Genomic DNA, 113,456 nt, shown 5'->3' with positions numbered 1-113,456 from the left:
TTTTGCGCCAGCAGCGTGGCGAAACGCAGCGAAATGCGGTTGCCGTGCTCGTCCGTGCGGTGCAGCTGGCCGACATGCTCGTTATATTTCACGATCCGCCATTTGCGATAGTACTCGCTCAGCTCGCCGGATTTAAACGTGAAGGGGAACAGCGAACACGGATAGTCCTCCGTGTCCATCGCCGAGACAATCAGGTTATAGCCGCCCCGTACCGTGCTGGCCTGCATATCGGCAATCAGCTGCGGGATGGCTTCCGGCTGTAAAAACATCATCACCACGGTAGAGAGCACCAGCTCGTAAGCGCCGTTAAACCTCACGTTATTAAGATCTTTAACCGCCGTGTGAATGCCGCTCAGCTGCTCTTCCGCAATAATTTGCTCAAGACGCGCCGGATTGCGATCCCAGGCGGTTACCTCAAATCCCTTCAGATGGAGATAAAGCGAATTCCGCCCGCTGCCGCAGCCCAGATCGAGCGCCCGACCGCCGGGCGCTATCTGACTAACGGCCGCCACCACTTCAGAGTGCGGGGCGGTAAGCTGATACTTTTCGGTGTAGTAATGGTCGGGCTTCTGGTTCATTCATCGGACTCTTTGATCGTCAGCTGCCAGCCGGTCACCTCTTTCCAGTAGCTCTGTTCGCGTTCCAGATCGAGCTGAACCAGATTGTTCTGGCTAAAGTAATCGCGGGGGAAGGTCAGCGTCCAGTGGCCGTCGTCCGTCTCCAGCAGCAGCGAATCGGGCGTCGAAGTCGCCTGGCGCTGATTGTTCAGCAGCGTGCCCAGCCGCAGCAGAAACACCAGCGGCAGAAACTGCTTTTTCTTGTACAGCGTCAGGCGCGGCAGCTCGTCCACCTTCACCGCTTTGCGATGCCAGCGTACCAGCGTCGCCAGCAGCGTTTGCTGATCCTGATTAAAGCCCGGCATATTGGTGTTTTGCAGGATATAGGACGAATGGCGATGCAGGCCGCTATGGTTGATGGTCAGCCCCACCTCATGCAGCATCGCCGCCCATTTCAGCAGCGCGGCCAGCTGCGGATTCGCCTGCTTAGGATTTTGATCCCGCCACTGGACGTAGAGCTGTTCGGTGGTGTCCAGCACGCGCCGGGCCTGGTCGCTGTCGATGGCGTAGTGGTTCGCCATGCTCTGCGCGGTACGGCTGCGAATATCCTGATGGCGGAAGCGGCCCTCCATCTCATAAAGCACGCCTTCGCGCAGCGCGCCGTCGGAAAGCCGAAGCTCGCGGATAGCCAGCGCGTCAAAGACGCCGCAGAGAATAGCCAGGCCCGGCACAAACACCACCTTACGCTCGTCGGAAAGGCCCGGCAGGCTCAGGCTGTCGAAAGACTTATGCTTAATCACCTCGTCATAAAGACTCTCCAGCCGCTCTGGCGTAATCAGCTTGTCTTTCTCGCCCATCGCCTGGAGCACTTCCACCGTGGCTTTGATGGTGCCGGACGCGCCCAGCGCGTACTGCCAGCCGTGCAGGCGATACTGCCAGGAGAGCGTTTCCAGCTTTTGCGTGGCGGCCAGCCGCGCGCGGCGGAAATTCTCTTTGCTGATGGCGCCGCCGGGGAAATAGAGATTGGCGAAGCTGACGCAGCCCATGCGGCGGCTTTCCACCAGTTTAGGTTCGAAATCTTCACCGATCACCAGTTCGGTCGAGCCGCCGCCGATATCGATCACCAGCTTGCGGCCTTTTTCAGGCTGGGTGTGCTCCACGCCCATAAAAATCAGGCGCGCCTCTTCCTGCCCGGAAATAACTTCAATCGGGTAGGGGATGACGTCCGCCGCGCGCCGTAAAAAGTCTTCCGCATTCACCGCCTGGCGCAGCGTGTGGGTGCCGACGATGGTAACGTTGGCCGCGCTGAAGCCCTGCAAACGCTCGGCGAACAGCGCCAGACAGCTCAGGCCGCGTTCAATCGCCTCTTCGGCCAGCACGTTGTTGTGATCCAGACCGTCGGCCAGATGCACCCGCTGTTTCAACCTGCCGAGCACCTGCATGGCGCCGTCCACCACGCGGGCAATCACCATATGAAAACTGTTTGAGCCCAAGTCGATGGCGGCGAATTCCTGGGGTTTGGGCGTACTTTTCTGGGATATTGGCATAGTGGTTAGTCAGGTTGTTCCAGAGATTTAATGTAATCGTAAATAGCCAGCTGCGCGCGCACCTTACGGCGGTTGCCGCGCGGAACGTAACGGTTGCTAAGCTCTTTGTCTACGAAGCGCGCCTTAAGCGTATCACTGAAGAGGATGCCAATAATATCCAGCACCCGCTGTTTCAGAATAGGGTCAAGGATGCAGCAGGCCACTTCAATACGGTAATCGATATTGCGTGTCATCCAGTCGGCGGAGGAGAGGAACACTTTTTTGTCGCCGCCGTTATCGAAAATATAGACGCGATCGTGCTCCAGATAGCGATCGACAATGCTGATCACGCGGATATTATCGCTGATGCCTTCCAGATTGGGGATCAGCGAGCACATGCCGCGCACCAGCAGGTTAACCTTCACGCCGACGCTGGAGGCGGTGTAAAGCCGATCCACCAGGCCTTTATCGACCAGATTGTTGATCTTCAGCGTGATGCCGGCCTGAATGCCTTTCTGCGCGTTGGCTATTTCGTTATCAATCAGCTGATAGAGCATCTGACGCGAGTTCTGCGGCGACACCATCAGGTGCTCGAAACTCACCGGACGATAGGGGTTTTCGATAAAGTTAAAGACGCGTCTGACCTCGTTGGTGATGCGGGCATCTGCGGTCAGTAAGGAGTAGTCGGTGTAAATCCGCGCCGTTTTTTCGTTGAAATTGCCGGTGCCGATATGGGCGTAGCGGACGATCTCGCCGTTTTCACGACGGGAAATTAAAAACAGCTTGGCGTGAATTTTCAGGCCCGGCGCGGAGAAAATCACGTGCACGCCCGCTTCCGTCAGGCGTTTCGCCCAGTGAATATTCGCCTCTTCGTCGAAACGCGCCTGTAGCTCCACCACCACGGTGACTTTTTTACCGTTATAGGCCGCGTGGATCATCGCATCGATAATGCGTGAATTCTTCGCCACGCGGTAAATGTTGATCTTTATCGCCAGCACGGCAGGGTCGAAAGAAGCCTGGCGCAGCAGCTCCAGCACGTGCTCAAAGGTGTGATAAGGATAGTAAAGCAGCACGTCGCGATTGCGGATGGCGTCAAAGCCGTTGCGGAAGCGGTCAAACCAGATGTGGCGCAGCTGCGGCAGCGGTTTGTTGACCAGATTGGCCTTGCCGACGTTCGGGAAGCCGATAAAGTCTTTAAAGTTATGGTAGCGGCCGCCGGGCACGATGGAGTCATAGTTGCTGATGTTCAGCTTCTTGCTGAGCATCTCCACCATCGCGTCGGGCATATCGCGCTGATAGACAAAGCGCACCGGCTCGGCGGTCAGGCGCTGCTTCAGGCTGGAAGACATCAGCTCCAGCAGGCTGGACTCCATTTCGGTGACCAGGTCATATTCCGCATCGCGGGTCATCTTCATCGAATAGGCGTTCAGCGCATCGTAATCAAAAAAGCCGCGGAAGATATCGCCCAGACAGTAGCGCAGAATGTTATCCAGCAGGATCATCGGTTTGCGGCGGCGCGGTGTTTCCGGCGGCAGGTTGACAAAGCGCGGCACCTTATCAGACGGGATCTCCAGCAGCGCATAGTCAATCTTTTCGCCGCGAATAATCTCTACCGCCAGATAGGTGTAGTCGTCTTTCAGAAACTCAATCAGATCGGTGTCGGGATAAACCAGGATCGGCGTAATGTGCTGCCGCAGCTCGTGTTTAAAATAGTGCCGCAGCCAGCTTTGCTGATTGGGAGAGAGCTGACGTTCGTTGATCAGAAAAATTTGGTTGCGCGCCATTTCCAGCAGCAGATCGTTATACAACCCGTCAAATTCCTGATCGGCTTTCAGCACGCGCGCCTGGATTTTTTTCAGCAGATGGCGCGGCGTGTCGGGCGAACCCTGTTCTTCCCCAATCAAAATGCGGCGTTTCAGATCGGCGAAGCGGACTTTATAAAACTCTTCCAGATTATTGGAGTAGATGCCCAAAAACCGCATCCGTTCAATCAGGGGATTGGATTTGTCCGCCGCTTCCTGTAAAACGCGCTCATTAAAGGATAACCAGCTTAGTTCTTTCTCTATATAAAGCTTTTCCTGACCCATTTTTACTCCGTTCCACAGATCCTGTAAAAAACCAGGCATTGTCTCGGGGCATTATGACGAGAGTATGACAGCCCTGTCTATGGCGAATCCCGATTGTCTTATTAGCCACATACGGGCAACATAAGGCGCTTAAGCGCATTTTATAGCGAAGACTGGCATGAACCCAATTCCCATTCCTGCACATTATAACGATCGGCGGCGGCAGTTTATCGATCGGCTGACCCGACGCGTGGTGATGGCCTGCGGACTGGCGATTTTGCTGGTGATGCTGCTGCTGTTCGTCTGGCTGATCTGGGTGGTGGTGCCGCTTTTTTCGTCGCCGACGCTCAGCAGCGTTAGCCGCATTGCGCTGGATCAGGACCAGCCGGCCGTAGCAATGGGCATGGACGCGCAGCAGCAGTGGGGATGGCGTATTGACGCGCAGGGCAGGGCGGAATTCCTTTCGCTGATGAATCAGTCGAAAGTGCCTGCGCTATGGCTGGCGCAGGGCCGCGTCGCCGTTGCGACGGATAACGACAGCGTCCTGCTGAAAAGCGCCGCCGGCCTGACGCTGGTGCAGCCCGACTTCAGCGAAGCGGAGCCGCGCTGGAAGTTTCCGCTGGGCGACCAGCCGCTGGGCGGCAATCCCGACGCGAAGGTTATTGCGCTGGCGCAGACGGCGGAAAACCGCTGGCTGGTGGCCGAGGCCAGCGCCACGCAGATCACGCTTTACCGCTTTCAGCCGCTACAGGCGACGGCAAGCTTCAGCGTCAGCGTGCCGGACGTCAGCCAGCTGATGATTTCGCCCGATGGACGGCTGCTGTACGGCCTTGCCAAAAACAGCCTGCGCGTCTGGCGCATCACCGACGGCGGTCTGACGCTGCGCGAATCCCACACCTTACTGCAACAGCCGGAACGGCTGGCCCAGCTCAGCGGGGGCAGCACGCTGCTGATGGCTGACCACGACAGCATCACACAGTGGTTTGATATCGCCAGCGCGACCGGCCCGCATCTGAACGCTATCCGTGCTTTCCATCACGCCAGCAACCAGCCTCTGCTGTTAAGCGAGGCGCATCGCCGCGTGTTCGCTACCTTAAACCCGGCGGGCGAATTTAAGCTGTTCGCCAGCAAGCAGGAAGGCGTGGTGCTGCGCAGCCAGCTCGATCCCGGCGTGCTGAACGCGGCCTTTGCGCCGCGCGGCGACGGGCTGCTGGTGGAGCGACAGGGCAGCTGGCAGCATTATCACCTCAGCAACCCCTGGCCGGATATCAGCTGGCGCAACCTGTGGCAAAAAGTCTGGTATGAGCACTATCCGCAGGCGGACTACGTCTGGCAGTCCACGTCGGCCAACGACGATTACCAGGGCAAGTTCAGCCTGGTGCCAATGGTGGTCGGCACGCTGAAGGCGGCGGGACTGGCGATGCTGTTCGCCACGCCGCTGGCGCTGGCCGCCGCTATGTATACGGCCTGGTTTATGGCGCCCGCGCTGCGTCGCTGGGTAAAACCGGCGATAGAAATGATGGGCGCGCTGCCCAGCGTGGTGATCGGGCTGATTGCCGGGCTGTGGCTGGCGCCGCAGCTGGCGGATCGCCTGGCGGGCGTGCTGCTGTGGCCGCTGGCGCTGGCCGCCGCGCTGCTGCTGTGCAGCCACGTTTCACAACGGCTGCCGGAAAAATGGCGCAGGCGGCTGTGCGGCGAAGGGCGTGAAATCTGGATTTTACTGCCGGTGCTGCTGCTGGTGACGCTGGGCTGCCTCTGGCTGCTGCCGATGCTGGAACATCGCGTGCTGGGCGTCAGCCTGGCCGACAGCCTGTGCGGCGGCTATCAGCAGCGTAACCTGCTGATCGCCAGCGTGGCGATGGGCTTTGCGCTGGTGCCGCTGATCTTCACCCTGGCCGAGGACGCCATTTTCAGCGTGCCGCCGTCGCTGGGGCAGGGATCGCTGGCGCTGGGCGCGACGCAGTGGCAAACCTTAACGCGCGTCGTGCTGCCGGGCGCGTCCGCCGGTATTTTTGCGGCGCTGATGATCGGCTTTGGCCGGGCGATAGGAGAAACCATGATCGTGCTGATGGCAACGGGCAACACGCCGGTGACGGAAGGCGGATTGTTACAGGGCGTACGCACGCTCTCCGCTAACGTGGCGATAGAAATGCCGGAAGCCGCTGCAGGCAGCGGCCATTATCGGGTGCTGTTTCTGAGCGCGCTGGTGCTGCTGGTCTTTACGCTGGTGGTCAACACCCTGGCGGAGCTGGTGCGTCAGCGGTTGCGTCAGCGCTTCAGCCAGCAGGAAATGCAGGGATGAGCGCCGTTAGCCGCAATCATCGCTGGCGATGGCTGACCGGCGGCGCGGTGGCGCTGAGCCTGTTGGCGTTTCTGTTGCTGATCGCGCTGCTCGGCTGGTCGGCCATGCGCTACTTCTGGCCGCAGCCGGTGACGCTGTTTACGGTGGATCATGCGCCGCAGACGCTGGGTGAAATCGCCAGCTCTCAGGGCGTCCCGCGCGAGCGTCTCGAGGCCAGCGGCGCGCCGCTGCCGGATAATCTGCCGGAACACGTGACGCGTTACCTGATTAAAACCGGCAACCGCGACTTCAGCGACAGTGATTTTCACAGCCTGCTCAGCAGCGATATTATCGCGACGGAGCGGCCAGGCAACGTTATCGCCCTGCAACGTCGCGTCGGCGGTATGGCCTACGGCTGGTTTGACGGCCTGCGCGAAAACGGAAGGCCGCTGGTGGCTGCCGATATGATGCGCGTGCTACAGCAGCGGATTAAAGAGACGCGGCAGCGCCAGCGGCAGGCAGAAAAAATTCGCCATGTGGCGCTGGCGCGGCTGAACAGCGAAATGGAGCAGCTGGATCGTAAACGGCAGCGCCTGGAGCAGGAGCAGCGCTATACGCCGCAGGCGCAGAGCATCTGGCAGGCGGACAGCGCCGAGCTTCAGCGGCAGTTTCGCCAGCAGGCGCAGGCGCTGACCGGACTGAGCCAGGAGAACGAAGGCACCGTGCTGGTGCTGCGCGACGTCACGGGATCGCAGCATCTTATTCCGCTGACGCAGATCCTGGCGGCCTGGTATCCCAACGCCATGAGCTACGGCGAAAAGTGGCGCCATTTTGGCTCGCAGCTGTGGCATTTTGTCAGCGGCGCTTCCGGCGGCAGCCTGGGCGAAGATGGCGTATTTCCGGCTATTTTCGGCACGATTTTAATGGTGCTGCTGATGTCCGTGGTGGTGATGCCGCTTGGCGTGGTGGCGGCGATCTGGCTGCATGAGTATGCCGGCAACGGTTTTCTTACGCGTCTTGTGCGCATCGCGGTAGTCAATCTGGCTGGCGTGCCCTCCATCGTTTACGGCGTGTTCGGCCTGGGCTTTTTTGTCTGGCTGGTCGGCGGCAGCCTGGATCGGCTTTTTTTCGCGCACGCGTTACCGGATCCCACTTTCGGCACGCCGGGCCTGCTCTGGGCGTCGCTGACGCTGGCGCTGCTGACGCTGCCGGTGGTGATTGTCGCCACGGAAGAGGGACTGTCGCGCATTCCGCAGACGCTGCGGCAAGGATCGCTGGCGCTGGGCGCAACCCAGGCGGAAACGCTGTGGCATGTGGTTTTGCCGCTGTCGATCCCGGCGATGCTGACCGGGCTGATCCTGGCGGTGGCGCGAGCGGCAGGCGAAACCGCGCCGCTGATGCTGGTTGGCGTGGTGAAAATGGTGCCGGAGCTGCCGGTGGATGCGGTTTTCCCCTATCTGCATCTTGACCGCAAATTTATGCATCTTGGCTTCCAAATCTACGATCTGGCGTTTCAGAATCCCCACGCGCAGGCGGACAGGCCGCTGGTTTTCGCCACGGCGCTGCTGCTGGTGCTGATTATTCTGGCGCTGAACCTGCTGGCGATGGCGCTGCGCCACCGGCTGCGCGAACGCTACCGCGCGCTGATTAATTAATGGAGAAGAGCGTAATGCCAAACGAGCAGGACACCGCGCTGGAGGTGGAGAACCTTTCGCTGTGGTATGGCGAGAAACAGGCGCTGAAGGCAATCGATCTGCGCGTGCCCAAAAACCGCATTACCGCGCTGATTGGCCCGTCGGGCTGCGGTAAATCGACGCTGCTGCGCTGCTTTAACCGCATGAACGATCTGATTGACGGCTGTCGGGTTACGGGCGATATCCGCCTGCAGCAGCAGTCGATTCTGGGCGGCAATGAGGATCTCGCGGCGCTGCGCAGAAGGGTCGGCATGGTTTTTCAGCGGCCAAACCCGTTCCCCAAAACCATCTATGAAAACGTGGTGTACGGGCTGCGTCTTCAGGGCGTACGCGACAGGCGCGTGCTGGACGAGGCGGTGGAAAGCGCGCTGCGCGCGGCGGCGCTCTGGTCAGAGGTAAAAAACAACCTCTGGCAGAATGCCTTAACGCTCTCCAGCGGCCAGCAGCAGCGGCTGGTGATCGCCAGAGCCATCGCCATCGAACCGGAAATTTTGCTGCTGGACGAGCCGACCTCGGCGCTCGATCCGATCTCCACGCTGGTGATTGAAGAACTGATGAGCACGCTGAAACAGCATTTCACGCTGGTGCTGGTCACGCATAATATGCAGCAGGCCGCGCGCGTATCCGACTATACCGCGTTTATGCATCACGGCAGCGTGGTGGAGTTTGACGAAACGGACAGGATTTTTACCGCGCCGCGCCAGCGACGCACAGAGGATTATATTACGGGACGCTATGGCTGAATAAAAAAGGGAAACGCCGGTTTCCCTTTTAGCCCCAGGCGTAGCCTTCCGGCGGCAGTTGCTCGCCGTCCAGCCAGGCCGCGCCGTCCTGCATTTTCAGGCGGCCATCCGCAAACCAGCCGACCACCAGCGGATAAATAGCGTGCTCCTGATGCTGCACGCGCGCCGCGACCTCATCGATCGTATCTCCGGAAAAAACCGGTACTTTGGCCTGAAGGATCACCGGGCCACCGTCCAGCTCTTCGGTAACGAAATGCACCGAGGTGCCGTGCTCTTCGTCGCCGTTTTCAATCGCCTGGCGATGCGTGTGCAGGCCAGGATATTTCGGCAGCAGGGAAGGGTGGATATTCAGCATCCTGCCCGCGTAGCGCGCCACGAAATCCGCACTCAGAATACGCATATAGCCTGCCAGGATCACCAGGTCGGGCGCGTAGGCGTCAATTTCCAGCATCAGCTGGCGATCGAAGGCGTCGCGATCGGCAAACTGCGCGGCCGCCAGCGCATGAGCGGGCACGCCCGCCTCGCGCGCGCGCGTCAGGCCGTAAGCGTCGGCTTTGTTGCTGAACACGGCAGCAACGCTGCCGTGGATCCGTCCCTGCCGGCAGGCGTCCAGAATGGCCTGGAGATTGCTCCCCTGGCCGGAAACCAGCACGACGAGCCGCTTCATGCGTTAATCACCACGCGCTCTTCGGCACCGGAGGCTTTAATCACGCCAATCTTCCAGGCTTTTTCGCCGGCGGCGGTCATCAGCTCTACCGCTTTATCCGCTTCGCTGGCGTCCAGCGCAATCACCATGCCGACGCCGCAGTTAAAGGTGCGATACATTTCAAAGCGGCTGACGTTGCCCGCTTCCTGCATCCAGCCGAACACGGCAGGCCACTGCCAGCTTGACTCCGACAGCACCGCCTGGGTGTTGTCCGGCAGCACGCGCGGGATGTTTTCCCAGAAGCCGCCGCCGGTCAGGTGGGCGATAGCGTGGACGTCAACCTGCTCAATCAGGCTGAGAATATTTTTAACGTAAATGCGGGTTGGCTCCAGCAGATGATCCGCCAGCGGCTTGCCTTCAAGCAGGGTGGTTTCCGGGTCGGTATTGCTGAACGCCAGAATTTTGCGCACCAGCGAATAGCCGTTGGAGTGCGGGCCGCTTGAACCCAGCGCAATCAGCACGTCGCCGTCTTTGACTTTGCTGCCGTCGATAATTTCCGACTTTTCCACCACGCCAACGCAGAAGCCCGCCACGTCGTAATCTTCGCCGTGATACATGCCGGGCATTTCAGCCGTTTCGCCGCCGACCAGCGCGCAGCCGGACTGTAAGCAGCCTTCTGCAATACCGGTAATCACGCTGGCGGCCGTCTCCACATCCAGCTTACCGGTGGCGTAGTAATCAAGGAAGAACAGCGGCTCGGCGCCCTGGACCACCAAATCGTTCACGCACATCGCAACCAGGTCGATACCGATGGCATCGTGGCGCTTCAGGTCCATGGCCAGACGCAGCTTGGTGCCGACGCCGTCAGTGCCGGAAACCAGAACCGGTTCACGGTATTTTTGCGGCAGCGCACAAAGCGCACCGAAACCGCCCAGTCCGCCCATCACTTCCGGGCGACGAGTCTTTTTCACTACGCCTTTGATACGGTCGACTAAAGCATTGCCAGCATCGATATCTACACCGGCGTCTTTATAGCTGAGAGAGGTTTTGTCGGTCACTGCGAAATCCCCACGCGGTTTGCGGTTGGTGGTTGGTAATAAAGCGCGGCAATTCTAACAGCGCAGGCAAACGTTTGCGAGCCTCATCTTCGCCACCATTGCGCCGCGCTCACTTTGCGCTAATCCTTAAGGGGATGGCAGGGATCCGGCAGAAGTCGGATTAAGTAATAGGTACTGGCTGCTAAATGGCGCTATAATCTCGCGATTTTTTTTTGCAGCCATACACTCCGGGAGTAAAACAATGAAGATCGTGGAAGTCAAACACCCGCTGGTCAAACATAAACTGGGTCTGATGCGTGAACAGGACGTCAGCACCAAACGTTTTCGTGAACTCGCCTCGGAGGTGGGAAGTCTGCTGACTTATGAAGCCACATCGGATTTAGAAACGGAAAAGGTCACTATCGAAGGCTGGAACGGCCCGGTGGAAATCGACCAGATCAAAGGCAAAAAAATTACCGTTGTGCCTATCCTGCGTGCCGGCCTGGGCATGATGGAAGGCGTGCTGGAGCACGTGCCCAGCGCGCGCATCAGCGTCGTGGGCGTGTATCGCGACGAAGAGACGCTGGAGCCGGTGCCTTATTTTCAAAAGCTGGTTTCCAATATCGAAGAGCGCATGGCGCTGGTGGTTGACCCTATGCTGGCGACCGGCGGCTCGATGATCGCCACTATCGACCTGCTGAAGAAAGCGGGCTGCAGCAGTATTAAAGTGCTGGTGCTGGTTGCCGCGCCGGAAGGCATCGCGGCGCTGGAAAAAGCGCATCCGGACGTGGAGCTGTATACCGCCTCCGTCGATCAGGGACTGAACGAAAAAGGATATATCATTCCGGGCCTTGGCGACGCGGGCGACAAGATCTTCGGTACGAAATGATAAAGCCGCAGGCCTTTTATCCGCCCGTCCGGGGCCGGACAGCGTCCGGCATCGCCGCGCGTTGCCCAACGGCCGCGCCGGGCATCGGCCTGCAACCCGCGTTTTATCATGACTGCCAGCGATCAAGCCGACCAGAGAGTCGGTTTTTTATTGTGAAAAATAAGGGGTAACTCACCATGACGCGTCGCGCTATCGGCGTAAGCGAGCGGCCACCGCTGCTGCAAACCATCCCACTCAGCTTCCAGCATCTGTTCGCCATGTTTGGCGCGACGGTGCTGGTGCCTATCCTGTTTCATATCAATCCGGCCACCGTGCTGCTGTTTAACGGCATCGGCACGCTGCTGTACCTTTTTATCTGTAAAGGGAAAATCCCGGCCTATCTGGGCTCCAGCTTTGCCTTTATTTCGCCGGTGCTGCTGCTGCTGCCGCTGGGCTACGAGGTGGCGCTGGGCGGCTTTATCCTTTGCGGCGTGCTGTTCTGCCTGGTGGCGCTAATTGTAAAAAAAGCCGGAACGGGCTGGCTGGACGTGATGTTTCCACCGGCTGCGATGGGCGCTATCGTGGCGGTCATCGGGCTGGAGCTGGCCAGCGTGGCGGCGAATATGGCCGGTTTGCTGCCGGCTAACGGCGCGGCGGTCGACGGCAAAACCATTCTGATTTCCATGGTGACGCTGGCGGTGACCGTTTTCGGCTCGGTGCTGTTCCGCGGCTTTCTGGCGATTATCCCTATCCTGATCGGCGTGCTGGTCGGCTATGCGCTTTCCTGGTTTATGGGCATCGTAAACTGGTCATCGGTTGAAGCGGCACCGTGGTTTGCGCTGCCGACCTTCTACACGCCGCGCTTCGAGTGGGCGGCAATGCTGACCATTCTGCCTGCGGCGCTGGTGGTGATCGCCGAGCATGTCGGGCATCTGGTGGTTACGGCGAACATCGTTAAAAAAGACCTGCTGAAAGATCCCGGCCTGCATCGCTCGATGTTTGCCAACGGCGTCTCGACGATTTTTTCCGGCCTGTTCGGCTCTACGCCTAACACCACCTATGGCGAAAATATTGGCGTGATGGCAATTACCCGCGTTTACAGCACCTGGGTGATTGGCGGCGCGGCTATTCTTGCCATTCTGCTTTCCTGCGTTGGCAAGCTGGCCGCCGCGATCCAGGCGGTGCCGGTGCCGGTGATGGGCGGCGTGTCGCTGCTGCTGTACGGCGTGATTGGCGCTTCCGGTATCCGCGTGCTGATTGAATCCAAAGTGGATTACAACAAGGCGCAGAACCTGATCCTGACCTCGGTGATCCTGATCATCGGCGTCAGCGGCGCCACGGTGCATATTGGCGCGGCAGAGCTGAAAGGCATGGCGCTGGCGACTATCGTCGGCATCGGGCTGAGCCTGATCTTCCGGCTGATTACGCTGATCCGCCCGGAAGAGGTCATTCTGGATCCGCAGGATCGCGAGTAAAGATCTGACGGGCAGCGGCGCTGCCCGTTTCATAATCCTTAAAGAACTGTGATAAACTGCCGCCGGATTTCGACCCATTACTGAGGTGCTTCTGAACACTCCGGCACAGCTCTCACTGCCGCTCTATTTGCCCGATGATGAAACCTTCGCCAGCTTCTGGCCGGGGGATAACCCGTCGCTGATCGCCGCGCTGCAAGGGGCGTTACAGCAGGAGCACGGCAGCTATCTCTATTTCTGGTCGCGTGAAGGCGGCGGGCGCAGCCATCTGCTCCACGCGGCCTGTGCGGAACTCTCCGCGCGTGGCGAAGCCGTGGGCTACGTGCCGCTCGACAAGCGTACCTGGTTCGTGCCTGAAGTACTGGACGGTATGGAACAGCTGGCGCTGATCTGCATCGACAACATCGAGTGCATCGCCGGCGACGAACCCTGGGAAATGGCGATTTTCGATCTCTATAACCGTATTCTGGAAACGGGCCGCACCCGTCTGCTGATCACCGGCGATCGCCCGCCGCGCCAGCTGAACCTGAAGCTGCCCGATCTCGCTTCCCGTCTGGACTGGGGACAAATCTATCGTTTGCAGCCGCTGTCGGATGACGACAAGCTTCAGGCGCTCCAGCTGCGGGCGCGGCTGCGCGGTTTTGAACTGCCAGAAGATGTCGGCCGCTTTCTGCTAAAAAGGCTGGATCGGGAAATGCGCACGCTGTTTATGACGCTGGACAAGCTGGATCGCGCCTCGATCAGCGCCCAGCGCAAGCTGACCATTCCCTTCGTGAAAGAGGCGCTGGATCTTTAAAGGATAGCCAGCACCTGCTCCGGCGGCCTGCCCAGCCGCGCCTTGCCGTTAGCCACCACGATCGGGCGCTCAATCAGCTCCGGATAAGCGACCATTGCCGCCAGCAAATCCGCTTCGCTAAGCGTGGGATCGTCCAGGTTCAGCGCCTGATAGCGCGCCTCTTTGCTGCGCATCAGCTTGCGCGCAGAGCTGAAGCCCGCCTGAAGGAGCAGTCTTTCCAGCGTGGCGACAGTCGGCGGATTTTTCAGATAGAGCACGACTTCCGGTTCAATCCCTTTACTTTGCAACAGCGCCAGCGTTTCGCGGCTTTTGGAGCAGCGTGGGTTATGGTAAATCTCAACGTTCGACATCATTCGCTTACCTTTTCTGATACTGACGGAAACGCTGCTGTAAATAGCGCAGCTGATCGATACGGGCATCGTAGCGGGCCTGCTTGAGGCTGCCCAGCGGCACGGCGGCGCTGGCGTCGCTCAGGCTGCGGATCGCTTGATCCAGCTGGCCGTTCAGCGCCAGGCTTTCCGCCCGCGCCGCCTCTTCTTCATCCGTCAGCCCCTGAGCGGACGACGCCTGCGCCAGCAGATCCCAGCCGTTGGGATCGTCTTTATGCGTCCAGGTATAGCGATAAAGGATTTTGCTGGCGCTGGCGGGCTGCTTCGCCTCGACGTAAGCGTTAGCCAGGTTGAGCTGTACCACCGGGCTGGATGCTTTGGCTTTTTCCAGCAGGGCGATAGCGCGCTGCGGCTGCTTCAGGCCGATATCAATATCGGTCATCAGATCCAGATACCAGACGTTATTCGGCTGAGCGGCCAGCAGCGGCGCGATAATGCGTCGGGCGTTGTCATAGCTTTTCGCCTGCAGGAACTGAACGGCCTTGCCGTACTGCGCGGCGGTCTGCTCGCGCGTGTTGCCTTTACTCAATGTTTCCAGCAGATCGTCACCAAGCTGGTTTTTTCCCGTCGCGTACATGCCCAGCACGCGCACTTTCGCCATATAGAAATCCTGTGACGACTGCACCACGACGGGCTTCATCTGGTTGGCGCGGTTGCGGGCATCGGCCAGGCGGCTGTCGGGCAGGGGATGGGTCAGCAAAATTTCCGGCGGCTTAGAGGCGAAGCGGGACTGGTCGGACAGCTTTTGCAGAAAGTTGGGCATCGCCTGGGGATCGAACCCCGCGCGCTGCAAGACCTGAATGCCGATACGGTCAGCCTCCTGCTCGTTCTGCTGGGTAAAGCTGATCACGCCCTGCTGCGCGCCCGCCAGCGTGCCGCTTAACGCCGCCATCCCGGCCTGCGGGTTTGCCATCGCCAGCAGAATGGAGCCAAGCGCGCCCACCCAGGTCAGCGGCGCGTTACGCTGCTGCTCTTCCATCGCGCGCGCCAGGTGACGCTGGGTAACGTGAGAAATTTCGTGTGCCAGCACCGAGGCCAGCTGGCTTTCGTTTTCGGTATAGCGGAACAGGGCGGAATGCAGCACCACGTTGCCGCCGAAAAAGGCAAAGGCGTTCAGCTCGTCATTGCTGACCAGGAAAAAGTGGAACGGCGTCTTGACCGACCAGGCGTGCGCCACCAGCCGCTGGCCCAGCTGGTTGATATAGTCATTGAGCAGGGGATCGTTGATCAGCGGCGCGCTGGCCCGCAGCTGGCGAACATAGAAATCCCCCATCGCCAGTTCCTGATTAACGGAAAGCGTATTGCCTGCGGTGGTGCCGATATCCGGCAAAGTATCGCTGATGTCGGCCCTGGCAGGCTGCGCGGCTATCGTGGGCAGCAGGATCAGCGACGCCAGCGCGCACCTTTTCAGTCGGTTAATCATGCAAAATCCTATTCTGATAACGTCCTCAATTGCCCGGCAGAAGGATTAACGGTTCTGCAGGACGGCGCTCTTCAGCGGCTATCTTAACCAGAGGTGATAAGGAAGGAAACGCCGCTAAGCATGAATAAATACCGGGCCGGACGAGCATACCTTAAACTCAGCGAAAAAAACTGAACGTAGGCCCTGCTGGCACACAGGGGCAGGAAAGCGGATTATTAAGTAAATTCAGGTAAATTTATTCAGTAAAATTGAATATGGCACGAAAATTGTTTAGGTTTACTCCTAAAAATGGCTGTAAACCGATCCTTCTCGCCGTCTCTTGCACAGGCCTTCCTTGCGTTTATCTTTATAATCCCGCTCCAGGCTTTATCAGAATTTTTTGCTTAGCCAAAGAACCATGGCTGACTCAGCAGGAATAATAAAAAGCGTTGAGGAGGAAATGCTTTTATACGCTGGCACTTTTTTCTGATTAAAAATATATCTCGCTTTTAAATAAAACAGATAAATAAAACCGACGAGCAGTGCCGCACTTATAAAAGCAGAGTAGCGCTTATTTACAGCAAGAAATAATTTACTCAATCTTTGCGTCAGATTTACACGATAACTTCACTTCCCTCTGTTCCGTTTCCGATTCGTTACGCTTTCTGGAGAGCATACTATGCGTCCTGTTGTGTCTTACGTTTTAATCGCTGCCGTGGCCGGTTTTATTGGCGCCAGCTTCTCTTCCGCCCCGGCTATTGCAGAGAAAATCAGCCAGCACTTCGGCGTTCAGGATAACGATCCTGACGGCTTCTGGAGCACGCCGGCTATCGATGGCTACGGCAAAATTCATTATGAGGCGGATGCGGCTTATAAGCCGGCCGTGGGCGACAGCAATAAAGTCGTGTTCCAGATAACCAAAGCGGAAAATGGCCCTAAAGTCCCTAACCTTGGCCTGGAGCGCGTTGCCCGCGTGGTGAATTTATATATTGCTTCCGGGGTGCCGCAGGAGCAGCTTAAATTTGTGGTCTCGGTGACCGGCGACGGTACGCCAGCAATGTTAAATAACGCGGAATATAAAAAAGTCTTCGGCGTGGATAACCCTAATCTGAAGCTGATTAGCGAACTGCGCGCTAAAGGCGTGGACGTCTCCGTCTGCGATCAGTCAGTGGCTTTCCATCACTTTAAGCATGAGTGGATTGATACCTCCGTTACCCATGCACTTTCCAGCCCGACCACGGTCGCCACGCTGGAAAACCAGGGTTACGCTTTCCTCGCTATGTAGCCATCTTTGTCCCGCCCGTTATCGGTGCGGGACGCTACCCCCGCTGTCGCCTGAATTCGCCTTCTTATCAGTTACCTCTGCCCATCTGCAAAAAATTGAGTTAAAATCTCTAAGATTATTCCTAATGCTGACGATACTCCTTGTATGACTCCATGCTTCACCAGGGCATGACGCGTTACCAAACCAAATTAAAAAAAAGAAGCGACATCTATGAAATGTTTCCTCGGGGCTAATCTATGAGGCTTCCTCGTCTGAAGCTGGATTTGCGCACGCTGATTATGCTGCTGGCCTTCGCCAGCATTGCCATCACGTTGGCCAACTCTTTGTACGCCACCCGGCAAGTGCAGCGGGAAGTGCTGATCGAAAATACGCTGGAATCCAACCGGGTTTATGCGACCAAGCTCGCCTCTACCACGGAAATGTTTTTTCAGCTGGCGGAGTCGCAGCTGGCTTTCAGTGCCAAAACGCTGGGACAGGGCGGCAATGATGACGCGCTGATGCAGCGTGAAGTCATGCGCCTGCGCGAGCAGACCAACAGTTTTAACTCGGCGGTGATTGTCGATGCCAACGGCTGGGTAAAAGCCATTTCTCCCGACTCGCTGATGCTCAAAGGCGTGCATCTGACCACGCCGGTTACCCGACAGGCGCTGAAAGAGCGTAAACCGCTGGTCAGCCAGCCTTCGCTGTCGGTCGCCAATAATTTAATGGTGTTCGTCTCCTATCCTATCTGGTCGCCCAACGGCGTCTATCTGGGTTTTGTTGGCGGCACCATCTACCTGAAGAAAAAGAGTATTCTCAACGAGCTACTGGGCGAGCAGTTCTACCGTGACGGCTCTTCTCTTTACGTGGTCGACAGCGGCAACCGCGTGCTGTGTCACCAAAACGGCACGTTAATCGGGCAGAAAATCGCGCCGCTGATTAGCGACGAGATGAAACAGGATAACGGCTCTCAGCAGGTGTCGAAGCAAAACGGCGAGCCGATGCTGGCGGGCTACGCAATGGTTGCCACGCCCGGCTGGATGATTGTGGCGATGAAGCCGACGCCCACCACGCTGACGCCGCTTACCAGCATGATGCTGCAGGTGGTGCAGCGCGCCGTTCCGCTGGCGCTGTTGACGCTGGCGTTAGCCTGGCTGTTTGCCTGGCTGATCGCGCGGCCGCTGGGGCAGCTGGCGGACAACGCCAGCCAGATGGATGCGCCCGGCGCGTCTACGGAGATTGGCGCCATCCGCTCCTGGTATTACGAAGCGGCGCAGATCAAGCGGGCAATGCTCACCGGCCTCGGCCTGCTGCAGGATAAAATTGGTCGCCTGAAGTTTGAGGTGCAGACCGATCCTATGACCTCCTTGCTGAACCGTCGCGGCCTGCACGCCGTGCTGGAGTATTTTTACGCCACGCGCCAGCCTTTTGCCGTGCTGGCGCTGGATATCGATCACTTTAAACGCGTCAACGACGGCTGGGGCCACGACGTGGGCGACAGCGTGATTAAAAGCGTGGCGCAGGAGCTGAGCAAAAGCTCGCGCCAGACCGATGTGGTATGCCGCAACGGCGGCGAAGAGTTTTTGATGATCCTGCCGGGCGCGGACCGGGAAATGGCGGCGGTAATTGCCGAGCGCGTGCGTAAAAAAATTGAACAGCTGGCGCTGGCCCCGGTGGGATGCGTGACGCTGTCGATTGGCGTAGCGCTGTGGAACGCGGACGAGATGCCGCTGGAGCAGGTATTTAAACAGGCGGACGACGCCCTCTACAGCGCCAAACATGCCGGACGCAACCGCGTGGTGGTGAGCGGGCAATGGCAGGAAACGGCGTAGGAGATTTACCGTCAGTATGGCTGAGGCCGGCGCTGGAAGCCGCGCGGCCAGCCATTTTTTCAGGTAGACTCTGCGGCTTCCTTCAGTAAGCCAGGACTTTTCCATGCTGGATCTTCTACTACAGTGGTATCGCCGGCGCTTTAGCGATCCCCAGGCTATCGCGCTGCTGGCGATACTGCTTGCCGCTTTCGGCATCCTTTTCTTCTTTAACGGCCTGCTGGCGCCGCTGCTGGTGGCGCTGGTTGTTGCTTATCTGCTGGAGTGGCCGACGGTACGTCTGGAACGGCTTGGCTGCTCGCGCGCCTGGGCCACTACTATCGTATTGATTTTCTTCGCCACTATTGTGCTGGTGCTGATCCTGGTCGTGGCGCCCGTCGCCTGGCAACAGGGCATCAATTTAGCGCACGAGCTGCCTACGATGCTAACCAGCCTGTATCACTTTGCCACGCGTCTGCCGGAGCGTTTCCCGGCGCTGATAGATGTCGGGCTGGTCGATATCGTGGTGGAAAACCTGCGCGCCAGGCTGAGCGGTATCGGCGATCAGCTGCTGCGCTATTCTCTGGCTTCGCTGGTGGGCCTGATGACGCTGGCGATTTACCTGGTGCTGGTGCCTCTGATGGTGTTCTTCCTGCTTAAGGATAAAGAGCAGATGCTGGCGGCGATCGGCCGCATTTTACCGCGTAATCGCGGCCTGGCCGGACAGGTCTGGCTGGAGATGAATCAGCAGGTTTCCAACTATATTCGCGGCAAAGTGCTGGAAATGGTGGTGGTCGGCGTGGCGAGCTGGATCGGTTTTCTGGCTATCGGCATGAACTACGCGCTGCTGCTGGCGGTGCTGGTTGGCGTGTCGGTACTGATCCCTTACATAGGCGCGCTGGCCGTGACCGTGCCGGTTATTGGCGTAGGCCTGGCGCAGTGGGGGCTGGGCGGCGATTTCTGGACGATGATTATCGTTTATCTGATTATTCAGGGTCTGGACGGCAATATTCTGGTGCCGGTGCTGTTTTCCGAAGCGGTGAATCTGCATCCGCTGGTAATTATTCTGTCGGTGGTTATCTTTGGCGGCCTGTGGGGCTTCTGGGGCGTATTTTTCGCTATTCCGCTGGCCTCGCTGGTGAAAGCGGTGCTTCATGCCTGGCCTGATGAACTGAATTCTGAACGTTCAGGGCTTAAATAGGTAATAAAGAGAGGAGAGAATATCTCCTCTCTTTATCTATTAATTCTTGTTGCGCTATTCATGAAATTATTTTCTGTATAATCGAGTCGCTATTCCGCAAAGGGATAATGAATTAAAGTTTTTTTCCGTGGAAGGAAGCGTAATGTTTTAGGTTTTTTTAAAGCCCTTCCTTTAACTCTTCTTCAAAAGGATTTTTATGGAAAGATTAAGCGGAAAACATTGGGTAAAAGAGTTTTTTGGCAGAGAGCCTGGCCGCAGCAGCGGAAATGATGGCAGCATTTGGCATGGCAAACCTGAACGTTGCGCCATCGTTAAGAAGCCGGCATACGGAAGGGAAAGCTATTGATATGGCCATTTCCTGGTCTGGGGTGTTAATAATAGAAGACAATAATAAAAAAACGCTAACTATCAGATCATTTCCGAAAGACGGCATGAATAAAGAACTTCATGAGGTGGGGAAAATATTTGGCGTCATTAAATACCGTGGTGGTATAAGCGATAAACCTCATTGGTCCTCGGATGGGCGGTAATATGAAAGCTCACTTAGCTGTTCTTGTTTTTAATTTTACTGTTTGCGGTTGTTCGTATGCCAATAAGCCTCCATCTGTACCCAAAGATTTGAAGGCATTTTTGGATAACGCCGAAGATTGCCAGCACTTTTCAGGCGAATGGGACAGTACGCTTTCAGCGGCACGCCAAAATGAGATAGAAAAGAAGGTAGAAACCGTCTGTGACCAGGCCAGAAGACAAAAGGAAAAATTAAAGAAAAGGTATTATGGAAATAAAATGATTGAAGCACAGCTGGATGACTACGATTTTTAACATCAGAAAACGTTATCGCAATGGGCGGTAATCACACCGCCCGTTTCACCATCAGGCCGATTGCAAATAGTCCATCACGATATCGTGGTGGTTGCTGGTTTTGAAATCATCAAACACTTTTTCGATTTTGCCGTCGGTACCAATCAGGAAGCTGATGCGGTGGATGCCGTCATAGGTTTTGCCCATAAAGGTTTTCTCGCCCCAGATGCCGAACTGCTCGCAAACCTGATGATTTTCATCCGACAGCAGCGTGAAGTTCAGCAGCTCCTTCTCGACAAAACGCGAGAGTTTTTCCGGTTTATCGGTGCTGATGCCCAGCACTTCCACGCCCGCTTTTTTCAGCTCGTCCATGCTGTCGCGCAGACCGCACGCCTGTACGGTGCAGCCCGGCGTCATGGCTTTTGGGTAAAAATAGACCAGAACGCGCTGTCCCTGGAAGTCGGTCAGGTTTACCTGCTCGCCATCCTGGTCGGGCAAGCTAAAGACGGGTGCGGGATCGCCGGCTTTCAGTGGATTCATCACTATTCTCCGTTTTTTCATCATGCTGTGGATACTGGACGACGCTAATAGTGCCTTGTGCACTTAACTCTGTACAGAGGCTGTTAAACGCCTGCTCAATAATGGCAGCATCCTGGCTGGCAGGACTGTGCGCGGTAATTTGAATATAGAGCAAGGGCGGCTGATTTTCTGCCGCAGGTTGCGTGCGTGAGACCAGTTCAGCAATATGCATCTGATGGGAATCAAAGAGATCGGTAAAGCGTTCGATAATATGCGCGGAGTCGGTGACTTCAATCTGCACCCAGACGGTAGCGGGCATAGGCGGCCTTTCGCGAAAGGTGGTGCGCTTCATCACGATCAGCAGCTCCAGCTCGGCGCCTTTCAGCGGCAGCGTCGATTCAATCAGCGCGATAGCGTTCCAGCTTCCTGAAAGCAGCATAATAAAAGTGAATTCATCACCCAATATGGCCAGGCGGCTGTCTTCGATATTGCAATCGCAGCTGCTGACGTGGCGGGTAATGGTATTAACAATCCCCGGTCGGTCGACGCCCACGGCGGTAATAACCAGGTGATGTTGCTCTGACTGCGGCAAAATAATGCTTCCTGTACGTCTCAGTGATTAGCAATTGTGATAACTCTTAGGTAAACATAAAAAATACCCTGTGCCAAGGGGCCTGGCAGGCTTGCCCGCTTGCTTTTCGTGGGCCGTCAAACGTACCATGAAGCACTTGTTTGTGGAGGGGATGGCTAATGTTTACGGGAAGTATTGTTGCGCTCGTTACGCCGATGGACGACAAAGGGTCCGTCTGTCGCGCAAGTCTGAAAAAACTGATTGATTATCATGTTGCCAGCGGAACAGCGGCAATTGTCTCCGTAGGAACAACGGGCGAATCGGCAACATTAAGCCACGACGAGCATGGTGACGTGGTCATGCTGACGCTGGAGCTGGCCGACGGGCGCATTCCCATCATTGCCGGTACCGGCGCCAACGCCACGGCAGAAGGCATCGCGCTGACGCATCGTTTTGAAAACAGCGGCGTGGTAGGCTGCCTTACCGTCACCCCATACTACAATCGTCCAACCCAGGAAGGGTTGTACCAGCACTTTAAAGCCATCGCCGAAAGCACCGATCTTCCGCAAATGCTCTACAATGTGCCGTCGCGTACCGGTTGCGATATGCTGCCGGAAACCGTAGGCCGTCTGGCGAAGATCAAAAATATTATCGGAATCAAAGAGGCGACCGGGAACTTATCGCGGGTTAGCCAGATCCAAGAGCTGGTCGATGACGATTTCGTGCTGGTCAGCGGCGACGACCTTTCTGCCCTCGACTTTATGCAGCTGGGCGGCAGGGGCGTTATCTCCGTAACGGCCAACATCGCCGCGCGCGAAATGGCGGAGCTCTGCGCGCTTGCGCAGCAGGGCAACTTCCGGGAAGCGCGCCGCCTTAACCAGCGTCTGATGCCTCTGCATCAGAAGCTATTTATTGAGCCTAATCCTGTCCCGGTAAAATGGGCTGCTAAAAAATTAGGATTAATTGCAACCGATACGCTGCGTCTACCAATGACGCCGATGACTGATGCCGGTCGTCCGGTTGTTGAGCAGGCACTGAAAGACGCAGGCCTGCTGTAAATTTAGGGAGAAGTAATGGCTTACTCAGTACAAAAGTCGGCAATCGCAAAAGTGGTTGGCCTGTCGCTGGTGATGTTGTTGGCGGCATGTTCGAGCGATCAGCGCTACAAGCGCCAGGTCAGCGGCGACGAATCTTACCTCAAAGCTGCGGATATCAACGAGCTGCACGCGCCAGCAGGAATGATCCTGCCGCTGCAAAACGGTGATTTTGATATCCCTTCCGCCAGCGCGAAAGGCGCCGTCGGCAAGCAGCTGGATATCCGTCCACCGGCCCAGCCGCTGGCGCTGATCAACGGCGCCCGCACTCAGTTTGCCGGCAACTCCGGCGTGCTGCTGGTCGATAACGCCAGCGGCGCGCTGTGGCCGCAGGTTGTGACGGTAGTGCAGACGCGCAACTATCCGATTGCCAGCCGCACCGACGGCAGCCAGACGCTGACCACCGACTGGGTGCAGTGGAACCGCGCTGATGAAGATCATCAGTATCGCGGCCGCTACCAGATAGCCGTGCAGCAGCAGGGCTATCAGCAGGCGCTGAGCGTGAAGCTGCTGGAGCTGGAGCAGGAAGGTAAAGCCGTTACTTCACCCGTCCAGCTGCAGCGCTACACCGCGCAGATGCTGAACGAGCTGAGCGCTGGCCTGGATAAAATCGCCACGACTCGCGACGACGCGGCGGTTAAAGGCAGCACTGCGCAAATCAACGTGCAGAGCGGCGCGGACGATACCGGCCTGCCTACGCTGGTGGTGCGCGCGCCGTTTAACCTGGTCTGGGAGCGTCTGCCGACCGCGCTGGAGCGCGTGGGCATGAAGATCACCGACCGCAACCGTCCGCAGGGCAGCCTGAACGTGACCTACAGCGCCCCGTCCAGCGAGACCTGGGACAGCATTGGCGCGAAAGATCCTGAGCTGACCGACGGCAACTATAAGCTACAGGTCGGCGATCTGGATAACCGCAGCAGCCTGCAGTTCCTGGATCCAAAAGGCCATGCGCTGACCCAGTCGCAAAACGATGCGCTGGTCGCCGTGTTCCAGGCGGCATTTAACAAATAATCGAAAGGCCGACGCGCGTCGGCCTTTTTTATTTGCTGCCGCGTAATCGATTGCTTCGGTTTTTTCGCGTCCGATCATACAATGGACGCAACAGTTCATACCCGACCGGTTTCGGCCTGTTCGCAGGCGCAAAGCACCGGGCATTTCACGTTTGGAGTAAAGAGATGAAAAAGCAAGCTGAGTTGTATCGCGGCAAAGCGAAAACCGTTTACAGCACCGAAAATCCGGATCTGCTGATACTCGAATTCCGCAACGATACATCAGCCCTGGACGGTGAGCGCATCGAACAGTTTGACCGCAAAGGAATGATTAACAATAAATTTAATCACTTTATCATGAGCAAGCTGGCGGAAGCGGGCATCCCTACCCAGATGGAAGCGCTGCTGTCGGACAACGAAGCGCTGGTCAAAAAGCTGGAAATGGTGCCGGTGGAGTGTGTAGTGCGCAACCGCGCGGCAGGGTCGCTGGTGAAGCGCCTGGGCGTGGAAGAGGGCACCATCCTGAACCCGCCGCTGTTCGATCTGTTTTTAAAAGACGATGCGCGTCACGATCCCATGATCAACGAATCCTACTGTGAAACCTTTGGCTGGGTGAGCAAAGAGAACCTGGCGCGTATGCGCGAGCTGACCTACAAAGCCAACGACGTGCTGAGCCAGCTTTTCTCCGATGCCGGTCTGATCCTGGTGGACTTCAAGCTCGAGTTCGGCCTGTTCCACGGTGAAGTCACGCTGGGCGATGAGTTTTCCCCGGACGGCGCGCGCCTGTGGGACAAAGAGACGCTGAATAAAATGGATAAAGATCGCTATCGCCAGAGCCTGGGCGGTCTGATTGAAGCCTATGAAGAAGTGGCGAATCGTCTGGGCGTGAAGCTGGACTGATTTCCCCCGGCCGTGGGTGTCGCCACGGCCGCTTTTCTCTTACCTGCTCCGCTAATCTACCTCTATTCTGAAATACCTTTCCGTTCCGGCCCGGCAGCCGCCGCAAGGCTGGTGTTAGCGGCTATGCGCGACTAAAATCACTCCAACAGTTCATAATCCGAGGTAGTGTATGCGTTGGCAAGGGCGCCGTGAGAGCGATAACGTGGAAGATCGCCGTAATGAATCCGGTGGTAACTCAATGGGCGCGGGACGGATGCGTATTCCGCGCGGCAAAGGCGGCATTATTCTGCTGATCGTCGTGATGATTGCGGGCTACTACGGCTACGATTTAACGCCTTTATTGACCGGCGAGTCGACCTCGCTCTCTTCACAACAGCAGCAGCGAAGCACGCCGCAGCAGGATGAGGCGGCGAAATTCACCTCAGTGATGCTGGCTACCACGGAAGACACCTGGCAAAAAATCTTCGAGAAAATGGGCAAAACCTATACGCCACCCAAGCTGGTGATGTATCGCGGTGCAACCCGTACCGGCTGCGGCACGGGACAGTCCGTGATGGGGCCGTTCTACTGCCCGACCGACAGCACCGTCTACATCGATCTGTCGTTCTATGATGAAATGAAAAACAAGCTTGGCGCCGATGGCGACTTTGCGCAGGGCTACGTGGTCGCGCACGAGGTCGGACACCACGTGCAGCATCTTCTTGGTATTGAACCTAAGGTGCGTCAGCTGCAGCAGCAGGGCGGCCAAAAGCAGGCGAACCAGCTTTCCGTGAAGCTGGAGCTACAGGCCGACTGCTTTGCCGGCGTCTGGGGCCACTATATGCAGCAGGAAAACGTGCTGGAGCCGGGCGATTTGCAGGAGGCGCTGAACGCCGCCGAGGCGATCGGGGACGATCGTCTGCAACAGAAAAGCCAGGGACGCGTGGTGCCGGACAGTTTCACCCACGGCACCTCGGAGCAGCGCTACAGCTGGTTTAAAAAAGGGTTCGACAGCGGCAATCCTGGCCAGTGTGACACTTTCAGTGGCTGATCTGCGCGACGTCATTACGCAAACGGAGCAGCTACAGCGGCAGGGAATGCGCAGGCTGATGGTTATCAGCGGCGAGGCGGAGTGGTGCCAGCAGCAGGCGCAGCAGTGGCTATCGCTGCTGCCCGGCGACTGGCTGTGGCTTGGCGATGCGCCGCAAAGCCCGCTGCATTGCGCGCCCGAAGCGGTGCGGACGCTGCTGGGGCAGGAGTTTCTGCACGCCGTGTTTGACGCGCGTCACGGCTTCAACGCCGAGGCGCTGGCAGTGCTGGCGGGCACGCTGAAAGCGGGAAGCTGGCTGCTGATGCTGGTGCCGGAATGGGCCGGCTGGCCAGCGCAACCCGATAAAGATTCGCTGCGCTGGGGAGATACCGCTACGCCGCTCGCCACGCCTAATTTTGTCTCCCGTCTGCAAAAGCTGCTGCTGGCCGATCCACAGGCCGCGCGGTTTTGCCAGCATCAGGCGCCCGTTTTGCCTGCGCCGCCGTTCGCGCCAGACTGGCAGCCCGATGACGACGGTCAGCAGCAGGCTCTGTTGGAGCAATTGCTGATGGCGAAACCGGGTATCTACGTGGTCACCGCGCCGCGAGGACGAGGCAAATCCGCGCTTGCCGGGTTGCTTGCCGCCCGCTGGCCCGGCCGTGCGCTTATCTCCGCCCCCGCGAAAGCCGCCACCGACGTGCTGGCAACCTACGCGGGCGACGCTTTTGATTTTATCGCGCCGGACAGGCTGCTGGCGCTCGACCCGGCGGCGCGTCCCCGGGATGTTGACTGGCTGCTGATTGACGAAGCGGCAGCGATCCCCGCGCCGATGCTTGAGCAGCTGGTCAGGCTTTTTCCGCGCACGCTGTTAACCACCACCTTGCAGGGTTATGAAGGGACGGGGCGCGGCTTTATGCTGAAGTTCTGCGACAGCCTGCCCAACGCTACGCTGTGCCGACTTGACCAGCCTTTGCGCTGGTCGGCGCACGATCCGCTTGAGCAGTTTATCGATCGCGCCCTGCTGTTCAGCGAAGCGGAGCCTGAAATTGTCAGCGCGCCGGTGCGCTTTTGTTTTCCGCAGCAGGCGGAATGGCAGGAAAACCCGGCGGTGCTGGAGGCGATTTATCAGCTGCTCGCCAGCGCGCACTACCGCACTTCGCCGATCGATCTTCGGCGCATGATGGACGCGCCGGGCATGCGCTTCAGCGCCGCGCTGCAGGCGGACAAAGTTCAGGGCGCGCTCTGGCTGGTGGAGGAAGGCGGATTAACGGCGGAGCTGGCGCAGGCCGTGTGGGCGGGACTGCGTCGTCCGCCAGGCAACCTGGTGGCGCAGTCGCTGGCGGCCCACGGCGGCTGGCCGGAAGCGGCGCAGATGCGCTCACGCCGTATCAGCCGCATCGCCATCATGCCCGCGCTGCGGCGGCAGGGTGTCGGCAGGGAGATGGTGCGGCACAGCGTCAGTCAGGCGGAAGGGCTGGACTTTTTCTCGGTGAGTTTTGGCTATACGCCTTCGCTATGGCGTTTCTGGCAGGCCTGCGGGTTCCGGCTGGCGCGGGTGGGCACGCGAACGGAAGCGAGCAGCGGCTGCCACACCGCGATGGCGATTCTGCCGCTGAGCGAACGGGGAAGGGCGCTGGCCGACAGGGCGGAGCGTCGGCTGGCGCGCGACTGGCGCTGGCTGCGTCCTTTTCTTCATGACGTCGATCTGACTTTCCCGAACGTTGAGGCCACTGGCCTGGATGAGGACGACTGGCGCGAGCTGGCGGGCTTTGCGTGGGCGCAGCGCTCGTTCGAGGCCGCTATCGGTGCGCTGGGCCGACTGCTGGAAAACGCCCCGCAGCCGCTGCCGTTATTACAGGGCGCGCTGACGGAAGGGCTGGCTCAGGCAGAGCTGGTCAAACTGTCGGGGCTGTCGGGGCGTAAGGCGTTGCTGAACGGCTGGCGGCAGGAGGCGGAACGGGCGCTGACAGCGCTGGATAATGAGCGGGCAGAAACATGGAGGCTAAAGATAATGAAGACAGGGCAGTCGGACATAAATTAAAACAGGGGCCGTCGCCCCTGTCGTTTACTTCTTCTTCGGCCAGTCGTCTTCATCGTCCCATTTATCGTTAAAATCGCGATGCGGCGGCAAATCCGGGCGGTTATCCATATATTTTTTATGGTCGATACGCTTCAGGTCTTTATACACATTCATCAGAATGCCCACCATCAGCACAATCCCCAGCAACCACCAGTACTCTTTCAGCCATTCCATATTTGATCCTTACGCTATCAATTGTTCCATAATGCGCTGATACATCCGACTCAGCAGCTGGAGGTCGGCAGCCTTAACGCACTCATTTATTTTGTGAATGGTGGCGTTGACCGGCCCTAACTCCACAACCTGCGCGCCCATACGGGCAATAAAGCGGCCGTCGGACGTGCCGCCGGTCGTCAGCAGCTGCGGCTTGATCTCATTATAGTGCTCAACGGCGTTTACCACCGCCTCGACCAGTTTGCCGGTAGAGGTTAAAAAAGGCTGGCCGGAAACCACCCAGTCAAGCGTATAGCGCAGCTGATGCCGATCCAGCAGCGCCTGTACGCGCTCTTTGATCAGCGCGTCGGTCAGCTCGGTGCTGAAACGGAAATTAAACTGCACGAAAAACTCGCCGGGGATCACGTTGTTGCTGCCGGTTCCGGCCTGGACATTGGCAATCTGCATGCTGGTCGGCGGGAAAAACTCGTTGCCCCGATCCCATTCTGTCGCCGTCAGCTCGTTCAGCGCAGGCAGCGCGCGATGTACCGGATTATCAGCGAGGTGCGGATAAGCGACGTGGCCCTGTACGCCATGAATGGTCAGGTTGGCGGTCATCGAACCGCGACGGCCGTTTTTCACCACGTCGCCCACGATTTCCGTGCTGGAAGGCTCGCCGACCAGGCAGTAGTCCAGGCGCTCGTTGCGCGCCATCAGCGTCTCGACAACTTTGACCGTGCCGTTTACGGCGCTGGCTTCTTCATCGGAGGTAATCAGAAAGGCCAGGCGGCCCTTGTGGTGCGGATGGGCGGCGACAAAACGCTCGGCGGCGACAACCATGGCGGCCAGCGAGCCTTTCATATCCGCCGCGCCGCGTCCAAACAGCATGCCGTCGCGGATGGCGGGTTCAAACGGCGGGTTGATCCAGCGGTTGGCATCACCTGCGGGCACCACGTCGGTATGCCCGGCAAAGGCCAGCGTTTCGCCTTCGCCGCGCCATGCCCAGAAATTTTGCGTATCGCCAATATTCATTAATTCAACGGTAAAGCCCAGCGCCTTAAGGCGCTCGATCATCACAGCCTGGCAACCGGCATCATCCGGGCTGAGGGAAGGGCGACGAATAAGCTGCTGCGTCAGCTCAATGACCGGACAATACATAATCAGGACTTCTCCACGATAAAAGATGCGTAAGCGGTTTCGTTAAAACCCAGCAGCATAGAGCCGTCGGCCCGGCAGAGCAATGGGCGTTTAATCATCGCCGGCTGTGCCAGCATAAGCTGCTGCGCGGCCGCCGCGTTGTCTACCGCGCTGCGCGTCGCTTCATCCAGTTTGCGCCAGGTGGTTCCACGCGTGTTCAGCAGCGCCTCCCAGCCCAGCGTATCGCTGAAGCGCTGGAGCAAATCCGCCTCCAGCCCGTCGGCGCGATAGTCGTGAAACTGGTAAGCTACACCGTTAGCATCCAGGTACTTTCGTGCCTTTTTGATGGTGTCGCAGTTTTTAATGCCGTACATCGTCAGCATGGCGGGTTCCCTTCTATTTTCTGTGGGCTTCATCTATATTCGATACTGCTCAGGCGCTGAGTTTACAATGGATACGCCTGCGAGGCACGGAAGACGGCATAAACCCAGGAACAGAGGAGAGGGAGGGATAATATGAACTATATGGAAGCGTCTTCCGCCCATACGGTTGAAGAGACGAAATCGACAATTGTGATCGCCAGAAAAAAAGAGACCCGCTGCGATGAGTTTAATCACATCGTTGAAGCGGTACTGGCCGAGCATCCCGATGCCAAAACCCATATAGACAGCGAGAGCGGCGGCTACGACAAAATTATTGTGCTGAAGTAGTAAATGCGCGAGGGGGCTTCAGGCCCCCTCAAAAACTTCCCGTGCTTCATACTTCGTGCTTCGCCTGATGTCTCGTACCGCGTACCGCGTACTTTGTGCCTGATGTCTCTTACTACGTACTTCAAACCTTGTACTTCGTGCCTGATGTCTCATACCGCGCGCTTCATATCTGAAGCCCGGTTGTGTCTTGCCAAATGCCTTTTGCTGACATATCAGCCTAATCAAGCGGTTAGCCGATCGTCCGATCCCTGATGATAAGCAGGCTATTAATTCCCTTAAAAATCAACCGATAAGAAATGTGCGCGGCCGCACGTTTTAAGATAATTCTTAATTTTACACCCCTGTTCATGGCCGAAAGTTGTTCACTTCGCCTTAGGAATAATCCTATAATGACCGCAACACAACGAGAGAGGTGATGTATGATTGATTTAGAACTGGGGAACTGGAAAGACTTTATCGAAACGATGTTGACTCGTAAGTAACACATTCATAAAGAAAAATCCGGCAGCACGCCGGCAAGCTTTACCTTCAGTAACCGAATTTAAAAAAGGCAGCCTTCAGGCTGCCTTTGCTCTTTTATGCGATCGGCCTCTCTTTTAACGGAAAGCGTCGGCGCACCAGCACAAAGAAAATCGGCACAAAGAACAGCGCCAGCACGGTGGCGGCGATCATCCCGCCCATCACGCCCGTGCCTACCGCGTGCTGGCTGCTGGAGCCTGCGCCGTTGCCGACAGTCATCGGCAGCACGCCAAAAATAAAGGCCAGCGACGTCATCAGAATAGGGCGCAGGCGTTGACGCGAGGCTTCCAGCGTCGCCTCCAGCAAATCGCATCCTTTACTGTTCATCTCGTTAGCAAACTCCACGATAAGAATGGCGTTTTTCGCCGACAGCCCGATCACCGTCAGCAGCCCTACCTGGAAATAGACGTCGTTTTCCAGCCCGCGCAGCCAGGTCGCCGCCAGCGCGCCCACCACGCCCAGCGGGACGACCAGCATCACGGAGAAAGGCACCGACCAGCTTTCATAAAGCGCCGCCAGGCAGAGAAAAACCACCAGCAGAGAAATGGCATAGAGCGCGGGCGCCTGCGAGCCGCTCATCCGCTCCTGAAACGACGCGCCGGTCCACTGCACGCCAAAACCGGTGGGCAGCTTGCTGACCAGCTGCTCCATGCTGTCCATCGCGGTGCCGGTGCTGACGCCCTGAGCGGATTCGCCAACGATCTCTACCGACGAATAGCCATTATAGCGCTCCAGACGCGGCGAGCCGGTTTCCCAGCGGGTGCTGGCGAAAGCGGAAAAGGGCACCATGCCGCCGCTGCTGTTGCGCACGTACCATTTATTGATATCGTCCGGCAGCATGCGGAAAGGCGCGGCCGCCTGCACGTAGACTTTTTTTACGCGTCCGCGATCGAGAAAGTCATTAACATAGGTCGAGCCCCAGCCGGTGGTGAGCGTGTCGTTGATATCGTCCACCGACACGCCCAGCGCCTGCGCCTTGTGCTGATCGATATCGATCCGCAGCTGCGGCGTATCGTCCAGCCCGTTATGACGCACGCGGGCCAGTGACGGATCGCTCTCCGCCATCGCCAGCAGCCGATCGCGCGCCTGCATCAGCGCGTCGTGGCCCAGACCGGCATGATCCTGCAATTCCATATCGAAGCCGGCCGAGTTGCCCATGCCGGTGATTGCGGGCGGGCTGCTGGCGATCACGCGGCCCTCGCGGATTGATTTAAAAGCCACGGTTGCGCGTTCAATAATGGCAAACGAGCTGTTGTCCTTGCCCGGCCGATCCCGCCAGTCTTTCAGCCGGACAAACATGCGCGCCACGTTCTGTCCGTTGCCGCCTGGCCCGGCGCCGATAGTTGAAAACACCGACAGCACGTTATCCTTTTCCCGGGTCAGGTAATATTGCTCAACTCTATTCACCACTTTATTCGTCTGTTGCAGCGTGGAGCCTGGCGGTAGCTGCACCTGAGTGGTAAAGACGCCGCGATCTTCCAGCGGCAGAAAAGAGGTCGGCAGATGCAGGAACAGCAGCGCCATGCCGGCGATAAGCAGCACATAAAGCAGCAGCCAGCGTCCCGCTTTCGCTACGATGCGCCCTACGCCGCGCTTATAGCGGTCTGCGTTACGGTTAAAGGTGCGGTTAAACCAGCCGAAGAATCCTCGCCGTTCATGATGCGCGCCCGGCGGCAGCGGTTTTAACAGCGTGGCGCAGAGGGCGGGCGTCAGCACCATCGCCACCAGCACGGAAAGCACCATAGCGGAAACGATAGTGATGGAAAACTGCCGGTAAATGGCGCCGGTGGTGCCGCCAAAAAAGGCCATCGGCACGAAAACGGCGGAGAGCACCAGCGCTATCCCCACCAGCGCGCCCTGAATTTGCCCCATTGACTTTCGCGTGGCATCGCGCGGCGAGAGGCCTTCCTCACTCATTATTCGCTCGACGTTTTCCACCACCACAATCGCGTCGTCCACCAGCAGGCCGATCGCCAACACCATCGCAAACATCGTCAGCGTGTTAATACTGAATCCGCAGGCAGAGAGAATGGCAAAAGTGCCAAGCAGTACCACCGGCACGGCGATGGTGGGAATAAGCGTGGCGCGAAAATTCTGCAAAAACAGATACATAACCACGAACACCAGTACGATGGCCTCCAGCAGCGTTTTCACCACGTCTTCAATAGAGGCGACCACGAAAGGCGTGGTTTCATAAGCGATTTCCGCCTTAAGGCCGGGCGGGAAATAGTGGGAAAGTTCTTCAATGCGCGCTCTGACCAGCTTGTCCGTTTGCAGCTCGTTCGCGCCCGAAGCCAGCTTTACGCCCAGACCCGAAGCGGCCTGGCCGTTGTACTGGCTCAGATAGTCATATTTTTCCGCGCCCAATGCCACCTGCGCCACGTCGCCCAGCCGCACCTCCGAACCATCCTGATTAACGCGCAGCGTAATCTGACGAAATTGCTCGGGCGTGGTCAGTAACGACTGAGAGTTAATAGTAGCGTTGAGCGCCTGGCGTTCTACGGAAGGCAGGCCGCCCAGCTGGCCCACGGCAACCTGGCTGTTTTGCGATTCGATGGCGCTGACGATATCGGAGGTGGTCAGCGCATAGTTGATCAATTTGTCAGGATCGAGCCAGATGCGCATGGCGTATTGCGAGCCGTAGGCGTCTACCTGGCCCACGCCGTCGATGCGGCTCAGCGGATCCTGCACGTTGCTGGCGACGTAATCCGCAATGTCCTGTTTGTCCATGCTGCCGTCGGTAGAGACGAAGGCCACCATCAGAATATTGGTGTCACCGGTTTTGGTTACCGTCACCCCCTGAGACTGCACGGCCTGAGGCAGCTTGCGCAGCGCGGTTTGCAGCTGGTTTTGCACCTGCTGGCGCGCCTCGTCGGGATTGGTGCCCGCAACAAAAGTCAGCGTAATCGTCGCCTGGCCGGTATTGCTGCTTTGCGAAGACATGTACATCAGGTTATCGATGCCGGTCATATTCTGCTCGATCACCTGAGTAACCGTATTTTCCAGCGTCTGCGCGGAAGCGCCGGGATAGTTAGCGGTAATACGGACGTTAGGCGGCGCCAGCGCCGGATATTGCTCTACGGGCAGCGAAAAAATAGCCAGAGTACCGGTCAGACACAGCAAAATTGCTATCACCCACGCAAATATGGGGCGATCGATAAAAAAATTCGCCATCAGCGGCTCCAGGCTAGCGTCGGGAAAGGTTACGACCGGGCGACGCCGTGCAGAATGCATCGCTGCCCGTAACAAAGCGTTTAAGCAGAGCGTTTCACTTTACCCGGCGTCCCTGGCGGAATCGTGGAGAAAATGAGGATAAAATGTAAATTATCATGCAAAATTTCAGCGCCGTGCGCCTTAGCTTTTGTCCGGTATAAAACGGAGGAGCACCCGCGTGCCGCCTTGCGCTTGCGGGGTAATTTCCAGCTGCGCGTTCAGACTTTTTGCGCGCTCCTGCATTATAGCCAAACCGTAGTGGCCGGGTTTGGCATCGGCCAGACAAAATCCCTGGCCGTTATCGCTGACCTCAATATGCAGCAAATCGGCGGCCGACTGCGTAACGCGTACCGCAATGTCGCTGGCGCGCGCGTGGCGGAGAGCGTTGAGCAGCGCTTCCCGGACGATTTGTAAAACGTGTACCTGCTGTTGCGCATTCAAACGCTGCTGCCGCGCCTCGCTGATAAGCTTAATATCCGCTTCCGTTTGCCGGTTAAGCTGCGCGACGACCTGTTCCAGCGCGGTCGTGAGGTCGGCCGGCTCCACCGACAGGCGAAAAGTGGTCAGCAGTTCGCGCAGCTGGCGATTGGCTTCGGCCAGCGCCACGTCGATTTCGCCGACGATAGCTGCCGGCGGCGTCTCTTTGTCGACCACGCGCTTCAGCCGTGCCAGCTGAATGCGCAGGTAAACCAGCGACTGCGCCAGGGAATCGTGTAGCTCTCTGGCGATAGTGGCGCGCTCTTCCATCAGCAGCAAATGGCGGCCTTTTTCTTCAGCGTCGTCCAGCTGTAACGAGCGGCCCAGCATCGTCGCCAGCCCCTGCATCAGCGAGGGTTCGCTGTCACTTGCCTGCCAGCGCAGCACCCCGCCTTGCGTCTGCTCCAGCGGCAGGCTGTGCCAGGCGAGACGTTTATCCTCTTCGCCAGCGGTCAGCTGCCAGCGAGGCGCCACGTCCAGAGCGATAATCGGCAGATTTTCATGCTCTTTCGCCAGCTCAAGCACCTGCGCATAGGCCTTATCGTGTCCGCGCAGCATCTCGGAGCAGCGATAAAGCAGTTTCAGACGGCGATTCGCCTGGCGCAGATCGCCGGTTCGCTCTTTGACCGCCTGTTCAAGCCACAGATACTGTTTTTCTAAATCGCCCGACATGCGGGCAAAGGCTTTCGCCAGCAGGGCAATGGCAATAAAGCCCAGCAGGCAGGCGCCTGCCACCAGTTTCATTTTCAGCTCCGCCCAGCGCTGCAGGGCAAGCACAAATCGATCTATCTGCGCGACATAGTGCGAGACATGCTGCCGGAAGCGCTGACCATCGTCCCTGGTCAGCTCGGGCTGTAGCTTTTGCCAGGCCGTCAGCATTTCGTGATAGCGCGCTTTAACATTGTTTGGCACCCAGGCATGCTGTAGCGAAAGCAGCACCGGCGCCTGAAGCGACTGCTGATAGCTGAGGATATCGCTGTCCAGCGAGGGCGAGCGGGTTGCGGCATCCAGCGCCAGGCGGTAGCTCTGCATGCGCAGCGAACCGGCCATATTGAGCGCCTCGGCATCGCGCAGGCTGGCTGAAAGCGTCAGCAGCGCCAGAAAAGAACAGCACACGGCCAGCAGCACGATAGCGAACAGCGCGCGAGCCAGGCTGCGGGTAACGGAACGTTTTAACATGCAATGCTCCCGTAAAGGGCGTTAACGCTGCGGATAGCGTCATCGGCCAGCGTCAGCCAGATAAGGCCTGCCGCAGTATAAGCTTTTCCTCGCGCGGTGCAGCGCACGAACGCCGGCGCTTTGCGAAAGATCAAAAGTGTGCGGTCGCGCACTTGAAGCCAGACGCGGCGGCGGGTAGAGTTAAAAAGTCGTCATAAAATTACGCTGCGCATTAATATAAAGTTACATCATGCAGAAAAAGTAACTTTTATTGACGCTTCTTGGGATAAATGTTTGTCGTGCCCACATTCCTTTAACGCTTTTACCGCGCGCTTACCCTGCTTTGCACCTCATCCGTCATAGTTAACGCCGTATCCCGAATCATGCTATCCGCTAATCCGGATAAGGAGCTAACTATGAATAAACTGCCTGCAACGATTGCCGCTGCCATTCTGGCCGCCACTTCATTTTCAACGCTGGCCGCCACCCAGGTCAGCACTGAACAGAGTCAAAACCTGCAACAAATGGGCACGGTTTCCGTGACCGGCGTGACCGGCTCGCTGGATGACGCCACCGCGCAGCTGGCGCAAAAAGCCGAAGAGATGGGCGCCAGCCACTATCGCGTGATCCGTGCCGACACCCCCGGCGACTCCAGCCTGTGGAGCGGCAACGCCGAGATTTACCGCTAGAACCTGTCCTGTCCCATGTAGCCTTTCCCTGTTGGAGAACCGACCGTCTTAAGCGGTCGGTTTTTTTTTGCCTCCTCTGATGGAAGTCACAAAACCTCACGATTTCGCCTACAGATTTTTTGCGTCGGCTTTACAGAACGGTTAGGATGCATCGCCGTGATTTTCCCGCTTCCGTCAACACAATAACTACAGGAAGAGGGGAAAACGCCCGAACGCCTGCGGGCAACGCAATCGTTTGGTTAGCGCAACAGAAATCAGGTCGCCCGGGAATGGTAGCCGTATCACTGTGGACAGGATAATTAGGAAAGAAAATGAAAGCTGATAAAAAAGCGGTAGCAGACAAGCGCGCCGCAAGAAGACGTTGGTTAAATTCTCATGATTCCGGCTATCACAAAGCGATGGACAATCGCCATGTGCAGATGATTGCTATCGGCGGGGCTATTGGTACCGGCCTGTTCCTGGGTGCGGGCGCGCGATTGCAAATTGCCGGTCCGGCGCTGGCTATCGTCTACCTGGTATGCGGCATCTTCTCTTTCTTTATACTCCGCGCGTTGGGCGAGCTGGTTTTACATCGTCCTTCCAGCGGCAGCTTCGTTTCTTACGCACGTGAATTCCTGGGCGAAAAAGCCTCGTACGTTGCAGGCTGGATGTACTTTGTTAACTGGGCGATGACCGGGATCGTGGATATCACCGCCGTAGCGCTTTATATGCACTACTGGGGCGCGTTTGGTGATGTGCCGCAGTGGGTATTCGCGCTGGGCGCGCTGGCTATCGTCGGTACCATGAATATGATCGGCGTAAAATGGTTTGCCGAAATGGAGTTCTGGTTTGCGCTGGTGAAGGTGCTGGCTATCGCGCTTTTCCTGATTGTGGGCGTGGTGTTTCTTGGCAGCGGCAAGCCGCTGGACGGCAACGCCACCGGCTTCCACTTGATTACCGATAACGGCGGCTTCTTCCCGCACGGTTTGCTGCCTGCGCTGGTGCTGGTGCAGGGCGTCGTTTTCGCCTTCGCCTCTATCGAGCTGGTTGGCACGGCGGCGGGAGAGTGTAAAGATCCGAAGACCATGCTGCCGAAAGCGATCAACAGCGTGATCTGGCGTATCGGCCTGTTCTATGTCGGCTCCGTGGTGTTGCTGGTGCTGCTGCTGCCGTGGAACGCCTATCAGGCGGGTCAAAGCCCGTTTGTTACCTTCTTCTCGAAGCTGGGCGTGCCCTATATCGGCAGCATCATGAATATCGTGGTGCTCAGCGCAGCGCTCTCCAGCCTGAACTCTGGCCTCTATTCTACCGGCCGTATTCTGCGCTCGATGTCTATGGGCGGATCGGCACCAAAGTTCCTCTCTAAAATGAGCGGTCAACAGGTGCCTTATATGGGCATCCTGGTCACCATAGCCGTCTATATCGTGGGCGTCTGGCTGAACTATATCGTGCCTTCGCGCGTGTTCGAAATCGTACTGAATATCGCTTCCTTAGGGATTATCTCTTCCTGGGCCTTTATCGTGGTTTGCCAGATGCGTCTGCGTAAGGCGATTAAAGAAGGCCGCGCGGAAGACGTCAGCTTTAAGCTGCCGTGGGCGCCGTTTACGTCCTGGCTGACGCTGCTGTTCCTGGCCAGCGTGCTGGTGCTGATGGCGTTTGACTACCCGAACGGCACCTACACTATCGCCGCCGTGCCGCTGATCGCCGTCGTGCTGGTGCTGGGCTGGTTCGGCGTGCGTAAACGCGCTAACCAAATCGCGCAGACCGAGCACGATCACGTGGCGGAAGAGACGTCGCGCTGAAGCTGAAGCAGCAGTAAAAGGCGGCCCCGGTGGCCGCCTTTTTTATGTCCGCTGATAGTTTTCCCCCAGGGCAGGCCTTATGATGGCTCACTTCCGCTAAAGGCAACGGAGCCTGTATGTCAGTCAAAGTCGAAGTGATCAAAGATAAAATCCTGTCGGAAAATTGGTTCCTGCTGCGCAACTTCACCTATGACCTTACGACGAAAAATGGGGAAACCCTGCGTCATAAGCGCGAAGTTTACGATCGCGGCGACGGCGCCACCATCCTGCTTTACAACCGTGAAAAAAACAGCGTGGTCCTGACCCGTCAGTTTCGTATCGCCACCTGGCTGAACGGCAACGACAGCGGCCTGCTGATCGAAACCTGCGCCGGCTTGCTGGACGATGATTCGCCGGAAGTCTGTATCCGTAAGGAAGCGGTTGAGGAAACCGGCTATGAAGTGGGAGAAGTGGTCAAGCTTTACGATCTGTATATGTCGCCAGGAGGCGTAACCGAACGGCTGCATTTTTTTGCCGCAGAGTATAACGACTCGCTGCGGGCCACAGCAGGCGGCGGCGTTGACGATGAAGATATTGACGTGATGGAGCTGAGCTTTCCCGATGCCTGGAGCAGGGTGAAAACAGGGCAGATTAAAGATGCTAAAACGGTGATGCTGCTCCAGTATGCGCTGATTGAAGGTTGGTTAACGCTGGGTTAAAAATGACGGGCTGATGATTAACAGCTGGTCTTAATAAGATAAGAACGTCCGGGTCAATAAATAAAATAATCCGCAAATATTAACCTTAGTTTTTGCGGGTTAACTTCAGTTAATTATTTATTTAATATCTTCGCAGACGATGGCATAAATATAAGCTAAACAGGGAGGAGAATAAACTTTTCGCATGTGCCTCTGAGCAGGCTATTCAGGCTGGCATCAGAACTATCTGCTTATATGATGAAATTTCAGGCTTAACAATCTTATTCGGACAGCTTGCAGCCGCCGCACAGGCTTTGCCGCGCTGGGCGCAAAAGGTGACAAAGCTCACACTATTACTGCAGTTTTAATCCTTTCTAAACAAAAAAACTTTATTTTCATCTGATAATAAGCGATTTTTTGACGGTCCTGCGGCGCTTTTTTCCTTGTCCGATTTATCTGATTGAGCCGCCTGCACATAAAGTTCAATATAATTAAAGCGGGTAATTATTCTTTTAATGCGCTGCGGCTGATTTAATTGTGCCGAGCGGTAACCGCTACGCTATGCTTACTGCTTAACTGTCATTCGGGGATACGGGTATCGATGCATTATTGGATAAAGTTACCTTTGGCGCTGCTGTTTTTTGCCGCCGGACTGCATGCCGAACCCCTGCAAAAAACCTTTTCTGACTGGCAGATAACCTGTAATAACCAGAACTACTGCGTGGCCCGGAGCGTGCCGGGCGTCAACGGGCTGGTGATGACCATCAGTCGTCATGCCGGCGTTAACGATCGGCCCTTTCTGCGTATTGATTACGGCAGTCGCTATACCGGCAAGCTGAGCGGCGCGCCTTTGCAGGACAATCTGCTGCTGGACGGCCAGCGGCTGAAGCCCGATTTAAAACATTGGGAGGTTCAGCCGCATCACCTTTCTACCGGCCATGCTATCTCCATCAATGAGTTTCTGTCGCTGGTGATGGACGCTGATAATCTACAGCTGCTTTATCGGCCGCGCGCCACTATCTCGCTGCACGGCCTGAAAGCGGCGCTGCTGCTGATGGATGATATCCAGGGGCGGGTCAACGGCATGAGCGCCTGGATTAAAAAGGGTGAACGTCCGGCAATGGACGTGCCGCCACCGCCCGATTTCCCCGAAGCTCCCCGTCTGCAACCGGTGCCGCCCGCCCTGACGCGTGAAGAAACTACCGGCCTGCTGGATTACGGCACCTGGCGCGTCAATACCGATCGCTGCTCGTTGGATCCTCAGCGTCGCCAGGTCAGCGTCGCGCCGCTGAACGATAAAAAAGCCCTGTTGCTGGTCAGCTGTGAAATGGGTGCCTATAACGTTATCGATCTTGCTTTCGAGGTCACCCGCAGCCAGCCCTATATGGCCAGAGGATTGACCCTGACGCTGCCTTTTACGCCGCCGCGTCATGGAGAAAAAAAGCTGGAGCTGATCAATGCCGATTATGATGCCAGCCGCGGCGAGCTGCTGACGTTTGGCAAAGGAAGAGGCCTTGGCGACTGCGGTACGGCTACCCGCTGGCAGTATGACGGGCGCGAGTTTGTGCTGACGGAATATGCGGAAGAGGGAACCTGCGATGCCTGGCACGGCAGCGACGACTGGCCGACGCTCTGGACCAGCAAAAGGGATATGCCGCCTGCGCCAGAGCAGGCGTCTACGGAGTGAAAAGGCTTCATTGAGTATGCTTTCCTGAACGGCGTAGAAAAGCGCAAAGCTTTTACCTGATTCACGGCGCCCCAGCCCGGTGAGGCGCCCGTTTACGCGATCAGCTGCCGCGATAGGTTGAGTAGCCGTACTGGCTAAGCAGCAGCGGCACATGATAATGCTCGGCCGTGTTGCTGATATGAAACTCTACCGGGATCTCCGGGAAGAAGCTCTCCTGCTTTTGCTCGCTAAAATAGCGTCCGGTTTTAAATACGACGCGGTAATCGCCGGTGGCTGCAGGCTGCGCAGGCCAGAACTGTTTAATACGTCCATCCTTATCGGTGCTGGCCTTGTTAAGGAATTTCCAGCCCGCGTCCTGTTTCTGCTCCAGCGTAACTTCCACATTCGATGCCGGTTTGCCAGTTTGCTGGTTCAGCACGTGTACGCTTAAAAGATTCTGCTCTGCGGCCATCGCGGAGGCAGAAGCGGTAAGGGCGAGCGCCAGCGCTGCCGCGTTGAAATACTGTTTCATCATCACTTCTCCTGTTTGAATATGCCTCTTTATAACGTAGAACAAAGGGAAACAACCTGACGCGAGCATGACAAAAATGTCAGATTGGCTGAAGTTCGGGGACAAAATTTCCGCCTCGTGGCAGACTTGTGCTTATGAAACTATTGCTGATTGAAGATAACCAGAAAGCCAGCGACTGGCTTTGTCAGGGCCTGCGCGAAGCCGGATTTGTGGTGGACAGCGTCACCGACGGCCGCGACGGACTGCACCTGGCCCTGAGCCAGAACTATGCGCTTATCGTGCTGGATATCATGCTGCCCGGCATGGACGGATGGCAGGTATTACGCTCGCTACGTACCGCCCGCGCCACGCCGGTAATTTGCCTGACGGCAAGAGATTCGGTAAACGATCGCGTTAAAGGGCTGGAGCTGGGCGCCAATGATTACCTGGTCAAACCTTTCTCTTTTGCCGAGCTGCTGGCCCGCATCAGAGCGCAGCTGCGCCAGAATCACCCTACACAAGCGGTGCTGACGGTTGGCGATCTGGTCATGGATTCGGTGCGGCAGACGGCCAGCCGGCAGGGCGAATCGGTCGCACTGACCCGTAGAGAATTCGCGCTGCTGTGGCTGCTTGCCAGCCGACGCGGAGAAATAGTGCCGAGAACGCTGATCGCCAGCGAGGTCTGGGGCATTAATTTTGACAGCGAAACGAACACGGTTGACGTAGCCATCCGCCGTTTGCGTCGCAAGATAGACGACCCCTACGAGCCGAAACTGATCGACACCGTGCGCGGGATGGGATACCGGCTGGCAGAGCCGGGAGAACCGCATGCGTAAGATCTCGCTGACGGCCCGACTCACGATCATTTTTGTGCTGATTATGGCGGCGGCCTGCGGCGGCATCACGCTGACGCTTTACGGCGCGTTACGCCACGAGCTGATCTGGCGTGACGATCGCACGCTGATTAATCGGGCGCTTCAGCTGCGCCAGCTGTTGCAGGATGGCGCGAAGCCGGAAATGCTGCCGCTTTATTTCAGCCGCATGGTGGACACGCAGCAGGATATCCTGCTGATCCGTCAGGCTGCGGGGCCGGACGTGACGATTAACCAGACGGGCATTGGGCTGGCGGCGCTGACCGCAGAAAACCAGCCGGGCGTGCTTCGCCGACAGCGCACCAAAGAAGGTGAAGAGCTAACCATTCTCAGTCTGCAAGGCGAATCGAACGGCGGCGCGGTGACGCTGACGGTAGCGCGGCTGGCGCGCGAAAGAGCCAAAATGCTGGAGCAGTATCGCCAGGAAAGCCTGCTGGTGTGCCTGGCTGCGCTGATGCTTGGGGCTATCCTGAGTCCTCTGCTGATCCGGCGGGGACTAAGAGCCATAGGCGCGCTCAGCAAAATCACCGCGGCCACACACGCCGACAGGCTTTCTGACAGCGTTCCGCTGAATACTTTGCCCCGCGAGCTGCTGCCGCTGGGCGAGGCGCTTAACGTGATGCGCAGCCGCCTGGCGCACGATTTTACCCGGCTGACCCGATTTGCCGACGATCTGGCGCATGAGCTCCGCACGCCGGTCAACGTGATGCTCAGCCAGAATCAGGTCGCGCTGGGGCAGGAGCGCACGCCGGAAGCGTACCAGCAGCTGCTGGAAGGAAATATCGAAGAGCTGGAGAATCTCTCTCGCCTGACCGACAACATTCTGTTCCTGGCCAGAGCCGATCACCACAACGTGGCGCTCAGAAAAGAGGTTTTTTCGCTGCCCGACACGCTGGAAAATATCACCGATTTTCTGGAGCCGCTGGCGGAAGAAAAAGGGCTACGTTTTGCGCTGGAGGCGGAAGGCAATATTCAGGCCGATAAAATGCTGTTTCAGCGGGCGCTGGTCAATCTGATTACCAATGCCGTTCGCCACGCACCGGAAAACACGCTGGTTCGCATAAAAACCGAGGCGACAGGAGAAGCTGTCGATATAGCCGTGGGTAATAAGGGTGAGCCTTTGGCGGAGACGGAAAAATTATTTGAGCGCTTCTGGCGCGGAGACGAGGCGCGCAACAGCGTGGGATCGGGACTGGGTCTGGCGCTGGTTAAAGCTATTGCGGAATTGCACGGCGGCTACGCCTGGTATCAGCATCGCGAAGGGGAAAATCTGTTTGGTATCAGGCTGGGCGGTGAGACTCCTGCCCGCCAGGGGCGGGCAGGAGAACAGGCTTAGTGAGGCTTCAGCAGTTTTTCTGCATGGCTGACGATGTTTTCCACCGTGAAGCCAAACTCGTTAAACAGCTTCTCTGCCGGTGCGGACTCACCAAAGGTGGTCATCCCGACAATCGCGCCGTTCAGGCCGACATACTTATACCAGTAGTCTGCGATGCCCGCTTCCACCGCCACGCGAGCGGTAACGCCGGAAGGCAGCACCGATTCGCGATAGGCCAGATCCTGCTTATCAAACAGGTCGGTTGAAGGCATAGACACCACGCGAACTTTATGGCCGTTGGCGGTCAGTTTTGCTGCCGCGCCCAGCGTGATTTCCACTTCAGAACCGGTTGCGATCAGGATCACTTCCGGCGTGCCTTCGCTATCTTTCAGCACGTAGGCACCGCGAGAGATGTTTTCCAGCTGCTCTTTGGTACGCTCCGGCTGCGCCAGGTTCTGACGGGAAAGGATCAGCGCGGTCGGGCCGTGGTGGCGCTCAATCGCGTGTTTCCAGGCCACGGCGGTTTCTACCTGATCGCAAGGACGCCAGACGCTCATGTTTGGCGTAACGCGCAGGCTGGCGATCTGCTCAACCGGCTGGTGCGTCGGGCCATCTTCGCCCAGACCGATGGAGTCGTGTGTGTAGACCAGGATCTGACGCGCCTTCATCAGCGCCGCCATACGCACGGCGTTACGCGCATACTCGACGAACATCAGGAAGGTAGCGGTGTAAGGCACAAAGCCGCCGTGATGCGCGATGCCGTTAGCGATAGCGGTCATACCGAATTCGCGCACGCCGTAGTGGATATAGTTACCCGCCAGGTCGTCTTTAATCGATTTGGAACCGGACCAGATAGTCAGGTTGCTTGGCGCCAGGTCAGCGGAACCGCCCAGGAATTCCGGCAGCAGCTTGCCATAGGCTTCCAGCGAGTTCTGGGAAGCTTTACGGCTGGCGATTTTCGCCGGATTAGCCTGCAGCTCTTCGATAAACTTCTGCGTTTCCTGCTGCCAGTTTTCCGGCATGCCGCCATCCATACGACGAGCGTACTCTTTCGCCAGTTCCGGATAAGCCGCTTTATAAGCTGCGAACTTGTCGTTCCATGCTTTCTCATACTGCTGGCCCGCTTCTTTGGCATCCCACTGTGCGTAAATTTCCTGCGGGATTTCGAACGGCGGATAGTTCCAGCCCAGCTGTTTGCGGGTCAGTGCGATCTCTTCATCGCCCAGCGCCGCGCCGTGCGCTTCTTCTTTACCGGCTTTGTTTGGCGAACCGTAGCCGATAATGGTACGGCAGATGATCAGAGAAGGCTTATCGGTCACGCTCTGCGCTTCTTTGATCGCTTTCGCTACCGCTTCGGCGTCGTGACCGTCTACTTCGCTGATCACATGCCAGTTGTAGGCTTCAAAACGCTTGGCGGTATCATCGCTGAACCAGCCTTCCACTTCGCCGTCGATCGAAATGCCGTTGTGATCGTAGAAACCGATCAGCTTGCCAAGGCCCAGCGTGCCGGCCAGCGAGCAAACTTCATGCGAGATACCTTCCATCAGGCAGCCGTCGCCCATAAACACATAGGTATGGTGATCGACGATCTCATGATCGGGACGGTTAAACTGCGCGGCCAGCGTGCGTTCGGCAATCGCCAGACCCACGGCGTTGGCCAGACCCTGACCCAGCGGGCCGGTAGTGGTTTCCACGCCTGGCGTGTAGCCGATTTCCGGGTGGCCCGGCGTTTTGGAATGCAGCTGGCGGAAGTTTTTCAGTTCTTCAATCGGCAGGTCATAGCCGCTCAGGTGCAGCAGGCTGTACAGCAGCATGGAGCCGTGACCGTTGGAAAGGATAAAACGGTCGCGATCGGCCCAGGCAGGGTTAGTCGGGTTGTGATGCAAAAAGTCGCGCCACAGCACTTCTGCAATATCTGCCATGCCCATTGGGGCGCCTGGGTGACCCGATTTGGCTTTTTGCACCGCATCCATACTCAGCGCACGGATTGCATTAGCCAACTCTCTACGTGAAGACATATTTTTCTCCCTGATATTTTTGGGGGGACGAACTGGGCAAATAAACGTCGGGCGACTTTCCCCGACGCGCGTCGGGGAGGCCCGTGAACGAAATTACAGCTTAGCGGCCAGCACGTCTTCCAGGTGCTGTTGGTCAACGGCAAACTGGCGGATACCTTCGGCCAGTTTTTCTACCGCCATAGGATCCTGATTGTGCTCCCAGCGGAACTCCGATTCAGAAAGCGGAGCAGGCTGGTGGAAAGCTTCAGTTGACGGCGTCAGCTTGCGCTCAACCGGCGCGTCGCTGGCCTGCAGCTCTTCCAGCAGGTTTGGTGAAATAGTCAGGCGATCGCAGCCCGCCAGCGCGATGATTTGTTCCGTTTTACGGAAGCTGGCGCCCATGATGATGGTGTTATAGCGGTGCTGCTTGTAGTACTCGTAGATTTTACGAACGGAAACCACGCCTGGATCTTCATCCACCACATAAGGGTCAAGCGGCTTGCGGGTGTTGTACCAGTCGTAGATACGGCCGACAAACGGCGAAATCAGGAACACGCCCGCTTCCGCACAGGCGCGCGCCTGGGCAAAGGAGAACAGCAGCGTCAGGTTACAGTTGATGCCGTTTTTCTCCAGCTCTTCCGCCGCGCGGATGCCTTCCCAGGTGGAAGCGAGCTTGATCAGAATACGTGAACGGTCGATACCGTTGTCTTCGTACATTCTCACCAGCTTCTCGGCTTTGGTCACGCACATGCCGCGGTCAAACGACAGGCGAGCATCCACCTCGGTAGAAACGCGGCCAGGCACGCTTTTCAGGATTTCCATACCGAGGTTGACGTTGACTTTGTCGCTGGCGTTGATGATTTGCGTCTCTTTGCTGCCGCCCTGTTTTTTGGCGTAGTCGATAGCGTCGGTGATCAGGTGCTTGTAAGAGTCGAGGCTGGAGGCTTTCAGGATCAGAGATGGGTTGGTGGTGGCATCTTCAGGGTGATAATTACGAATAGATTCGATATCGCCACTGTCCGCCACCACGGTGGTGTATTGTTTCAGTGCGTCTAGCTGGTTCATCTCATGGCTCCTTGATGGGCAATCTGCAAAACTAATGATGACCGTGCCGGAACATCGGCTGTCGCCGGGCTACAAAGCCCAATAGCGAACGAACCGGGCCGCAATCCTGTGCATTTACGCAGGGCCGGCTTCCGACGCGGTGGATTATTCTCAGGCCAAACATTGCATCAGACGTCCTGTAATGGGAATGCGTTTTCTCTGATTGTTGCAATGGGTTAGCCCAATGGCTGGTAAAACGCGGTACCTGAAAGTGTAGCACTTCTTCAGGATTACGGCAGGCGGCAGCACTGGCTGCTACATTTTTGGGGAAGGCGAGGGGAAAAATAGCGAGCGGCGGCTTCCGGCTCGCTATATCAATGTTAAATCCAGGCTTTAACCGGCAGGAAATCGTTGTACAGCGCGGCTTCCGGCGTGCCCGGCTGCGGCTGGTAGTCGTATTCCCAGCGTACCAGCGGCGGCATCGACATCAGAATGGATTCGGTACGGCCGCCGGTCTGCAGACCAAACAGCGTGCCGCGATCCCACACCAGGTTGAACTCCACATAGCGGCCACGGCGGTAAAGCTGGAACTGGCGCTCGCGCTCGCCCCACGGCAGCGTTTTGCGCCGCGCCACTATCGGCAAATAAGCGTTGAGGAAGCCTTCGCCGACCGCCTGCATAAAGCGAAAACAGTGGTCAAAATCCGGCGTGTTCAAATCGTCAAAAAACAGGCCGCCGATGCCGCGCTGCTCGTTACGGTGTTTAATAAAGAAATAGTCGTCACACCACTTTTTGTAGCGTGGATAGACCTCTTCGCCAAAGGGCTGACAGAGATCGGCCGCGGTTTGATGCCAGTGCACCGCGTCTTCCGTAAAGCCATAGTAAGGCGTCATATCGAAACCGCCGCCGAACCACCATACCGGGTCGGCGCCCGGCTTTTCGGCAATAAAAAAGCGCACGTTGGCATGGCTGGTGGGCACGTAAGGATTGGACGGATGGATCACCAGCGATACGCCCATCGCTTCAAAACTGCGGCCGGCCAGCTCCGGCCGGTGCGCGGTGGCGGAGGCGGGCATCTGGTCGCCGTGCACATGAGAAAAGTTAACGCCAGCCTGTTCAAACACCGCGCCGTTGCGCAGCACGCGGCTTCTGCCGCCGCCGCCGCCTTCGCGCGTCCAGCTGTCTTCCGCAAACTGCGCCTTGCCGTCAGCCTGCGCCAGCTGCTGACAGATTGTGTCCTGTAACCTGAGCAGAAACTGCTTTACCAGGGCGATATCGGGTGTATTCATGGTTTTGCCTGACTGTAAAATGACGCGCGAAGTATACGTCAAAATGCCCTAGCCGGGGCGGCGGTTGTTGGCATCGAACTCATTAAAATAGCTGATAACGCCATCCACTATAGCGCCGGCGATTTTCCGACGGAAAGCGGTGGTGCCCAGCAAGCGCTCTTCGGCGGGGTTGGTAATAAAAGAGGTTTCCACCAGCACCGAAGGGATAGAAGGCGATTTCAGCACGGCAAAAGCGGCCTGCTCGGGATGCTGACTGTGCAAATGGTGAATCGGCCGGATCTGGCTCAGCACGTGCTTGCCCAGCGTCAGGCTATTTTTAATCGTATCGGTCTGCACCAAATCAAACAGCACCTGCTGTAGATAGTGATCCTTTTGCGCTACCTTGACGCCGCCCACGGCATCGGCAGCGTTTTCGCGCTCGGACAGATAGCGGGCCATTCGGCTGCTGGCACCACGGTTAGAAAGGGCGAAAACCGAAGCGCCGTTGGCATCGGGGCTGGTAAAACCATCGGCGTGTATCGACATAAAAAGATCGGCGCCGTGCTGGTGTGCAATTTCCACGCGCTCGCCCAGCGGGATAAAGCGATCGTTATCCCGCGTCAGTCGCGCCTCGATATGAGGATGATCGCTCAGCATCTGACGGATATGTCCGGCTATCTCCAGCACCACGTGTTTTTCTTCCGAACCTTCTTCACCTACCGCGCCAGAATCGATGCCGCCGTGGCCGGGATCGATCATCACAATCCTTTTACCCTTTGCTTTAGGCGGCGTGGCCCCGTGCGCGGATGCTGTTTTAAGCGGTGCTTCTTTTGCCCTGGCGGCACTGCCGCCCAGCAGCGCCAGCGCCAGGCTGGAAAGCAGCAGCTGACGGCGGGAAGTAAGCGGGGTCATCGGGCCAAACTTTTTCATTACAACATCCTCAGGGCGCAAAGTGCTTACTGTTATATCGTAACAATAAGACGACAGCGAGGGGGGAACTATTTCAACGTTTTACTTTTTATTTCAGGCCGCTAACGGCAGCGTAAATTCACTGCTCATGCAGCCAGCTGGAAAAGCGATCGCGTGCTATCTGGGGATTATGTAGCCGCTTTCTGCCACTTTCTGGCAATTATCTCTTCGGAGGGTTGCGCCCGCGAAAGAAACCGCGATAATCAGCGAATTGTGGTTAACATCTGGGACAACGCTATGGAAATTCGCGTATTTAGCCAGGACGATTTTGAAGAAGTGATCACCCTGTGGGAACGCTGCGATCTGCTGCGCCCGTGGAACGATCCGGAAATGGATATTGAGCGCAAACTTAATCACGATCCCGACCTGTTTCTGGTGGCGGTGGTCGGTGGCGCCGTGGTCGGTACGCTGATGGGCGGTTATGATGGCCATCGCGGTTCAGCCTACTATCTGGGCGTGCATCCCGACTATCAGGGCCGTGGCTTCGCCAATGCGCTGATCAACCGGCTTGAAAAAAAGCTGATTGCGCGCGGCTGTCCGAAAATCAACGTGATGGTGCGGGAAGAGAACGACGCGGTGTTGGGTTTCTATGAAAAGCTGGACTACGAGACGCAGGACAGCATGTTACTTGGTAAGCGCCTGATTGAAGACCGCGAATATTAAGCCAGCCGACCGTTCCGCCATGTGCCTCTACACGCCCGACGACTACGATGCCAAAGGCCAGCTGAAGCTGCCGCTGGCCTTCTGGGGCGTGCTGCTGCTGCAGGCGCGCACCTGGCTACTGTTTATTATGGCCGGTGCCTCTCGCGATCAGGGCACGGCGCTGTTGGCGCTGTTCTATCCGGATACGCGCGCGTTCTGGACGGGCATTGCGCTGGGCGTGCCTGCGGCGGTAGGGCTGCTGCTGACCGGCTATCGCCAGCGTCTGCCGCGGCTCTGGCAGGCGTGGCGCTGGGTACTCTGCCTGTCGCTGGCCGTGATGCTCTGCGTGCAGTTCGCCAGCCTCTGGCTGGGCGAGGACACGCTGTCGCCGTGGATGATCCTGTTTACCGGTTTCGATCTGCTGGCGCTGGGCTGGTTTGCCTTCAGCGCGCGGCTGCGCGACTGTTTTGCGCCAGAGCAGCACCTCGAATAAACTTTTCTGCCGATCCGTACTCCAACCTTTCTTTGGGGCTGCCGTAAAAGGCGTTGTGCTATGGCAGCCGCCTCTCTTTTTGTCAGGAGTTTTCATGAAAACCGTTCGTCCTTTAGCCCTGGCCGCGGCCGTTATGCTGGCTGGCTGCGCCAGTTCCGGCGACGCCGCACCGGCCACTCACGGGGCCACCTGGTGGAACCCGCTGACCTATTCCTGGTCCAGCCTCTCGCCCTGGCACTGGTTCGGTTCTGCTACTGAGGTCAGCGAGCAGGGCGTTGGCGGCCTGAACGGCGCGACCGCGATGAACGAGCAGGCGGTTGGCGAAGCGCTGAACGACGACTATCAGATACGTAAAGGGATGCGCGGCGAAAACGGCAAGGTTATCACCTTCTTCCAGGCGCTCGACGGCAAAGAGGTGAAGCTGGAAATCACGGGCGAAACCAGCGTCAGCGAGGTGCGGGTGATGGATGACAGCATCCAGACTACCTCTGGTGTGAAGATCGGCACGCCTTTCAGCGACCTCTATAGCCGCGCTTTCGGTGCCTGTCAGAAGGCTGCTGGCGGCAAGGGAGTAGAGTGCCGCGCGCCGGACAGCCAGCATATCAGCTACGTCTTTACCGGCGAATGGCACGGGCCGGAAGGGCTGTTGCCGTCTGATGATACGCTGAAGAAATGGCAGGTAAGCCAGATCGTCTGGCGCCGCTGATTGGCCTGCGGCTGTGTGTCACAGGACAGATAGCCGCCGCTACCGTTATCAGAAACAGATCGGGATAGTCATTGCGCTTGCTGTCCCTTTCCCGATTGTTCCACGCGCGCAGCCAGCACACGCCGCCCGGCGTATCCGCGACAGTTCCCTGGACATGGTGTTCCCCTTGCGCGATCGTTGCTTCAAACAGGCTTTCTATTTCTGCCCGCTGCATAACCTGTCCCGCCCGCTTATAGCTTTTTAAACTTCCAAATCACCAAACGGTATATAAAACAGTTACTCCTTTTCGTGTGGTTATAAATAAACTGAACCCTCTCAGGCCGTGAGACGGGCCATCATTCCGGGATGAACAGCATGACCACACTGAAAAAAATCTGTAGCGGCGCCGTTCTGCTGCTGCTGGCCGGGTCAGCCCAGGCGACAGAGCTGCTGAACAGCTCTTATGATGTCTCACGCGAACTGTTTGCGGCCCTGAACACGCCTTTTGAACAGCGTTGGGCGCAGCAAAACGGCGGCGACAAGCTGACGATCAGGCAGTCACACGCCGGGTCATCTAAACAGGCGCTGGCCATTTTGCAGGGCCTGAAAGCCGATGTCGTAACCTATAACCAGTTGACCGACGTGCAGATCCTGCACGATCGCGGCAACCTCATTCCGGCGGACTGGCAGCAGCGTTTGCCCAACAACAGCTCGCCTTTCTATTCCACCATGGCTTTTCTGGTGCGCAAGGGCAATCCAAAGCATATCCATGACTGGCGCGACCTGGTCAAAAGCGACGTAAAGCTGATATTTCCTAATCCAAAAACCTCCGGCAATGGTCGTTATACCTGGCTGGCGGCGTGGGGCGCGGCGGATAAAGCGGACGGACACGACAAAGCAAAAACCGAACGGTTTATGGCGCAGTTCCTTAAAAACGTCGAGGTTTTTGATACCGGCGGGCGCGGCGCGACCACCACTTTCGTCGAGCGCGGGCTTGGCGACGTGCTGATCACTTTTGAGTCGGAAGTGAACACTATCCGTAATCAGTACCCGCAGCAGGATTTTGAGGTAATTATCCCGCACAGCAACGTGCTGGCGGAATTCCCGGTCACATGGATCGATAAAAACGTGGCGGCCAACCATACGGAAAAAGCGGCCAAAGCGTACCTGAACTATCTCTACACGCCTGCGGCGCAGAAAATCATCACTCAATATTATTACCGCGTAAATAATCCTGAGCTGATGGCGCAGCAGCGGCAGCGCTTTCCGGCCGTCGATTTGTTCCGCGTGGAACAGGTATTCGGCAGCTGGGAGCAGGTCATGAAAACGCAGTTCGCCAGCGGTGGCGAACTGGATAAGTTGTTAGCAGCGGGACGTGAGTAATGTTTGCCACTAAAAGTAAGCGCGTGCTGCCCGGCTTTGGACTGAGCCTGGGCAGTAGTCTGTTTTTTACCTGTCTGATCCTGCTGTTGCCGATCAGCGCGCTGCTGATGCAGCTGTCTGAGATGACGCTGGCACAGTACTGGGATGTGGTAACCAATCCCCAGATGATTGCCGCCTATAAGGTGACGCTGCTGTCGGCGGGCGTCGCCTCGGTGTTTAACGCCTTTTTCGGCATGCTGATGGCCTGGATCCTGACGCGCTACCGTTTTCCGGGGCGCGCGCTGCTGGATGGCTTAATGGATCTGCCTTTTGCGCTGCCGACGGCGGTAGCAGGCCTGACGCTGGCCGGGCTTTTTTCCGTGAACGGCTGGTACGGGCAGTGGCTGGCGCAGTTCGATATTAAAGTTTCCTACACCTGGCTGGGGATCGCCGTGGCGATGGCCTTTACCAGCATTCCTTTCGTGGTGCGCACGGTGCAACCGGTGCTGGAAGAGCTTGGCCCGGAATATGAAGAGGCGGCGGAAACCCTCGGCGCCACGCCGTTTCAGAGCTTCCGCCGCGTGGTGCTGCCGGAAGTTGGCCCGGCGCTGCTGGCCGGCACGGCGCTCTCTTTTACCCGCAGCCTGGGCGAGTTCGGCGCGGTGATCTTTATTGCCGGTAATATCGCCTGGAAAACCGAGGTGACCTCGCTGATGATTTTCGTGCGTCTGCAGGAGTTCGACTATCCGGCAGCCAGCGCCATCGCTTCAGTGATCCTGGCCGCCTCGCTGCTGCTGCTGTTTGCGATTAACACTCTACAAAGCCGCTTTGGCCGTCGTCTTGGAGGTCAATAATGGCTGACGTTACCGAACTGAATCACGTTGGACGCGAGCGTCCGCGCTGGGGCAAATGGCTGCTGATCGCCACGGGCATGATCGTCTCGCTCGGCCTGCTGGTGGTGCCGCTTATCGCTATTTTCGCCAGCGCCTTTTCCGACGGCGTGACGGCGATGTTCAGCAACCTGAAAGATGGCGACATGCTGCACGCCATCTGGCTGACCGTGCTGATGGCGCTGATCACCGTGCCGGTTAACCTGGTGTTCGGCACGCTGCTGGCCTGGCTGGTGACGCGCTTCACCTTTCCCGGCCGCCAGCTGCTGCTGACGCTGTTTGATATTCCTTTTGCCGTGTCGCCGGTGGTGGCGGGGCTGATGTATCTGCTGTTCTGGGGCGTAAACGGCCCGGCGGGCGGCTGGCTGGACGAGCACAGCATTCAGCTGATGTTCTCCTGGCCGGGTATGGCGATGGTCACTATCTTCGTGACCTGTCCGTTTGTGGTGCGCGAACTGGTGCCGGTGATGCTGAGCCAGGGCAGCAGCGAAGATGAAGCCGCAGTGCTGCTTGGCGCCTCCGGCTGGAAGATGTTCTGGCGCGTTACGCTGCCAAATATCCGCTGGGCGCTGCTGTACGGCCTGGTATTAACTAACGCGCGCGCGATTGGCGAGTTTGGCGCGGTTTCGGTGGTTTCGGGATCGATTCGCGGCGAAACCTACACGCTGCCGCTACAGGTAGAATTGCTGCATCAGGACTACAACAGCGTGGGCGCTTTTACCGCCGCCGCGCTGCTGACCCTGATGGCGATAGTCACGCTGTTTCTGAAAAGCGCGCTGCAATGGCGTTTAGAACGCCGCGCGCAACGGGAGGGGGAACAATGAGCATTGAAATCAGTAACATCAACAAATCCTTTGGCCGGACTAAAGTGCTGAACGATATTTCGCTGGATATCCCTTCTGGTCAGATGGTGGCGCTGCTGGGCCCGTCCGGCTCCGGGAAAACCACGCTGCTGCGTATTATCGCCGGTCTGGAGAGCCAGAACAGCGGCCGTCTGAGCTTTCACGGCAACGATGTGACGCGGCTGCACGCCCGCGACCGTCGCGTCGGCTTTGTATTCCAGCACTATGCGCTGTTTCGCCATATGACGGTATTCGACAATATCGCGTTTGGACTGACGGTGCTGCCGCGCCGCGAGCGTCCTTCTGCGGCGGCCATTAAAGAAAAAGTCACGCGCCTGCTGGAGATGGTGCAGCTGGGACATCTGGCCGGGCGTTTCCCGGCACAGCTTTCCGGCGGTCAGAAACAGCGGGTGGCGCTGGCGCGTGCGCTGGCGGTCGATCCGCAAATTCTGCTGCTTGATGAACCCTTTGGCGCGCTGGATGCGCAGGTGCGTAAAGAGCTGCGCCGCTGGCTGCGACAGCTGCACGAAGAGCTGAAGTTCACCAGCGTCTTTGTTACCCACGATCAGGAAGAGGCGATGGAAGTCGCCGATCGCGTGGTGGTGATGAGCCAGGGCAATATCGAGCAGGCTGGCGCGCCGGATGAAGTATGGCGCGATCCGGCCACCCGTTTCGTGCTGGAATTCCTGGGCGAAGTGAACCGCTTTGATGCTGAGGTGCACGGTTCGCAGTTCCATGTCGGCGCGCATCGCTGGCCACTGGGCTATGCGCCAGCGCACCAGGGTGCGGTCGAACTGTTCCTGCGCCCGTGGGAAATCGACGTCAGCCGCCAGAGCAGCCTGGAAACGCCGCTGCCGGTGCAGGTGCTGGAAGTCAGCCCGCGCGGCCACTACTGGCAGCTGGTGGCACAGCCCACGGGCTGGGGTGAGCAGCATGAACCGATCACCGTAGTGATGGAAGGCGAGCAAACCGCGCCGATCCGCGGCGAGCGTCTTTTTGTCGGCCTGCAACAGGCGCGCCTTTATAAAGGCGATACGCCGCTGCGGCAGGTTGCCTTTGCGCAGAGCGCCTGATATTTTCTACCGCCATCCGGGTCAGGTTATGCCTGACCTTTTTTGCCGGTAAGGCCTTCTTCAGGAACCATCACTTGACCACGCTCGAACACACCATCGGCAACACGCCATTGATCAAGCTTCAGCGGCTGACGCCAGACAACGGCAGCGAAATCTGGCTGAAGCTTGAGGGCAATAACCCCGGCGGCTCGGTCAAAGATCGCGCCGCGCTGTCGATGATCCAGCAGGCGGAGCGGCGTGGCGAAATTCGGCCCGGCGATATGCTGATCGAAGCGACCAGCGGCAATACGGGCATCGCGCTGGCGATGATCGCCGCGATGAAAGGCTACCGTATCAAGCTGCTGATGCCCGATAACATGAGCATGGAGCGTCAGGCGGCGATGCGGGCCTACGGCGCGGAGCTGCTGCTGGTAAGCCGCGAGCTGGGCATGGAGGGCGCGCGCGATTTGGCCCGCGATATGGAAGCGCGCGGAGAGGGCAAAGTGCTCGATCAGTTTAACAATCCTGATAACCCGCTGGGCCACTACGTTACCACCGGCCCGGAAATCTGGCAGCAAAGCGCAGGAAGGCTGACGCACTTTGTTTCCAGCATGGGCACTACCGGCACCATCACCGGCGTGGGACACTATCTGAAAGAGCAGAGCGGAACGGTAGCTATCGTGGGGTTACAGCCCGCCGAAGGCAACAGCATTCCCGGCATTCGCCGCTGGCCGCAGGCCTATCTTCCCGCCATCTATCGACCGGAGCTGATCGACCGTATCCTGGATATGACCCAGCAGGAGGCGGAGGAAACCATGCGCCTGCTGGCGCGCCGTGAAGGCATTTTCTGCGGCGTCAGTTCCGGCGGGGCGGTGGCCGGCGCGCTGCGTATTGCGCAAGAGCAGCCCGGCAGCGTTATTGTCGCTATCGTCTGCGATCGTGGCGACAGGTACCTCTCTACCGGCGTGCATTCGTCACCAGACTGATCCCTCTATCGGCGTGCATACGCCAGCCCGATCTCCCTCCTGGCAGGCCCACGCTTTCGGGCCGCTCAATTTGTGCTCATGCCGTTACACTGTAAGGATTGGGTAAAACCTGCTGCTATTGTTTGAGCAACAGGTGAAAATAGCGCCTGGCCTGGAGAGAGATAACGCATGAAAATTTTACTGGTTGATGACGATCTGGAGCTGGGCACCATGCTCAGCCAGTATCTGATTGCCGAAGGATTTGACGCCACACTGGTACTGAGCGGCAAAGCGGGGATTGAAGGGGCGATGTCGGGCGGCTATAGCGCAATGATCCTGGACATCATGCTGCCGGATATGAGCGGCATTGATGTGCTGCGTCAGGTGCGGCAGAGTAGCCGCCTGCCGGTCATCATGCTGACGGCGAAGGGCGACAATATCGATCGCGTCATCGGCCTGGAAATGGGTGCCGATGACTATATGCCTAAACCTTGCTATCCGCGCGAGCTGGTCGCCAGGCTGCGCGCCGTGCTGCGCCGCGTTGAAGAACAGCCGGTGGTGGTGGAAAGCCGTGAAGTGGTCAGCTGGGGCGAGCTGACGCTAAACCCGGCCACACGCATCAGCGAATGGCAGAAGCAGCCGTTCGATCTCACCGCTTCGGAATTTAATCTGCTGGATCTGCTGCTGCGCTCGCCCGATCGCGTGGTTTCTAAAGATGAGCTGTCGGAAAAGGGGCTGGGTCGTCCTCGTGAAGCCTACGATCGCAGCGTGGACGTGCATATCAGCAATATCCGCCAGAAGCTTTCCGCTTTAACCTGTGACGCCATCACCATCGAAACCGTTCGCAGCATCGGCTATCGCATCCGATGACGGCGGGCTTTCGTGGGCTGCTCTTCTGGAAGATCCTGCTGGGTTTCTGGCTGACGTTTCTGATTATGAGCCAGCTGCTGTGGCTGAGCTTTTCCCTGTATGGCCGACACCACGAACCGCCGGAAAACCTGGCGGCCCGGCGCATCGTTAATTTGCAGATGACCTCGGCCGTCTCGGTACTGCAGCGCGGCGGCATGGATGCGCTCAACGATATGATGGCGGACTGGTCCGCCAACGATCGCCGCTTCTTCTCGGTACAGGTGATGAAAAAGCCGCCGCAGGAGCTACCGCACGGCGACCTTAACCGCGATTTGCGGCCCGGCGAGTTCCCGAAAGAAGTGATCGAATGGGTGACCGGTGCCGATGGTCAACAGTATCAGCTGCGCTACGACGTGCAGGGGCTGCGCGAAGACAGCCATATGGCCGGTGGCCACCGCAGCTTTCTGAATATTCCTGAACCCATGCTGTTTATGGCGGGCGGCGGCGGGCTGCTGTTCAGCCTGTTTCTGGCGTGGAACCTGACCCGACCTATGCGTCAGCTGCGAGAAGGTTTCGATCGCGTCTCCAAAGGCGATCTCTCCGTGCGGCTGTTTCCCAAAATGCGTCGGCGGCATGACGAGCTGTCGGTGGTGGCGCAGGATTTTGACGCCATGGTTGAACGCCTTTCCGTGCTGGTTAAGGCGCGCGAGGAGCTGCTGCACGATGTTTCTCACGAGCTGCGCTCGCCGCTGGCGCGTCTTCAGCTGGCGACCGGGCTGGCGCGGCAAACGCCGGAGTCGGTAGGGCAATCGCTCGACAGGATCGACGAAGAGGCGCGGCGGCTGGATAAGATGATCGGCGAGCTGCTGACGCTGTCGCGCGCCGAGCATCAAAGCCTGCCGGACGAGCAGTATTTCGATCTGCTTGGGCTGCTGGAGGTGGTCGCCAACGATGCGCGCTACGAGGCTCAGGGTTCCGGCGTGGAAATCATGCTGAATGCGGACCAGAACGGCGACTACACGGTTAAAGGCGACGCCAAGCTGATCCGTTCCGCAGTGGAAAACGTGGTGCGTAACGCGCTGCGTTTTTCCGGGCAGGGGCAGCAGGTCAGGATCTCGCTACAGCAGGACAGCGGCTGGCTCACCATCGGCGTCAGCGACCAGGGCCCCGGCGTGGATGCGGACAAGCTTTCCAGCATTTTCGATCCCTTTGTGCGCGTGAATTCGCCGCTATCCGGCAAAGGCTACGGCCTGGGGCTATCAATTGTGCGTAAGGTGATCCTGGCGCATCAGGGCGAGGTCAGCGCGGTGAACGGTAAAAACGGCGGGCTGGAACTGACGCTGAAGCTACCGCACTGGGTGGCTTAGCTTAACGAGGGTGCTATCATTGTCCGACACCTTTTATTCGCATTTATGAGGTAAAGGATGAATAAAGCGTCGTCCAGTAAGCAACAGGAAGTGCAGCGGATTGTGGATGCCATCTCCAACGCCATTGCGCAGCATCGGCTTAAGCCGGGCACACGGTTAATCGAAGCCCAGATTGTCGAGGTGCTGGTGGCCAACCGCAATCACGTGCAGAGCGCGCTACAGCGTCTGGCGATGCAGCATATCGTCACCATTGAACCGCATCGCGGCGCGATGGTCGCCAAACCGGAAGCGCGCGAAGCCCGGGAAGTCTTTACCGCCCGGCGAGCGGTAGAGAACGCCATTATAGCCGGTATCACCACGCAGCAGATGCAGCGCTATCAGACTGAGCTGATCGCGCAGCGACAGGCGGAGAAAGAGGCAATTGCCAGCAATAACCGCCTGGAAATTGTACGGCAGCTGTCGCAGTTCCATCTTTTGCTGGCGGAAATCAGCGATAACCGCGTGCTCAGCGAAATTCTTACCAATCTTACCGTACGCAGCTCGCTGATTGTCGCGCTCTACCAGCGCAATGAGGATCCGGCCAGCCACTGCGAACAGCACAGCTCGATAGTCGCTGCGCTGCAGGCGGGTGACAACCACTGCGCACAGCAGTTGATGCATCATCATATGCATGAACTTGAGCTACAGCTGTCGCTGGATGAGATAGAAGAAGTGCCCAGCCTGCGCGATGCGTTAGCCTGAAAAAAAAGGCCGCCTGATTGCTCAGGCGACCTTTCAGACAGGCACGGCTTACTTTTTGATGCGGATCACCGGTGTTTCGCCCACGGTAACGCTACCCGTCAACTTAACCAGCTCTTTGATCTCGTCCATATTAGAGATCACCACCGGCGTCAGCGTAGATTTCGCTTTTTCTTCCAGCAAAGGCAGATCGAATTCGATGATCACGTCACCTTTCTTCACTTTCTGGCCTTCTTCAGCGATACGCTTAAACCCTTCACCCTTCAGTTCAACGGTATCAATCCCGAAGTGAACGAACAGCTCAATGCCGCTGTCCGATTCAATGGAAAATGCATGATTGGTTTCGAAGATTTTACCGATGGTGCCGTCAACAGGCGCCACCATTTTGTTGCCGGCAGGTTTGATTGCGATACCGTCGCCAACAATTTTCTCCGCAAATACCACGTCCGGCACGTCTTCAATGTTTACGATTTCGCCGGACAGCGGTGCCACGATCTCAATGGCACCAGATGCGGTATCTGACTTATCGCCAAAAAGTTTTGAAAACAAACCCATGATCTTCTCCTAAGCAGTAATATTTGGCCAGCGCTTCTGGATCTCAGCAGAGTGTTTTTTCTTCAATGAACTTGTTGACCAGGTTCATCAACTCTTCCGCTGTCGGTTGAGCCAGAGCCTGTTCTGCTAACGCCTTAGCATCTTCAAAATTCGTATTACGAATAATTTTTTTGATGCGCGGGATAGAAATGGCACTCATGCTGAATTCGTCCAGCCCCATTCCCAGTAACAGTAGTGTAGCACGTTCATCGCCTGCCAGCTCACCACACATCCCTGTCCATTTCCCTTCAGCATGAGATGCGTCAATAACTTGCTTGATCAGCGTCAGCACGGAAGGGGTCATTGGGTTGTACAAATGCGAAATCAGATCGTTACCGCGATCGACCGCCAGCGTGTACTGCGTCAGGTCGTTGGTGCCGATACTGAAGAAATCGACTTCTTTAGCCAGATGATGCGCGATTGCGGCTGAAGCTGGCGTTTCCACCATAATGCCGACCTCAATCTGCTCGTCAAAGGCTTTGCCTTCTTCACGCAGCTGCGCCTTCAGCGTTTCCAGCTCGGCCTTCAGCGTGCGCACTTCCTCAACGGAAATGATCATCGGGAACATAATGCGCAGCTTGCCGAAAGCGGAAGCGCGCAGGATGGCGCGCAGCTGGGCGTGCAGGATTTCCGGGCGATCCATCGCAATACGGATGGCGCGCCAGCCGAGGAACGGGTTGTCTTCTTTTGGCAGGTTCATATAGGGCAGATCTTTATCGCCGCCGATGTCCATCGTGCGTACGATAACGGCCTGCGAACCCATCGCTTCCGCCACGGCTTTGTAGGCCTGGAACTGCTCTTCTTCGCTCGGCAGCGAGTCGCGATCCATAAACAGGAATTCGGTACGGTAGAGGCCCACGCCTTCCGCGCCGTTACGCTCCGCGCCAGCTACATCGCGCACGGTGCCGATGTTGGCGCAGACTTCAACCTGATGACCGTCAAGCGTTACCGCAGGCAGATCTTTCAGCTTGGCCAGATCGTTCTTTTCCGTCACGTACTGAGTGTGGATAGCTTTCAGTTCGTCGATCTGCTCCGGCGTTGGATTAACGTAAACCTGGTTGTTCACGCCGTCCAGAATCAGATAATCGCCATTCTTCACCTGGCTGGTTACGTCGCCCGTGCCGACGATGGCCGGCAGCTCCAGCGAGCGCGCCATGATGGAGGTGTGGGAAGTACGGCCGCCCAGGTCGGTAATAAACCCAAGCACTTTGTTCAGGTTCAGCTGCGCGGTTTCAGACGGCGTCAGATCTTTGGCAACCAGCAGCACTTCTTCGGCAATGGCGCTGAGATCGACGATATGCAGGCCGAGAATGTTTTGCAGCAGACGTTTACCGATGTCGCGCACGTCGGCGGCGCGCTCTTTCAGGTACTCGTCGTCCAGTTCTTCCAGCGCTTTCGCCTGGCCTTCAATCACGGAGTGGGCGGCCGAGTCGGCTGAGGCCAGCTCGTCTTTAATCAGGGCTATGATTTCCTGCTCAAGCTCTTCATCTTCCAGCAGCATGATGTGGCCTTCAAAGATGGCCTCTTTCTCTTCGCCGAAGGTCTCCCCGGCTTTGGTTTTGATCGCCTCAAGCTGCGCGGCAGCCTTGCTGCGACCATCGAGAAAACGCTGAACTTCCTGCTCAACCTGGTCGGTAGTAATTTTTTTCCGGTTGATGACTATTTCATCTTCTTTCAGCAGAAGCGCTTTGCCAAAAGCGATACCCGGTGATGCTAAAATGCCTGAAATCATAACCCTACCTTTTTAATTACTGATAATCGCGAGCGAGAAACTGCGGCGAACCCGGCACCGGCGAGAAACCCGGCGGCCACCCGCATCTGACAGGCGCTCCACTGTATTAAAACAACAACGCGGACATGCTGTCCGCGATCAATTATGTTGCAATAAAGTGCCTGTCGCGTAGAAAAAGCTGACGCTTATTCGAGTTCGGCCATCAGTTTGACCAGGTGCTCAACGGCTTTCTGCTCGTCTTCGCCTTCAGCGGAAAGCGTCACGACGGTGCCCTGAGTCAGGCCCAGCGTCTGCAGTTTAAACAGGCTTTTGGCGCTGGCGGATTTGCCGTTAGAGGTCACGGTGATTTCAGAAACGAAAGCCTTGGCTTCTTTAACAAACTGAGCAGCAGGGCGAGTGTGTAGACCGTTAGGCGCGGTAATGGTGACTTCTTGCTGGAACATGTTGTTTCCCCAACTTAATTTATTTGGCGTTATTCCAAAGCTTAGCCTGGCGGCGCCGCTTTGGCCTGAATGTCTCGCGCAGGTCCGTGTTTAACAACGTGCCAGAAATGCGCCGAAATATGACAGATAGCGCGCGGATAACATGGCACACCGGCTGCGCTTTCTTCCTCTTCATTATGCCGTGCTTTCTGCTTTCGCGCCAAACCGGTAAATCGATTCAGCTACAGGCAATTCACGCAGCGATTAATTTTGAGGTTCGAAATAATTGGTTGCTTAGATACCAGACACCCGCAGGTAAAAGCAATGTGGAAAGTGGCAAAAGTTTGACGTGCTCCACAAAAAAGCACCCTGGCGGGTGCTTTTTCAGACAGTTTCAGGCAACCGCAATCGCTACTGTAATTCTTTCTCGGTAAAGAGATCGGCAAACAGCGCCGTACTTAAGTAGCGCTCGCCGGAAGAGGGCAGGATCACCACGATAGTTTTATTGGCAAAAGCTTCATCTTCCTGCAGCTTGAGGGCAGCGGCAACCGCAGCGCCAGAGGAGATCCCGGCCAGAATGCCTTCTTCTTCCATCAGACGGCGCGCCGTAGAGATAGACTCTTCGTTGGTGATAGCCACCACACGATCGACCAGATCCAAATCCAGGTTGCCAGGGATAAAGCCGGCACCGATACCCTGAATTTTATGCGGGCCAGGCTTGATCTCTTCACCAGCCAGCGCCTGGGCGATGACCGGCGAATCCGACGGCTCTACCGCGACGGCGATCAGATCCTTTTTGCCTTTGGTATTTTTGATATAGCGGCTGACGCCGGTCAGCGTGCCGCCCGTGCCCACGCCGGCGATAAAGACGTCGACTTCGCCGTCAGTATCTTCCCAGATTTCCGGGCCGGTGGTTTTTTCATGAATTTCCGGGTTAGCCGGGTTGCTGAACTGCTGTAGCAGCACAAATTTGTCCGGATCGCCGGCGACGATTTCTTCCGCTTTGGCAATCGCGCCCTTCATGCCCTTAGCGCCTTCCGTCAGGATCAGATTCGCACCCAGCGCCTTCAGCAGCTTGCGGCGCTCCACGCTCATGGTTTCCGGCATGGTCAGCGTCAGCTTGTAGCCGCGCGCGGCGGCCACGTAGGCCAGCGCGATGCCGGTGTTGCCGCTGGTTGGCTCAACCAGTTCGACGCCAGGTTTCAGAATGCCTCTTTTCTCGGCGTCCCAGATCATGTTGGCGCCGATGCGGCATTTCACGCTGAAGCTCGGGTTACGGGATTCGACTTTAGCCAGAATGCGTCCGTTACCAATCCGGTTCAGGCGAACCAGAGGCGTATGGCCGATTGTTAACGAATTGTCTTCATAGATCTTACTCATAACCCGTCCTTAACTGTATGAAAAATGGGAACTGCATCAAGCATACCCGGTTCAATTTTTCAAGGAAGTAAAGAAATAGTATATATATATGTTCTGCGGCAATAAGGGTGAAGCAAAAAGCATAAGCCTTATTTTACCTGCCCCAGCGCGCCGCGATAGCGATCGACCCACATGGCGGTCGCGCCGCAAACGGCTACCGGCATAATCGCCAGATTCAGTATCGGCACCATGGTAAATAAACTCACCAGCGCGCCGAACTGCATCACATCCGTTTTATGCCGTTTTAGCGATGTACGCATCTGCCGAAAACTGACCTTATGGTTATCAAACGGATAATCGCAGTACTGAATCGAGAGCATCCAGGCGCTGAATAAAAACCAGAGAACAGGCGCGACCGTTTGCCCAAATCCGGGGATAAAATAGAGCAGTAGCAGAACGAGCGCGCGCGGCAGATACCATGCCAGCTTTTGCCATTCGCGCTTCATAATGCGCGGAATATCCTTCACCATGCCCGCCCAGCCGCTGTCCGGCATCGGTTTTCCGGTGAGTTTAGCCTCCAGCTGTTCGGCTAACAGCCCGCAAAAGGGCGCGGCTATCCAGTTGGCCACGGTCGAAAAGAAATAGCTGAATACCAGCAGCACAAAAATAACCGTCAGCGGCCACAGCAGATAGTTGAGCCAGTGCAGCCAGTCGGGCACATGAGACATTAAAGCGGGAAGCCACTGCTCCAGCCTGAAGAACAGCCAGATAAACGCGCCACCCATCAATAAAAAATTAAGCGCCAAAGGCACAATAACAAAGCGGCGAATGCCGGGCAGTCGGATCAGCTGCCAGCCTTGGGCAAAATAGTGGATCCCATTGCCGGAAGCGCCGGTACGGTGAAGAGCCATGTCTGCTTTCCTTAAGTTAACAAGCCGTGCGCGGCTATCATAACTCAGCCGTTTGCGCTGAGCAGAAGAGATTTGCGCGAAAAAACAGCAAATAACCGTGTCGTTTCACGCTTATTTGTCAGAAAATACTGCACGGACTTGCACTTGTGCAGCGGGGCAAATACAGTTAGGGGATAAAGTTTGCCGCGGTGGCAAGGTATTGGAACAACAGAGAATACAATGATGCAGGATTTGCGTCTGATATTAATCGTTGTTGGCGCGATCGCTATAATAGCGCTTCTGCTTCACGGCTTCTGGACCAGCCGTAAAGAGCGCTCATCCGTTTTTCGCGATCGTCCTCACAAACGTTTAAAACAGGATAGAGAAGAGGCTTTTGACGACGTCGATGATGACGCGGGCAGTGCTCGCGGCAAAAGCCCGCGTCCGCGTAAAGCAGAAGAAGATGAGCCGGTAGTCGGCAGCTTTGACGAGCAGGCGCCGCCGCGCCCGGTAAAACCGCGCGCTCAGCCAGAACCTGTTCGCCATCAGCATCCGGTTGATGAGTCTCCCGAGCTGGATCCGCTCTTCGGCGGCGATTTGCCGCAGGAAGCCGATGACGAACCTTCCGTTCCGGTAAGCCGCAGGCAGCCGGAAGCGCCGCAGCCGGTTCAGTCTGCTCCGGCACGGCCTCAGCCGGTTGAGTCTGCTCCGGTACAGCCGCAGCCGTCCCCGTCTGTTCAGCCTGCTCCGGCACGGCCGCAGCCGGTACAGTCTGAACCGACCTTCGTCGAGCCGGAACCGGAACCCGCGCCGCAGCCTGAGCGCCCGGTCGCACCGCAGGAAAAACCTAAAGAAACGGTACTGGTGCTGCACGTTAGCGCCCATGCCGGCGGCGTACTGAACGGCGAGGCGCTCCTGCAGGGCGTGCTGCAGGCCGGTTTCCAGTTTGGCGAAATGAACATTTTCCATCGTCATCTCAGCCCGGCGGGCAGCGGCCCGGTGCTGTTTAGCCTGGCGAATATGGTCAAGCCCGGCTCGTTTAATCCTGATGAAATGTCAGATTTTTCTACGCCCGGCGTCTCTATCTTTATGATGGTGCCTTCCTATGGCGATGCGAATCAGAACTTTAAGCTGATGTTGCAGTCCGCCCAGCGCATCGCTGACGACGTTGGCGGCGTGGTGCTGGATGACGAGCGCCGGATGATGACGCCGCAAAAGCTGGAAACCTATAAAAACCGCATTCGTGACGTTATTGAGGCGAACGCCTGAGTTACCGGCACGCCTTCCTCTCTGTACACAAGACCCCCGCCAGCCGGGGGTTTTTTATCGCTATGGTGCCGCTATGGAATCCGTACAAGACAAAATCATCGCTCTGCAAACCACGCTTCGCCATTACGAATACCAGTATCACGTCCTTGATGAACCGGTAGTGCCGGACGCCGAATACGATCGCCTGATGGGCGAATTGCGCAAGCTGGAAGCGGCGCATCCCGATCTGGTGACGCCCGATTCGCCGACCCAGCGCGTAGGCGCCGCGCCGCTGAGCGCGTTTGAGCAGGTGCGTCATGAAATCCCGATGCTGTCGCTGGACAATGCTTTTGATGATGAAAGTTACCTTGCCTTTAACAAACGCGTGCAGGACAGGCTAAAAAGCGTTGATGAAATCACTTTCTGCTGTGAGCTAAAGCTGGACGGCCTGGCCGTCAGCCTGCTGTATGAGAACGGGCTGCTGGTGCGGGCGGCAACGCGCGGCGACGGCACCACCGGCGAGAACATCACCTCTAACGTGCGCACCATCCGCGCTATACCGCTGCGGCTGCACGGTGACAATATCCCGGCACGCGTTGAAGTACGCGGTGAGGTTTTTATGCCGCAGGCAGGTTTCGAGGCGCTGAACGAAGAAGCGCGGCGTATCGGCAGCAAAGTTTTCGCCAACCCGCGTAATGCTGCGGCCGGGTCGCTGCGCCAGCTCGACCCGCGTATTACCGCTAAGCGTCCGCTAACGTTTTTCTGCTACGGGCTGGGGCTGTTGGAAGGCGGTGAAATGCCGCGCAGCCACCTGGGCCGCCTGCAACAGTTTAAGGCCTGGGGGCTGCCGGTCAGCGACCGTGTGCGCCTCTGCCACACGCCGGAAGAGGTGCTGGCTTTCTATCGCAAGGTGGAAGAGGATCGCGCCACGCTGGGCTTCGATATTGACGGCGTGGTGATAAAAGTGGACTCGCTGGATCTCCAGGAGCAGCTGGGCTTCGTGGCGCGCGCGCCGCGCTGGGCGATAGCGTTTAAATTCCCGGCCCAGGAGCAGATGACGCACGTGCGCGACGTTGAATTCCAGGTTGGCCGGACGGGCGCGATTACCCCGGTCGCCAGGCTGGAGCCCGTACAGGTCGCGGGCGTGATGGTCAGCAACGCCACGCTGCACAATGCTGATGAGATAGACCGTCTGGGCTTGCGTATCGGCGATCGGGTGGTGATCCGCCGCGCGGGTGACGTTATCCCGCAGGTAGTCGGCGTGATCGAGGCCGATCGTCCGGCAGATGCCAGAGCGGTAGAGTTTCCTACGCACTGCCCGGTTTGCGGCTCGGACGTGGAGCGTGTAGAAGGCGAAGTGGTGGCGCGCTGTACCGGCGGCCTGATTTGCGGCGCGCAGCGCAAAGGCGCGTTAAAACATTTCGTTTCCCGCCGTGCGATGGACGTGGACGGCATGGGCGATAAAATCATCGACCAGCTGGTGGAAAAAGAGTACGTCAAAACGCCTGCCGACCTGTATAAGCTGACCGCGGGCAAGCTCACCGGCCTGGATCGCATGGGGCCGAAGTCTGCACAGAACGTGGTGGACGCGCTGGAAAAATCGAAGCAAACCACGCTGGCCCGTTTCCTTTATGCGCTGGGCATTACGGAGGTGGGCGAGGCGACGGCAGCCAACCTCGCCGCGCATTTTGGCTCGCTGGAAAGCATCATCAGCGCCGATCTGGACGCGTTGATCGGCGTGCAGGATGTCGGTAAGGTAGTGGCTGCCCATGTGCGAAATTTCATGGACGAGGAGAGCAACCGCGAGGTTATCCGCCAGCTGGTGGAAGAGGCCGGTATTCACTGGCCAGCGGTTGCGGTAGTCAAAGCGGAGGAGATCGACAGTCCTTTCGCCGGCAAAACCGTGGTGCTGACCGGGTCGCTGACGCAGCTTTCGCGCGATGAGGCCAAAGATCGCCTGGCCGCACTGGGCGCTAAAGTCAGCGGCAGCGTCTCGAAAAAAACCGATCTGGTGATTGCCGGGGAAGCAGCAGGCTCCAAGCTGACCAGGGCGCAGGAGCTGGGAATTAAGGTGATCGACGAAGCGGAGATGATTCGACTGCTGGGTGAATAAATGGAAAAAGAGCACCTGATTGAGATTGCCAATACCGAAATGCCCTTTGGAAAATATAAAGGGCGTTTCCTGATCGATTTGCCGGAGCCTTATCTGCTGTGGTTTGCGCGTAAGGACGAGTTTCCGGCAGGTCATCTGGGCGAGTTAATGCGTCTTACGCTGGCAATAAAGATTGAAGGCCTGGAAGGCCTGCTTAAACCACTTAAAAAAAGCTGAAATAACGGGGGAAGTCGCTTCCCCGGCTGCGGCTATTTCTGCGATTCCACCACCGTTTTAGCTTTCGATACCTGCTTTTCCACCTGTTTTTCTCCTGCCTTTTTATAGCGTTGCGCCAGCATAGAGCAGACCATCAGCTGCACCTGATGGAAAATCATCAGCGGCAGCACGATGATGCCGACCGCAGCAGAAGGAAACAGGATATTTGCCATCGGCACACCGTTCGCCAGGCTCTTTTTCGATCCGCAAAACAGAATGGTAATTTCATCCGCCCGGTTAAAGCCAAACAGACGCGCGGCCAGCAGATTAATGGCCAGCGCCACAAACAGAATGCCGAGGCTGCCGATCAGGATGTAGAGCAGGGTCATCGCGCCGACGCGGTGCCAGATGCCGTTTACCACCGCTTCGCTAAAGGCGGAATAGACTACCAGCAGAATAGAAGCCTGATCCGTTTTACCAATCAGCCCGCGATGTTTTTCGACCCACTCTGCAATCCAGCGACGCGAGATATGCCCCAGAATAAAAGGCACCAGCAGCTGCAGCATAATGCTTCCTATCTGCGTCAGGCTACCGTTGGCGGCATCGTTATGCACGTTCATCACCAGCCCGACCAGCAGCGGAGAGATAAACACGCCCAGCAGGCTGGAAGCCGACGCGCTGCACACCGCAGCCGCCACGTTGCCGCCAGCCAGCGAAGTAAGCGCAATTGCCGACTGCACGGTCGCGGGCAAAATACAAAGGTAGAGGAAGCCGGTATAGATTTCTGCGCTGACCGGCAGCGGATGCCACCAGACAAACAGCAGGCCGAGCAAAGGAAACAGCACGAAGGTGCTGATCATTACCCATAAATGCAACCGCCAGTGGCCGCCGCCGGCAATGATTTTTTCGCGCGACAGCTTGGCGCCGTGCATAAAAAACAGCAGGGCGATAGCGGCCGTGGTCAGCCACTCAAAGAAAGTCACAAAGTGGCCGCGCGCGGGCAGGAACGTTGCCAGCAGTACGGTAATAATCAGTTTAACCATCATGGGATCGAGCCGGAGAAACCGCATTGTTAATGCCTCGTTAATAAATCAATGTCGCTATTGTGCGTCAGCAGGGTTTAGAAATAAAATTGATTTATTGAATTCATATATGAGTTAAATCGATGAATTATACGCTCAGGCAGCTGCGGGTGTTTGTCGCCGTCGCGCAGCAGAAAAGCTTCAGCCAGGCGGGCCAGATGATAGGGCTGAGCCAGTCGGCCGTCAGCCACAGCGTCAAAGAGCTGGAAAGCGAGATGGGTATCCGTCTGCTGGACCGTACAACGCGTGAAGTGATGCTGACCGAAGCTGGCGTCCAGCTGGCCAGCCGCCTGGAGCGCCTGTTGGAAGAGCTGAATACCACGCTGCTGGACGTGCGCAGCTACGGTCAGCAGCGCAGCGGCACGGTCAGGATCGCCGCCAGCCAGACCATCTCCGCGCATCTGATGCCGCAGTGCCTGGCCGCCAGCCAGCTGCATTTTCCTGAAATTAAAATCATGCTTCGCGACAGGCCACAGCAGTGGGTACTGCAAAGCATCCGCAACGCGGAAGTGGATTTCGGGATCGTGATAGGGCCGCTCCAGGTAGACGATCTGGAGGGCGAAGCGATTCTGGAAGAACCCTTTCTGCTGCTCTGTCGTCAGGACGATCCGCTCGCTGCAGAGAAAGAAATTAGCTGGCAAATGCTGAACCGACGGCTGTTGGTGCTACAGGACTATTCATCAGGTAGTCGGGTATTAATCGACGAGGCGCTGCGCCAGCAACAGGTAAAAGTGGAAATCGTGCAGGAGATAGGGCATCCGGCGACGCTTTACCCGATGGTGGAAGCGGGAATAGGCATCAGCATTTTGCCGGCGCTTGCGCTGCCGCTGCCGCAGGGGAGGCCGTTGCTGGTAAGAAGAATAACGCCGGAAATCAATCGCTCGATTATGCTGGTCAGACGCAAGAACCGCTCGCTGTCGCCCGCGGCGGAAGCTATCTGGCAGGAAGTGCGCCAGCAGGCTGCCCTGCTGACGCAGCAACGCGCGCTTGCGCCAGCGTTTTAGATATAAACGTTGAGCGAATTAGCTGCGGTTGGCCGGTTTACGCCGTCGGCTACTTTGCTGTAGGCCGAGGCCGGATCCTGCTGTGCTTCCTTTTTATCCTGCGCTTTCTGCGCCTGCTGCTGCTCCAGCTGAGTAATTTGTGCCTGTAGCAGCTGGATCTGACTATTGATAACCTGTTCCTGCTCCGTTTTCTGCTCATTGGTGAGGGTGGTATCCGTCGCCAGCGATTTTAGCTGGTTTTGCAGGTTGACTACCTGCTTGTTCAACGCAGCAATTTTGGACGTCGAGCCGGCCGATGAACTGCCGGAACCGATCGAAGTGTTGGTACTGGTTGTAATTGTTGTCATCGCTATCTCCTTTGTATTTAACCACTACGGTTATCGGTAAGCACCACGGGAGACTTGACTACAAAAAGCGTAAAAGAAGTGATAAGAATTCGAAAGGGGGGCTAAGACCCGAATTACGCACGGCAAAAAGGCGCCTTTAGGGCGCCTTTCTACATTGGTGGGTCGTGCAGGATGACTCGGCTGAAGCCTCGCCCTTCGGGTCGTTGCCTTTGGCAACGCTGTCTCCCTCTGGTCGACTCGACCTGCGGCAGGTTCGAACCCCGCCCGAATTACAAACGGCAAAAAGGCGCCTTTAGGGCGCCTTTCTACATTGGTGGGTCGTGCAGGATGACTCGGCTGAAGCCTCGCCCTTCGGGTCGTTGCCTGCGGCAACGCTGTCTCCCTCTGGTCGACTCGACCTGCGGCAGGTTCGAACCCCGCCCGAATTACGCACGGCAAAAAGGCGCCTTTAGGGCGCCTTTCTACATTGGTGGGTCGTGCAGGATTCGAACCTGCGACCAATTGATTAAAAGTCAACTGCTCTACCAACTGAGCTAACGACCCGAAGTGGTGGGTGATGACGGGCTCGAACCGCCGACCCCCTCCGTGTAAAGGAGATGCTCTACCAACTGAGCTAATCACCCACTTCGGTACTTCAAACCAGGCCTGCAAGAGATGGTGGGTGATGACGGGCTCGAACCGCCGACCCCCTCCGTGTAAAGGAGATGCTCTACCAACTGAGCTAATCACCCATTTCTTACACTCTGGGAACTGCTACACTGCGAAGCCACCGTTTAGAGTGGTGGGTGATGACGGGCTCGAACCGCCGACCCCCTCCGTGTAAAGGAGATGCTCTACCAACTGAGCTAATCACCCCCGCTGTGTGGAGTCGCATTATAGGGATCGCGCAAAATGAGTCAACGATTTTTAGAAGGAAAAATTGCGTTCGTCTTAAAATTAAACAAGATGTTGCGATTTCAAGCAAAAGCGTCACGGCGCCGTCGGCTTTTGCAGCAAAGGCGGCGCGAAAGCAGGGGATTGCCGTTGAGGATTCATCTTGTGATGATAGAATGTTGCCCACTTTATTCTGGATTTATCAGAGCTCCCCGCTTCTGATAGCGTAAAAAGGCAGCTGTTAATGAAAATCAAAACCCGTTTCGCACCCAGCCCGACGGGCTACCTGCACGTTGGCGGCGCTCGTACCGCGCTTTATTCCTGGCTGTTTGCCCGTAACCAGGGCGGCGAATTCGTGCTGCGTATAGAAGATACCGATCTGGAGCGCTCCACCCAGCAGGCTATCGACGCGATCATGGACGGCATGAACTGGCTGAACCTGGACTGGGATGAAGGCCCGTACTATCAGACCAAACGTTTCGATCGCTACAATGCAGTGATCGATCAGATGCTGGAAGCGGGCACGGCCTACAAATGCTACTGCTCCAAAGAGCGTCTGGAAGCGCTGCGCGAAACGCAGATGGCGAACAATGAAAAGCCACGCTATGACGGTCGCTGCCGCGACAGCCACGAACACCATGCCGATGATGAGCCTTGCGTAGTGCGTTTCCGCAATCCGCAGGAAGGTTCGGTCATTTTTGACGACCAGATCCGTGGCCCTATCGAATTCAGCAACCAGGAGCTGGACGATCTGATCATCCGCCGTACCGATGGTTCGCCAACCTACAACTTCTGTGTCGTGATCGACGACTGGGATATGGAAATTACCCACGTTATCCGCGGTGAAGATCATATCAATAACACGCCTCGCCAGATCAACATCCTGAAAGCGATCGGCGCACAGGTGCCGGTTTACGCGCACGTCTCCATGATCCTGGGCGACGACGGCAAAAAGCTTTCCAAACGTCACGGCGCCGTAGGCGTGATGCAGTATCGCGACGACGGCTATCTGCCGGAAGCGCTGCTGAACTATCTGGTGCGTCTGGGCTGGTCGCATGGCGACCAGGAGATCTTCAGCATTGAAGAGATGAAGCAGCTGTTCGATCTGGATGCGGTCAGCAAATCCGCCAGCGCCTTCAACACCGAAAAACTGCAGTGGCTGAACCATCACTACATCACCACGCTGGCGCCGGAGTACGTGGCGACGCATCTGCAATGGCATATTGAGCAGGAAAATATCGATACCCGCACCGGCCCTGAGCTGGCTCAGCTGGTTCGTCTGCTTGGCGAGCGCTGCAAGACGCTGAAAGAAATGGCCGCTTCCTGCCGTTACTTCTACGAAGACTTTGCAGAGTTTGATGCGGATGCGGCGAAAAAACATCTGCGTCCCGTAGCCCGTCAGCCGCTGGAAGTGGTTCGTGACAAGCTGGCCGCCATCAGCGTCTGGAACGCGGAAAACGTGCATCAGGCTATTCAGTCCGCTGCGGACGAGCTGGAAGTGGGCATGGGCAAAGTCGGCATGCCGCTGCGCGTTGCCGTTACCGGTGCAGGCCAGTCACCTGCGCTGGACGTGACGGTAGAAGCAATTGGTCAGTCGCGCAGCGTTGCACGTATCGAAAAAGCGCTGAGCTGGATTGCGGCTCGCGAAGCGCAGGCTTAATCCTCTAAATAAAAGAACCGGCATCAGCCGGTTCTTTTTTCAACGTGCAACCTGCTCGGCAGGCGTGGAAACCTACTTCTCAACCTGAGAAATATCCAGCCGTTGCAGCATACCCTGAATGCCTTCACGTAACAGTAATGCATAAAGCTTCTCTTGTTCATCGCTGTTCATTTGCTGAATAGAGGTCATTAGCAGAGCGGGAAGAGAGTTTTGCGTGACGCGATAGGTGGCGGTCGGCTCGGCGACGTGGCGGGTGGATTTCAGGAAATTTCTTACATTCTCATCAATATGGATCATACGGGCCTTGCCGCCCTGTACGCCGGGCTTGGGTACGGTCGTCCATTGCTCTTTTTTAACCCATTTATTGATAGTCTGACGGCTAAAACCTGTTTCCTGTGCCAGTTCTTCCGGCGTTAACCATTCCTTTTTCATTATGCAATATCCTTTTTGCGTTGATATGTAACGGACATATATTACAGGAATTTATTGTTCGAACAACTAACAGGCAAGACTAATCTGAGCAGATAATTGGCAGCAGGGAGAAATGATATTTCCCCCTGCCGGGCGGCAGAGGGAAGAAAGCCTTACTGTGGGGTAGCAGCAGACTGATTTTGCGGACGATAGGCGATGTAGTAAGCCAGACCGACAAATACCGCGCCACCGACCGTATTGCCCAGGAAAACGGCAGCAAAATTAGGCAGGTAGTCGGCCCAGCTCAGCTGGCCGGCAAAAATAGCGGCCGGGATAATAAACATGTTCGCCACCACGTGCTGGAAGCCGATAGCCACGAACGCCATCACCGGGAACCACATGCCAAAAATCTTACCGACCATGTCTTTACTGGCGAACGCCATCCAGGTCGCCAGACACACCAGCCAGTTACAGCCGATACCGGAAATGAAAGAGTGCATAAAGTCGGCGTGGACTTTGGCCGAGGCGATAGCCACGGTCTTTTTAAGGTAGTCGCCTTCGGTCATGCCAAGCACATGGCCAAAGAACCATGCTACGGCTATGCTGCCGATAAAGTTGGCAATGGTTACCCAGAACCAGTTACGCACTACGCTAAAGCCGCTGACCTGACGGGCGAACCAGGCGATCGGCATGGTCATCATATTGCCGGTCAGCAGCTCACCGCCAGCCAGCACGGTCAGAATAATCCCCACCGGAAACACCGCTGCGCCAAGCAGGCCGCCAAAGGAGCCCCAGTTAGCGGGCAGCTGATTAATAACGTGCAGATCCAGCAGGAAGCCGGTGGCGATAAAAGCCCCTGCAATAAAGCCGAGGATCAACAGGGTAGGGACAGACGAACGGCTTTTGGCGATACCAGCCTGAATAGCGACCGCCGCAATTTCTTTAGGTGAGTACAAGGACATAGTGGCTCTGATTCTGGTGTAGTGAAAGAAAGAATGGCCGAATCCGTCGCGTTATACGCGCGCATCCAGCGCTGAGAAGGGTTCGGCATTCGAAAACGCGGGAAGTTTTGCACGAGATTTTAACAAAAACAAGCGCAATTAAGCGCACAATTAACGCTCTGTTTACAGGATTAAACCCGACGCGCTGTGATTGCAGCGGGAACGTTGCCGGATTGCATTCACGACACCATTTGATCGCTGACATAACGGCGATTAAGGCGGATTATGCTGTGTGGCAAAAGGTGCGGATGCGGCCTTTTGCATCGCTTTGGCCGCTTTTTCAGCGATCGCACACAGATTGGCATTTTGCCGTTGACACGTTCGGCGCCGTTTCATATTATGCCCGCCGTCAAGACGACAAAGGTTTTTCGGCTCGGGGGTATAGCTCAGCTGGGAGAGCGCTTGCATGGCATGCAAGAGGTCAGCGGTTCGATCCCGCTTATCTCCACCAAATCTTCACCAGACGATTTGGCGCGAAAAACCGGTATTTTGTTGTGGGGGTATAGCTCAGCTGGGAGAGCGCTTGCATGGCATGCAAGAGGTCAGCGGTTCGATCCCGCTTATCTCCACCAATCACTTCTTTCGTCCTTCTCTGTTTCTGGCAGCGCTTGCGCAGCCGCATCCCTGTTGTTTTCTTCTGTTTATCCGTTCTGCTTATCAGCTCCCGATCCTGTTTTGCCTGTTACCTGATAAATCGGGCCTTAATCCTGTAAATGCGTTAAACCCTCCAGCTGAATAGCTGAATAAGGGGCCGCAGCTAAAATCTGGGTTAGATCTTCCGTAAGGCCAGGGCCGCGTATTTCTCCTGAGAACGCCGCAACAATGGCATTAATGTGAACAATTACGCTAATCCCGTTTACAAAACGCGCGCCAGTGATTGAGAAAAAGCGGAGACGTTAGTCTCCGCTGAGGCAGGTTAAAGCGCGGCGGCGAAGGTCAGCATCCTTTCAGCCAGCTTCTGCGGCGTTTGTAGCGGCATCAGGTGGCCCGCGCCCGCAATCACTTCCAGCCGCCCGGCGGGAAGGTGCGAGAGCGTCATTTTTTGCTGATCTTCAGCAGAAGGCACCTGATCGTCGGCCGAGCCGGCGATCAACAAGGCCGGACAGTCGACGGTACCGATACGCGCCGACCAGTCTTCCCGACTGCCAGCTTCAGGCCAGGCACGCCAGGCGTTGAGATTAGCGCGGCGGGCGTCGCGGATAGCTATCTCGCGCACCACATCGGGCAAACGCTCGCTGGCTGCCGTATCCACAAACTGTTCCGCTTCTTCCCGGCTGCCGCCATAGTTAATCTGGCTGCGGCGATCTTCCTCGCTCATCGGCTGCGGGCCGGGCGGCGAAGGCGCGACCAGAATCAGTCCTTTCAGGTAGTCTGGCCGACGCGCCGCCAGCGCCAGGGCGACTTTTCCGGTCATCGAATGACCGACCAGGATACAGTTGTTGAGCTGCAGTGCACGAATGCTTTCGTCGAACTGCGTTACCATCGACGCTACGTCATAGCCGGGAATATTGGTCGCTGCGCCAAAGCCTGGCGTATCCAGCGTTACGCAGCGGTGGTGCTCGTCCAGCCAGCTGATGGTCGGATACCAGGTATGTCCAGAGCCGCCTAAATAGTGCAGCAGGACGAAAACCGGCGCATCGTTCGCCTTGCCGTGCAGAGAACAGGGCAGCATAAAACACTCCTAACGTAATTGATCTTTGACGTCACCGAGCATGGCGATAGCCTGCTCGTCATAACCGCGCGCCCGCAAAGGCTGGTTCACTTCGGCTTCCAGATCCGGCACATAGCCCACCAGGAACTCGCCGGGTGTGCTGAAAGTGACTTTGCCCAGCGCGGCGGGCAGCAGCAGCGTTTCCGCGCGTTCCAGCGTCCAGCTTTCGCCCGCCGCCTCAATTTGCAGCGGCTCGCCCAGGTTGGAAATAATGCGCGCGCGCGTGAAGCTGTAGTCACAGGCGGCGGAAACCAGCCAGCGTTCCAGCGCGAAATAGGGCCCGGCACAGCAAAACAGCCGCGTGACCCGATCGTTTTCTTCCACGGTCAGGCCCTGATGTGGCCGCGTGGTCAGCTCCGGACGCAGCTCCGCCAGCAGCGCGTCGATGTTCTTCTCCCGCTCCTGCGGCGATATTTTGCTGCCGTCCTCCATCTGCCACGGCATGGCGTGCTGCTGGATATTGGACGTTTGCTCAATTTCATAAATCAGCGTATCCGGGCCGAAAGAGTGCAGCATGCCGCCCGGCACATAAAAAGTGTCGCCGGTTTTAACCGGATAGCGTTCCATTACCTCGTCGTATTCTTCAGCCAGCAGAGCAGCGCGCAGGCGTGGCTGGTTGACGCCGGGCTTGATGCCTGCCAGGCAGCTGGCACCGGGCGCGGCCCATAAAATATGCCAGGCCTCGCTTTTGCCGTTGGGCTGCTGCTCAAGGCGCTGCGCTGCCTCATCGTTGGCGTGCAGATGCACCGGCAGCATCCCGGTGCCGTCAATAAATTTGCTCAGCAGCGGGAAATGCGGGCCGCGCCAGCCGGGCGCAACCAGCTCGTCGGGATAGCGTTCGGTCAGCTCGTGCAGGCTCATACCGGCATAGTTGCCGTTTTTAACGGTGGCGCGCATGCCTTCCACATCGCTGACTTCCCAGGTTTCCGCTATGCGTCCGTCAGGCAAGCCCGTTTTGGCGAGGCGGGTTTTAATCAGTTCGCCACCGAAGATATGGGTGGCAATCGGCAGCGTCAGCCGTAAGGGATAGGCTTTCATCTTCGCTCCTTAAAAGACGTCCGTTCTCTGTCCTTAAGGCGTGACAAAGCCATCCGGGAAGGAAAGCGGGAAGAGAACGGGCGAGAAGGCTATGGAGCCGCAGCCCCATAGCCAGACGATCAGATGACGGCAACGCCGCCGGTGACGGCGATGGTCGCGCCGGAGATATAGCTGGCTTCGTCGCTGGCCAGCATCACATAGGCAGGTGCCAGCTCGGCAGGCTGCCCGGCGCGCTGCATTGGCACTTCGCTGCCGAAGTTTTTAACCTGTTCGGTCGGCATCGTGGCAGGGATCAGCGGCGTCCAGATCGGGCCAGGGGCCACGGCGTTGGAGCGAATACCTTTATCCGCCAGCAGAGCAGCCAGGCTGCCGCAAAAGTTGATAATCGCCGCTTTGGTGGCGGAATAGGCAATCAGTTTCGGCTTGGGCTGATCGGCATTAACCGAGGCGGTATTGATAATAGAGCCGCCCGCAGGCATATGCGGCACCGCCGCTTTACAGATGCGGAACATGGCATAGATATTGGTTTTCATCGTGCGGTCAAACTCGTCATCGCTGATCTCATCCAGCGACTCACGGGTCATCTGGAAGGCGGCGTTATTGACCACGATATTGATTTCGCCGAAGGCTTCCACGGCCTTGCTGACGATAGCCTTGCAGTGTTCCGCTTCGGTCACGTCGCCAGCCACCAGTACTGCTTTCTGTCCCGCTTCTTCAATCAGGCGCGCGGTTTCTTTCGCATCTTCGTGCTCGTCCAGATAGGAAATCAGCACGTCCGCGCCTTCACGAGCATAGGCGATAGCCACGGCGCGGCCAATACCGGAGTCGCCACCGGTAATAATGGCTTTTTTACCTTTCAGACGGCCGGAGCCTTGATAGCTGGCTTCGCCGTGATCGGGAACGGGCTGCATTTCGTTAGTCGCTCCCGGCCATGTTTGCTGTTGTTCTGGGAGTGGAGGTTGGGGGCGATTTGTCGTCGACATAGGCTCTCCTCTTGAACCAGCAAGAATGCCGGTGATAAATGAATTATGCTGCCGCAGGAACCGGAGTTCACTCGGCAACAGAATGAATAACAATGATTTTTACAACGGGTTCGGTGATTTTTGACCGTTAAGGACTAAGCATAGTCAAAAAAAACGAAAGTGCTAAACCGATTCGACCAACGGGGCAGAAAAGCGGCGGGCGGGAAACCAGGCCGCTTCAACACGGCCTGGCAAAGTCAGGCGGAGGGCGTAAGGACGTTAAAACCGTGCGTGCCGTCGCGATCCAGCTGCGCAATCAGGCCATATTCCCAGTCAAGGTAGGCCTGCATCGCAGAGGCGGCGTTGTCGGTGCCTTCATAAGGGCGACGGTAGCGATCGTCCCGCGGTTGCAGAAGTCTTGTTTCACCCTGCTGTATGGGTAAACCGGCAGCTCGCCAGGCTGCGTTGCCGCCTTTAAGAACCGTTACCGGTTTTTGCGTCAGCGCGGACAGCTCTTCCACGGCGTAGCGAGCCAGCAGGCTGCTGCCGCAGGTCGCCACGTAACGCTCTGCCGGCGGCAGCGCAGCGCTGCCCGTCCGCGTCAGCAGCGAGCGTTGCAGCCAGGACGCGCCGGGGATATGGCCCGCCACATAGTTCGCGCTGGTGGTGAAATCCAGCACCTGCGTGTCGCCCGCTTCCAGCCATGCGGCCAGCCCGGCTGGCTCCACTTCCGGCAGGGCGGGCAGGGGCGGCACCGTGGGTTTCCAGTCGCCGTGCTCGATAAAATCTTGTCGGCTGATATTATCCACAACCGCAACGTCCCAGCCCATCTGCGTCAGCCAGGAGGCACTCATATCGGCGCGCGCTTTTTTGTCGTCAACCAGCACGATTTTTGCACCACGCACGCTGGCATAGTGATCCGTTTCCTGCACCAGCTGGCCGCCCGGCACGTGGCGAGCGCCGGGTAAATGACCCGCTGCGTATTCTTCGGCGTCGCGCACGTCAAACAGATAAACCGTGCGCTGGGTTTGCTGCCGCAAAGCGGTCAAATCAGCGAGCGTAATCTGCCTGACGCCAGCGCGATCGGCAACCTTCCGGGCGCTGCGTGCGGCCTGAAGCTGCGCGGTTTCGCTCACCTCGCCGTAACGGCGGTTCTGCTGATGATCCAGCGCCAGCCCGGCCAGCGTCCAGCCAATGGTGCCGTTGCGCAGCGCATAAATCGGATTACGCACGCCCGCATTGACCAGCGACTGCGTACCGATAATGCTGCGAGTGCGTCCGGCGCAGTTGACGATAATTTTTGTTTCCGGCGACGGGGCCAGATCCCTGACCCGCAGCACCAGCTCGGCGCCCGGCACGCTGATGCCGCCCGGAATGCTCATGGTCTGATATTCGTCAAAGCGGCGGCTGTCCAGCACCACTACCGGCTCACCGCTTTGCAGCAGGGCATGGACCTCCTGCGCGGGCAGCGAAGGCGTGTGGGCACGGCTTTCGACCAGTTCGCCAAACGCCTTGCTCGGCGAATTGACGTCGATAAAGAGTTCGCCGCCCGCTTCGATCCAGCCCTGCAGGCCGCCCGCCAGCAGCGCCACGTTGCTGTAGCCCAGCGCGATTAACCTTTCGGCGGCGGCCTGCGCCAGGCCTTCGCCGTTGTCATACAGCGTGACGGGCGTCGCCAGGCGTGGGACGCGGTTAATTATCTCCAGTTCCAGCTTCGACAAGGGAATATTAGCGGCAAACAGCGGGTGGCCTTCGGCGTAATAAGCCTCTTCCCGCACGTCCAGCAGCGCAGTTTCCTGGCGCTGGAGCAGGGCGTAGCGAATATCGCTGTAGTGACGTAAAGGCAGTGATTGCTTAGCCATGTGAGAGATCCCAAATATTTGGTAAAAAAGCGTTGTTATAGCCGGAGATGAACGGTTTTTCGCTGCCGTCCTCGTCATAAACGGCCCGTTTCACCGCGCCGATATTGCCGCCGTAAACGTGAATGCTGATGGAGGGGCGATCGGCAAAAGCGTTGCTGACGCGGTGGATATCACCCACCTCAGGCGAAACGGCCTCTACGTCGCCAGCATTCAGGCGAACGGGCTCGCCTTCGGGCCAGAGTGCGCCTTGCTCATCACGACGAAAGTGCTGCGCAACTTCCGCGCCGCGCAGCATGCCAATTAACCCCCAGACCCGGTGGTCGTGCACCGGCGTTGACTGGCCCGCTCCCCAGACGAAACTGACAACAGAAAAGCGCTGCTGCGCGTCGGCATACAGCAGATATTGTTGATAGCGCTGCGGATCGGTCTGCGCAAAAGGCTCAGCCAGCCAGTCATCGTGGCGGATAAGCTGTTTTAGCAGCTCGCTGCCTTCTTGCAGCACGCGCTGTTCTGGAGGCTTTGTGTCCAGCAGCGTAGCCAGATCGCCGACAAAGGCGCGCAAACGATGGTGCTGAAGGTTACTCATGGCTGTTCTCCCCGGCAGGCTGTGTTAATCCGGCGGCCGCCTGATTAGCCTGGCCCGCCAGCTGATAATCGAAAGCCTGGCGGACATTCACCGCTTTCGGCAGCACGCGGTAACGTAAGAAAAAGTCGGCGGAATGCTGGAGCGAATCCGCCAGCATGGGCGTGAAATTGACCGGACGGATCTGCGCGCTGGCGATCCAGCGCTGCGTAATGGCGGGCGGCATCCCCAGCGATTTGCTCAGCGCGTCGGCAAAGGCTGCCGGATGCTGTATCGCCCAGATCTGCGCTTTGGCCAGTCGGCCCTGAAGATCGGCGATCGCCTGACGTTTAGCCGGATCCTTTAACGCTTCCTCGCGGGCGAGCGCATACGAATAGCCGGAAAGAATGCCCTTGCCGCCGCCCTGCGGCACCAGTACCGCGTTATCCACCACGATAGCCGAAGAGACATAGGGTTCCCAGGTCGCCCAGGCATCTACGGCATGGCTGGCCAGCGCGGCGCGGCCATCAACCGGGCCAAGAAAACGCAGCTTAACGTCGGCGGGCTTCAGCCCGGCGCGCTCAAGCAGCCCCAGCACCAGATAGTGTCCCCAGCCGCCGCGATTAACGGCGATCTGTTTGCCTTTCAGATCGCTCAGCTTGTGAATACCGCTGTCTGGCCGCGTCAGCAGGGCGATGCTGTCGGGATTGTTTTGCCATGCGCCTACCGCCTTCACCGGCGCGCCGGCGGCATAGACAAACAGGAAAGGCAGATCGCCGGTAAAACCTACGTCCAGCGCGCCGGCATTCAGCGCTTCCTGTACCGGCGCGCCGGAGTCAAATGAGGTCAGTTTCAGCTCATAAGGTAAATTATTCAGCTCGCCGGACTCTCGTAGCGAAATAAAGCGATCGCCCTTAACGTCACCCAGGCGCAGCGTCACTTTTTCTGCCGCCGTAGCGGCGCCAGCCATAACCGAAAGCAGGATGGCGACGACCACACGCATCAGGCGCTCCTTGCGACACGGCGCGCCGCAACTTTTTCGCGCGTCAGCGGGATCAGCTCTTTGCCATACTCCAGCGCGTCGTTGAGCGGATCGAAACCCCGGATCAGCACGCTTTCGATGCCCAGGTTGTAGTAATCCAGTAGCGCGTCGGAAACCTGATCCGGCGTGCCGACCAGCGAAGTGGAGTTATAGCCGCCGCCGACCAGTTTGGCGATGCCGGTCCACAGATTTTTATCCAGGCGATCGCCTTCGTTAGCAGCGGCGAACAGCCGTTCCGCACCGACGCTCTGCGGTTTTGGCAGGCCGAAGTCGTGGCCGGTAGCGAGCAGCTTCTGCCGGGCCGTTTCGCGTATATACTCCGCTTTTTCCCAGGCTTCTTTTTCGGTCGCGGCGATAATCGGACGGAAAGAGATATTAAAACCGATCTGTCGACCATGGCGAGCGGCGGCGGCACGTACCGTACGCACGGTTTCGGCCGCGCCCGCCAATGGTTCGCCCCACAGCGCGAAAACGTCGGCATGTTTCGCCGCCACGCTAATCGCTTCCGGCGAGGAACCGCCAAAATAGACCGGCAGCTGCGGCTGTAGCGGCTTGACGGCGGAAAAAGCCTGTTCAGCCTGATAAAGCTCGCCCTGATGGTCGAAAGGCGCTTCGGCCATGAGGCTGTTTTTCAGCACCTGCAAAAACTCATCGGTGCGCGCATAGCGTTCGGCTTTGTTAAGGTAATCACCGTCGCGACGCTGTTCGGCATCGTTGCCGCCGCTGATGATATGCACCGCCAGGCGGCCATCGGTCAGCTGATCCAGCGTCGCCAGCTTGCGGGCGGCAAGGGTAGGGGAGACAAAGCCGGGACGGTGCGCCAGCAGGAACTTCACTTTTGAGGTATGTGCCGCCGCGTGGGCGGTGACCAGAAAGCCGTCGGGCTGATCTGACCAGTAACCGACCAGAACGCGATCGAAGCCGGCCTGTTCATGGGCGCGGGCGAAGTCGGCGATATACTGTTTGTTAAAAATGGGGCCGCTGGGCGGAATGATTTCCGAGGCCAGGCGATGGCCGATCATGCCAAGAAACTGAATGCTCATCCTGAATTCTCCGAAGTGGGCGGGCAGAAAAGGGCGTAGAAGGAACCCTACTTTCAGAGACGTAAGCTGTGAAATTCTTATATATGCTGAGGAAAGTTAAAAAACAGCTATGGCGAAGGCGGCTTTTGGCGCATAACGAACGAGCCGCTGGCTAAACGCTGCGGTGTGTTGACTAAACGGGCGAGACGCTGGATAAACGCTGTTGTGTTTTAGCTAAACGGGCGAGACGCTGGCTAAATGCCGAGGTGCACTGATTTAACGCTGCGGTGTGTTGGCTGAATGCTGCGGCGTGCTGATTAAAAGAGAAGGCGTGCTGACTAAGAAAATAACGCGAAGCAAGCAGCGCGCCGGAAGCCTGGGAGGCTTATCGAACCGACCCGCGAAAGGCGGGTCAGGAAAGGCAAAAGCTTTCAGTCACCCATCTTAAAAGGCTTGCTGACTATCTCGCCTGCCTGTTCCGCTTTTTTCTTCGCCTGCAGGAGCTGCCTAATCATTGCCTTTTTTTGCATGCGGATAGCGTCGAAATCAATATGTTGGGTTGGGGTTTCAATTGTCCGTTTGTAGCACATAGTTCGCTCCTTCTTTAAATACCCTGAGGTTGCGCGGGCCAGCCTGCTGCCTGACCAGCCGATCGTAAACTTTAATCAGTTGAGGAGTATACGCCTGGAAGGCCAGGAGTTGTATGTTTTCTCGCCTGGCAACCTGCAGAATGATGTCGATCAGAGACGCGTAAAAAAACAGCGTTTCATGTAGCGTAAGCGCGGCGGCGGCTGGCGGCCTGTCGAACATATCGCAGTCGGGATTATCCTGTGCTTCAAGGTTGTAAAAGCTGACGACGGCCAGGTTGGCGCTGGCTACATCATCACCGAACAGCTTTATGAGTAGCGGTATTTCGGCTGCCGCTTTCGCAAAAAAGGCCAATCGGAAAGTCATCTGCCGATTTACCTGGGCAGCAAACATAAATCTGATATCCATCGTCCTGTAGACATCAAATCCTTGCAGCTCGCTATGTAAGATTTCATAGTGGCAGCCCGCCATAACAAATCCTCATCCTGAGTCTCATGGGCTGCTTTATAGCATTACTTTTGTTATGGGTTAAAGGCGCTCTTCCCGGATGCGCGACATAAAATGTTTTACTGCGAGACGATACGCAAAAAAAAGGCGAACCCGGAGATTCGCCTTTCTTGTCGAGCCAGACCGCTATCAGCCCAGCACCAGGCCTGCAATGGAAGCGGAGAGCACGCTAACCAGCGTCGAACCGTACAGCAGCTTCATGCCGAAGCGCGACACTACGTTGCCCTGCTCTTCGTTCAGGCCTTTGATAGCGCCCGCCACGATGCCGATAGAGGAGAAGTTGGCAAAAGAAACCAGGAACACGGAAAGGATGCCTTCGCCGCGCGGCGACAGAGTACCGGCAATTTTTTGCAGGTCGATCATCGCCACGAATTCGTTGGAAACCAGCTTGGTCGCCATGATACTGCCGACCTGCAACGCTTCGCTGGCGGGCACGCCCATTACCCAGGCAAAAGGATAGAACACATAGCCCAGCACGCCCTGGAAGCTGATACCAAAAATCGTATCAAACAGCGTATTGACGGCAGAGATCAGCGCGATAAAGCCAATCAGCATCGCGGCGACGATGACCGCCACTTTGAAACCGGCAAGGATATATTCGCCCAGCATTTCAAAGAAGCTCTGTCCCTGATGCAGATCGTTCAGCTTCAGGTCTTCTTCGTTTTCGATGCGGTACGGGTTGATCAACGACAGCACGATAAAGGTGCTGAACATATTCAGGATCAGCGCGGCCACCACATATTTCGGCTGGAGCATGGTCATATAGGCGCCGACGATGGACATCGATACGGTCGACATCGCCGTAGCGGCCATGGTGTACATGCGGCGCTGCGACATTTTGCCCAGAATATCTTTATAGGCGATAAAGTTTTCTGACTGTCCCAAAATCAGCGAGCTTACCGCGTTAAAAGATTCCAGCTTACCCATGCCGTTGACTTTTGACAGCACGGTGCCGATTGCCCGGATAACCACGGGCAGAATACGGAAGTGTTGCAGAATACCAATAAGGGCGGAGATAAAGACGATAGGGCAGAGTACGTTAAGCCAGAAGAACGCCAGGCCTTTATCGTTCATGCCACCAAAGACAAAGCTGGTGCCCTGAGCGGCAAAGCCCAGCAGCTTGTCGAAGAAGCCGGCAAAGCCTTTGACAAACCCTAAGCCGATTTCGGAGTTCAGGAAGAACCAGGCCAGCAGCACCTCGATCACCAGAAGCTGAATAATAAAACGGACGCGGATATTTTTCCGATCGCTGCTGACCAGTAAGGCCAGTAACGTCACCACCACCAGCGCCAAAGCAAAATGCAGAATGCGGGACATGAGTGCTCCAAATTTGAAGGCTGTTATATTTCGCTGCACATTCTATGTAACAAGTTGCAGAAAAACGAGACTAAAGCCTCAATATAATAAATTCCTATCGGCTTAAATCGACATTCTGCTTTCCTGTCACATCCTGATACTGTTTAAAAAACCACCCGTCAACTTGTGGGGGAATACTTTTTAACCTAAAGTAAGTTTATCGCTTACAAATCGGCCACACGAAACGCTACCTTTGGGTATAGCAAAGGCTATACTTTTTAGCGTAGGCTATTACAGCGATAAGTTTAACCAGTACAAATGATGTTGATAATCATTATCATTTGAATGACAATACCTTCCTCGGGTGTATTAAGGGGTAAGACGATGTTTGAAGGCCGCACCGCGGAGCAGACGGTCCGTAGTTCCCGTAAAATCAAATTCGCGCTGATGGGGCCCGCTTTTATTGCGGCGATTGGCTATATCGATCCCGGCAACTTCGCGACCAATATCCAGGCTGGCGCTTCCTATGGCTATAAGCTGCTGTGGGTGGTGGTCTGGGCCAATATCATGGCGATGGTGATCCAGTTAATGTCCGCTAAGCTGGGCATCGCCACCGGCAAAAACCTGGCGGAGCATATCCGCGATCGCTTTCCGCGTCCTGCCGTATGGTTCTACTGGATCCAGGCGGAAATTATCGCCATGGCCACCGACCTGGCCGAGTTTATCGGCGCGGCTATCGGCTTTAAGCTGCTCTTTGGCGTCAGTTTACTGCAGGGTGCGGTGCTGACGGGCGTGGTGACGTTCCTGATTTTGATGCTGCAAAGCCGGGGCCAGAAGCCGCTGGAACTGGTCATCGGCGGCCTGCTGCTGTTTGTGGCGGCGGCCTATGTGATCGAGCTGTTTTTCTCTCAGCCAAAAGTGATGGATCTGATGCAGGGCCTTGCCGTGCCGACGCTGCCGACCGCCGATGCGGTGCTGCTGGCGGCGGGCGTGCTGGGCGCAACGATTATGCCGCACGTGATTTATCTGCACTCTTCCTTAACGCAAAGCCCTGACGGCGGCAGCCGCGCAGAGCGCTACTCCTCGACAAAACTGGATGTGGCGGTCGCCATGACCATCGCGGGATTTGTGAATCTGGCGATGATGGCGACGGCGGCGGCGGCTTTTCACTTCAGCGGCCATACCGGCATCGCGGATCTGGATCAGGCCTATCTGACGCTCGATCCGCTGCTGGGCCGTGCGGCGGCCATAGTCTTCGGTCTGAGCCTGCTGGCGGCCGGACTCTCTTCCACCGTAGTGGGAACGATGGCGGGGCAGGTGGTAATGCAGGGCTTTATCCATATACGTATTCCGCTCCTGGTGCGGCGTGTTGTGACGATGCTGCCCTCGTTTATCGTGATCCTGGCTGGCTGGGAGCCGACGCGCATTCTGGTGATGAGCCAGGTGCTGCTCAGCTTCGGTATCGCGCTGGCGCTTATCCCGCTGCTCTCTTTTACCGGCAATCGCGAACTGATGGGCGAACTGGTGAACTCGCGCCTGATGCAGGCGGCAGGCAAGGTTATCGTGGTGGTGGTGGTGGCGCTGAACTTCTATCTGCTGATATCTATAGCGATGGAGCTTTAGGCGAGACGCTAAGCAACAAGTGAAAAAGGGTGCTCCTGTGAGCACCCTTTTTTTTACCAGCGTCCGTCGTGGTGACGATCCCGCTCGTGACGCCATTCGCGCTGCCGTTCGTGGTCGCGCCAGCGCTGGTCGCGTCGCCATTCATGCCGTTGACGCATCTCCTGTTGACGGCGCCACTGTTCATGGCGCCACCAGCGGCCTTCGCCATAGCGATAGTTGTTGCGCCACCAGTGGCCTTCGCGCCAGCGGCCGCCGTCCCAGTAACGCCCGTGACGATCGCGATCGCCCAGATGAAGCGAAACGCCCGGCGCTAACATAATCCGGGCGCTGTCAGCCTGTGCTGTGTGTAAGGCTGAACCTGCCAGCAAAGCGGCAATAAGCAATAGATGTTTCATTTTCTCTCCTTATCAGCGGCACAACTGCTCCGCCCTGATGCCAGTATTATAAGGAGAGCGCAGGGGTTTCGCCTGGCTAATTCCTAAAAGTGTCGAAAAAGTGTTAAAGGAAATGTCAGTAAGACAGGCCGCCGCAGGACGCGGCGGCAAAGGGATCAGGCGAGGATCGCGTCGATGCGATCCAGCTCGCTTTGACTGAATTCGCGCTGGTTCAGCATCGTTATGGCATCGTCTATCTGACTGGTTTTGCTGGCGCCGATCAGCACTGACGTGACGCGACCGCCGCGCAGTACCCAAGCCAGCGCCATTTGCGACAGTTTCTGGCCGCGCTGCTGCGCCAGCTCGTTCAGCTGCCGCACTTTCTCCATCTTCTCCGGCGTCAGCTGCTCGCTGCTGAGGAAACGGCTGCCGCTGGCGGCGCGTGAATCTTCCGGAATGCCCTGCAAATAACGATCGGTCAGCACGCCGCCCGCCAGCGGTGAGAAAGCGATACAGCCCACGCCCTGCTGCTGCAGCACATCCAGCAGGCCGTCTTCCGGCGCGCGTTCAAACATGGAGTATTTCGGCTGGTGGATCAAACAGGGCGTACCCAGCTGCTTCAGGATGGCAATGGCCTCCGCCGCCAGCTGCGCCGGATAGTTAGAAAGCGCGATGTAAAGCGCTTTCCCCTGGCGCACCAGGTGATCCAGCGCGGTCATGGTTTCTTCCAGCGGCGTTTCCGGATCGGGACGGTGGTGATAAAAAATATCGACATAGTCCAGGCCCATACGCTTCAGGCTCTGATCGAGGCTGGCGATCAGATATTTACGTGAGCCCCAGTCGCCGTAAGGCCCGTCCCACATTGTATAGCCCGCTTTGGAAGAGATAATCAGCTCGTCGCGCAGCGAAGCGAAATCCTGACGCAGAATGCGACCGAAGTTTTCTTCTGCCGAGCCGGGCGGCGGGCCGTAATTATTGGCAAGGTCAAAATGGGTAATGCCCTGGTCGAAAGCGTGGCGCAGCAGCGCGCGGCTGTTCTCTACCAGCGTGCTGTCGCCAAAGTTATGCCACAGGCCGAGCGAGACGGCGGGCAGCTTCAGGCCGGTGCGGCCGCAGCGGTGATAACTCATTGTCTGATAACGATTTTCGTCAGGCTGATAAACCATGAAAAGTTCCTGTGCTCAGAAGGAAAGGCAAAATGAGCATAGCAGTGTATACGGTTACACCGAACCGGTTCGCGCGGCGGATCGCAACTTGCGGAAAAGTCTCAGGCGTCATCTTTGCTTGCCATCGCGGGCGACGACGGATTTCACATGGCGCGCAAAGGATGCGCAATACTCATTACAACCTATCAGAGGAGAAAGCCATGCAAAGCGTTGGAGACTATCTGTTGCTGCGTCTGCAGGAAATCGGCATCGGGCATCTGTTCGGCGTGCCGGGCGATTACAATTTGCAGTTTCTGGATCACGTTATCGCCAGCAAAAAGATTGCCTGGGCGGGCAGCAGCAACGAGCTGAACGCGGCCTATGCCGCCGACGGCTATGCGCGCTGTCGCGGCGCGGCGGCGCTGCTCACCACTTTCGGCGTGGGTGAACTGAGTGCCTTAAACGGCGTGGCGGGCAGCTATGCCGAATATCTGCCGGTTATCCATATTGTCGGCGCGCCAGCCAGCGCGGCGCAGGAAGAGAAGCTGTTACTGCACCATACGCTGGGCGACGGCGACTACGCGCATTTTCTACGCATTGCCCGTGAGGTCACCGTGGCGCAGGCCGTATTGACCAGAGAAAACGCGGCGGCGGAAATCGATCGGCTGCTGCTGACCGCGCTGCGCGAACATCGTCCCGTTTACCTCTTTATGCCCACGGACGTGGCGGAAGCGCCCATCCAGCCGCCCATCGGCACGCTGACTTACCGGGCCGAATCGCTGCAAAGCAGTCTGGATGCCTTCAGCGCGGCGGCGGAAGCCCTGCTGGCGGAAGCTGAAAGCGTCTCGCTGCTGGCCGATTTTCTTGCCGATCGCGCCGCAATGCGTGAGCCGCTGCATAAACTGGTAACGGCAACGGCTTTGCCTTTTTCAACCTTGCTGATGGGCAAAAGCGTGCTGCCGGAACAGCAGCCGGGCTTTGTCGGCACCTACTCAGGCGCCGCCAGCGCGGGCGATACGCAGCGGCATATCGAACAGCGCGACGTGGTGATCACCGTCGGCACGCTCTGGACGGATACCATCACTGCCGGGTTCACTCAGCATATCGATCCGCTACGTAATATTGATATTGGCCTGTATCGCTGCCGGGTTGGTACACAGACGTTCAGTCAGATCGCCATGAAGGATGCCGTTGCCGTGTTGCATCAGCTGGCAACACGCTATGGCGAAGGCTGGCGCGATGTGCAGGCGCTGCCGCCGGCGCTGCCCGAGCTGACCGCTGGCGCACTGAGTCAGAATGCGTTCTGGCGCATCATGCAGGACTTTTTGCGTCCCGGCGATATCGTGCTGGCCGATCAGGGCACGGCCGCGTTTGGCGCGGCGGCGCTGCGGCTGCCTGAAGACGTTACCTTTATCTGTCAGCCGCTGTGGGGATCGATCGGCTTTACGCTGCCCGCCGCCTGGGGTGCACAGCTCGCCTGTCCGGCGCGGCGCGTGATTTTGCTCTGCGGCGACGGAGCGGCCCAGCTGACCATCCAGGAGCTGGGATCGATGCTGCGCGACGGCCTGAAACCGATCGTCTTTATTCTTAATAATGACGGCTATACTGTTGAGCGGGCTATTCACGGCGAGCATCAGCGCTACAATGACATTGCTCAGTGGAACTGGACACAGCTGCCGCAGGCGCTGAGCACGCGCGGCGAGGCGCAAAGCTGGCGGGTAGAAGAGAGCGCTCAATTGCAGGAAGTGGTAAAAGTGATTGAACAGACCTCGCGTCTCTCGCTGGTGGAGGTTATGCTGCCGCAGCTGGATGTGCCGCCCCTTTTGCAGGCGGTAACGGCGGCGCTGGACAAGCGCAACGCGTCCTGAAAAATCTGATAACGGATTCAGACGCCAGATTCAGATTGATGCCCGTGGGAAATTGCGGCCAGTGCAGGTAAGGTAGTCGGTCGCAGCGCGATTTTACGTTCGCCCGTGAGGGTTGGGCGTTGTTGTTTGAGTGGGGGAAATTTATAGTGTGTACAAATGACGTAAGCGGAGCAAAACAATAATGACTAAGTATGCTTTGGTAGGTGATGTAGGCGGCACCAATGCGCGCCTGGCACTGTGCGAAGTCGAGAACGGTGCCATCTCACAAGCCAAAACGTTCTCCACAGCAGACTACGATAGCCTTGAGGCAGTCATCCGTTTTTATCTTGCCGAGCAGCAGCAGGATGTCACGGATGGCTGCATCGCCATCGCCTGCCCGATCACCGATGACTGGGTGGATATGACCAACCACGACTGGGCTTTCTCCACCAGCAAGATGAAGGCGAATCTGGGCTTTGATCATCTTGAGATCATCAACGACTTCACTGCCGTGTCGATGGCGATCCCGATGCTGACCGAGCAGGACGTGATGCAGTTTGGCGGCACGACGCCGGTTAAAGACAAACCGGTCGCCGTCTACGGCGCCGGAACCGGTCTGGGCGTGGCGCATCTGGTTCATGTGGATAAACGCTGGGTGAGCCTGCCGGGCGAGGGCGGCCACGTGGATTTCGCCGCCAACAGCGAAGAGGAAGATCTGATCCTGGAAGTGCTGCGCGAAGAGCTGGGCCACGTGTCCGCCGAGCGCGTGCTGTCCGGCGCGGGCCTGGTCAACCTTTACCGCGCGATTGTCAAAGCCGACAACCGCGTGCCGGAGAATCTGAAGCCGAAGGACGTTTCTCAGCGCGCGCTGGACGACAGCTGCACCGACTGCCGTCGAGCTCTGGCGATGTTCTGCGTGATCATGGGCCGTTTCGGCGGTAACCTGGCGCTGACCATGGGCACCTTCGGCGGCGTCTATATCGCTGGCGGCATCGTGCCTCGCTTCCTGGAATTCTTTAAAGCCTCGGGTTTCCGTGCCGCTTTTGAAGACAAGGGCCGTTTTAAAGATTACGTGCAGAATATTCCTGTCTACCTGATTACGCATGAAAAGCCTGGCCTGCTGGGCGCGGGCGCGCATCTGCGTCAGACGTTAGGCACCATTCTGTAAGCAAAAAAGGCCGGTTTTCCGGCCTTTTTTACAGCCGCATCAGCTGGCGAAACTCCCGCACTTTACTGCGGCTGACCGGCACCTGAAACTCCAGGTCGCGCAGCTTCAGAATATAGGTATTGTTAAACCAGGGTTCAATTTCGCGGATTTTGCTCAGATTCACGCAGTAAGAACGATGGCAGCGGAAAAAAGCCTCTTCGGGCAACCGACTGCAAAATTCGGTGATATTCATCGACATCACGTACTCCTCCCGCCGCGTATAAACAAATGTCATTTTTTCATGGGCTTCGGCGTAATAAATATCGTTGATATCCGTCACGATAATGCGCTCGTCCCGCGTCAGGTTAATGGTATGCACCTGGCTACGCGGGCTGTCTGTGCCGCCGGAAGCGGCCTGCTGTAGCGTATTTTCCAGCTTGCGCAACATGGTGATAATACGCATTTCATGGTAGGGCTTAAGGATATAGTCAAACGCCTCCAGCTCGAAGGCCTCTACCGCGTGCTCTTTATAGGCGGTGATAAAAACGATATGCGGACGATGGGCGAATTTACTGATATTTTGCGCCAGCAGCACGCCATCCAGCGACGGAATATTAATATCCAGAAAGATGACGTCCGGCTGGTGGTTTTGCAGATATTTCAACACGTCCAGCCCGTCGTCGAACGTGGCCTCGATTTGCAGCTGGCTGTGCTGGCGGATCAGCCAGCTCAGCTCCTGCTGCGCCAGAAATTCGTCTTCGACAATAATGGCTTTCACATCGCTTTCCCGGTGAATGCGGCCCTAAGCCGTCAGTGAAACACGTTCGGGCAGAGTCGCCCCTTTTTTGGTGATATAAAAAGCAATTTCGGTGCCCGGATGGCGACGGTGAATATGCAGCCCCTCGCCGTAAAGCAGCCTGACGCGGTGATGCACGTTGAGCAGGCCAATCTTGTTGCCGGGCATCTCGTTGCGCTCCACGCGCTGGATCACCTCTTCGCTGATGCCGTTGCCCGTATCGCGCACCGCAATACGTATCCGCTCGCCCGCATCCTGCACGCTGATGGTGACCACACCTTTGCCGCGACAGGGATGTACGCCGTGCACGATGGCGTTTTCCACCAGCGGCTGGATCAGCAGGCTGGGCAGCGAGCAGCTGATGTCTTCGTCAATTTCATAAATGACCGTCAGCTTATCGCCAAAACGCGCCTGTTCGATGGCGATATAATCTTTGATTTGATAAAGCTCTTTTTTAATATCAATGATTTCGTCGTCGTTCAGCTCCAGGTTGTAACGTAGATAGCGCGAAAGGTTGCTGATCAGCTGCCTGGCGGTATCGGGATTCAGGCGGATCGACGACGAGATGGCGTTCAGCGCGTTAAACAGAAAGTGCGGGTTTATTTTGCTTTGCAGCGCGCGTAGCTCGGCCTTATTCGCCATTTCACGCAGCTGTTCGGCGCGGGAAACTTCCAGCTGCGTGGAGATAATTTGCGACAGACCGATGGCCATTTCCCGCAGCGACCAGGTAATGCGGTGCGCGTGGCGATAGTAAATTTTCAGCGTGCCGGTGACTTCGCCCAGCTCCCGCAGCGGGATCACAATCATTGAATGGATTTCCGGCGTGCGGTGCGCCTCATCGTTGTTGCGGATAATGATTTCGCCATTGGCGATAGCTCTGGCCGTGGTCGGGCTGATGCCGTCGTCGCCTTCGCGGTAATTCTGCTCGCCAACGCCAACATAGGCCAGGATCTGATTTTTGTTGGTGATGGCAACCGCATCCGCGCTGATATCGTCGCGAATAATTTCGCAGACTTTACGCAGCGAACGGCTGTTGACCTGGCGAAACAGCGGCAGCGTTTTATTGGCGATATCCAGCGCCAGCTTGGCCTGACGGGCGGCTATCGCCTCTTTTTCGCCCTCGACGCTCTGGATCAGCAGCACGATCAGGCCGATGCTGACCGCGCCCAGGATCATCGGCACGGCGATCTCTTCGACGATCGCCAGGCCCAGCGCGTAAGGTCTGGCCCAGACCAGGATCAGGATCATCGTTAACGACTCACACAGCATGCCGCCGATAATGCCGACGCTCCAGCGCCGCGCTTTGGCGACCTTCAGGTTAATCCAGCCTGCGGCAACGCCCGCGATAATGCTGGTGATCAGGCAGGGCACCGAGGTGACGCCGTGGACATCGATTAAAAAACGGTGCAGCCCGGCCACCACGCCGGTCACAATACCGACCCACGGGCCAAACAGGATACCGCCAGCCATAATCGCGATGGTGCGCACGTTCACCAGCGAGCCGTCAACGTTGATGCCGCTCCAGGTGCCAAACAGCGCGAACAGCGAGAAGATAGCCGTTACCGCCACCAGCTCCTGACGTGAGTGCTCATCTTTCTGTAACAGTTGACGAAAATGACGGGTGCGTGTCATAAAAAACAGGCAGATAAGCATAAGAGCGGCGCGATCTAATACCGCAAGCAACATCTCAAACATCGAATGCACGGGCGCCTCGGCTGGCGGAGAAACAGTAGCGACATAATAAGGAAAGCGAGCGGGATGCGCCAGGCAAGCGCGCGCCGATTTCAGTCAATCCCTGTCTGGATCAATTTTGTTACGATTAGCCGTGCGTAAGGTATCAAGGTAGCCTCGCTGCAAAGCCTGGGTGAAAAGGGGAAACCCTGGTAACAAAAAGGGGATGTATCATGCAATTAACGACCGAAAGATTGCTGTTGGAAAAGCTCCAGCCGGAAGACTGGTCGCTGTTCCACGAGGTGCACAGCGATCCCGTCAGTATGCAGTTTATCAGCGCCGTCCCGCAGCTGGCGGATATCCGGCAGCGCTTTCAGACCCGACTACAGCCCTGGCAGGTAACCAGCCTGCATATGCTTTGTTTAACTGTGCGGCTGCGGGCAAGCGGCGAAGCGATAGGGCTGATAGGCGCGAATGCGGAATGGACGCCCTGGCGGCAGGCCGAAGTCGGCTACTCGCTGCTGAACCGCTATACCGGCGAGGGCTACGGCAGCGAGGCGCTTGGCGCGATGGCCGCTTACCTGCTCAGCCAGTGTCGCTTCCACAAGCTGACCGCGCAGGTGGTGGAGGGCAACTGGCCTTCGCGACGCGTTCTGGAAAAAAACGGCTTCCGGCTTGAGGGCACGCTGCGGGAAAATTATCTGCTGCGCGGCGAGTGGGTTGACGACTGGCTGTTCGGCAAGCTGGAATCTGATTAATTCGGCTCGACAGCCTGGCGAACTCTGCGCTATGTTGGCTCTTCGACCATTTTCTGGTCAGCGTCGCTCGGACGGTTCCGGGCGCTAACGTACTCAGAGGTCTTTATGGCTGACAACAGCTCCGCACGCCGATTTTCCCGTATTGAACGCCTTCCGCCCTATGTTTTTAATATCACTGCCGAACTGAAGATGGCGGCGCGCCGTCGCGGCGAAGATATTATCGATTTCAGCATGGGCAACCCGGACGGCCCTACGCCGCCCCATATCGTTGAAAAACTCTGCTCGGTGGCGCAACGAGAGGACACGCACGGCTATTCGACTTCGCGCGGCATCCCGCGTTTGCGTCGGGCAATTTCACGCTGGTATGCCGATCGCTATCAGGTGGATATCGACCCGGAGTCAGAAGCGATTGTGACCATCGGCTCGAAAGAGGGGCTGGCGCACCTGATGCTGGCTACGCTCGATCATGGCGATACCGTGCTGGTGCCGAATCCCAGCTACCCCATCCACATTTACGGCGCGGTTATCGCGGGCGCTCAGGTGCGCTCCGTGCCGCTGGTGGAAGGCGTAGACTTCTTTAACGAGCTGGAGCGTGCCATTCGCGAAAGCTATCCCAAACCCAAAATGATGATCCTTGGCTTTCCGTCCAATCCTACTGCGCAGTGCGTCGAGCTGGACTTTTTCGAGCGCGTGATCGCGCTGGCCAAACAATATAACGTGCTGGTGATCCACGATCTGGCCTATGCCGATATCGTCTATGATGGCTGGAAAGCGCCTTCGATTATGGAAGTGCCGGGCGCTCGCGACGTGGCAGTAGAGTTTTTCACGCTCTCCAAAAGCTACAATATGGCGGGCTGGCGTATCGGCTTTATGGTCGGCAACAAAGAGCTGGTCGCCGCGCTGGCGCGGATCAAAAGCTATCACGACTACGGCACCTTTACGCCGCTGCAGGTTGCCGCCATCGCCGCGCTGGAGGGCGATCAGCAGTGCGTGCGGGATATCGCGCAGCAGTACAAGCGCCGCCGCGACGTGCTGGTGAAAGGGCTGCACGAGGCGGGCTGGATGGTGGAAACGCCCAAGGCCTCGATGTATGTCTGGGCGAAAATCCCGGACCACTATGCGCATATGGGTTCGCTGGAATTCGCTAAGCATATGTTGCAGGAGGCGAAGGTCTGCGTCTCGCCGGGTATCGGTTTTGGCGACTACGGCGATACGCACGTGCGCTTTGCGCTGATTGAAAACAGCGACCGTATTCGCCAGGCGGTAAGAGGGATTAAAGCGATGTTCCGCGCCGACGGTATTCTGCCGGGAACGGTAAAAAGTGAGGCGGACCAGGGTAGTTAAGAACAACTGTTAAGGGCAGGCCAGGCGCCTGCCTTTTTCGTTAGCCGGCGGGCTACAGCATCAGATAGAAGGTGCCTGCCCAGGCCAGCAACAGAAACGAAATGCCCATTAATGCATATTTCACGAAAAAACTCCTTTGAGCGATGATAGCCGGAACCTGCGTCGCCGCGTTTTCCGGCTCGGGCCGTCAGCTTTCGTCACAGGATCGCCCGCTAATTTACCCGCACCGGGCGGCAAAATAAAGCCGGCATTTCCAGGAATTATCTTTTTTTTCAGGATCCTGCCTTAGGCGCGGGCGTTGAATAAACCGCCCGCGTCCGGTCAGCGGGCCAGCTCCGGCACCACCGACATACCTACCTTCAGGCGCGCCAGATCGGGCTGGCCCGGTTCAAGCAGGATCTTGACCGGCAAACGCTGCGCCACTTTGGTAAAGTTGCCCGTGGCGTTATCGGCGGCGATAGCGGCAAACGTCGAGCCGGTGGCAGGCGCTATGCTATCCACATGGCCACGCAGCGTGACGCCAGGCAGCGCGTCCACGCTCAGCGTAACGCCAGCACCGGCCTCTACGCCAGCCAGCTGCGTTTCCAGGAAGTTTGCCACCACGTAAGTTTGCTGTAGCGGCACCACGGCCATCAGACGCGTCCCGGCGGCAACCCAGGCGCCCTGGCGTGCCGCTCGCTGACCGACGGCGCCATCGATTGGTGCGGTAATAACGGTATAAGAAAGATTCAGCCGAGCCTGATCGACGCTGGCGGTTGACGCGGCAATATCCGCTTTAGCCTGGCGCAGGCTGGCTTCCAGCACGCCCACTTCTTTACGGGCGGCCAGCGCGGCGGCCTGGCTTTGACGCAGCTGCGCCGCCGCTTCCTGCATGGATGCGCTGGTTTTCTGCTGCTCGTCTGCCGTGGCGGTGCCGCTTTTCAGCAGGCGGCGATAGCGTTCGGCATTTTGCCCGGCATAGTTCAGGGTCGCCTGGCTGGCCGCGACGGCGGCGTCGTTTTGCGCAATGGTCGCCTGTTGCTGCTCAAGCTGGGCCTGAACGCTGGCCAGCTTAGCCTGGCTGACCGCCAGGTTCGCTTCGGCAGTTTCCAGCGCGACGCGGTAGTCACGATCGTCAATCATCGCCAGCACGTCGCCCGCTTTTACCTGCTGGTTATCGCCGACGTTAACGGTGCGAATATAGCCGGAAACTTTCGGCGCGATGGCCGTGTAGTCGGCGGTCACTACGGCATCATCGGTACGGGCCTGATGGCGGCTCATGGCCGACCAGACGAAAAAGGCGATCCCCAGCAGTACCAGCAGCAGCGCGGCCAGCGTTAAGGTTCTTTTTGCAGGTGTGAACATTGTTATTATCTCACGGCTTTAGTTTGAGTTTGAATAAGGGTTTGCGGCGGCCAGACACGTTTAGGCAGCCAGGCGGTCAGCAGCACCAGCAGCAGCGCGAAGCCGATCAGCAGCAGGTAGGCGTCGCTGATGCTGAGGATCACCGCCTGGTGCTTAAGCAGCGTGGCGAAATGACCTAAATTTTCGGCCGAGCTGGCTGAACCGTCCGGCAGCAGCGGCTTCATCGCCGAGGCATCAGCGCTGTTCGCCGCCGTCATCAGCCACGGACGATTGCCCAGCTGATCGACCAGGGTGTGTGAATGAAACTTTTCCCGGTGGGTCAGAAAATTCTCTACCAGGCTGCCGGCCGCCACGCTGGAAAAGCCGCGCACGGTATTAAACATCGCCGAGGCGTACGGCCCTTCAGGCGGCAGGATCACGCTGGTGGCGCTCATCAACACCGGCAGAATCAACATTGGCTGCCCAAAAGCCTGTAGCAACTGGATCAGCCAGAAGTTTTGCCTGGCCCAGTCGTCGGTCAGCTGCGCGCCCATCAGGCACGACACGCTGAGCAGCGCCGCGCCGCAGGTCAGCATCCAGCGGCAGTCGATCCAGCGCAGGTTCAGCAGGAAAGCCATAAAAGGCGCAATCAGCAGCTGCGGCAGGCCGATAGCCAGCGCCAGCGGCGCAAACTGCACGGTGCGGAACCCTTCCACCTGAGCGAAATAAGCCGAAGGCAGGGCGGAGCCGGAAAGCGCCACCAGCAGCACGCCAGCCAGCACCAGCAGCCCGTGCGTTAAATTTTTACGCTGTAGCAGCTGCAATTTAAACAGCGGCAGCGGATGCGACCACTCGTTGATTAAAAACGCTACCAGCAGCGCGACGGACGCGCACAGCATGCCGGTAATCAACGGCGATTGCAGCCAGTCGAGCCGCTCGCCCTGCGACAGCGTCAGCACCATCAGCGCAACGCCGCTACAGCCGGTCAGCATGCCGAACAAATCTATCTGCTTAAAACGCTCCAGGCGCAGCGGATCCTGCGGCAATCCCCAGCCAATCAGCACGCCGGCAAGCAGCAGCGGCGGCACAATCTGCCAGAACACAAACTGCCAGCCGACGGCATCGGTCCAGAAAGCTGCCAGCGAGGCGGCCACGTTGGGGCCGAAAGTGGCGGTTAAGGCATAGGCGGACAGCCCGTAAAGCTTGATGCCCGGCGGCAAAAAACGCAGCGCTACCGTCATCAGCAGCGGCGGCAGCGCGCCGCCGAACAGGCCCTGGATAACACGCAGGCCGATAAACAGCCCTGGCGTCGCGGCAAAGGGCTGCAGTATGCCGGCCAGCGCAAAACCAAACGCGACGGCCAGCGCAAAGCGGCGCAGCGAGAAGGTCACCGCAAACCAGGGCGCGACCATCATCGCCGCCACTTCGGCAGCCTGATAGGCCGAGGTAATCCAGGTCGCCCGATCGTAGCTAAAACCGATAGCGGCGCGAACGTCGGCCAGCGCTAAGTCGGTTACGCGATCGTTAAGTCCTGAGGTCAGCGCAGCAATCAGCACGCCCACCAGACCCAGCGCCAGACGCAGGGTAAAAGGGTGGGTGGCCGGGGCTGCGGGTTGAGCGTTCATAGCCGGTGCTCCGCAAGAAAAGATGAAGTGATGCACTGTATTGCATTGTGATACATTGGCGGCAGATATTACATGGTGATTGACTGTATTGCAATGCGATACAGCCTGCCGGAGAGGGGAAAAGAGTGCTACAGTATCGCCATCAACAAGGAAGGAGATCTCATGTCTGAACCTGCAGCTTTACGCGACGAGGAGCGTACCGGCGGTATCCAGGTTATCTCGCGCGCGGCAAAAATTCTGGACGCTTTGGGCGACAGCCCCAACGGCATGAGCCTGGGCGAAATCGCTCAGGCCGTCGATCTGCCTCGCTCAACCGTGCAGCGTATCGTTGGCGCGTTGGATTCGGTGCAGCTGGTGCGCAGTCACGGCGCGGGCGGCGTACGTCTTGGCCCGGCGCTGCTGCGGCTGATCGCCAGCGTGCACACCGATGTGGTGGCTATTGTGCAGCCGTGGCTACAGGCGCTGAGCGACGCCACGGGCGAAACAGTGTCGCTGGCCCGCGCCAGCGGATTACAGCTGGCTATCGTGCATTACGTGGTCGCCGATCGCGAGCTGCGCGTGGTGCCGCGCATCGGGCTGAACCTGCCGCTTTACAGCACTTCCGGCGGCCGCGCGCTGCTGGCGCTGGACAGCGACGAAGAGGCCAGGGCGTGGGTAGGTGATGCCTACGAAGCGATTACCGAACTGACCGTCAAAGCGTATCCCGATTTGATGGAAAGACTGCAGGAAATCCGCCGCACCGGTCTCTCTTACGATCGTGGCGAGACGCTGGAAGGGATCTCCACCATGGCGGTAGCGATAGATACCATACTGGGACGCTTTTCCATCAGCCTGCTGGTGCCTTCTGCCCGTTTTCAAAAGCACGAAGCGCTCTTCCGCGAAGAGATCCTGAAGTGCAAAGAGGCTCTGGTGGATGAAATTGGCAAAGCGACTTTACGTGACTGACAGGAGCGGCAAATGAAAAAGCTTTTAGTGGCGGTGGATAATTCGGCGCTGGCGCGCAAGGTGGTTTCCCTGGCGACGGAGCAGGCGCGCGCGCTTGATGCGGACGTGGTGGTGTTGTGCTGTGTCGACGCCAGCTATGCCAGCACGACGGCGGATTACGTTATTGAGGCAGGGGAAGATCCCGGCGACTTCGGCAGCGCGCTGGACGAGCAAAACACGGCGGAAGCCGCCGTTCGCCAGGCGCTGGCGGAACTACAGGGCAGCGGCGTTCGCGCCACGGGGCGGGTGCTGGCGGGCGAATCCGCCGAAACCATCGTGGCCCACGCCAATCAGATTGGCGCCGCGATGATTATTATGGGCCGCCGCCATCTCTCTTCCTTTAATCGCCTGCTGAAAGGATCGGTCAGCGCTGCCGTTATAGAGCGTGCCAGCTGCCCGGTGCTGGTCGACGTGCGCGCCGACTGAGCGCACGCCTTTTAATAACGGCACTTCAGGTTAATTTCTCAGCGGGCGCCGCGAATATAATAGCGCCCGCTTCCCGAATTTAGCGCAAAAAAAAGCCCGCTCGCCGCGGGCATAAATCTTTGTAATTATAAATAAAATTCCTGGTGTTGCGCAGACATGTCGCTGTGTCTGGATGTATATTGGCATTCATTTTCGCCTCGCGCTACACGGCAGCCTGAATCGATTCAATCGGTAAAATATTGCATCAAGGTTAAAGAAGTGCAAAAGCGGTTTTTTCCGATGGTATCGCCGTGCCGCTTAAGTAAGATGCGTCGGCAAAGAAAGGAGTTAAGATGAAAAAAATAATTGGCGCGCTGGCGCTTGCTGTTTTGCTGTCCGCTGGCTGTACTTCCCACAAGCCCGGCGCTTTTGAAAAGGTAGCAGAAGACCCTGCGGTAAATAGCGTGCTTTATCGTTTCGATCCCGATACGGTAAACAAAACGGCCATGGAGCAGGACGTTGAGCATTATTGCGCAGAGCGCGGCTTTGATAAAGTCGAGCCGATAAAGCCGCAGGAAAGTCGACTGCCAGGGTTAATGAAAGCCTGGTATCAGTGTAATTACAGCATTAAAAGCTAATAAAAGAAGGCGGGTAATTACCCGCCTTGAAGACTGCATTTTATTTTTATATTGCCGTGTGCAGGCTTTGCCCGCTTTCAGGATGAAAGAACTTCACCCATTTATAATTCTTTACCAGCCCCTGTGCTGGCCATGGTGTCCGCCGTGATGATAGCCCGGCCCGCCGTGGTGGTGGCCGCGATAGCCGTCATGAATAATACAGCCGCTCAGCATACTTATTACGCCCAGAAGCGCAATCGATCTAATTAGTTTCATTATTCTTACTCTCTCGCTTTCCAATAGCTAACACTCTACAAAACAAAAGTGGAGGAATAATGCCGCTTTTGTAGAGTTATTAGAGTAAATATTTCCAAATAATTCAGTATGGAAATTTTGCGATCTATTCCACCAGAAAGAAATAAGAGAAGGCTTAAAAGACCCACTTTTAACACAGAATGTTCTTAAATAGACTTCTTTATCCGGTCGAATGAAAAATTTGCGTTAATAACGGCAGAAAAGGATTTATGCGATAGACTTAAGGCAATTTTTCAAGACAAGGACATGCTATGCGTTATCAGGTTAAAAATGTGCTGGCGGCCCAGGCAGAGCTGGGCGAGTGCCCGGTCTGGTCAGTGCGCGAACAGGCGCTTTACTTTGTCGATATTCTGGCGCCTGCGCTGCATCGCTTCGATCCGCAAAGCGGCGAGCATAAAATCATGCCGGTGCCGGAACATATCGGCTGTTTTGGCCTGAACGAGCAGGGCGGCTTCGTGGCGGCGCTGCGCAGCGGCGTTTGCCTGCTGGATGAAGAAGGCATCATCACCCGGCGCGTGGCGGCCAATCCTGGTGAAGCGGCCTTCAGCCGTTTTAACGACGGCCGCGTTGACCGACACGGGCGCTTCTGGTGCGGCAGCCTGTGGGAGCCGCAGGATCGCAACGGCGGCAAGCTCTGTCGCCTGGACGAGCATCTGCGCCTGACCGTCGAGGCGGAAGACATCAAAATTTCCAACGGGCTGGCCTTTTCGCCTGATGATAAATGGATGTACCACACCGACACGCCCAACGGTGTGCTTTATCGCTATCCGGTCGATGACAAGGGCGATATCGGCCCGCGTGAAGTCATCCGGCATTTTGTGCAGGAACAAGGCGGCCTGCCCGATGGCGCAGCGGTAGACAACGAAGGATTCTACTGGTCGGCAATGTTTGACGGCTCGCGGGTCATTCGTCTTAATCCGGTCACCGGCGAAATCGTGGACGAGATCCCGCTGCCGGTGCGCTGGCCGACGATGGTCGCTTTTGGCGGGCCGGATCTGAAAACGCTTTATATTACGAGTTCACGCGAAGATCGAAGCGCAGAGGAGCTGGCGGCTTATCCGCAGTCTGGCGATGTGTTTGCCGTGGAGGTCGCCGTTGCGGGCCTGCCGGAACCGCTTTTCCGGCAGGCATAAGGTAAGTAAGAAGAGTCAACTACAGCGGCTGCGCCTGGCGCAGCCCTTCTGCGGCTTTAGCCGGACAGTGCGGCAGACGGATAGTCAGCGACATAATCAGCGACAGCACCAGCAGCGCCATAATCAGGCTAAAGGTCACCATAAAGCCGCCAAACAGCGAAGCAATTAGCGAACCCAGCACGCTGCCAATGCCGAAGCCCAGATAGATCAGGCCGTAGTTTTTGGTCAGGTTGTTCAGACCGAAAAAGTCGCTGACCAGCGAAGGATAAACGGTGATGGTGCCGCCGAAGCTGAAGGCCACGCAGGCTACGGAAATAAAGAAGGTGGTTTCGGTCATATGGCTGAACAGTAAAATGCCCATGCCCGCCAGCGAAACGATTTGCGCCAGCGTAATCACGCGAATGCGCGCCATCCTGTCGGAAAGGATCCCCAGCACCAGACGACCGCTCAGGTTGGCAATAGCAATAACCGTAACGGCACTGGCTGCGGTTTGCATGGAAAGATTAACCATGCCTTCGCCAATATCCTTCGCCACGCCAATGACGTACAGCCCGCTCATACAGGCGGTCAGAAACATTACCGCTAACATCCAGTACTGCGGCAGACGCGCCGCCTGGGTCAGCGAAAAGTCGCGAACGCTGGCGGCGTCGCCTGCTACCGCCTGCTGTTTCGGCGCGTCTTTCATCAGCAGCGCGCCGGCGATAATCATCGCCATCGCTATACCGCCCCAGATCAGGAAAGTGTGCTCCAGGCTGTTTACGCTCAGCAAATAGCTGCAAATAAATTTAAAGCCCAGGCTGCCCAGCCCGTAAGCGCCAATCGCACAGGCCGAAATCACGCCTTTGCGTTCGGGAAACCACTTCACGCAGTTGGAAAGCGTCATCAGGTAGCCCGCGCCGTCGGCCAGACCAACCAGTACGCCCGCGCTCAGATAGAGCATAAACAGGCTGTCGGCCTGCGAAGTCAGCCAGAAGCCGAAAGCCATCAGCACGCCCGCGCCGATCGTCACGTTGCGCACGCCAAAGCGTTCCTGAAGCTTTCCGGCCAGCGAAGAGGAGATGGCCAGCCCCAGGCTCAGCAGGCCGAAAGAGAAGGCGACCTGGCTAACCGACGCCTCCAGCTTGTGGGAGAGCTGGCCGTTGAACAGGCTCCAGGTATAAACCGAGCCCAGCGCAAACTGCGTAATAATGGTGCCGGCCAGGGTTAGCCAGCGAACGCGAGAACTGACGGTTGGTGTGCTCATGGGGATGCTCCCGGAAAGAGTAATAAATTAAGCACAGAATACGGCGGGTTTTAGCAACGCGGGGCGAAGAGGGCATGAACTGCCGTCATTCAGGAATGAAATGCCGCTGAGGCGGAATGAATGGCGGCGTAAAATGCAGCGAAAGCAGGGAAACGACGGGCGCAAGCAGACAGGAGCAGCAGGGAAACGACGGGCGCAAGCAGACAGGAGCAGCGGCGAAACGACGGAGGCAGGCAGACAAGAGCAGCGGCGAAACGACGGGTGCAGGCGAACAAAAACAGGCTAAGCGACGGGCGCAAGGCTGCGCCCGTCCGAGGCGTTACTCCGCCGACTGGATGCGCAGGTTACGCAGATCGTTGCCGGTCGGCGTCTGATGCACGCGCAAACCGAACTCCGGCAGAACGGCAAAAATATGGTCAAAGATATCGGACTGGATCCTTTCATATTCCAGCCAGACAGTGGTGTTGGTAAAAACGTAGATCTCCAGCGGCAGGCCGTCCGCGCCCGGCGCCAGCTGACGTACCATCAGCGTCATGCCTTTATGCGTGTGCGGATGCGCCCTGAGCCAGGCTTCCAGCCAGGCGCGAAACGTGCCGATATTGGTCATGCGGCGACCGTTCAGCGGCGTGCTGGTATCCAGACCGGCGTTATAGGCCGAAACCTCCTGCATTTTGCTTTCCAGGTAGGGCGTTAGCAGCTGAGCGCGCTTCAGTCTGGCTACCTCATCTTCGCTCAGAAAGTGAATGCTGGTGGTATCAATATTAATGCTGCGTTTGATGCGGCGGCCGCCCGACTCCGACATTGCTCGCCAGTTTTTAAAGGAGTCGGAAATCAACGCGTAGGTAGGAATAGTGGTAATAGTGTTATCCCAGTTGCGCACTTTTACCGTGGTCAGCGCGATATCCACCACCGAGCCGTCCGCGCCATATTTCGGCATATCCAGCCAGTCGCCCAGCTTCAGCATATTGTTGGCGGAGAGCTGGATCCCGGCCACCAGCCCCAGAATGGGATCCTTAAAGACCAGCATCAGCACGGCGGTCATCGCGCCCAGACCGGTCAGCAGCACCAGCGGCGATTTACCGATAAGCACTGAGATAATCATCAGCGCCACCAGCAGCGCGGCAATCAGCTTCAGGCTCTGGAAAATCCCGCGCAGCGGCATCTGGCTGGCCATTGCGCTTTTCTCCGACAGCTCCAGAAAAATATCCAGCAGCGAGAAGAACATCAGCAGGCCGAATACCATGATCCAGACCTCGCTAAGGATCATCAGCGCGCTGTAAGCCGGTTCCAGGCCGGAGAGAAACAGCTCCAGCTGGATTTGCAGAAAAACGCCCTGCATCAGCAGCGCAAAGCGGCTGAAAAGCTTGTTATCTATCAGCGATTTTGGCCACTGACGGCTCGATTTTTCCGCCATACGCCGCAGCAGAGGCAGCAGCACGCGGTGTAACAGGCCGTGCGCTATCAGGGAAATCAGCAGAATGACGGCCAGAACGGCCACGAGCGCAATCAGCGGCGCCCAGGGCACAGCGAACGCGTTGAGCTGCGCAAGAATAAAATGGTGCATATGGTTAGTTCCCTCTAATCAGGTCAGTCCAGAACGCGCGAAAACAGCGCGTTATGACGCAGAAGCAGACGTTCTGCGCGGCGTCAGGGTAGCCTGGCCGCTGTGGCAAAATCAAATCGGATTTTCCTCAGGGTTTTATGCTGCGCTACGGGCGTTATCACCCGGCAGGCGCGTTCAGGTTTTAGCCAGCTTTGCCGATAATCCGCGTAAGCGCTGACGAAATATCGCGCAATTCAACTATTCAGGCGCCGTTTTGCCACTGTTCTGTTTTGAGGAATACATTATGCCGGGGATACCAGTTCGTCTGTCAGGGAAATTGATCTTTGGCGGCATTTCGATGCTGCTGTTAACCATGCTGCTGGTTTGGTTCGCTATTACCCTGCGCGGACAGCCGCGCGTGGTCGAGGCCAGCAACAGCCTGATCCAGCAAACCGGTGAAAACATCGTGGGCCAGCTGAATCAGCAACTGCTGCGCATTGAAGGTGAAGTGGTGAGCATGGCGCGCCTGGCGGAAGTGCTGCCGCACCAGGAGACGCTGGTGAAAAGCGTGCTGCCGCAGATTATCGACAGCAAGGGCGATAAAAGCATTGCGGGCGGCGGTATCTGGCCGGAACCCAACGCCTTTACCGAAGGCGTTGCTCGCCGTAGCTTCTTCTGGTCTCGTGGCGCAGGCGGCGCGCTGGTCTGGTCAGACGGCTACAACGAGCCGGGCAGCGCGGGCTACCATAACGAGAGCTGGTATACCTCTGCCCGGGAAGCGTCGCGCAGCAAATGCAGCTGGTCGGAAGTTTATCAGGATCCGATTTCCCAGGTGAATATGGTCACCTGTAGCGTGCCTTACGTGCAGGGCGAAAAGTTTGCCGGCGTGGCGACTTTTGACGTGCTGCTGGATAACCTTTCCGGTTTTATGCAGAGCCACGGCAATCTGACCGGCGGCTACGCCTTTGCGCTGGATGGCGCGGGCAACGTGCTCTATTTCCCCGGCGGCAAAGATAAGGCGCTGAAGAAGTTCAGCGCGCTGGCGGCGGAAAAACCCTGGCTGGCGCCGGTGCTGAAGGGCATCGCGGAAAATAAAACCATGACTACCCTGAATCACATTCAGGATGGCGTACTGAATAAGCAGGCGCAGGTTACGCTGTTCAGGATGCCCGACACAGGCTGGATTATCGGCCTGGTAACGCCGCAGGCGAAAGTCACCGCGCTGGCGGATAATATCCTGCAGGATATCTTTATCGTGCTGATCCCGGCGCTGGTGGTTCTGCTGGTGCTGGTCTGGCTGTTTGCCCGTCGTCTGGCGGCAAGGCTGGAGTCAACCCGCGCGGCGCTGGATGAAATCGCCAACGGCGACGGCGACCTGACCCGTCGTCTGGCCACGGTCGGTAAAGATGAGATCGCCGAAATCGCGGTGTCGTTTAACCAGTTCGTCGATAAAATCGCAGGCGTGATCACCAGCGTACAGGCCAGCGGCGTCAACGTGGCCGCCAGCGCCAGTTCGCTGGCGGAAGGCAACCAGGCGTTCTCGGCGAAAATCAGCGATCAGGCGGCGGCGCTGGAGCAGAGCGCGGCGGCAATGGAGCAGCTCAACGCCACGGTACAGCTGAATGCGGAAAATACCCGTCTGGCGGACTCCTTTACGGAGCAGACGGCGCAGATCGCCCGCAGCAGCAGCGAGGTAATGAATCAGGTGATTGCTACTATGGCTTCGATCAAAACGTCCTCCAGCCGCGTGGGCGAAATCCTCAGCGTGATTGATGGGATCGCCTTCCAGACCAATATACTGGCGCTGAACGCGGCGGTGGAAGCGGCCAGGGCGGGCGAACAGGGGCGTGGCTTCGCCGTGGTCGCGGCGGAAGTGCGTGCTCTGGCGCAGCGCAGCGCCGCTGCGGCGCAGGAGATCAAAGCATTGATTAGCGAGTCCGACACCACGGTGCTGGCCGGCAGTCGGCTGGTGGAAGGCGCGGGCGAAAAGCTGGCGGGCCTGGTGAACGACGTGCTGAAAGTCAAAGAGGTAGTGGGTGAAATCCGCGTAGCGGGCGACGAACAGAGCAAAGGCATCAGCGAGGTCACCCTGGCGGTGTCGCAGATGGAGCGCGGCATTCAGCAGAACCTGCTGCTGGTGACGCAGACGGCGGAAAACACCGAAGCGCTGCGCACGGAAGCCGCCCAGCTGGCGCAGGATATCTCCGCGTTCAGAGTGGCCTGACGCTAACTAATAAAAACCCGGCATCGTGCCGGGTTTTTATTTTCGTTCCTGCATCGCTTTATGGAGAAGGGCGATGGCTTCAGGATAAAGGGTTACGCGATCTTTATCAGGCGTAATCCGGCCTGTAGATCAGCGTTTGCAGCCAGTTGTCAATCTCCTGCGGCTCTTCCACACCGGCCAAACCGTGCTTAAACAGGTAGCGTATCAGGCCGCTGGCTATGGCGATTTCCGTTTTAACGATATCGGCCTGGGAAGGATAGAGCTTGCCTTTTTCCCGCTCCGCCTTGCTGACCTGCTGTGCGCACAGGCGGGCCGCTTCGATAAACAGCTTGTCGTCCACGCGCGCCGGTCTGGCGGCGTAAATCGCCAGGCTGACCGCCGGGAAAATATAAAAATTATTCGCCTGGCCGGGATAGCGCGTTTCACCGTTAATTTTTTCTTCTCCGAACTGCACGCCCGCCGCAAACAGCGCCTTGCCGTCGCTCCATTCATAGGCCTGTTTTGCGGTACATTCCGCATTTTCGGTGGGATTGGAGAGTGCAAAAATGATTGGCCGGTCGTTCAGCTTACTCATCGCTTTTACCACGCCTTCGCTGAACAGCCCGCCCTGAGTGCTGACGCCAATCAGCATGGTGGGCTTAACGCGCTCAACCACTTTTTGCAGATCGCTTTCTGCGGGCATGTCGTGCGCATAGGCTTTTTGCGATGTATTCAGGTCGTCGCGCTCAGCGGTAATCAGTCCTTGTTTATCAAACAGCGTAATTGCCTGTTGCGCTTGTTTCCGATCGGCACCTTCCTGCACCATAGCGTCAACCAGCATATTGGCGATACCGGTGCCTGCCGAACCTGCACCGGCAAACAGCACGCGCTGTTCCGCCAGCCTGCCGCCGGTTGTCTCCAGCGCGGTCAGCAGGCCCGCAAGCACCACGCTGGCAGTGCCCTGAATATCATCGTTATACACCAGCGCCTGCTGCTGGTAGCGCTGGAGATAGCGGATGGCGTCGTCGCCCTGCCAGTCCTCAAAATGGATGCAGCAGCCGGGAAATACGTCGTTGACGGCGGCGACAAATTCATCCAGCAGCTCGTCCAGCGCCTGCTGGTCAAGCTTTGCTTCCCGCAGGCCGGTATAAAGCGGATCGTCCCGAAGCTGTTCGTTGCCGGTGCCGATATCCAGATGCACCGGCAGCAGCCCCTGAGGCGGCACGGCGGCGCAGGCGGTATAAAGCTGCAGCTTGCCCACCGGAATGGGCGCGCCGTTGGCGCCAATATCGCCCAGCCCTAAGATGCGGCCACCAGAGGTCACGCAGATAAAGCGCACCTCTTTTTGCGGCCAGTTACGCAAAACTTCTTTCAGTCGGCCTTTCATTTGCCGGGTCAGATACATGCCTTTGGGACGTCGATAGATATGGCCATATTTTCGGCAGGCGTCGGCGATAGTCGGATCGTAAACCAGCGGGATAAAAGTAACCGGATCGGACATCAGCGTGGCGTAAAACAGCGTTTCGTTGCGGTCAGCCAGCTCCTGCAAATAGATATACTTCTCAATATCGTCGGGTTTGTTGTCCAGATGTTCCAGCACACGCTGCATTTGCGTTGCCAGCGAATCCACCGCAGGCGGCAGCAGCCCTTCAAGATGCGCGTCCGCTCTTTCCTGCTGGCTGAAAGCGGTATCTTTATTCTGCGTGGCGGAAGCCAACAGGCGGTAGTCTGGTCTGGTCATCACATTCCCTTACTGGTCGCAATACATCAATTCGGTAAGCCTGGCTGAAAGCGCTTAACGTTGCTGGAGGGAAAATGTAACAAAATCAAAGAGGATAAACGGTAAGGGCAAAAAAAAACCTCGCCTTGGCGAGGTCAGGAACCTACTTAATATAGCTGCGGATAGCCTCAGCAATGGCTTTGTTCGGACCGCGGTGATCCTCGCGCTGTTCCGTATCATCGGCCACTTTTTGCAGGTATTTATTCAGCTTGCCGCCGGTCGGCACGTTGCCATAGGCAATCAGCATCTGCACGATCTGCCTGAGCGCAAGCAGCTCGACGGTAAGACGTTCAACAACAGGATCTTTATCTGGCATCAGGGGGGACTCCGGTACGGTTTTCCAGTGACTTTATGGTGATTTTACGGCGGGCGCGTAAAAACCAATCAGTGGAATACCGCAGAATAACGGCGTCAAATCCCGGCGGTGCAGGCGTCAGGAAAGATAAAGCACCGCGCCCGGCACCTGTAGCAGGGTGTAAAGCTCCGCAGAGGAAGGGTTAGCAAGCTCCTGCTGTAGCTGCGGTGAACGGTAGAGCATCACATGGATTTTCTTCAGCTGATGCCAGACCAGGATAGCGGAAACCGTCAGCGAGCAGGTATGGTCGCTTTGCAGACAGAGCAGCGTGTAATGCCACTCCTCATCCAGCTCGTTGGAAAAAAACTGTACGCTTTCCGGCGGCAGCAGCGCGCGCAGATCCGGCAGCAGAAACTGGCTGACGTCCCGGGTAAGACGCAGGGTAAAAGTGGCGGTTCGCATAGAGCATTCCTTGTCGTTAGTCGGCCGTTGCAGGCGCTGAGGCGAGTATCAATCCCAATCCTTTGGCGTTAATCGTTAACTCAGTGAGCGGTGATTGACGTACAACACCTTAAACTATAGCGCTTACTATTGTTATCTGACTGATAATGAGACGCAATGGGATCCATCTGAACAGAGGTGATAATGAGAAAGAATTTATTGTTTATCTGTGCCTTATTGGCAACCAGCTGTGCGCAGAATGCCAGTAAACCAACCTCGTTGAACATGAAAAACCCGGCGGCGGCCTGGTGCGTTGAGCAGGGCGGTACATCAGAGATCGTGAAAACGGCGCAGGGCCAGAGAGGCTACTGCACGCTGCCTGGCGGCGAGCGCATCGACGAGTGGCAGCTTTATCGGCGGGATCATAAATAAAGGCGTGCTCAACAAAGAAATGCCGGTAGTAAAGGGAATAACTTTATGTGCCGGCATTGCTGTACAACGCGGTTTATCTGTCTTGTAAACTTATAAAGGTACGTTTTTTGCTATGCCGTAGCTGATTGAGTATTTTAAGGCAAAGCTGCAATGTATTTTTGAAGTCTGGTTGCGTATGAGTGAGTATTCGCATCAACGCCTGCAGGCTCGTCATCCTTCGCCACCGACAATCTTACGCTGGCCGTGGGTCTACACAGTCGGATTTGTACAGGCTGACTGACGTTATTGTTTTGATAAAAATAAATGAGCCTCGTTCAAGTGAATAATAAAAAGGTATGAAATTCTGTATATTTCATCAGTTTTGTACATGCTCAGTCACGTCCTGGCTCTCATTTTTGATAAAAATACAAAATCAAAAATTCACGTGATTGAAGGAGGTTTTATACGGTTTTATCCCTAAGTTAAATTGATCTTTTGTTGCACACCCTTATTCCATAGGGTCTGAAGGGGTTATGCAATAAAGTTCATACAAATCATAAAGATGATCTAATTTTGTTAAACCTTTTCTATGTAATATTTAGTTACATTATTTTGTTTTTAGTCATGCGCAAACATTCTTACACTCCGGCTATAAGGTCTTGTCCGAAAATCTTCGATTTCAGATAAAAGCCCAAAAAATATAGTGTCGATATGCTGGTGAATGGAATGCGCTCGCTTTTAATTCCGGGGTGTTGATTCTTGTCGGATGACGAGAACCGGGATGTTGTTCTGGCAGGGTTTGCCTTTTTTGTTAATTTCTCACTGGTATTGACCGTTTCTATAATTTCATAGAACAGGGACAGCCATGTCTGACTCTTCCTTTCAGTGCGAAATACCCAAGGCACGTATTAATTTAAAAATTGATTTGCATACGGGTGGAGCGAGCAAGAAAACCGAGCTTCCCCTGAAATTACTGGTTGCGGGCGATTTCAGCAACGGCCGGGAGTCTGCACCACTATCTGAGCGCAAAAAAGTTAATCTGAACAAAAATAACTTTGACTCAGTTATTTCTGAATATTCCCCAAAAATAAATCTGACCGTTAAAAATAAGCTTGCCGGTGACGGTTGCGAAGACAACGTCAGTCTGACGTTCCGGAGCATAAATGAATTCTCCCCGGAGCAGGTTTCCCGACAAATCCCGCAGCGGTACGCGACTGGATGCGTGACACCGGCGATGTGCCGGAAAGCTGTTTTGCGGTGCAGGGCTATAGCGCAAGCCGTCCGATCGCAACCAATGATGCCCCGAGGGGCCGTGCACTCAACCGCCGTGTCGAAATCAGTCTGGTACCGCAGGCCAACGCCTGTCAGATATCGGGCAAAACCCTTGCGTCATCGCAGGATGATGACGCATCACAACACAATGGAGAGTAATTACATGGCAATTCCTGTTTATCTTTGGCTGAAAGACGACGGCGGCGCGGACATCAAAGGGGCTGTGGACGTTCAGGAGCGTGGCGGCAGCATCGAAGTGGTGGCGCAGGAGCATAACCTGTACATCCCGACCAACAATAACACCGGCAAGCTGACCGGTACCTGTATCCACACCCCGTTCCTGTTCACCAGGGAAATCGACTCGTCCAGCCCGTATCTGTATAAGGCGGTGACCACCGGTCAGACCCTGAAATCTGCGGAATTCAAGTGGTACAAAATCAACAACTCGGGCCAGGAAGTGGAGTACTTCAACACCAAACTGGAAAACGTGAAAGTGGTGAAAGTAAACCCGGTGATGCACGACATCAAGGATCCTGCTTACGAGAAGCATAACCACCTTGAGCAGATCGAGCTGCGTTACGAAAAAATCACCTGGACCTACAAAGACGGCAACATCATTCATTCCGACTCCTGGAACGAACGCGCCACCGGCTGATTACGCGTCATATTTCGCGCCGCAGGTGCGTTGGCTCGCTCCGGTCATAGAGTTATCTATGTTCCCGGAGACTTACGAACTTGCCGCCTTCCTGCGACACGAACTCTTTAGCGTAATCCTCGTTTTTAAGCGGAGGGGATAACCTTTCTGCTGTTTTGCTGAACGTCTGCAGTACGCGGGCTTTCAGCAAAGAAACCGACAAACTGTCTGCCAGCCTGACCTTGTGCGCTTTGGTCCCCTGAACAAAGGGAAACAGCGAAGGGCGGTAGCGTGACCAGGAACCGATAAAGAGAGAATCTCATGGAGAATCCGGCAAGCCTTCTTCGACGTCTTAGTCCCTACTGCGCCCGTGCGATGGAAGGGGCTGCCTCCCTGTGTCAGACCCGCACCCATGCAGAAATCCTGCCTGAGCACTGGCTGCTGACGCTGCCCGAACAGGGGGAAGACCATCAGAGGGTGGACATTCTTTCCCTTCGTCGTAAGAACAACCCGATCCTGGTTGGCGAGCCTGGCGTGGGTAAAACCGCGCTGACCGCCGCCTGCCTGCTGCCGGATACCGGCGCACGCAACGTCAACAGTCTGCTCAATCAACAAATTCTGCCGGTGCTGAGTCAGCAGTTGCTGACCCACATGGCTGCAAAACAGAAACCCGGTCGTACGCCTTAGCCCGAGTGAGAAAGAGGGTATCGGACTGGAGTTTGGCCGTACACAAGGAGTGAACGTATGAGCATCAACTTGCCGATAAGATTCAGCCATAATCACCATCAGCTGGCGGTAAAAGAGTGCAGTTCGGAGCTTGATGTGCTGGCGTTTGAAGGTGATGAAGCCCTGAGCACGCCGTTCAGCTACCGTATTGAATTTACCAGCGGTAACCATGCCATCAGCAAAGAAATGATGCTGATGAAAGCCTCCTCCCTGACGCTGCAGGCCCCGGTTGACCGGGGTTACGGTATTAAAGTGCAGCAGCCAGTGCGAGTAATTCAGGGCGTGGTTACGGGCTTTGAACGTCTCAGTACCTCAAAAGATGAGACGCATTATGCCCTGACGCTCCGGCCACGCCTGGCCCTACTTGACCGTTCACACCAGAACGCCATTTACCAGGACATGTCGGTGCCACAAATCGTGGAAAAAGTCCTGCGCGAGCGTCACAACATGCGCGGTCAGGATTTTCTGTTCTCGCTAAGTCGTGAATACCCGCAGCGTGAACAGGTGATGCAGTACGGTGAAGACGACCTGCACTTCATCACCCGCCTGTTGGGTGAGGTGGGTATCTGGTTCCGCTTTACCACTGATACGCGTCTGAACATCGACGTCGTGGAGTTTTACGACGGTCAGCAGGGGTATGAAAAAGGCCTGACGCTGCCATCGGTTCCGCCATCAGGACAGCATTCGGAGGGCGTGGACCCGGTCTGGGGCATGGAGAGCCACCATAACGTGGTACAGAAGCAGGTCAGCACCCGTGATTACAACTACCGTCAGGCCACGGATGACATGGACACCCAGGTCGATGCCACCCGCGGGGATGCCACCACCTACGGTGAGGCCTATCACTATGCGGATAACTATCTGACGGCGGGTGATACCCATGACCACAATCCGGCACCGGAGTCCGGGGTGTTTTATGCCCGCATTCGTCATGAGCGCTACCTGAATGGCCAGACGCAGACCCATGCCATCACCAGCTGCCCGACGCTCTCTCCGGGGCAGGTTCTGAAAGTCACCGGCGGGTACGAAGTGGCCGACGTGTTTGCTCATGGCGTGGTCATCACGGCGATGCACAGCCATGCGCGGCGTGATGAGGACTTCGGCGTCAGGTTTGACGGTATCCCGGACAGCACCGACTTTTGTTATCGTCCTGAGCCCGGTTCACGCCCGGTGATGGCCGGCACATTACCGGCCCGCGTCACCAGCACCATCGAAAATGACACCTACGGCCATATCGATAAAGACGGCCGCTATCGCGTCAACATGCTGTTTGACCGTGATAACCGGGAGACCGGGTTCGAGAGCCTGTGGGTCCGGCAGTCACGTCCCTATGCCGGCGATACTTACGGCCTGCACCTGCCACTGCTGGCGGGCACCGAAGTGGCGATTGGCTTTGAAGACGGTAACCCGGACCGGCCGTACATCTCCGGCGTGCTGCACGACTCGGCCCACGGCGACCATGTCACTATCCGAAACTACAAACGTAACGTCCTGCGCACCCCGGCGAACAACAAAATCCGCCTCGATGACAGTCGTGATCAGGAGCATATCAAGGTCTCCACCGAGTACGGCGGCAAGAGTCAGCTGAATCTGGGACATTTAGTGGATGCTGAGAAGCAGAAGCGCGGTGAGGGTTTTGAGCTCAGAACCGACAGCTGGGGAGCCATCCGGGCACAGAAAGGGATGTTCATCAGCGCTGATGGCCAGACGAAAGCGCAGGGCCAGGTGCTGGAGATGCAGCCGGCGGTCAGCAATCTGGGTAATGCCCGGGAGCAGATGACATCCATCTCCGATGACGCGCAGAAGGCGACCGCGAACCCGGCCGATCTCCAGGCGCAGGTCACGCTGCTGGAACAGCAGCTGACGGGCCTCAAAAAATCGGTGCTGCTGCTCAGCGCGCCGGAGGGTATGGCGATGACTAGTGGACAACATCTGCAGATGTCTGCTGGCCAAAACCTGATAGCCACTGCCGGTAAAAATGCAGACGTCAGCGTGGTGAAAAATCTGTTCATCGGAGTGGGTAATACCCTGAGCGTGTTTGTTCGCAAGCTGGGGATCAAGCTCATCGCGAATCAAGGGCCGGTAAAAATACAGGCGCAGAATGATTTGATGGAACTGGTGGCGCGTGGGGAACTCAGTATTACCAGCACTGAGGATGAGATCCACATTACGGCAAATAAGCGTGTGGTGATCAATGGCGGCGGAAGTTATATCAACCTGGATGCCAACGGCATCGAATCTGCCACGTTGGGCGAATACCGGACAAAAGCGGGGCACTACGGACGAAAAGAAAAGGCTAATAACCCCGAACAATTCCCGAGCATTGCCCTGGAAACCACCGGGCCTTCCCGCAAATTCAGCTTTTCCTGACATGGAGTCATAACATGATTATCAGCCCACCATTCCTGAAAGCGAAAAATGCCCATGAAACCGATGCAGCATGGATTGAAAGAGTGATGACCGTAGTTGACCGCCGCGATTACCCGGTCAATGGCCATGGCTCATGGCATGGCGGGATCCACATAG

At 57.1% G+C, this 113,456-nt stretch carries 104 protein-coding genes, 6 tRNA genes, 2 other RNA genes and 3 pseudogenes (1 of these 115 running past the window's edge); 58 read left to right on the top strand and 57 right to left on the bottom strand.

Annotated elements, in window-relative coordinates; translation table 11 throughout:
- The 3 genes in view from tehB to ppk1 are tightly spaced (at most 5 nt apart) and all read right to left on the bottom strand, a layout consistent with a single transcriptional unit that may run on beyond the window.
- Positions 1–578: the 5' portion of a tellurite resistance methyltransferase TehB gene (gene tehB, locus QZH36_RS18070; RefSeq protein ID WP_301730796.1), read on the bottom strand. 19 nt of this gene lie to the left of the window's left edge; 578 of the gene's 597 nt are visible here — the first part of the coding sequence; it begins with the start codon at positions 576–578; its stop codon lies off the left edge, out of view.
- Positions 575–2,104: an exopolyphosphatase gene (ppx, locus tag QZH36_RS18065; protein ID WP_253459376.1), complete on the bottom strand. Its 1,530-nt coding sequence runs from the start codon at positions 2,102–2,104 to the stop codon at positions 575–577. The genes tehB and ppx overlap by 4 nt, the downstream gene beginning before the upstream one ends.
- Before the next feature lie 5 nt (positions 2,105–2,109).
- Positions 2,110–4,170 (bottom strand): polyphosphate kinase 1, encoded by a 2,061-nt coding sequence (gene ppk1 / locus QZH36_RS18060; protein ID WP_253459378.1) that lies wholly within the window; start codon positions 4,168–4,170, stop codon positions 2,110–2,112.
- A gap of 157 nt (positions 4,171–4,327) precedes the next feature.
- Between ppk1 and QZH36_RS18055 the strand changes: the two genes are divergently transcribed.
- From QZH36_RS18055 to pstB, 3 genes are read left to right on the top strand one after another with little or no spacing between them, the layout of a single operon-like run.
- Positions 4,328–6,451, top strand: coding sequence for an ABC transporter permease subunit (locus QZH36_RS18055; protein WP_301730794.1), 2,124 nt, complete (start codon positions 4,328–4,330; stop codon positions 6,449–6,451).
- Positions 6,448–8,085 carry a phosphate ABC transporter permease PstA gene (pstA, locus tag QZH36_RS18050; protein WP_301730793.1) on the top strand — a complete coding sequence of 546 codons (1,638 nt, stop codon included), beginning with the start codon at positions 6,448–6,450 and terminating at the stop codon, positions 8,083–8,085. Before QZH36_RS18055 ends, pstA begins: the two co-directional genes overlap by 4 nt.
- A gap of 14 nt (positions 8,086–8,099) precedes the next feature.
- Positions 8,100–8,867, top strand: a complete 768-nt coding sequence (gene pstB / locus QZH36_RS18045; protein WP_301252009.1) for a phosphate ABC transporter ATP-binding protein PstB — start codon at positions 8,100–8,102, stop codon at positions 8,865–8,867.
- A 28-nt stretch (positions 8,868–8,895) separates the two neighbouring features.
- Here pstB and purN read toward each other — a convergent pair whose 3' ends face one another.
- A complete protein-coding gene (purN, locus tag QZH36_RS18040; protein ID WP_253459388.1) occupies positions 8,896–9,534 on the bottom strand; it encodes a phosphoribosylglycinamide formyltransferase in 639 nt (212 codons plus the stop codon).
- Positions 9,531–10,571 (bottom strand): phosphoribosylformylglycinamidine cyclo-ligase, encoded by a 1,041-nt coding sequence (gene purM / locus QZH36_RS18035; RefSeq protein ID WP_301730792.1) that lies wholly within the window; start codon positions 10,569–10,571, stop codon positions 9,531–9,533. Before purM ends, purN begins: the two co-directional genes overlap by 4 nt.
- A gap of 241 nt (positions 10,572–10,812) precedes the next feature.
- On the opposite strand from purM, the gene upp reads away from it, so the two are divergent.
- The 3 genes from upp (at position 10,813) to hda (ending at position 13,686) form a co-directional block, all read left to right on the top strand.
- On the top strand, positions 10,813–11,439 hold the full coding sequence (gene upp / locus QZH36_RS18030; RefSeq protein ID WP_125289554.1) for a uracil phosphoribosyltransferase: 627 nt from the start codon (positions 10,813–10,815) through the stop codon (positions 11,437–11,439).
- 176 nt (positions 11,440–11,615) lie between these two features.
- Positions 11,616–12,893, top strand: a complete 1,278-nt coding sequence (uraA, locus tag QZH36_RS18025; RefSeq protein ID WP_301252008.1) for a uracil permease — start codon at positions 11,616–11,618, stop codon at positions 12,891–12,893.
- Positions 12,894–12,978: 85 nt separating this feature from the next.
- Positions 12,979–13,686: a DnaA inactivator Hda gene (gene hda, locus QZH36_RS18020; RefSeq protein WP_125289556.1), complete on the top strand. Its 708-nt coding sequence runs from the start codon at positions 12,979–12,981 to the stop codon at positions 13,684–13,686.
- Here the strand turns inward: hda and arsC are convergent.
- A complete protein-coding gene (gene arsC / locus QZH36_RS18015; RefSeq protein WP_253461249.1) occupies positions 13,683–14,036 on the bottom strand; it encodes an arsenate reductase (glutaredoxin) in 354 nt (117 codons plus the stop codon). The two genes, hda and arsC, sit on opposite strands and share 4 nt — an antisense overlap.
- 7 nt (positions 14,037–14,043) lie before the next feature.
- Positions 14,044–15,498 carry a beta-barrel assembly-enhancing protease gene (gene bepA / locus QZH36_RS18010; RefSeq protein ID WP_253459397.1) on the bottom strand — a complete coding sequence of 485 codons (1,455 nt, stop codon included), beginning with the start codon at positions 15,496–15,498 and terminating at the stop codon, positions 14,044–14,046.
- Positions 15,499–16,156: 658 nt separating this feature from the next.
- Here bepA and QZH36_RS18005 point away from each other — a divergent pair.
- From QZH36_RS18005 to QZH36_RS17985, 5 genes are all read left to right on the top strand, one after another.
- A complete protein-coding gene (locus tag QZH36_RS18005) occupies positions 16,157–16,762 on the top strand; it encodes a DsrE family protein (RefSeq protein WP_253459402.1) in 606 nt (201 codons plus the stop codon).
- 236 nt (positions 16,763–16,998) lie between these two features.
- Positions 16,999–18,573, top strand: coding sequence for a sensor domain-containing diguanylate cyclase (locus QZH36_RS18000; protein WP_301730791.1), 1,575 nt, complete (start codon positions 16,999–17,001; stop codon positions 18,571–18,573).
- Between the two features lie 103 nt (positions 18,574–18,676).
- Positions 18,677–19,750: an AI-2E family transporter gene (locus tag QZH36_RS17995; RefSeq protein WP_125289561.1), complete on the top strand. Its 1,074-nt coding sequence runs from the start codon at positions 18,677–18,679 to the stop codon at positions 19,748–19,750.
- Between the two features lie 236 nt (positions 19,751–19,986).
- Entirely contained in the window at positions 19,987–20,280 is a 294-nt protein-coding gene (locus tag QZH36_RS17990) for a hypothetical protein (RefSeq protein ID WP_301730790.1), read from the top strand.
- A 1-nt stretch (position 20,281) separates the two neighbouring features.
- Positions 20,282–20,572 (top strand): hypothetical protein, encoded by a 291-nt coding sequence (locus QZH36_RS17985; RefSeq protein WP_301252003.1) that lies wholly within the window; start codon positions 20,282–20,284, stop codon positions 20,570–20,572.
- A gap of 51 nt (positions 20,573–20,623) precedes the next feature.
- Here the strand turns inward: QZH36_RS17985 and bcp are convergent, their stop codons facing one another.
- Both bcp and QZH36_RS17975 read right to left on the bottom strand, forming a co-directional pair.
- Positions 20,624–21,091, bottom strand: a complete 468-nt coding sequence (bcp, locus tag QZH36_RS17980; RefSeq protein ID WP_125289564.1) for a thioredoxin-dependent thiol peroxidase — start codon at positions 21,089–21,091, stop codon at positions 20,624–20,626.
- A complete protein-coding gene (locus QZH36_RS17975) occupies positions 21,051–21,662 on the bottom strand; it encodes a glycine cleavage system transcriptional repressor (protein WP_125289565.1) in 612 nt (203 codons plus the stop codon). Before QZH36_RS17975 ends, bcp begins: the two co-directional genes overlap by 41 nt.
- Positions 21,663–21,820: 158 nt before the next feature.
- On the opposite strand from QZH36_RS17975, the gene dapA reads away from it, so the two are divergent.
- From dapA to QZH36_RS17950, 5 genes are all read left to right on the top strand, one after another.
- Positions 21,821–22,699: a 4-hydroxy-tetrahydrodipicolinate synthase gene (gene dapA, locus QZH36_RS17970; protein WP_125289566.1), complete on the top strand. Its 879-nt coding sequence runs from the start codon at positions 21,821–21,823 to the stop codon at positions 22,697–22,699.
- A gap of 15 nt (positions 22,700–22,714) precedes the next feature.
- Positions 22,715–23,746, top strand: coding sequence for an outer membrane protein assembly factor BamC (gene bamC / locus QZH36_RS17965; protein ID WP_301730789.1), 1,032 nt, complete (start codon positions 22,715–22,717; stop codon positions 23,744–23,746).
- A 164-nt stretch (positions 23,747–23,910) separates the two neighbouring features.
- Complete coding sequence (gene purC / locus QZH36_RS17960; RefSeq protein WP_253459418.1) at positions 23,911–24,624, top strand: phosphoribosylaminoimidazolesuccinocarboxamide synthase; 714 nt, start codon at positions 23,911–23,913, stop codon at positions 24,622–24,624.
- 169 nt (positions 24,625–24,793) lie between these two features.
- The gene (gene ypfJ / locus QZH36_RS17955) at positions 24,794–25,654 is read left to right on the top strand and encodes a KPN_02809 family neutral zinc metallopeptidase (protein ID WP_301730788.1); all 861 of its coding nucleotides are present in this window, start codon (positions 24,794–24,796) and stop codon (positions 25,652–25,654) included.
- 1 nt (position 25,655) lies between these two features.
- Entirely contained in the window at positions 25,656–27,674 is a 2,019-nt protein-coding gene (locus tag QZH36_RS17950; RefSeq protein WP_445235137.1) for a tRNA(Met) cytidine acetyltransferase TmcA, read from the top strand.
- 24 nt (positions 27,675–27,698) lie between these two features.
- On the opposite strand, the gene QZH36_RS17945 is transcribed toward QZH36_RS17950, so the two are convergent.
- Genes QZH36_RS17945 through QZH36_RS17935 form a run of 3 tightly spaced genes read right to left on the bottom strand, consistent with a single transcriptional unit; the run spans position 27,699 to position 29,386 of the window.
- On the bottom strand, positions 27,699–27,887 hold the full coding sequence (locus QZH36_RS17945; protein WP_253459424.1) for a YpfN family protein: 189 nt from the start codon (positions 27,885–27,887) through the stop codon (positions 27,699–27,701).
- A 9-nt stretch (positions 27,888–27,896) separates the two neighbouring features.
- Positions 27,897–29,024 (bottom strand): succinyl-diaminopimelate desuccinylase, encoded by a 1,128-nt coding sequence (gene dapE, locus QZH36_RS17940; RefSeq protein ID WP_253459426.1) that lies wholly within the window; start codon positions 29,022–29,024, stop codon positions 27,897–27,899.
- A gap of 2 nt (positions 29,025–29,026) precedes the next feature.
- A complete protein-coding gene (locus QZH36_RS17935; protein WP_253459427.1) occupies positions 29,027–29,386 on the bottom strand; it encodes an ArsC family reductase in 360 nt (119 codons plus the stop codon).
- Between the two features lie 132 nt (positions 29,387–29,518).
- Here QZH36_RS17935 and QZH36_RS17930 point away from each other — a divergent pair, with 132 nt between their 5' ends.
- Positions 29,519–29,713: a hypothetical protein gene (locus QZH36_RS17930; RefSeq protein ID WP_125289573.1), complete on the top strand. Its 195-nt coding sequence runs from the start codon at positions 29,519–29,521 to the stop codon at positions 29,711–29,713.
- Between the two features lie 419 nt (positions 29,714–30,132).
- A complete protein-coding gene (gene ypfM / locus QZH36_RS17925; RefSeq protein ID WP_148101251.1) occupies positions 30,133–30,195 on the top strand; it encodes a protein YpfM in 63 nt (20 codons plus the stop codon).
- Between the two features lie 94 nt (positions 30,196–30,289).
- Here the strand turns inward: ypfM and acrD are convergent, their stop codons facing one another.
- The gene (gene acrD, locus QZH36_RS17920; protein ID WP_301730787.1) at positions 30,290–33,406 is read right to left on the bottom strand and encodes a multidrug efflux RND transporter permease AcrD; all 3,117 of its coding nucleotides are present in this window, start codon (positions 33,404–33,406) and stop codon (positions 30,290–30,292) included.
- A gap of 180 nt (positions 33,407–33,586) precedes the next feature.
- Positions 33,587–35,101, bottom strand: a complete 1,515-nt coding sequence (locus QZH36_RS17915) for a type IV pili methyl-accepting chemotaxis transducer N-terminal domain-containing protein (protein WP_253459431.1) — start codon at positions 35,099–35,101, stop codon at positions 33,587–33,589.
- A gap of 395 nt (positions 35,102–35,496) precedes the next feature.
- Between QZH36_RS17915 and QZH36_RS17910 the strand changes: the two genes are divergently transcribed.
- From QZH36_RS17910 to QZH36_RS17895, 4 genes are all read left to right on the top strand, one after another.
- On the top strand, positions 35,497–35,769 hold the full coding sequence (locus tag QZH36_RS17910) for a YdgH/BhsA/McbA-like domain containing protein (RefSeq protein WP_125289577.1): 273 nt from the start codon (positions 35,497–35,499) through the stop codon (positions 35,767–35,769).
- Positions 35,770–36,080: 311 nt separating this feature from the next.
- Entirely contained in the window at positions 36,081–37,550 is a 1,470-nt protein-coding gene (gene ansP, locus QZH36_RS17905) for an L-asparagine permease (protein WP_253459433.1), read from the top strand.
- A gap of 116 nt (positions 37,551–37,666) precedes the next feature.
- On the top strand, positions 37,667–38,248 hold the full coding sequence (gene nudK, locus QZH36_RS17900) for a GDP-mannose pyrophosphatase NudK (protein ID WP_253459435.1): 582 nt from the start codon (positions 37,667–37,669) through the stop codon (positions 38,246–38,248).
- Between the two features lie 580 nt (positions 38,249–38,828).
- Positions 38,829–39,914: a DUF1176 domain-containing protein gene (locus tag QZH36_RS17895; protein WP_253459437.1), complete on the top strand. Its 1,086-nt coding sequence runs from the start codon at positions 38,829–38,831 to the stop codon at positions 39,912–39,914.
- 100 nt (positions 39,915–40,014) lie between these two features.
- Here the strand turns inward: QZH36_RS17895 and hiuH are convergent, their stop codons facing one another.
- On the bottom strand, positions 40,015–40,425 hold the full coding sequence (gene hiuH, locus QZH36_RS17890) for a hydroxyisourate hydrolase (protein ID WP_253461251.1): 411 nt from the start codon (positions 40,423–40,425) through the stop codon (positions 40,015–40,017).
- A 134-nt stretch (positions 40,426–40,559) separates the two neighbouring features.
- Between hiuH and hprR the strand changes: the two genes are divergently transcribed.
- Both hprR and QZH36_RS17880 read left to right on the top strand, forming a co-directional pair.
- Positions 40,560–41,240 carry a response regulator transcription factor HprR gene (gene hprR / locus QZH36_RS17885; protein ID WP_253459439.1) on the top strand — a complete coding sequence of 227 codons (681 nt, stop codon included), beginning with the start codon at positions 40,560–40,562 and terminating at the stop codon, positions 41,238–41,240.
- Entirely contained in the window at positions 41,233–42,612 is a 1,380-nt protein-coding gene (locus QZH36_RS17880) for a heavy metal sensor histidine kinase (protein ID WP_301730785.1), read from the top strand. Before hprR ends, QZH36_RS17880 begins: the two co-directional genes overlap by 8 nt.
- On the opposite strand, the gene tkt is transcribed toward QZH36_RS17880, so the two are convergent.
- The 4 genes from tkt to amiA all read right to left on the bottom strand — a co-directional run bounded on the left by tkt (position 42,609) and on the right by amiA (position 47,830).
- Positions 42,609–44,609: a transketolase gene (gene tkt, locus QZH36_RS17875; protein ID WP_253459443.1), complete on the bottom strand. Its 2,001-nt coding sequence runs from the start codon at positions 44,607–44,609 to the stop codon at positions 42,609–42,611. The genes QZH36_RS17880 and tkt overlap by 4 nt on opposite strands.
- A gap of 93 nt (positions 44,610–44,702) precedes the next feature.
- Complete coding sequence (gene tal, locus QZH36_RS17870; RefSeq protein ID WP_253459445.1) at positions 44,703–45,653, bottom strand: transaldolase; 951 nt, start codon at positions 45,651–45,653, stop codon at positions 44,703–44,705.
- Between the two features lie 359 nt (positions 45,654–46,012).
- Entirely contained in the window at positions 46,013–46,921 is a 909-nt protein-coding gene (hemF, locus tag QZH36_RS17865) for an oxygen-dependent coproporphyrinogen oxidase (protein WP_301730783.1), read from the bottom strand.
- Between the two features lie 48 nt (positions 46,922–46,969).
- Entirely contained in the window at positions 46,970–47,830 is an 861-nt protein-coding gene (gene amiA, locus QZH36_RS17860; RefSeq protein ID WP_301730782.1) for an N-acetylmuramoyl-L-alanine amidase AmiA, read from the bottom strand.
- Between the two features lie 276 nt (positions 47,831–48,106).
- Between amiA and QZH36_RS17855 the strand changes: the two genes are divergently transcribed.
- From QZH36_RS17855 to QZH36_RS17805, 11 genes are all read left to right on the top strand, one after another.
- On the top strand, positions 48,107–48,532 hold the full coding sequence (locus QZH36_RS17855) for a GNAT family acetyltransferase (RefSeq protein ID WP_125289591.1): 426 nt from the start codon (positions 48,107–48,109) through the stop codon (positions 48,530–48,532).
- A 19-nt stretch (positions 48,533–48,551) separates the two neighbouring features.
- Positions 48,552–49,004 (top strand): DUF2919 domain-containing protein, encoded by a 453-nt coding sequence (locus QZH36_RS17850; RefSeq protein ID WP_253461253.1) that lies wholly within the window; start codon positions 48,552–48,554, stop codon positions 49,002–49,004.
- A gap of 94 nt (positions 49,005–49,098) precedes the next feature.
- On the top strand, positions 49,099–49,710 hold the full coding sequence (locus QZH36_RS17845) for an RpoE-regulated lipoprotein (protein ID WP_253459451.1): 612 nt from the start codon (positions 49,099–49,101) through the stop codon (positions 49,708–49,710).
- A 345-nt stretch (positions 49,711–50,055) separates the two neighbouring features.
- Positions 50,056–51,072 carry a sulfate ABC transporter substrate-binding protein gene (locus QZH36_RS17840; protein ID WP_301730781.1) on the top strand — a complete coding sequence of 339 codons (1,017 nt, stop codon included), beginning with the start codon at positions 50,056–50,058 and terminating at the stop codon, positions 51,070–51,072.
- Complete coding sequence (gene cysT / locus QZH36_RS17835) at positions 51,072–51,905, top strand: sulfate/thiosulfate ABC transporter permease CysT (RefSeq protein ID WP_253459455.1); 834 nt, start codon at positions 51,072–51,074, stop codon at positions 51,903–51,905. Before QZH36_RS17840 ends, cysT begins: the two co-directional genes overlap by 1 nt.
- On the top strand, positions 51,905–52,765 hold the full coding sequence (cysW, locus tag QZH36_RS17830) for a sulfate/thiosulfate ABC transporter permease CysW (protein WP_253459457.1): 861 nt from the start codon (positions 51,905–51,907) through the stop codon (positions 52,763–52,765). Before cysT ends, cysW begins: the two co-directional genes overlap by 1 nt.
- Entirely contained in the window at positions 52,762–53,856 is a 1,095-nt protein-coding gene (gene cysA / locus QZH36_RS17825; RefSeq protein WP_253459460.1) for a sulfate/thiosulfate ABC transporter ATP-binding protein CysA, read from the top strand. The genes cysW and cysA overlap by 4 nt, the downstream gene beginning before the upstream one ends.
- Before the next feature lie 74 nt (positions 53,857–53,930).
- Positions 53,931–54,821 (top strand): cysteine synthase CysM, encoded by an 891-nt coding sequence (cysM, locus tag QZH36_RS17820; RefSeq protein WP_301251991.1) that lies wholly within the window; start codon positions 53,931–53,933, stop codon positions 54,819–54,821.
- A 168-nt stretch (positions 54,822–54,989) separates the two neighbouring features.
- Positions 54,990–55,670: a response regulator transcription factor gene (locus QZH36_RS17815; protein WP_253459466.1), complete on the top strand. Its 681-nt coding sequence runs from the start codon at positions 54,990–54,992 to the stop codon at positions 55,668–55,670.
- Complete coding sequence (locus QZH36_RS17810; RefSeq protein ID WP_301730780.1) at positions 55,667–57,016, top strand: ATP-binding protein; 1,350 nt, start codon at positions 55,667–55,669, stop codon at positions 57,014–57,016. The genes QZH36_RS17815 and QZH36_RS17810 overlap by 4 nt, the downstream gene beginning before the upstream one ends.
- A 57-nt stretch (positions 57,017–57,073) precedes the next feature.
- Positions 57,074–57,757, top strand: a complete 684-nt coding sequence (locus tag QZH36_RS17805) for a GntR family transcriptional regulator (RefSeq protein WP_301730779.1) — start codon at positions 57,074–57,076, stop codon at positions 57,755–57,757.
- Between the two features lie 48 nt (positions 57,758–57,805).
- Here the strand turns inward: QZH36_RS17805 and crr are convergent, their stop codons facing one another.
- The 5 genes from crr to cysZ all read right to left on the bottom strand — a co-directional run bounded on the left by crr (position 57,806) and on the right by cysZ (position 62,772).
- The gene (gene crr / locus QZH36_RS17800) at positions 57,806–58,309 is read right to left on the bottom strand and encodes a PTS glucose transporter subunit IIA (protein WP_125289601.1); all 504 of its coding nucleotides are present in this window, start codon (positions 58,307–58,309) and stop codon (positions 57,806–57,808) included.
- 43 nt (positions 58,310–58,352) lie between these two features.
- On the bottom strand, positions 58,353–60,080 hold the full coding sequence (gene ptsI / locus QZH36_RS17795; protein ID WP_253459478.1) for a phosphoenolpyruvate-protein phosphotransferase PtsI: 1,728 nt from the start codon (positions 60,078–60,080) through the stop codon (positions 58,353–58,355).
- Positions 60,081–60,265: 185 nt separating this feature from the next.
- Complete coding sequence (gene ptsH, locus QZH36_RS17790; RefSeq protein WP_125289603.1) at positions 60,266–60,523, bottom strand: phosphocarrier protein Hpr; 258 nt, start codon at positions 60,521–60,523, stop codon at positions 60,266–60,268.
- Positions 60,524–60,913: 390 nt separating this feature from the next.
- The gene (gene cysK, locus QZH36_RS17785) at positions 60,914–61,882 is read right to left on the bottom strand and encodes a cysteine synthase A (RefSeq protein ID WP_301251988.1); all 969 of its coding nucleotides are present in this window, start codon (positions 61,880–61,882) and stop codon (positions 60,914–60,916) included.
- Positions 61,883–62,010: 128 nt separating this feature from the next.
- A complete protein-coding gene (cysZ, locus tag QZH36_RS17780) occupies positions 62,011–62,772 on the bottom strand; it encodes a sulfate transporter CysZ (protein ID WP_253459484.1) in 762 nt (253 codons plus the stop codon).
- Between the two features lie 219 nt (positions 62,773–62,991).
- On the opposite strand from cysZ, the gene zipA reads away from it, so the two are divergent.
- From zipA to QZH36_RS17765, 3 genes are all read left to right on the top strand, one after another.
- Positions 62,992–64,020, top strand: a complete 1,029-nt coding sequence (gene zipA / locus QZH36_RS17775; protein ID WP_253459487.1) for a cell division protein ZipA — start codon at positions 62,992–62,994, stop codon at positions 64,018–64,020.
- A gap of 73 nt (positions 64,021–64,093) precedes the next feature.
- Positions 64,094–66,112, top strand: coding sequence for an NAD-dependent DNA ligase LigA (ligA, locus tag QZH36_RS17770; protein WP_301730778.1), 2,019 nt, complete (start codon positions 64,094–64,096; stop codon positions 66,110–66,112).
- Complete coding sequence (locus tag QZH36_RS17765; RefSeq protein WP_125289609.1) at positions 66,113–66,328, top strand: DUF3820 family protein; 216 nt, start codon at positions 66,113–66,115, stop codon at positions 66,326–66,328.
- Positions 66,329–66,360: 32 nt separating this feature from the next.
- Here QZH36_RS17765 and QZH36_RS17760 read toward each other — a convergent pair whose 3' ends face one another.
- On the bottom strand, positions 66,361–67,377 hold the full coding sequence (locus QZH36_RS17760; protein WP_253459494.1) for a bile acid:sodium symporter family protein: 1,017 nt from the start codon (positions 67,375–67,377) through the stop codon (positions 66,361–66,363).
- A 95-nt stretch (positions 67,378–67,472) separates the two neighbouring features.
- On the opposite strand from QZH36_RS17760, the gene QZH36_RS17755 reads away from it, so the two are divergent.
- Positions 67,473–68,393 carry a LysR family transcriptional regulator gene (locus QZH36_RS17755; RefSeq protein ID WP_301730777.1) on the top strand — a complete coding sequence of 307 codons (921 nt, stop codon included), beginning with the start codon at positions 67,473–67,475 and terminating at the stop codon, positions 68,391–68,393.
- Here the strand turns inward: QZH36_RS17755 and QZH36_RS17750 are convergent.
- The 7 genes from QZH36_RS17750 to QZH36_RS17720 all read right to left on the bottom strand — a co-directional run bounded on the left by QZH36_RS17750 (position 68,390) and on the right by QZH36_RS17720 (position 69,595).
- Positions 68,390–68,740, bottom strand: a complete 351-nt coding sequence (locus QZH36_RS17750; protein WP_253459500.1) for a FlxA-like family protein — start codon at positions 68,738–68,740, stop codon at positions 68,390–68,392. The genes QZH36_RS17755 and QZH36_RS17750 overlap by 4 nt on opposite strands.
- A 155-nt stretch (positions 68,741–68,895) precedes the next feature.
- A non-coding RNA gene (locus QZH36_RS17745) (RtT sRNA) lies at positions 68,896–69,020 on the bottom strand.
- A 31-nt stretch (positions 69,021–69,051) separates the two neighbouring features.
- Positions 69,052–69,176, bottom strand: a non-coding RNA gene (locus QZH36_RS17740) — RtT sRNA.
- A 31-nt stretch (positions 69,177–69,207) separates the two neighbouring features.
- A tRNA-Lys gene (locus QZH36_RS17735) sits at positions 69,208–69,283 on the bottom strand.
- Between the two features lie 4 nt (positions 69,284–69,287).
- Positions 69,288–69,363: transfer RNA gene (locus QZH36_RS17730), tRNA-Val, on the bottom strand.
- Positions 69,364–69,395: 32 nt separating this feature from the next.
- A tRNA-Val gene (locus QZH36_RS17725) sits at positions 69,396–69,471 on the bottom strand.
- 48 nt (positions 69,472–69,519) lie between these two features.
- Positions 69,520–69,595, bottom strand: a tRNA-Val gene (locus QZH36_RS17720).
- 262 nt (positions 69,596–69,857) lie between these two features.
- Between QZH36_RS17720 and gltX the strand changes: the two genes are divergently transcribed.
- Positions 69,858–71,273 (top strand): glutamate--tRNA ligase, encoded by a 1,416-nt coding sequence (gene gltX, locus QZH36_RS17715; RefSeq protein WP_253459503.1) that lies wholly within the window; start codon positions 69,858–69,860, stop codon positions 71,271–71,273.
- A 72-nt stretch (positions 71,274–71,345) separates the two neighbouring features.
- Here the strand turns inward: gltX and QZH36_RS17710 are convergent, their stop codons facing one another.
- Positions 71,346–71,705 (bottom strand): YfeC-like transcriptional regulator, encoded by a 360-nt coding sequence (locus tag QZH36_RS17710; RefSeq protein WP_253459506.1) that lies wholly within the window; start codon positions 71,703–71,705, stop codon positions 71,346–71,348.
- A gap of 152 nt (positions 71,706–71,857) precedes the next feature.
- Complete coding sequence (locus tag QZH36_RS17705) at positions 71,858–72,646, bottom strand: formate/nitrite transporter family protein (protein ID WP_125290868.1); 789 nt, start codon at positions 72,644–72,646, stop codon at positions 71,858–71,860.
- 414 nt (positions 72,647–73,060) lie between these two features.
- Between QZH36_RS17705 and QZH36_RS17700 the strand changes: the two genes are divergently transcribed.
- Together QZH36_RS17700 and QZH36_RS17695 are read left to right on the top strand one after the other, a co-directional pair.
- Positions 73,061–73,136: transfer RNA gene (locus QZH36_RS17700), tRNA-Ala, on the top strand.
- Between the two features lie 45 nt (positions 73,137–73,181).
- Positions 73,182–73,257: transfer RNA gene (locus tag QZH36_RS17695), tRNA-Ala, on the top strand.
- Positions 73,258–73,601: 344 nt separating this feature from the next.
- On the opposite strand, the gene QZH36_RS17690 is transcribed toward QZH36_RS17695, so the two are convergent.
- From QZH36_RS17690 to QZH36_RS17645, 10 genes are all read right to left on the bottom strand, one after another.
- Positions 73,602–74,357, bottom strand: coding sequence for an alpha/beta fold hydrolase (locus QZH36_RS17690; protein ID WP_301730776.1), 756 nt, complete (start codon positions 74,355–74,357; stop codon positions 73,602–73,604).
- Between the two features lie 9 nt (positions 74,358–74,366).
- Positions 74,367–75,434 (bottom strand): class I mannose-6-phosphate isomerase, encoded by a 1,068-nt coding sequence (locus tag QZH36_RS17685; RefSeq protein WP_301730775.1) that lies wholly within the window; start codon positions 75,432–75,434, stop codon positions 74,367–74,369.
- A gap of 119 nt (positions 75,435–75,553) precedes the next feature.
- Positions 75,554–76,417, bottom strand: a complete 864-nt coding sequence (locus QZH36_RS17680; protein ID WP_301730774.1) for a glucose 1-dehydrogenase — start codon at positions 76,415–76,417, stop codon at positions 75,554–75,556.
- Positions 76,418–76,653: 236 nt separating this feature from the next.
- Positions 76,654–78,258, bottom strand: a complete 1,605-nt coding sequence (locus tag QZH36_RS17675; RefSeq protein WP_301730773.1) for a rhodanese homology domain-containing protein — start codon at positions 78,256–78,258, stop codon at positions 76,654–76,656.
- Entirely contained in the window at positions 78,251–78,844 is a 594-nt protein-coding gene (locus QZH36_RS17670) for a cysteine dioxygenase family protein (protein WP_301730772.1), read from the bottom strand. Before QZH36_RS17670 ends, QZH36_RS17675 begins: the two co-directional genes overlap by 8 nt.
- A complete protein-coding gene (locus tag QZH36_RS17665) occupies positions 78,837–79,823 on the bottom strand; it encodes an ABC transporter substrate-binding protein (protein ID WP_301730771.1) in 987 nt (328 codons plus the stop codon). The genes QZH36_RS17670 and QZH36_RS17665 overlap by 8 nt, the downstream gene beginning before the upstream one ends.
- Positions 79,823–80,905 (bottom strand): LLM class flavin-dependent oxidoreductase, encoded by a 1,083-nt coding sequence (locus QZH36_RS17660; RefSeq protein WP_301730770.1) that lies wholly within the window; start codon positions 80,903–80,905, stop codon positions 79,823–79,825. Before QZH36_RS17660 ends, QZH36_RS17665 begins: the two co-directional genes overlap by 1 nt.
- Positions 80,906–81,315: 410 nt before the next feature.
- On the bottom strand, positions 81,316–81,474 hold the full coding sequence (locus tag QZH36_RS17655; RefSeq protein ID WP_253459520.1) for a hypothetical protein: 159 nt from the start codon (positions 81,472–81,474) through the stop codon (positions 81,316–81,318).
- A complete protein-coding gene (locus tag QZH36_RS17650; RefSeq protein ID WP_301730769.1) occupies positions 81,452–81,838 on the bottom strand; it encodes a hypothetical protein in 387 nt (128 codons plus the stop codon). The genes QZH36_RS17655 and QZH36_RS17650 overlap by 23 nt, the downstream gene beginning before the upstream one ends.
- 270 nt (positions 81,839–82,108) lie before the next feature.
- Positions 82,109–83,296, bottom strand: a complete 1,188-nt coding sequence (locus QZH36_RS17645) for a NupC/NupG family nucleoside CNT transporter (RefSeq protein ID WP_253459524.1) — start codon at positions 83,294–83,296, stop codon at positions 82,109–82,111.
- Positions 83,297–83,659: 363 nt separating this feature from the next.
- Between QZH36_RS17645 and QZH36_RS17640 the strand changes: the two genes are divergently transcribed.
- Complete coding sequence (locus tag QZH36_RS17640) at positions 83,660–84,898, top strand: Nramp family divalent metal transporter (RefSeq protein WP_253459527.1); 1,239 nt, start codon at positions 83,660–83,662, stop codon at positions 84,896–84,898.
- Between the two features lie 53 nt (positions 84,899–84,951).
- Here QZH36_RS17640 and QZH36_RS17635 read toward each other — a convergent pair whose 3' ends face one another.
- Together QZH36_RS17635 and mgrA are read right to left on the bottom strand one after the other, a co-directional pair.
- Positions 84,952–85,293 (bottom strand): DUF2502 domain-containing protein, encoded by a 342-nt coding sequence (locus tag QZH36_RS17635; RefSeq protein ID WP_253459530.1) that lies wholly within the window; start codon positions 85,291–85,293, stop codon positions 84,952–84,954.
- 155 nt (positions 85,294–85,448) lie between these two features.
- Positions 85,449–86,438, bottom strand: coding sequence for an L-glyceraldehyde 3-phosphate reductase (mgrA, locus tag QZH36_RS17630; RefSeq protein WP_301730768.1), 990 nt, complete (start codon positions 86,436–86,438; stop codon positions 85,449–85,451).
- Between the two features lie 200 nt (positions 86,439–86,638).
- On the opposite strand from mgrA, the gene QZH36_RS17625 reads away from it, so the two are divergent.
- Both QZH36_RS17625 and glk read left to right on the top strand, forming a co-directional pair.
- Positions 86,639–88,285, top strand: coding sequence for an alpha-keto acid decarboxylase family protein (locus QZH36_RS17625; RefSeq protein ID WP_301730767.1), 1,647 nt, complete (start codon positions 86,639–86,641; stop codon positions 88,283–88,285).
- Between the two features lie 181 nt (positions 88,286–88,466).
- Positions 88,467–89,432 carry a glucokinase gene (gene glk / locus QZH36_RS17620; protein WP_125290855.1) on the top strand — a complete coding sequence of 322 codons (966 nt, stop codon included), beginning with the start codon at positions 88,467–88,469 and terminating at the stop codon, positions 89,430–89,432.
- A 28-nt stretch (positions 89,433–89,460) separates the two neighbouring features.
- Here glk and QZH36_RS17615 read toward each other — a convergent pair whose 3' ends face one another.
- Together QZH36_RS17615 and QZH36_RS17610 are read right to left on the bottom strand one after the other, a co-directional pair.
- On the bottom strand, positions 89,461–90,189 hold the full coding sequence (locus QZH36_RS17615) for a LytR/AlgR family response regulator transcription factor (RefSeq protein WP_253459540.1): 729 nt from the start codon (positions 90,187–90,189) through the stop codon (positions 89,461–89,463).
- 24 nt (positions 90,190–90,213) lie between these two features.
- Entirely contained in the window at positions 90,214–91,893 is a 1,680-nt protein-coding gene (locus tag QZH36_RS17610) for a sensor histidine kinase (RefSeq protein WP_301289833.1), read from the bottom strand.
- A gap of 218 nt (positions 91,894–92,111) precedes the next feature.
- Between QZH36_RS17610 and QZH36_RS17605 the strand changes: the two genes are divergently transcribed.
- Together QZH36_RS17605 and alaC are read left to right on the top strand one after the other, a co-directional pair.
- On the top strand, positions 92,112–92,636 hold the full coding sequence (locus tag QZH36_RS17605) for a GNAT family N-acetyltransferase (RefSeq protein ID WP_301730766.1): 525 nt from the start codon (positions 92,112–92,114) through the stop codon (positions 92,634–92,636).
- A gap of 105 nt (positions 92,637–92,741) precedes the next feature.
- A complete protein-coding gene (alaC, locus tag QZH36_RS17600) occupies positions 92,742–93,980 on the top strand; it encodes an alanine transaminase (protein WP_253459549.1) in 1,239 nt (412 codons plus the stop codon).
- A 52-nt stretch (positions 93,981–94,032) separates the two neighbouring features.
- On the opposite strand, the gene ypdK is transcribed toward alaC, so the two are convergent.
- The 3 genes from ypdK to QZH36_RS17590 form a co-directional block, all read right to left on the bottom strand.
- The gene (gene ypdK, locus QZH36_RS21435) at positions 94,033–94,104 is read right to left on the bottom strand and encodes a membrane protein YpdK (protein WP_125290871.1); all 72 of its coding nucleotides are present in this window, start codon (positions 94,102–94,104) and stop codon (positions 94,033–94,035) included.
- A 197-nt stretch (positions 94,105–94,301) separates the two neighbouring features.
- Complete coding sequence (locus QZH36_RS17595; protein ID WP_301730765.1) at positions 94,302–95,324, bottom strand: HlyD family secretion protein; 1,023 nt, start codon at positions 95,322–95,324, stop codon at positions 94,302–94,304.
- 5 nt (positions 95,325–95,329) lie between these two features.
- Positions 95,330–96,928: an MFS transporter gene (locus tag QZH36_RS17590; protein WP_301730764.1), complete on the bottom strand. Its 1,599-nt coding sequence runs from the start codon at positions 96,926–96,928 to the stop codon at positions 95,330–95,332.
- Between the two features lie 162 nt (positions 96,929–97,090).
- On the opposite strand from QZH36_RS17590, the gene QZH36_RS17585 reads away from it, so the two are divergent.
- The 3 genes from QZH36_RS17585 to QZH36_RS17575 all read left to right on the top strand — a co-directional run bounded on the left by QZH36_RS17585 (position 97,091) and on the right by QZH36_RS17575 (position 98,955).
- Positions 97,091–97,873 carry an IclR family transcriptional regulator gene (locus QZH36_RS17585; protein WP_253459558.1) on the top strand — a complete coding sequence of 261 codons (783 nt, stop codon included), beginning with the start codon at positions 97,091–97,093 and terminating at the stop codon, positions 97,871–97,873.
- 12 nt (positions 97,874–97,885) lie between these two features.
- Positions 97,886–98,338: a universal stress protein gene (locus tag QZH36_RS17580; RefSeq protein WP_125290848.1), complete on the top strand. Its 453-nt coding sequence runs from the start codon at positions 97,886–97,888 to the stop codon at positions 98,336–98,338.
- 332 nt (positions 98,339–98,670) lie between these two features.
- On the top strand, positions 98,671–98,955 hold the full coding sequence (locus QZH36_RS17575) for a hypothetical protein (protein ID WP_253459560.1): 285 nt from the start codon (positions 98,671–98,673) through the stop codon (positions 98,953–98,955).
- A gap of 111 nt (positions 98,956–99,066) precedes the next feature.
- Here the strand turns inward: QZH36_RS17575 and QZH36_RS17570 are convergent, their stop codons facing one another.
- Entirely contained in the window at positions 99,067–99,210 is a 144-nt protein-coding gene (locus QZH36_RS17570; RefSeq protein ID WP_253461313.1) for a hypothetical protein, read from the bottom strand.
- A gap of 290 nt (positions 99,211–99,500) precedes the next feature.
- Here QZH36_RS17570 and QZH36_RS17565 point away from each other — a divergent pair, with 290 nt between their 5' ends.
- Complete coding sequence (locus QZH36_RS17565; RefSeq protein WP_301730763.1) at positions 99,501–100,382, top strand: SMP-30/gluconolactonase/LRE family protein; 882 nt, start codon at positions 99,501–99,503, stop codon at positions 100,380–100,382.
- A 19-nt stretch (positions 100,383–100,401) separates the two neighbouring features.
- Here QZH36_RS17565 and QZH36_RS17560 read toward each other — a convergent pair whose 3' ends face one another.
- On the bottom strand, positions 100,402–101,625 hold the full coding sequence (locus QZH36_RS17560) for an L-lactate MFS transporter (protein WP_301730762.1): 1,224 nt from the start codon (positions 101,623–101,625) through the stop codon (positions 100,402–100,404).
- A gap of 319 nt (positions 101,626–101,944) precedes the next feature.
- Positions 101,945–103,189: a mechanosensitive ion channel family protein gene (locus tag QZH36_RS17555; protein ID WP_253459568.1), complete on the bottom strand. Its 1,245-nt coding sequence runs from the start codon at positions 103,187–103,189 to the stop codon at positions 101,945–101,947.
- Between the two features lie 283 nt (positions 103,190–103,472).
- On the opposite strand from QZH36_RS17555, the gene QZH36_RS17550 reads away from it, so the two are divergent.
- Positions 103,473–105,392 carry a methyl-accepting chemotaxis protein gene (locus tag QZH36_RS17550; RefSeq protein ID WP_253459572.1) on the top strand — a complete coding sequence of 640 codons (1,920 nt, stop codon included), beginning with the start codon at positions 103,473–103,475 and terminating at the stop codon, positions 105,390–105,392.
- Between the two features lie 106 nt (positions 105,393–105,498).
- Here the strand turns inward: QZH36_RS17550 and QZH36_RS17545 are convergent, their stop codons facing one another.
- From QZH36_RS17545 to QZH36_RS17535, 3 genes are all read right to left on the bottom strand, one after another.
- The gene (locus QZH36_RS17545; protein ID WP_301253301.1) at positions 105,499–107,112 is read right to left on the bottom strand and encodes an NAD-dependent malic enzyme; all 1,614 of its coding nucleotides are present in this window, start codon (positions 107,110–107,112) and stop codon (positions 105,499–105,501) included.
- Between the two features lie 142 nt (positions 107,113–107,254).
- Entirely contained in the window at positions 107,255–107,467 is a 213-nt protein-coding gene (locus QZH36_RS17540) for a hypothetical protein (RefSeq protein WP_125290841.1), read from the bottom strand.
- Between the two features lie 117 nt (positions 107,468–107,584).
- Positions 107,585–107,908 (bottom strand): hypothetical protein, encoded by a 324-nt coding sequence (locus tag QZH36_RS17535; protein ID WP_301730761.1) that lies wholly within the window; start codon positions 107,906–107,908, stop codon positions 107,585–107,587.
- Positions 107,909–108,091: 183 nt separating this feature from the next.
- Here QZH36_RS17535 and QZH36_RS17530 point away from each other — a divergent pair, with 183 nt between their 5' ends.
- From QZH36_RS17530 to QZH36_RS17505, 6 genes and pseudogenes are all read left to right on the top strand, one after another.
- Positions 108,092–108,319 (top strand): putative hemolysin, encoded by a 228-nt coding sequence (locus QZH36_RS17530; protein ID WP_301730760.1) that lies wholly within the window; start codon positions 108,092–108,094, stop codon positions 108,317–108,319.
- 844 nt (positions 108,320–109,163) lie between these two features.
- A pseudogene (locus tag QZH36_RS17525) lies at positions 109,164–109,442 on the top strand (type VI secretion system contractile sheath small subunit); the annotation flags it as partial.
- A 59-nt stretch (positions 109,443–109,501) separates the two neighbouring features.
- A pseudogene (locus tag QZH36_RS17520) lies at positions 109,502–109,729 on the top strand (OmpA family protein); the annotation flags it as partial.
- A 4-nt stretch (positions 109,730–109,733) separates the two neighbouring features.
- Entirely contained in the window at positions 109,734–110,225 is a 492-nt protein-coding gene (tssD, locus tag QZH36_RS17515; RefSeq protein WP_301730873.1) for a type VI secretion system tube protein TssD, read from the top strand.
- Between the two features lie 525 nt (positions 110,226–110,750).
- A pseudogene (locus QZH36_RS17510) lies at positions 110,751–110,952 on the top strand (ClpB D2-like domain containing protein); the annotation flags it as partial.
- Positions 110,949–113,300: a type VI secretion system Vgr family protein gene (locus QZH36_RS17505; RefSeq protein ID WP_301730759.1), complete on the top strand. Its 2,352-nt coding sequence runs from the start codon at positions 110,949–110,951 to the stop codon at positions 113,298–113,300. The pseudogene QZH36_RS17510 and the gene QZH36_RS17505, both read left to right, overlap by 4 nt.
- Positions 113,301–113,456: the final 156 nt, after the last annotated feature.

The organism is Erwinia wuhanensis, assembly GCF_030484085.1.
Classification (GTDB): domain Bacteria; phylum Pseudomonadota; class Gammaproteobacteria; order Enterobacterales; family Enterobacteriaceae; genus Erwinia; species Erwinia aeris.
This window is presented reverse-complemented; position numbering and strand designations above follow the sequence as displayed.

Bases quoted from the DNA above. Each gene is read 5' to 3' on its own strand.
- ppx (WP_253459376.1), bottom strand. From the start codon at position 2,104: ATGCCAATATCCCAGAAAAGTACGCCCAAACCCCAGGAATTCGCCGCC.
- ppk1 (WP_253459378.1), bottom strand. From the start codon at position 4,170: ATGGGTCAGGAAAAGCTTTATATAGAGAAAGAACTAAGCTGGTTATCC.
- QZH36_RS18055 (WP_301730794.1), top strand. From the start codon at position 4,328: ATGAACCCAATTCCCATTCCTGCACATTATAACGATCGGCGGCGGCAG.
- pstA (WP_301730793.1), top strand. From the start codon at position 6,448: ATGAGCGCCGTTAGCCGCAATCATCGCTGGCGATGGCTGACCGGCGGC.
- pstB (WP_301252009.1), top strand. From the start codon at position 8,100: ATGCCAAACGAGCAGGACACCGCGCTGGAGGTGGAGAACCTTTCGCTG.
- purN (WP_253459388.1), bottom strand. From the start codon at position 9,534: ATGAAGCGGCTCGTCGTGCTGGTTTCCGGCCAGGGGAGCAATCTCCAG.
- upp (WP_125289554.1), top strand. From the start codon at position 10,813: ATGAAGATCGTGGAAGTCAAACACCCGCTGGTCAAACATAAACTGGGT.
- uraA (WP_301252008.1), top strand. From the start codon at position 11,616: ATGACGCGTCGCGCTATCGGCGTAAGCGAGCGGCCACCGCTGCTGCAA.
- arsC (WP_253461249.1), bottom strand. From the start codon at position 14,036: ATGTCGAACGTTGAGATTTACCATAACCCACGCTGCTCCAAAAGCCGC.
- bepA (WP_253459397.1), bottom strand. From the start codon at position 15,498: ATGATTAACCGACTGAAAAGGTGCGCGCTGGCGTCGCTGATCCTGCTG.
- QZH36_RS18005 (WP_253459402.1), top strand. From the start codon at position 16,157: ATGCGTCCTGTTGTGTCTTACGTTTTAATCGCTGCCGTGGCCGGTTTT.
- QZH36_RS18000 (WP_301730791.1), top strand. From the start codon at position 16,999: ATGAGGCTTCCTCGTCTGAAGCTGGATTTGCGCACGCTGATTATGCTG.
- QZH36_RS17995 (WP_125289561.1), top strand. From the start codon at position 18,677: ATGCTGGATCTTCTACTACAGTGGTATCGCCGGCGCTTTAGCGATCCC.
- QZH36_RS17985 (WP_301252003.1), top strand. From the start codon at position 20,282: ATGAAAGCTCACTTAGCTGTTCTTGTTTTTAATTTTACTGTTTGCGGT.
- bcp (WP_125289564.1), bottom strand. From the start codon at position 21,091: ATGAATCCACTGAAAGCCGGCGATCCCGCACCCGTCTTTAGCTTGCCC.
- dapA (WP_125289566.1), top strand. From the start codon at position 21,821: ATGTTTACGGGAAGTATTGTTGCGCTCGTTACGCCGATGGACGACAAA.
- bamC (WP_301730789.1), top strand. From the start codon at position 22,715: ATGGCTTACTCAGTACAAAAGTCGGCAATCGCAAAAGTGGTTGGCCTG.
- purC (WP_253459418.1), top strand. From the start codon at position 23,911: ATGAAAAAGCAAGCTGAGTTGTATCGCGGCAAAGCGAAAACCGTTTAC.
- ypfJ (WP_301730788.1), top strand. From the start codon at position 24,794: ATGCGTTGGCAAGGGCGCCGTGAGAGCGATAACGTGGAAGATCGCCGT.
- QZH36_RS17945 (WP_253459424.1), bottom strand. From the start codon at position 27,887: ATGGAATGGCTGAAAGAGTACTGGTGGTTGCTGGGGATTGTGCTGATG.
- dapE (WP_253459426.1), bottom strand. From the start codon at position 29,024: ATGTATTGTCCGGTCATTGAGCTGACGCAGCAGCTTATTCGTCGCCCT.
- QZH36_RS17935 (WP_253459427.1), bottom strand. From the start codon at position 29,386: ATGCTGACGATGTACGGCATTAAAAACTGCGACACCATCAAAAAGGCA.
- QZH36_RS17930 (WP_125289573.1), top strand. From the start codon at position 29,519: ATGAACTATATGGAAGCGTCTTCCGCCCATACGGTTGAAGAGACGAAA.
- acrD (WP_301730787.1), bottom strand. From the start codon at position 33,406: ATGGCGAATTTTTTTATCGATCGCCCCATATTTGCGTGGGTGATAGCA.
- QZH36_RS17915 (WP_253459431.1), bottom strand. From the start codon at position 35,101: ATGTTAAAACGTTCCGTTACCCGCAGCCTGGCTCGCGCGCTGTTCGCT.
- QZH36_RS17910 (WP_125289577.1), top strand. From the start codon at position 35,497: ATGAATAAACTGCCTGCAACGATTGCCGCTGCCATTCTGGCCGCCACT.
- ansP (WP_253459433.1), top strand. From the start codon at position 36,081: ATGAAAGCTGATAAAAAAGCGGTAGCAGACAAGCGCGCCGCAAGAAGA.
- nudK (WP_253459435.1), top strand. From the start codon at position 37,667: ATGTCAGTCAAAGTCGAAGTGATCAAAGATAAAATCCTGTCGGAAAAT.
- QZH36_RS17895 (WP_253459437.1), top strand. From the start codon at position 38,829: ATGCATTATTGGATAAAGTTACCTTTGGCGCTGCTGTTTTTTGCCGCC.
- hiuH (WP_253461251.1), bottom strand. From the start codon at position 40,425: ATGAAACAGTATTTCAACGCGGCAGCGCTGGCGCTCGCCCTTACCGCT.
- hprR (WP_253459439.1), top strand. From the start codon at position 40,560: ATGAAACTATTGCTGATTGAAGATAACCAGAAAGCCAGCGACTGGCTT.
- QZH36_RS17880 (WP_301730785.1), top strand. From the start codon at position 41,233: ATGCGTAAGATCTCGCTGACGGCCCGACTCACGATCATTTTTGTGCTG.
- tkt (WP_253459443.1), bottom strand. From the start codon at position 44,609: ATGTCTTCACGTAGAGAGTTGGCTAATGCAATCCGTGCGCTGAGTATG.
- tal (WP_253459445.1), bottom strand. From the start codon at position 45,653: ATGAACCAGCTAGACGCACTGAAACAATACACCACCGTGGTGGCGGAC.
- hemF (WP_301730783.1), bottom strand. From the start codon at position 46,921: ATGAATACACCCGATATCGCCCTGGTAAAGCAGTTTCTGCTCAGGTTA.
- amiA (WP_301730782.1), bottom strand. From the start codon at position 47,830: ATGAAAAAGTTTGGCCCGATGACCCCGCTTACTTCCCGCCGTCAGCTG.
- QZH36_RS17855 (WP_125289591.1), top strand. From the start codon at position 48,107: ATGGAAATTCGCGTATTTAGCCAGGACGATTTTGAAGAAGTGATCACC.
- QZH36_RS17850 (WP_253461253.1), top strand. From the start codon at position 48,552: ATGTGCCTCTACACGCCCGACGACTACGATGCCAAAGGCCAGCTGAAG.
- QZH36_RS17845 (WP_253459451.1), top strand. From the start codon at position 49,099: ATGAAAACCGTTCGTCCTTTAGCCCTGGCCGCGGCCGTTATGCTGGCT.
- QZH36_RS17840 (WP_301730781.1), top strand. From the start codon at position 50,056: ATGAACAGCATGACCACACTGAAAAAAATCTGTAGCGGCGCCGTTCTG.
- cysT (WP_253459455.1), top strand. From the start codon at position 51,072: ATGTTTGCCACTAAAAGTAAGCGCGTGCTGCCCGGCTTTGGACTGAGC.
- cysW (WP_253459457.1), top strand. From the start codon at position 51,905: ATGGCTGACGTTACCGAACTGAATCACGTTGGACGCGAGCGTCCGCGC.
- cysA (WP_253459460.1), top strand. From the start codon at position 52,762: ATGAGCATTGAAATCAGTAACATCAACAAATCCTTTGGCCGGACTAAA.
- QZH36_RS17815 (WP_253459466.1), top strand. From the start codon at position 54,990: ATGAAAATTTTACTGGTTGATGACGATCTGGAGCTGGGCACCATGCTC.
- QZH36_RS17810 (WP_301730780.1), top strand. From the start codon at position 55,667: ATGACGGCGGGCTTTCGTGGGCTGCTCTTCTGGAAGATCCTGCTGGGT.
- QZH36_RS17805 (WP_301730779.1), top strand. From the start codon at position 57,074: ATGAATAAAGCGTCGTCCAGTAAGCAACAGGAAGTGCAGCGGATTGTG.
- crr (WP_125289601.1), bottom strand. From the start codon at position 58,309: ATGGGTTTGTTTTCAAAACTTTTTGGCGATAAGTCAGATACCGCATCT.
- ptsI (WP_253459478.1), bottom strand. From the start codon at position 60,080: ATGATTTCAGGCATTTTAGCATCACCGGGTATCGCTTTTGGCAAAGCG.
- ptsH (WP_125289603.1), bottom strand. From the start codon at position 60,523: ATGTTCCAGCAAGAAGTCACCATTACCGCGCCTAACGGTCTACACACT.
- cysK (WP_301251988.1), bottom strand. From the start codon at position 61,882: ATGAGTAAGATCTATGAAGACAATTCGTTAACAATCGGCCATACGCCT.
- cysZ (WP_253459484.1), bottom strand. From the start codon at position 62,772: ATGGCTCTTCACCGTACCGGCGCTTCCGGCAATGGGATCCACTATTTT.
- zipA (WP_253459487.1), top strand. From the start codon at position 62,992: ATGATGCAGGATTTGCGTCTGATATTAATCGTTGTTGGCGCGATCGCT.
- ligA (WP_301730778.1), top strand. From the start codon at position 64,094: ATGGAATCCGTACAAGACAAAATCATCGCTCTGCAAACCACGCTTCGC.
- QZH36_RS17765 (WP_125289609.1), top strand. From the start codon at position 66,113: ATGGAAAAAGAGCACCTGATTGAGATTGCCAATACCGAAATGCCCTTT.
- QZH36_RS17760 (WP_253459494.1), bottom strand. From the start codon at position 67,377: ATGCGGTTTCTCCGGCTCGATCCCATGATGGTTAAACTGATTATTACC.
- QZH36_RS17755 (WP_301730777.1), top strand. From the start codon at position 67,473: ATGAATTATACGCTCAGGCAGCTGCGGGTGTTTGTCGCCGTCGCGCAG.
- QZH36_RS17750 (WP_253459500.1), bottom strand. From the start codon at position 68,740: ATGACAACAATTACAACCAGTACCAACACTTCGATCGGTTCCGGCAGT.
- gltX (WP_253459503.1), top strand. From the start codon at position 69,858: ATGAAAATCAAAACCCGTTTCGCACCCAGCCCGACGGGCTACCTGCAC.
- QZH36_RS17710 (WP_253459506.1), bottom strand. From the start codon at position 71,705: ATGAAAAAGGAATGGTTAACGCCGGAAGAACTGGCACAGGAAACAGGT.
- QZH36_RS17705 (WP_125290868.1), bottom strand. From the start codon at position 72,646: ATGTCCTTGTACTCACCTAAAGAAATTGCGGCGGTCGCTATTCAGGCT.
- QZH36_RS17690 (WP_301730776.1), bottom strand. From the start codon at position 74,357: ATGCTGCCCTGTTCTCTGCACGGCAAGGCGAACGATGCGCCGGTTTTC.
- QZH36_RS17685 (WP_301730775.1), bottom strand. From the start codon at position 75,434: ATGAAAGCCTATCCCTTACGGCTGACGCTGCCGATTGCCACCCATATC.
- QZH36_RS17680 (WP_301730774.1), bottom strand. From the start codon at position 76,417: ATGTCGACGACAAATCGCCCCCAACCTCCACTCCCAGAACAACAGCAA.
- QZH36_RS17675 (WP_301730773.1), bottom strand. From the start codon at position 78,258: ATGGCTAAGCAATCACTGCCTTTACGTCACTACAGCGATATTCGCTAC.
- QZH36_RS17670 (WP_301730772.1), bottom strand. From the start codon at position 78,844: ATGAGTAACCTTCAGCACCATCGTTTGCGCGCCTTTGTCGGCGATCTG.
- QZH36_RS17665 (WP_301730771.1), bottom strand. From the start codon at position 79,823: ATGCGTGTGGTCGTCGCCATCCTGCTTTCGGTTATGGCTGGCGCCGCT.
- QZH36_RS17660 (WP_301730770.1), bottom strand. From the start codon at position 80,905: ATGAGCATTCAGTTTCTTGGCATGATCGGCCATCGCCTGGCCTCGGAA.
- QZH36_RS17655 (WP_253459520.1), bottom strand. From the start codon at position 81,474: ATGTGCTACAAACGGACAATTGAAACCCCAACCCAACATATTGATTTC.
- QZH36_RS17650 (WP_301730769.1), bottom strand. From the start codon at position 81,838: ATGACTTTCCGATTGGCCTTTTTTGCGAAAGCGGCAGCCGAAATACCG.
- QZH36_RS17645 (WP_253459524.1), bottom strand. From the start codon at position 83,296: ATGTCCCGCATTCTGCATTTTGCTTTGGCGCTGGTGGTGGTGACGTTA.
- QZH36_RS17640 (WP_253459527.1), top strand. From the start codon at position 83,660: ATGTTTGAAGGCCGCACCGCGGAGCAGACGGTCCGTAGTTCCCGTAAA.
- QZH36_RS17635 (WP_253459530.1), bottom strand. From the start codon at position 85,293: ATGAAACATCTATTGCTTATTGCCGCTTTGCTGGCAGGTTCAGCCTTA.
- mgrA (WP_301730768.1), bottom strand. From the start codon at position 86,438: ATGGTTTATCAGCCTGACGAAAATCGTTATCAGACAATGAGTTATCAC.
- QZH36_RS17625 (WP_301730767.1), top strand. From the start codon at position 86,639: ATGCAAAGCGTTGGAGACTATCTGTTGCTGCGTCTGCAGGAAATCGGC.
- glk (WP_125290855.1), top strand. From the start codon at position 88,467: ATGACTAAGTATGCTTTGGTAGGTGATGTAGGCGGCACCAATGCGCGC.
- QZH36_RS17610 (WP_301289833.1), bottom strand. From the start codon at position 91,893: ATGTTGCTTGCGGTATTAGATCGCGCCGCTCTTATGCTTATCTGCCTG.
- QZH36_RS17605 (WP_301730766.1), top strand. From the start codon at position 92,112: ATGCAATTAACGACCGAAAGATTGCTGTTGGAAAAGCTCCAGCCGGAA.
- alaC (WP_253459549.1), top strand. From the start codon at position 92,742: ATGGCTGACAACAGCTCCGCACGCCGATTTTCCCGTATTGAACGCCTT.
- QZH36_RS17595 (WP_301730765.1), bottom strand. From the start codon at position 95,324: ATGTTCACACCTGCAAAAAGAACCTTAACGCTGGCCGCGCTGCTGCTG.
- QZH36_RS17590 (WP_301730764.1), bottom strand. From the start codon at position 96,928: ATGAACGCTCAACCCGCAGCCCCGGCCACCCACCCTTTTACCCTGCGT.
- QZH36_RS17585 (WP_253459558.1), top strand. From the start codon at position 97,091: ATGTCTGAACCTGCAGCTTTACGCGACGAGGAGCGTACCGGCGGTATC.
- QZH36_RS17580 (WP_125290848.1), top strand. From the start codon at position 97,886: ATGAAAAAGCTTTTAGTGGCGGTGGATAATTCGGCGCTGGCGCGCAAG.
- QZH36_RS17575 (WP_253459560.1), top strand. From the start codon at position 98,671: ATGAAAAAAATAATTGGCGCGCTGGCGCTTGCTGTTTTGCTGTCCGCT.
- QZH36_RS17570 (WP_253461313.1), bottom strand. From the start codon at position 99,210: ATGAAACTAATTAGATCGATTGCGCTTCTGGGCGTAATAAGTATGCTG.
- QZH36_RS17565 (WP_301730763.1), top strand. From the start codon at position 99,501: ATGCGTTATCAGGTTAAAAATGTGCTGGCGGCCCAGGCAGAGCTGGGC.
- QZH36_RS17560 (WP_301730762.1), bottom strand. From the start codon at position 101,625: ATGAGCACACCAACCGTCAGTTCTCGCGTTCGCTGGCTAACCCTGGCC.
- QZH36_RS17555 (WP_253459568.1), bottom strand. From the start codon at position 103,189: ATGCACCATTTTATTCTTGCGCAGCTCAACGCGTTCGCTGTGCCCTGG.
- QZH36_RS17550 (WP_253459572.1), top strand. From the start codon at position 103,473: ATGCCGGGGATACCAGTTCGTCTGTCAGGGAAATTGATCTTTGGCGGC.
- QZH36_RS17545 (WP_301253301.1), bottom strand. From the start codon at position 107,112: ATGACCAGACCAGACTACCGCCTGTTGGCTTCCGCCACGCAGAATAAA.
- QZH36_RS17540 (WP_125290841.1), bottom strand. From the start codon at position 107,467: ATGCCAGATAAAGATCCTGTTGTTGAACGTCTTACCGTCGAGCTGCTT.
- QZH36_RS17535 (WP_301730761.1), bottom strand. From the start codon at position 107,908: ATGCGAACCGCCACTTTTACCCTGCGTCTTACCCGGGACGTCAGCCAG.
- QZH36_RS17530 (WP_301730760.1), top strand. From the start codon at position 108,092: ATGAGAAAGAATTTATTGTTTATCTGTGCCTTATTGGCAACCAGCTGT.
- tssD (WP_301730873.1), top strand. From the start codon at position 109,734: ATGGCAATTCCTGTTTATCTTTGGCTGAAAGACGACGGCGGCGCGGAC.
- QZH36_RS17505 (WP_301730759.1), top strand. From the start codon at position 110,949: ATGAGCATCAACTTGCCGATAAGATTCAGCCATAATCACCATCAGCTG.